Source organism: Pseudomonas sp. GNP013 (assembly GCF_054343995.1).
Genome location: NZ_JBTGUT010000001.1, coordinates 4,916,741 through 5,032,083, shown reverse-complemented (window position 1 = coordinate 5,032,083; position 115,343 = coordinate 4,916,741). Strand labels below are relative to the sequence as shown.

Sequence of the window (115,343 nt, the reverse complement as noted above, 5' to 3'; positions counted from 1 at the left end):
GTGGTACCCCTATTCAGAGGCCCAGGTGAAGTCCCTGGTGGTGTTGCTCAAGGACATCAGTAAACGCAACGGCATCGATCCCAAGAACATCATTGGTCACAGCGACATCGCGCCGCTGCGCAAACTCGACCCTGGTCCATTGTTCCCCTGGAAGCGTCTGGCCGACGAAGGCCTGGGCCAGTGGCCCGACGCCCAGGCGGTCGCCCGCTTCCGGCAGCAGTACGCAACGCAGCTGCCGAGCATCACCTGGTTCCAGGAAGAGTTGGCGAAGTTGGGCTACCCGACGCCGCAGACCGGCGAACTGGACGTGGCCACGCGGCATGTGATCGCGGCGTTTCAGATGCACTTCCGTGCGTCGCTGTTCGACGGCACGCCAGACGCCGAAAGCGCCGCGATCCTGAGTGCTCTGAACCAACGCTAAACCCCAGGCAGGCGCGTGGCGAGCGACCTTTATGGTGAGCGGCATCTGTGGCAGCGGCTCCCGACGAAGCCTGCGAACTACAGGGGCAACGCCATATAAAACTGCGTGCCCTGCCCCGGCCGCGAGTACACGCCCATGCGTCCGCCGTGCAATTGCACGATTTCCTTGCACAGTGCCAGCCCCAGGCCTGCGCCACCTTTCTTGCGCCCCACCTGCACAAAAGGTTCGAAGATGCGCCCTTGCTGGCCATAGGCAATGCCTTCGCCATTGTCTTCGACGCTGACAATCACCCGCTCGCCATGGCGTCGCGCCTGCAGGTGGATTTGCCCGCCCTCGGCGGTATGACGCAGCGCGTTGGCCAGCAGGTTGTCGAGCACCCGCTCCAGTTGCGCCTGATCGGCGTACAGCCGTGGCACGTCGGCCTGGGCTTCCACCAGCAATTCAATATGTTGCGCGTTTGCCGTCTCGGCAAAGCGGGCGCGCGCATGCTCGAGCAGGTCCGTCACGTCGCATGGCCCCAGCGTGAGTTTCTGCAGGCCATTCTGGTAGCGCGAGAAGTTGAGCAAGTCGTTGATCAACTGCATCAGGCGCTGCATCTCTTCGTTGACCGTATCCAGCAGGTCTGCCTCACGGGACTCTGCCGGAAACTTCGCGCGCTCGCGAAAAAGACCAAACGCCATGTGCATGCCGGTCACCGGCGTGCGCAACTCGTGTGAGGCGCGCAATACGAACTCGCTGCGCACCCGCTCGAAGGCACGCTGCTCGGTGACGTCATGCAGCACCATCACCGCGCCGAGGATATGCCCCTGGGTATGACTCACCGGCGTAAGACTGTAGGTCAGCAGGCGCAATTCGCCTTCGACTTCCACTTCCAGATCGTCCGGCGCCCGCTCCAGGTTGCCGCCGCGCAGCACCAACTGCAATTGTTCATCCAGTTCCGGGCGCACCAGCGCTTCGCCCAGTCCCTGCCCCAGGCGCTCCTCGTCCCAGCCCAGTTGACGCTGTGCCACAGGGTTGAGGTGCTCAAGGCGGCCTTGGCGATCGATCATCAGCAGGCCGTCGTCGATGCTGTCGAGCACCGCCTGCAGGCGCTGCTGGCCGGCCAGAAGTTCGTCGACATTGGTTGCCTGATGCTGGCGCAGCGCCTCGGCCATGATGCCGAAGCGCCGGGTCAGCTGGTTCATTTCCGCCGCTGACGAGATCGGCAGCGTCACCTCGAAATCGCCCTGCCCGATCTTGTCGGCCGCCTTGGCCAGGGCTTCGATCGGCCCACCAAAGCGTCGTGCGATGCCATGGGCGGTGATGAAGCCGATAATCAGCACGGCAAGTCCAACCACCCCCAGCGCCGCAGCGATCAATAATGCACGGTTGCGCGACTTGTGTTCGCTGGCGTTGATGTTTTCCAGGGCTTGTTTGTGTTCGGCGATCAGGCCATTGCGCAAGGCGTTGAAGCTATCGGTCAGTTTCTGATTTTTTTTGTTCGCCAGTGGCGATCGCTGGGCTTCGTCGAACGCTTTCAGAAAGTCCAGGTAGTCGATGCGCGCCTGGCTGAAACCGTTGATTCGTCCATCACGCTTTTCATGGGCGATACCTTCGTCCAGCAACGCAAAATATTGCTGCTTGGACGTCTCCAGGGCCTTGGCGTCGGGTTGCTCTTCCAGCATCAGGATCAACTGGTCCCCCAGGCTCTGACGCAGCTTGAGCCCCAGGTCCAGGGTGATGAAGTTGCTGCGGATCAGCGATTCCTGGCTCTTTGCCATTTGCATCACGCTGACCAGCCCCAGCACCAGGCCCAACAGGGCCACGGTGATCAGTGCGGAGATGCTCAGGAATAACCGAGTGCGCAGTTTCATCGCAAGCTTCATAAGGTAAAGCTCACAGGTTGTACTGTTTGCGTTTGCGGTACAGCGTCGAGGCGTCGATACCCAGTGTACGGGCCGCCTGATCCAGGGTGTCGCTGGTGGCCAGTACCGCGCCGATGTGGGCTTTTTCCAGCTCATCCAGGCTCAACGCCGCACCGATGCGCGGCGCATTGTTGGTCGGCTGTTCCGCCATCCCCAGGTGGCTGATCTCGACTTTTTCCTGGGGGCAGATAATGCTCGCGCGTTCCACGACGTTGCGCAGTTCGCGGATATTGCCCGGCCAGCGGTAGTTGAGCAGTGCTTCGCGGGCCTGGTCGCTGAAACCTCGCGCCGGTCGTGCGTAGTCCTTGACGAAGCGCGCCAGGAAACGGTCCGCCAGGGTCAGGATGTCTTCACTGCGTTCGCGCAACGGCGGCAGGTGCAAGGTGATGACGTTGAGACGGTACAGCAGGTCTTCACGGAAGCGGCCGTCACGCACCATGTCTTCCAGGTTCAGGTTGGTGGCCGCGAGGATGCGCACATCGGCGCGGCGGGTCACCGGATCGCCGACGCGTTCGTATTCCTTGTCCTGGATAAAGCGCAGCAACTTGGGCTGCAGGGTCAGCGGAAAGTCACCGATCTCATCGAGAAACAGCGTGCCGCCGTCCGCCTGGTTGACCCGACCCAGCGTGCTCTCGCTGGCCCCGGTGAAGGCGCCGCGGCTGTGGCCGAACAACTCGCTCTCCATCAGTTCCGCCGTGAGAGACGGGCAGTTGATGGTGACGCAGGATTTCTTGGTGCGCTTGCTCCAGCCATGAATGGCCCGCGCCAGCTCACCCTTACCGGTGCCGGATTCGCCCAGGATCAGGATGTTGGCGTCGGTGCCGGCCACCTGGCGTGCGGTTTCGAGTACCACCATCATCGCCGGGCTATGGGAATCGAGGCCGTCCTTGGGTTTGCGCACTTCGCCCTCCAGCGCCTCCAGGCGCGCGGAGAGCTGGCGCACTTCCAGCTGTTTGGCGGTGGCCAGACGCAATTGGTCCGGGCTGCACGGCTTGACCAGATAATCGGCCGCGCCGGCCTGGATCGCATCCACGGCGGTGTCGACGGCCGAATGCGCGGTGACGATCACCACGCGCATCCACGGCGCCTGAATGCGCATCTGCGCCAGCACGTCCAGGCCATTGTCTTCGCCCAGGCGCAGGTCGAGGAAGCACAGGTCGAACACCTGACGCTGCATCAGGGCATCGGCCTGGGCGGCGCTGTTGGCGGTAGCTACGGTGTAGCCTTCGTCTTCCAGGCAGTAACGGAAGGTGCGGAGGATCGCGGATTCGTCATCCACTAAAAGAATGCGGCCTTGAAGTTCCTTGGCTGATTCCATCTGTCCCGCGCTCCTTAACTTTAAATGATGATGGTGATTAGTCCCGGAATAATCGGGCAAGTTGCATGGTTTATTCTGATCGATAAAAGGCGACTTCGCGCAGCTATCTGCGCACCTTCTTACAGCACCCCAGGCTAGTGGCGTTTTTAGCCCTTCGTGCCACTTCGGCAACCGCTGCGGCGGGTTCTATCCCTTGACCCGACCACTGGCCATCGTGCATTTCGCACGGCCTGCAAGGGGGCATCGTGCAGGATGCTGGGGCGTTTGTATTGGGTTCAATCTTAAATCATTGATTTTATTAATATTTATTTTGAAAAAAAGCTGGCATGCGCTCTGCAATACATCTCCCAAGAGTGTCATGAACCAATAACCAGAATGCGGGAGAAATGCAGCATGACTCGCCAAAGCCTCAGCCAATTGCGTGTATCGCCACTGCGCCTGCAACAGGGTCTGTTTGCCAGCCTGGCACTGATGATCACGTTGATTGGCGGCCAGCAGTTGCAGCACTGGCAACAGAGTCAGCAGCAAGTCCCGCAATTCGACCGTCCGGCCATGACGCAAAACCATTTTCGTTCCATCGCCAGCGCGACTGTCGATGTGACTGCCCCGCAATTGCGTGTGGTCGACCAGGATTCCACCCTGGACGCGCTGCCTACGCAAGAGCGCTGGGTGTTCTAGGCAATAAATCGGGCGCCGTACTGAGCGACCGCACTGCACTACAGCTGTTACCCCCTATGAAAGCGTAAGGAGAATCACCATGTTGAGTTGGGCAATCACGTTTCTGATCATCGCCATTGTGGCTGCAGTCCTCGGCTTCGGTGGCATCGCCGGCACCGCCACAGGTATCGCCAAGATCCTGTTCGTTGTCTTCCTGGTGATGTTCATCGCTTCGTTCTTCTTTGGTCGTAAAGGCCGAGGCTGAAGATGACCACTCTTTCTTTTAAAGCCATTACTGTCGCCCTGTTGTTGGGCGGCAGCGGTTTGGCGATGGCCGCCAATGACGGTCAGACCCGAGCCAACGAATTGCTCAGTGCGGACCCGCAGTACCGTGAAACCTGGCGAGACGTGGTGAAGAAAGAAGAGCGCCTGCCGGAATGGGTGATGAACCTGTCCGGCTCGGCCGAACAACAGATGACCGCAGTTGAAGAAGATGGCGACAAGTACCTGGTCGGGCCGCTTTGCGAGACTGCAGACACCTGCCTGAACAAGCGTCTGATCGTAGCCGTCAGCTTTGACAAGGAAGATGCCTACGCCCTGTTGGTGGAAGTTCCGGCCGGTTTGCCGAAGGACAAATCGCCGACGCGGCACGCCGATTACCGGTTTATCGGTAAGCCGGACGAAGGCATGCAAAAGCTGTTGATGGAACAGCTCAAGAAAGATCCGAATTGGTACTAGGTTCCGTTTGACGCACTCAGCGTCTGCGGGGCCGGCGTCCATAGAAAGAAGCCCGTCGCTTTTTTCTGTCTGCATCGCTCGCCAAGGGCGATGCATGACCAGGGGGCCGGGTTGCTCTGATCAATCGAGATCGGCGTGACCTACGGGTACAGGGAGTGCCTGCGCAAGGGCCGGGTCAGGTGAAAAGCTGCGACGCAAGTTCACAAGTCCTCAAGCTTGCTGAACTTGCGGCGGGCTCGTTGCTCTGATGGGCTGCTTCCCATACCGGCCTTAGCCGAATATTTCGTTTTCGCTCTTTACCAACCATTACTGGTTGTGTCGTCGCGACCACCTATCGAGAAAGTTTTGCCCCCTCCATAGGGTATTTCTGACGCGTACTCCGTTAATTTACGGGTGTTTGTGCCAGCCCTTCAGCGCGCGTCTGTCTCTCTGAGCAAGCCTGTATTGGCAGGTTCACGGCATGTTTGCCCGTCAGATTGGCGTAATCGAACTGACCGTTCGGACAGTTATTTCCCAAAAAAGCCATGCCGATTCGGCATAGGGTAGGCGTTTACGGCATTAGACGTTGCGCCCTTGCATGGGAATAGTTGCGCCTTTTTTCGCCTGCCAGTAAGCCATTTCGGCCATGCGGCGGTGACCTTCCATGGAGGCTTGTGCACACACTTTTTCGCTCTCGAGCGTTGCGGCTGGCGCATTCGCCTTAAGTTCACGTGAAGTAAGGGTAATGACATGAAGAAGGCAAAACTAAGCCTCGCCTGGCAGATCCTCATCGGTCTGGTCCTGGGGATTGCAATCGGTGCGGTGCTCAACCATTTCAGTGCTGAAAAGGCCTGGTGGATCAGCAACGTCTTGCAGCCGGCAGGCGATATCTTTATCCGCCTGATCAAGATGATCGTGATCCCAATTGTGATTTCTTCGCTGATCGTCGGCATTGCCGGGGTCGGTGACGCGAAAAAGCTGGGTCGGATCGGTGTCAAAACCATTCTTTACTTCGAAATCGTCACCACCATTGCCATTGTTGTCGGCCTGTTGCTGGCCAACCTGTTCCATCCGGGCGCAGGCATCGACATGAGTACCCTGGGCACTGTCGATATCTCCAAGTACCAGGCGACTGCCGCCGAGGTGCAGCATGAACATGCGTTCATCGAGACCATCCTCAACCTGATCCCCTCGAATATCTTCGCCGCCGTCGCCCGTGGCGAGATGCTGCCGATCATTTTCTTCTCGGTGCTGTTCGGCCTCGGCTTGTCGAGCCTCAAGCCCGAGCTGCGCGAGCCGCTGGTGACCATGTTCCAGGGCGTGTCCGAGAGCATGTTCAAAGTCACCCATATGATCATGAAGTACGCCCCCATCGGTGTCTTCGCGCTGATCGCGGTGACCGTCGCCAACTTCGGCTTCGCTTCCCTGCTGCCGCTGGCCAAGCTGGTGATCCTGGTTTACGTCGCCATCCTGTTCTTCGCCTTTGTGGTGCTGGGCCTGATCGCTCGCCTGTTCGGCTTCTCGGTGATCAAGCTGATGCGCATCTTCAAGGATGAACTGGTGCTGGCCTACTCCACCGCCAGTTCCGAGACCGTGCTGCCGCGCGTGATCGAGAAGATGGAAGCCTACGGCGCGCCGAAGGCGATCTGCAGCTTTGTGGTGCCAACCGGTTACTCATTCAACCTCGACGGCTCGACCCTGTACCAGAGCATCGCCGCCATCTTTATCGCCCAGTTGTATGGCATCGACCTGTCGATCGGCCAGCAACTGATGCTGGTGCTGACCCTGATGGTCACCTCCAAAGGGATTGCCGGCGTGCCGGGCGTGTCCTTCGTGGTGCTGCTGGCCACCCTGGGCAGCGTGGGTATTCCGCTGGAGGGCCTGGCCTTCATCGCCGGTGTCGACCGCATCATGGACATGGCGCGTACCGCGCTCAACGTGATCGGCAATGCCCTCGCCGTGCTGGTGATTTCTCGTTGGGAAGGCATGTACGACGATGCCAAAGGCGAGCGCTACTGGAACTCGCTGCCGCACTGGCGCACCCGCACAGCAGTGCCGACCGCCCAGGCCACTCGCGGCTGATCGCCCTCAGGCGCTGAAACAAACCCCGGAAAATTCCGGGGTTTGTCGTTTCTGTCAGCCCCGTTATCATTCGCCCCATCTTTCGGGGGATTTAACTGATGCTCAATGGCCTGTGGCTTGGCTTCTTTGTCGTGGCAATGGTGTCAGCACTGGCGCAATGGCTGGTGGGCGGTAACGCCGGAATTTTCGCGGCGATGGTCGAAAGCATTTTCGCCATGGCCAAATTGTCGGTGGAAGTCATGGTGCTGCTGTTCGGCACCCTGACCTTATGGCTGGGCTTTTTGCGCATCGCCGAAAAAGCCGGGATCGTCGACTGGCTGGCCAAGGCCCTCGGGCCGCTGTTTCGCCGGCTGATGCCCGAAGTGCCCGCCGGCCACCCGGCCATCGGCCTGATCACCCTCAATTTCGCCGCCAATGGCCTGGGCCTGGACAACGCCGCGACGCCCATCGGCCTGAAGGCCATGAAGGCGCTGCAGGAACTCAACCCCATCCCCAACACCGCCAGTAACGCGCAGATCCTGTTTCTGGTGCTCAACGCCTCGTCGCTGACGCTGTTGCCGGTGACCATCTTCATGTACCGCGCCCAGCAAGGCGCCGCCGACCCGACGCTGGTCTTCCTGCCGATCCTGCTGGCCACCAGCGCCTCGACCCTGGTGGGCCTGCTGTCGGTAGCGGTGATGCAGCGCCTGCGGTTGTGGGACCCGGTGGTGCTGGCCTACCTGATTCCCGGTGCGCTGGTGCTGGGTGGTTTCATGGCGTTGCTGGCCACCCTGTCTGCCACGGCGCTGGCCGCGCTGTCGTCGATCCTCGGCAACCTGACGCTGTTTGGGTTGATCATGCTGTTTCTGCTGATCGGTGCGCTGCGCAAGGTCAAGGTATACGAGGCGTTTGTCGAAGGGGCCAAGGAAGGCTTCGATGTGGCGAAAAACCTGCTGCCCTATCTGGTGGCGATGCTCTGCGCAGTCGGTGTGCTGCGTGCTTCCGGGGCGCTGGACTTCGGCCTGGAAGGCATCCGTCACCTGGTGGCGTGGACCGGCATGGACACGCGGTTTGTCGATGCCTTGCCGACCGCGATGGTCAAGCCGTTCTCAGGCAGCGCGGCGCGGGCGATGCTGATCGAGACCATGCAGACCCAGGGCGTGGACAGCTTCCCCGCGTTGGTGGCGGCGACGATTCAGGGCAGCACCGAGACCACGTTTTATGTGTTGGCGGTGTACTTTGGGTCGGTGGGGATTCAGCGGGCAAGGCATGCCGTGGGGTGTGCGTTGCTGGCGGAGTTTGCCGGTGTGGTTGCGGCGATTGCGGTGTGTTACTGGTTCTTTGGCTGAGGCTGAAGTCGCTATCGGGAGCAAGCCCCCCTCCCACATTTTGAAAGCGTCCACAGGTCAAAATGTGGGAGGGGGCTTGCTCCCGATGAGGCCCTCAGCGATTCGTTGCTCTACTGCCCTGCTCAACCACCCAATCCACCACCTGCCTGTTCAACTGATCACCCGCCAATCCAAACCCGGCGACTACCGCCGGCACCTTGGTATCGGCCACCGGCTGCCTTACCTCAAACCGCCGGCTGGCAATAATCCGCTGATCACTGCCCCGCACCACCCGCGCATCCAACCGAATCACCACCTGCAGCGCACTGCCCTGGTATTCGCTCTGAAACGCCTGCAGCTGTCCGCCCAGCTCATAGTCGGCTTGCAGGTTGGTCTCGTCGGTGCTCAGCAGCGTCACCCGCCCATCGCGCTGGAAGCCGTCGAGCAGGCGATTGCGCAGCAGCACCGGCGACGGGTCGCTCCAGCGCGCGTGGGCATAGCTGCTGATCAGGTTGCCATTGGGCACCACGGCAATGCGCGGGCTGTCGAGGAACTCGCTGGTCTGGGGTTTGGTCACGCGCAGCGACCAGCTCAGCGGGGTGCCTTGTGTGGCGGCGGGCGTTGCCGTCAGGCGATACACGTCCGAAGGGTCCGCTTTGGGCAGGATCGAGCACGCGCTCAGCAGTGCCAGGGCCAGTGGACCGATCAGTTGGCAAGCACGCTTCATGGCGTGAACTCCTTGTTTTTGTCGCTGCCCAGCAGGTAGCCGCTGGGGTTGGCTTCCAGGCGCCGGGAAATGGCGCGCAGCGACGCGAGGGTTTCGCGCAGCTCGCGCACGGCCGGCGCCAGTTCGTTGAGGCCCTGCATGCCGCTGTTCACCGAATCCTTATTTGTGGTGAGCAAGGTGTTGATGGTGGCGGTGCTTTGCTGCAGGGATTTCATTGCCTGCTCGGCGCTGCCGAACGCCTGTCTGCCCTGATCGTTGAGCAAGCCATTGGCGTTGCGCATCAGCACGGTGGTCTGTTCGAGCGCAGCGGTGGCCTGCTTGCTTACCTGCATCAGTTGTTGCATCACCACCTTGATATCGCCGCGCTGATCGGCAATGGCGCCAGTGGTTTGCTGCAGGTTGTCGAGGGTCTTGCTCAGGCGGTCGACGTTCTGCGAAGAAAACATATTGTTGGCGTTGTGCAGCAGCAGGTTGATGCCGGTCATCAGGTCATTGCTGTTATTGAGCAGCCGCGCGATGGGCGACGGTGAGGCGATGATCAGCGGCAGCTCGCCATCCTTGCCCTTGAGTTCGGGGCTTTGCGGCGTGCCGCCGCTGAGCTGGATGATCGAGGTGCCGGTGATGCCGGTCAGCGCGAGCTTGGCCTGGGTGTCTTCCTTGATCGGTGTCTGCCCGGCCAGGCGGATGCGCGCCAGCACGCGGCGCGGGTCTTTCGGGTCCAGGCGCAGGCTGGTGACGTCGCCCACCTTGATCCCGCTGTACTGCACCGAGCTGCCCTGAGACAGGCCGCTGACCGCCTCGTTGAAGATCACTTCGTAATCCTGGAAGGCGCTGTCGACGCTGGATTTGGCCAGCCACAGGCCAAACAGCATCGCGCCGACCACCACGATCACGCTGAACAGACCGATCATCACATGATGGGCGCGGGTTTCCATGTCATACCTCGTTGAGCGGTTGAGCGGCATCCAATGCCGCGCGGCCCCGTGGGCCGTGGAAATAGTCGTGAATCCAGGGGTCGTCGGTTTCCGAGACGACATCGATGGCGTCGGCCACCAGCACTTTCTTCTGCGCCAGCACCGCCACGCGGTCGGTGATGGTGTACAGCGTGTCCAGGTCGTGTGTGACCAGAAACACGCTCAGGCCCAGCGCGTCGCGCAGGGTCAGGATCAGTTGGTCGAATTGCGCCGCACCAATCGGGTCGAGGCCGGCAGTGGGTTCGTCGAGAAACAGGATATCCGGGTCCAGTGCCAGGGCACGGGCCAGGGCCGCGCGCTTGATCATGCCGCCGGACAGCGATGCCGGGTATTTGTCGGCGGCCGACAGCGGCAAGCCGGCCAGGGCCAGCTTGACCGCCGCCAGGTGCTCGGCGTCGGCGCGGCTGAGGCCGGCGTGTTCGATCAGCGGCAGGGCGACGTTCTCGGTGACGGTGAGTGACGAAAACAGCGCGCCCTTCTGGAACAGCACGCCAAAGCGGCGTTCCACCAGGGAGCGTTCGTGCTCGGGCAGGTTCGGCAGGTTCTGGCCGAACACACGCACCTCGCCGGCGCTGGGCCGGCGCAGGCCGACGATACTGCGCAACAGCACCGACTTGCCGCTGCCGGAGCCGCCGACCACGGCGAGGATCTCGCCTTTGTACACATCCAGGTCGAGGTGTTCGTGCACGCTCTGGCTGCCAAAGCGATTGCACAAACCACGCACTTCAATCACCGCATCGGCGGGTGCACGCAGTGGACGGCTCACCAGCCCATCTCCATAAAGAACAGTGCGGCGACCGCATCCAGCACGATCACCACGAAAATCGACTGCACCACGCTGGAGGTGGTGTGGGCACCCACCGACTCGGCACTGCCGCTGACCTTGAAACCTTCCAGGCAGCCAATGGCCGCGATCAGAAACGCGAACACCGGCGCCTTCACCAGGCCCACCAGAAAATGCTGCACGCCGATGTCCGATTGCAGCAGCGACAGAAACATTGCCGGCGAGATATCCAGGGCAACGGCACACACCACGCCACCGCCGACAATGCCCGAGAGCATCGCCAGAAACGTCAGCATCGGCAGCGCCACCAGCAGCGCCATGACGCGCGGCAACACCAGCAGCTCCATCGGGTCCAGGCCCAGGGTGCGGATGGCGTCGATTTCTTCATTGGCCTTCATCGAGCCGATCTGCGCGGTAAAGGCGCTGGCCGTGCGGCCGGCGATCAGGATGGCGGTGAGCAATACGCCGAATTCACGCAGAAAAGAGAACGCCACCAGGTCCACGGTAAAAATCGTCGCGCCGAAGCTCTTGAGCACCGTGGCGCCCAGAAACGCCACCACTGCGCCCACCAGGAAGGTCAGCAGGGCGACAATGGGCGCCGCGTCGAGGCCGACCTGCTCCAGGTGCGCGACCATCGGCGTGAGGCGCCAGCGTTTGGGGCGCAGCATGCCGCGGGCGAAGGTTTCAAGGATCAGGCCGATAAAGCCCAGCAGCTGTTTGCTGTCCTGCCACACGGTGTCCACCGCCCGGCCGATACGCGCCAGCAACTGGACGCTGGTGGCCTCTTCCGGGCCTTTATCGGGCACGCAGAAATCGTTGAGGGAGCGGTAGACGGTCTTGAGCAACGCGCGGTCGGCGGCGGACAAACTGCAATCGGTCTGTTCGGCCGATTGCTCGATGCGGGTGGGGCCGAGCAATTCCACAAGCAGCGACGCGCCGGCAGTGTCCAGCGCGCCAAGGCCGTTGAGGTCGATGCGTGCGGCGGCGTCGTACTGTCCGTCGAGCCTGGCTGACAGTGTGCGCAGGCTTGCGTAGTGGGCCAGTGTCCAGTCCCCCGTAATCCGCAACTGTGGCGGCGAGATGGACGTATCGAGGTGGGCTGCGCCGGGCGTGGGACTGCTGGTCATAAGCTCCGAGCTTGTCTGCTATTTCGCAATGGCTACGTAATAGCACACTACCGTCTACGTTGGGTTGTCCGTTTGTGCGGTGTCCGTCACTTTGAAGCGCAGCACGCCGATCACCTGCCCGTCTTCGGTGAGCACCTGCACCTGCCAGCGCCCTACGGCGTCGCCGGGGAAGTTCTGTTTGTGGGTCCAGGCGCGGTAGCCTTCCTTGCGTCCGCCATGGATATCGAGGGCGATGCGGTCGACTTCTTTCCCGTTGAATTTCCACACATGGTAGATCCGCTCATCGAGCCCGCGCGGCGCGTTGATGGCGGTGTAGGCGTAAAGCCCGCCGCTGCGCAACTGGGCAGCGTTGACTTCCTTGAGGTCGTCACCGGGCGTGCGATCCTGCATTTGCGTGCTGATGGCCACTTCGGTCATCCACAGCGTGGCGGGCGGCACCCAGCTGCGCAGGAACCAGCCAGCGCAGCCGATGGCGGCCGTGACCCCCAGCAGCATCGCCCAGCCCCTGAGGCTACGCAGCGGCAGGCTCAACGCCAGGCTGGGAATTGACAGCGCCATGGCCACGCCGAGCGCCAGCTTGTAACTCTCGGCGGTGGTCAGGTGCAGGATGATCGGCAGCGCGGTGAGCAGCGCGGCAAACAGTGTCAGGGTGTGCAGGGCCAGGAACAGCGAGCGCTTGGGCGCCAGCCATTTGTAGTACAGCGGGTCGATGATCGACACCAGCGCCGCCGCGCCCAGCAGGCCGGTAAACACCGATTGGCCGCTGTTCCAGGCGGTGGTGACGAAGAAAAACGGCAGCACGAAAAACAAGCTTTCCTGGTGAATCATCTGGGTGGCATAGCGCAACAGCGGTTCGGGGATTTCCCGCTTGAACAGCTTGGCGAACAGTTGGGTGAAACTGTTTTCCAGCATCAGCCACAACCAGCTCACCAGCATGATCACCGCGATCCAGCTGGCCATGCCCTGCTGGCGGTCCACCAGAATGAAGCTGCCCACACCCGAGATGAAGCCGCCGAGTGCGATCACCCCTGGGTAGCGCTTCATCAGTTCGAGGATGCGCTGGATTACGTGACTCAGGTTTGGCATTCGGCGATTCGCAGTAGGTGTAGGAAAAGATCCCGGACAGAATAGCGTCTCGGTACGCGTGTGCGGTGACTCACTGCGCGATCCGTTTGCGATAACCGCGCACGCCGATCAACACAATCGCGATCAGCCCGAGCACGCCGGCGCCGATCCAGTTCAGAGCGTCGTAGCTGAGCAGCGGTTTTTCGATGCGCCAGTAGCCCGGTTGCTTGAACACCTGGCGCATGGCCTGGTTGGTCTGTTCCAGGCTGACCGCTTTGATGCGCTTGACCGGGTCGCTGAAGCGCCCGTTGGCGTACTCGCCGGACGCGCTCCAATAATAGTCGGCCAAGGCGCTGTTGCCCTGCACGGCCCAGGCCTGGCGGGCGACGGCGGCCTGTTGCAGGCGGGCGAAGGCGGCCGGATCGAGGCCGTCCTTGAGCAGCCTGGCTGTGAGGTCTTGCAGCACCTGTTGGGCCTCGGGGAGGTCTTCGCGTTCAAGATCGGCATTCAGGCTGAGGAAGCCGACACCGCCGAGTACTTCGCGCTCACTCCAGGGGCCGTAGGATAAACCGTGCCTGAGGCGCAGTTCGCGATACAACGCCCAGTCGAGGTAATCCTTGAGCAGGTCGTAGGTTTCGTCGTGCTGATCGTCCAGCATCGGCTCGGGAAACAGCCAGTGCAGCTTGGCGCCGTCGCCGACCCAGCCGCGCATCAGGTCGCGACGATGAGCGGCGGCGTGCTGGATTTCGGGCAGGGCCAGGTGGTCGGTCGGCTCGACCGGGTCGAGTTCGCCGTAGGTGCGCTCAAGGTAGGCCGGCAGCAGTTTGTCGAGGTCGCCGACGATAATCAGGGTCATGTTGTTGGGGGCGTACCAGTTTTTGCGCAGTGCCTCCAATTGATCGCGCGTAAGTTGACCGACCTCGGCCCGTTCGGCGCACTTGAGGCCCAGCTCGACCGCCAGTTGATTGCTGGCGGTGTGGCCCAGGTCCTGGCGGTCGAGCAGGCGCTGCAGGTGCGAGTAATGCCCGCCGTCCTCGCGCTCGACGACGCGCTTGGCGGCATTGATATTGGCGTCGGTCAGTTCGGTGCGGGTGAGGATGGCCAGCAGCAGGTCGAGCACCTTGCGCTGGTTGTGTGCCGGTGCCTCGATCACAAAGGTGGTGTCGGCATTGCTGGTGTAGGCGTTCCACTCGCCGCCCAGGGCTTGCATGCGGTCTTCGAGATCACCTTCGCCGCCACCGTCAATGCCGCTGAACAACAGGTGTTCGAGCAGGTGCGGCAGCTCTTTTTGCTCACAACTGAAGTCATCCAGGCCCACGCCAACCACCAGGCGAATCGCCACATGCCCGCGTTCGGTGCCTGGCTTGAGCAGCACTTGCAGGCCGTTGGGCAAGGTGTAGCCCTCGACTTGCAAACGGTCAAAAGCAAAGGCATGGGCAGAGCCCATGAGCAGGCAGGCGAACAACAGGCGACGCATAACAAGCTTCCTGGCGAGTGAGGTCAGCTTTAACTGACTTCACGGGCCACCATCCGTTCAGGGTGAATGCGTGATGTCGGCAATATCGTCGGAGGAGAGTGCGCCGGTGTCGGACGTTTCCAGCACGACATAGGCGCTGCTGCAAAACAGCGAGTTGAGGCGCTTCATGTCGGCAATCAGCTCCAGGTGCAGGGAGCTGGTCTCCAGGCTCTGTACGATCTTGTGTTGCAGCCGGCTGACATGGGCGTGAGCCAGGCGACGCTCCTGGGCGCGGAAGCGGCGTTTCTCGCGCAGTAACTGGCGGGCGCTTTCCGGGTCGGCACTCAGGAACACCGACAGCCCCAGGCGCAGGTTGGCGATCAACTGGCTGTGCAGGCCCGAAAGCTCCTCCAGGCCGACCTCGGAAAACTGGCGGCGCTGCGAGGTCTTCTGCTGCTGCACCTTGCGCAGCATGCGCTCGATCAGGTCGCCGGCCAGCTTCAGGTTGATCGACAGCTCGATGATCTCGGCCCAGCGCCGGCTGTCGTGTTCGCCCAGGTCTTCGCGCGGCATCTGCGCCAGGTAAAGCTTGATCGCGCTGTACAGCGCCTCGACGTCGTCGCTGAGACTGCGCATTTCCTGGGTGATGGCGGTTTGTTTGCCGCGCAGCACTTCCTGCATGGCCATCAGCATGTTGTCGATCAGGTCACCCAGGCGCAGGGTTTCCCGCGCAGCGTTGGCCAGGGCGAGGCTCGGTGTGGCGAGGGCGGCTGGGTCCAGGTGGCGCGGCTTGGCCTTGCCGTTGACCTCTTCGCGCTCCGGCAGCAACCACTCGCACAGCCGCGCCATCGGGCCGATGGTGGGCAGCAGGATCAGGCAGCGGCTGACGTTGTAGAGCAGGTGGAAGCTGATGACCATGCCTTGGGCGCTGTAGTCCAGGCTGTCCATCCACAGCACCAGCGGGTCGAGCACCGGGATGATCAGCAGCAGGCCGATCAGTTTGTAGAGCAGGCTGCCCAGCGCCACCTGGCGCCCGGCGGCGTTCTGCATGCTGGTGCTGAGGAAGGCCAGTATGCCGCTGCCGATATTGGCGCCGATCACCAGGCCGATGGCCACATGCAGGCCGATCACGCCGGCACCGGCCAGGGTGGCGGTAAGCAGCACGGCGGCCAGGCTGGAGTAGGAAATCATGGCGAACAGCGCGCCGATCAGGGCGTCGAGCAGGATGTCGCCGGTCAGCGAGGCGAAGATCACTTTGACGCCCTGAGCATGGGTGATCGGTCCGGCGGCTTCGACGATCAATTGCAGGGCGAGGATGATCAGGCCGAGGCCGATGCCCACGCGGCCCAGTTGGCCGGCGCGCGTCTGTTTGCGCGACAGGAAAAAAATAACACCGAGGAAAATCAGCAGCGGTGACAACCAGGACAGGTCGAAGGTCAGCACCCGCGCCATCAGCGCCGTACCGACGTCGGCACCGAGCATGGTCGCCAGTGCGGGCACCAGCCCCATGAGGCCTTGGCCGACAAAGGACGTCACCAGCATCGCGGTGGCGTTGCTGCTTTGCACCATGGCCGTCACCAGAATACCGGCGACGAAGGCCAGCCAGCGTTTGGACATGTTCTGCCCGATGACTTGGCGCAAGTTGGAACCGTAGACCCGCAGAATGCCGGTACGGACGATGTGCGTGCCCCAGATAAGCAGGGTCACGGCGGAAAGCAGATTGAGCAAGGTCAGCATGCTCGGCCCCCCGTGTGGGTGTGCTCCATGAAGAGCGAAGGAAAGGTGCCGCGTGCCGTTCTACGTCTTGTACTTAAGCTGTAGTTGGCGAATAGGCTCCGCGCCAGCATCGCATAGCTACATCAGGGATTGAAACAAAACTGTCATGAGGAGCGCTCCCACGCGGAGTGTGGGAGCGTTCAGCAGCGGCTCGGGGATTATTGACCCGGAACATCCTTGCGCAGTTTCACTGGGTCCTGCTGTTTCTTCTTTTTCGCGATGGCGGTACGCATCTTGATGTTGACCGCTTCCACCGCCAGTGAGAACGCCATGGCGAAGTAGACGTAGCCTTTTGGCACGTGCACGTCGAAGGATTCGGCGATCAGCACGGTACCCACCACCAGCAGGAACGACAGCGCCAGCATCTTCAGCGACGGGTGCTTGTCGATGAACGCGCTGATGGTGCCGGCCGCCAGCATCATCACCAGCACCGCGACCACAATCGCCGCGACCATCACCGGCACATGGGAGACCATGCCGACGGCGGTGATCACCGAGTCCAGGGAGAACACGATGTCGATGATCGCGATCTGGATGATGGTGTAGATGAACTTGCCACCCTTGCCACCGGGTTCGTCCTGGGATTCGTCTTCACCTTCGAGGGCGTGGTACATCTCCTGGGAGCTTTTCCACAGCAGGAACAGGCCACCGAAGAACAGGATCAGGTCGCGACCGGAAATACCCTGGCCGAACACCACGAACAGGTCGGCCGTGAGCTGCATGACCCAGGTGATCGACAGCAGCAACAGGATGCGCGTGACCATGGCCAGGGCCAGGCCGAAGATCCGGGTGCGCGCCTGCATGTGCTTGGGCATGCGACTGACCAGGATCGAAATCATGATGATGTTATCGATGCCCAGGACGATCTCGAGGGCCGTCAGGGTGAAGAAGGCAATCCAGATTTCCGGATTGGTCAGCCATTCCATGTGTATTCCTTTGAGCAAATGTTAAACCGCGCAAGCTGCAGCGCCGCGCGGTGAGTGAGTCGGTAGGATTATAGAGTGCTGAACAGCGGAAAAATCCCCATCAGCAATGCGGCGAACATTATGCACAGGCATACCAGCACTGCCCACTTCAGGGTAAAGCGCTGGTGATCGCCGAATTCGATACCGGCCAGAGCCACCAGCAGGTACGTCGAAGGCACCAGCGGGCTGAGCAAGTGCACCGGTTGGCCAACGATCGAGGCGCGGGCCATTTCCACGGCGGTGATGCCGTAGTGGCTGGCGGCTTCGGCCAGTACGGGCAGCACGCCATAGTAGAACGCGTCGTTGGACATGAAGAACGTGAACGGCATACTCACCAGCGCGGTGATCACCGCCAGGTAAGGACCCAGGGCTTCCGGGATGACCGCCAGCAGGCTCTTGGACATGGCGTCGACCATGCCGGTGCCTGACAGGATGCCGGTGAAGATACCGGCGGCGAAGATCAACCCGACCACCGCCAATACGCTGCCGGCATGGGCGGCGACGCGGTCTTTCTGTTGTTGCAGGCACGGGTAGTTGACGATCATGGCGATACTGAACGCCACCATGAACAGCACCGGCAGCGGCAACAGGCCGGCGATCAGTGTGCACATCAGGCCCAGGGTCAGCGCGCCGTTGAACCAGATCAGCTTGGGACGACGGGCGTCGGGGAATTGCGACACGCTGATGTCGCTGTGGTCGATGTCGTCGCCCTGCAGGTGCAGCTCACCCAGGCGTGCACGTTCGCGCTTGCCGTACATATAGGCGATCACCAGGATCGCCACTATGCCGGCAGCCATGGCCGGAATCATGGGTACGAAGATGTCGGACGGGTCCACATGCAGCGCGCTGGCGGCACGGGCGGTCGGGCCACCCCAGGGGGTCATGTTCATCACGCCACCGGCGAGGATGATCAGGCCGGCCATGATCCGCGGGCTCATGCCGATGCGTTTGTACAGCGGCAGCATGGCCGCCACGCAGATCATGTAGGTGGTGGCGCCGTCACCGTCGAGTGACACAACCAACGCCAGCACGGCGGTGCCCACGGACACTTTCAGCGGGTCGCCCTTGACCATCTTGAGGATCTTGCGCACGGCCGGGTCGAACAGGCCGGAATCGATCATCAGGGCAAAGTAGAGGATGGCGAACATCAGCATCACGCCGGTCGGCGCAAGCTTGGTGATGCCTTCGAGCATCATCGGGCCGATCTTCGGTGCGAAACCGCCGAACAGCGCGAACAGGATCGGCACGATGATCAAGGCGATCAGCGCGGACAGGCGCTTGGTCATGATCAGGAACATGAACGTGATGACCATGGCAAAGCCAAGGAAAGTCAGCATAGGGATACTCCAGGCGTAGCGCGGCTAGGGAATGGCGAACCGGTTGGGGTCAGCGCAGAACGAAAGGCACGAGGCGTACGGGGGGAGTGAGGGCAAGCAGGCGGTTACTAGCGGACATCAGGGATCACCATTGTTGTTGTTAACAGTCGGTCTGTTGCCGACAGTGAGGGCGATCCTAGACGCGTAAGCTTTCAGCCAGCTTTCGCCGGGGAAACGGGGGACACACGGTAAAAAATTTCACACTGCTTGAATTTATATAGCCTGGCTTTATGTGGGAGGGAGCAAGCCCGCTCCCAGATCTGGATTGTGGTGCAACACAGGGTCTACGGCAGTTCAAGGCCGCCAGCGGCTTTATGGAGGCTGCGCAGGTGCTCGCCGACTTGCTTGAGATTCGCCTCGCACGCGGCGATCTCGGCGGCGCGGGATGGCTCCAGCAGCGCCCTCACCTCTTTATCCAGCTCGCCAGTCAGCGATTGCAGTTGTTTCTGGCGTTCGGCGCTCTCCGATTCAAGACGCTTGGCTTCCGACGGCTGCGGCAGACCGTAACCGCTGCTGCCAAGCAGCTCCGCCGGGCGGCTGAGGAAGCCGCTGTTGGCGAGGATCTGTTGCAGCGTGGCGTTGGCCTTCTCCATGCCACCGTTCTTCAACTCGCGGGCACCGAGGTAGCGTTGTTTGACTTCGTCCTGCGCCAGCATCAACTGTCTGCGAAAGCTGGCCTGCTCCAGCAGCAGCAACGCGGCGCTGGTGCGCAGGTCGGCCTGGTCGAACCATTGACGGCGCTCCTGGGCACTCAGCGACAGCCAGTCTTCGACCTCGGTCTGCTTGATCGGCAGGTATTTGCGCAGCACATCGAACATCGCCTGGTAGCGCTCACGGAACGAGTCGAAGTGGTAACCCAGGCGCAATGCCTTGCGTTTGTCGTCCAGTACGCTGGTGTCCGCCAGGCCCCGGGCTTGCAGCACTTCGAGCAGGCCGTTGGGGGTGATGTTGTCCAGCCCGGTCAGTTGCGGGTTGGCGCTGCCGCTGCGCAACAGCTTGAGGCTTTCGACGGCGCAGTTGTTGGAGATGAAGAAATAGTTGCCGTCGTAGCTCCAGTGCATCTCGGCGGCGTGTTCGACGGTGTCGTTGATCTCCTGGCGCGACAGCTTCAACGGTACGGAGGCCAGGCCGCGCAGCTCGGTCTTGGTGTACTCGTCGATCACCTGGGCCAGCGGCAGCACGAACAGGCGTGACGGGTACTTGCCCACCAGGCCGTCCCAGCTCGACAGTTGTACGTCACCGACGAATGCGCGGTAGGACAACACCAGATGCTGGTCCAGGTCCAGCCGACAATCCGGGCCACGAGGGCGCCCGGGGGCGCAGATCACCAGACGCAACATGCTATGACCCCAGCGGCTGACCAAATTCTGGTTGGCTTCGGCGAGCAGGTAGTCGATTTCGTAGACGCGCTCGGGATCGACGTGGCCCAGTGGCGTTTTGGCAAAGTCATTGCCGGCGTTGAGGAAGGCGTAGGTCTTTTCGCAGGCGTCCTGCTGGGGGGGCGCCCAGCCGAAGTGTTCTTTGTAATAGCGGAACAGCGAAGGGCGACGGCAGGCGTAGCTTGGGTCGAGGAGGAAGTACTCCATGTTGACCGCCACGAACTCCAGCGGGCTGGTGGTTTCGTAGATGTCCGGGCTGCGCGCGATCTGGCGGTTGTGTTGTTCGCGTTCGCCGCGACGGCCCACATATTGCGGCCAGCCAGCGATGTCCAGCAGGCGTGGATCATCGCTGAGGGTGAAGCGGCGGTTGTTCTGACCCCGGCATTGGTCGGGCAGGCCGATCAGGCCGGTGATGCTGTTCTGGCGGCTGCAGCGGTTGATCAGCGCGCGCTCGTCTTTGGACCACAGGCGCGCACGGTCGTAGATGTGGGTCAGTTCATGCAGCACGGTGGCGAGCATTTCCCGGCGCACGGTGCCGTGGGGGCGATGGGTCTTCCGGGTGGCAGCGCTGCCGTCGGTGAGGCTGGCGAGCAGGTTGCGGTTGAGGTCGAGCTCGGACACCAGCGAGGCCTGGCCGTAAGCGTTTTCGGGCATCTGGTCGGTCCAGCCGACATCGATGCGGCGGTCCAGTTGCTCGATAAAACGGGGCGGCAAGGCGCGCATCGCTTCATCGAGCAGCGCCTGGCTGGCCTGCTGTTCGGCGGGGCTCAGGCCTTCGGTCTTGAGCCGCAGTTGCAGGCTGGCCTGGGCTGCGCCGCTACACAGCAGCACAGTCCCGGCCAGGAGCCAGGCGAGCAGGCGCCTCACAGAGCGAGAATAGCTTCGGCGAGAGTCTGGTCAGTGGCATCGCGGGCTTCGGGCACGCGGGTGCGCAGGGTGTCGAAGGCAGCTTCGAGTTGTGCGCCGCGGATCTCGCCATGGGTGGCGACGAAACTGGCAGCATCATCGTGGGCTTCACGCACGACTTTGGAGTCGCGGATGGAGGTGGTGGTGTCCGAGGTGAAGTCGATGGTGCGCGCTGAGGCACGGACGACGATGTTACTGGTGGCCTTGAGGGTTTGCGCCTGGGCGACATCCGCCAGGAACAGCAGGCCGAGGACGGCGACGATCAGCGGGCTACGCATGGAATGGCTCCAGAATATTAAGATGATGATTGGACGAGAATTGCCTGCGCCAGTTCAAGGTCGCTTGCATGAAGTTTTGGCCGGGTGCGGCGCAGGTAATCCAGCGCAGACTCCAGGCGTGCGCCCCGCCATTGGCCGTCAGTGGCAATGAAAGCGGCAGCATCATCCCGTGCGGCCAGTACTCTTTTTCTGTCGAAGGGGGCGGACGTCACCTTGCTGGTGGCGTACACGCTGACGACGGTGCTCTGCACGGTCACGTCAAAGGCCGAAGCCAACGGTGACCAGCCAGCGCACATCAACGCGGCAACAGTGAACAGTCGGTAAGAAAAAGCCATGGGACTCGACGCTTGAAAACGAGCGCCAAGGCTAGCGCAATGCCCCGGCGAGAGCCAGCGCAGCGGCGTTTGGGAGCGGCTGGCGCTCCCTTTTCCTACACCGCGGTTATCAGATGGCCAGGATCGCCTGAGCCAGTTGTGCATCGGTTGCGGTATTGAGCTGCGGCGCCTGTTGGCGGATCTGCGCCAGGGCGCTCTCCAGCTTCACGCCACGGATAGTACCTTCACTGGCGACAAAACTGGCGGCGTCGTCACGGGCGGCGCGTACGACTTTGTTGTCGCGCAGGGAGGACGTGGCGTCGGAGGTTGCATCGGATGTGGCTTTCAGCGCGCCGACGATGGAATCGGTGGTGACGATAAAGCTGCTGGCGTGAGCATTGGCGGCCACAACGAGAAGCGTGGCAGCGCTCAACAGACGAAGACGGGACATGGGGTGACTCCTGTGGATGAACAATCAAGGTGGCGCAGGACCTCTGCGCTGTGGGCGATGTTGCCATTGAGCAATCAGACGTCAGCTCTGCACGGTTCGCCACGTAGTAGCGGGATATTAGGCTGCCGCTTGAGTGTTCGGGTAATTTTATATCGCTGCTTTAATTGTACTGGTGCTTTTTTAGTTTATAAGAACTGTACTGTTTTCGAAGTAAATCGTTTTCAGATCCAAACGCCGAATACAACAAAACCCGCCTCCGGTCTCCCGGGGCGGGCTTTGTTTTGACAAATCAGATTGCTGGCGTTGGACCCGGAAGGTCAGGGCCAGCGAGCGCCAATCAGCGCCAGAACGGCTTGCTCAGCTCTTCGTAGCGTTGAGCTTCGCTGATACCGGCGTCAGCCAGCAGACGCGAATCCAGGCGAGCCAGTTGATGGCGGCTGGAGATGCGGCGCTGCCACAACATCAGGTTGGCCAGAACGCGCAAAGGCATGGAAGCCTGGTTATTTACAGCTTTTTCTTCGAAGAACAGTTCGGAACTGAGTGTACGTTCCATGATTGCATCCTTCCGCTTATGGCGGGATTAGGTAGTGGTTTAACTGATGCCAATGATCCTCCTCGGGCGCAAGACTCTCCAGATACAGTTCACCTGTATTGTGAGGGCCCAGTTAACTGTTTAAAGGTGCTGTACTGTACGGAAATGGGGCAACTGTACCTGTCCGCACTGAAACAGTGCGAAATAAGTAATTTCGAGCTGAGGCGTAGGATATTTCCGTAAGAAATGACCAGTACAGCAGTACAGTTTTTTACATAACTGCGGGCGTTGGCTGCGAGCTGAGCAAACTGTGTTTGCATCAGCTCGAATCTGTATCCATCACGCCTTGAGCATATGCCCGGTTTCTTCCAGGTTAATGTGCCAGCTCAGTGCTTCGCGCAGGATGTGCGGCGTATGCCCGCCGATAGCGCAGGCAGCTTCAAAGTAACGGTTGAGGGCATCGCGGTACGCCGGGTGCACGCAGTTGTCGATGATCACCCGCGCCCGTTCCCGTGGCGCCAGGCCGCGCAGGTCGGCCAGGCCGACTTCGGTCACGAGGATATCGACGTCATGCTCGGTGTGGTCCACATGGCTGACCATCGGCACCACACTGGAAATCGCGCCATCCTTGGCAATCGACTTGGTGACGAAGATCGCCAGATGCGCATTGCGCGCGAAGTCGCCGGAGCCGCCGATGCCGTTCATCATGCGCGTGCCGCAAACGTGGGTGGAGTTGACGTTGCCGTAGATGTCGAACTCCAGCGCCGTGTTGATACCGATAATACCCAGGCGCCGCACCACTTCAGGGTGATTGGAAATCTCCTGTGGGCGCAGTATCAGCTTGTCCTTGTAGTGTTCCAGGTTGCCGAATACGTCTGCATTGCGACGTTCCGACAAAGTGATGGAGCTGCCGGAGGCGAAGCTCAGCTTGCCGGCGTCGATCAGGTCGAATGTCGAATCCTGCAACACTTCCGAATACATGGTCAGGTCTTCGAACGGCGATTCGATCAGGCCGCACATCACCGCGTTGGCGATATTGCCGATGCCGGCCTGCAGCGGGCCGAGCCTGTTGGTCATGCGCCCGGCGGCGACTTCCTGCTTGAGGAAGTTGATCAGGTGATCGGCGATGCCCTGGGTGTCGCTGTCCGGTGGCGTCACGGTCGAAGCCGAATCCGCCTGGTTGGTGATGACGATGGCGACGATCTTTTCCGGTGGAATCGGAATCGCGGTACTGCCGATGCGATCGTCGACATTCACCAGCGGGATCGGTGTGCGGGTCGGTCGGTAAGTCGGGATATAGATGTCGTGCAACCCTTCCAGATTCGGGTTGTGCGCCAGGTTGATTTCGACGATTACCTGTTTGGCGAAAATCGCAAAGCTGGCCGAGTTGCCCACCGACGTGGTGGGCACGATATGCCCCTGCTCGGTGATGGCGATCGCTTCGATCACGGCAATGTCCGGCAATTTGAGCTGGTTGTTGCGTAATTGCTCGACGGTTTCCGACAGGTGCTGATCGATGAACATCACTTGGCCGGCGTTGATCGCCTTGCGCAGGGTGCTGTCGACCTGGAACGGCATGCGGCGGGACAGCACACCGGCTTCGGTCAATTGCTTGTCCAGGTCGTTGCCCAGGCTGGCGCCGGTCATCAGGGTGATTTTCAGCGGTGAAATTCTGGCGCGTTCGGCCAGGGCGTGGGGCACGGCCTTGGCTTCGCCGGCGCGGGTGAAGCCGCTCATGCCGACGGTCATGCCGTCCTCGATCAGTGCGGCGGCGTCGGCCGCGCTCATGACCTTGTTCATCAATGAAGGCAAGCGGATACGATCACGGTACATGGATAGTTATCTCGGGCTACGGAGGCAAGGTGCGCAGTTTAGTCATTTCAAAAAGTTTCGGCGCGCTACCATGGTCGCATGCCAACGCTTGATGTAGAGCCTTTGGTCGGTTTTACCCGCGCATTAAAAAACCCCAGCCTACGACAGGCCGGGGTTTGGTGTGTTGCGCTGGAGCAGGTTATTCGACGGCCTTCACCATATCTTCAATGACTTTTTTGGCATCACCAAAGACCATCATGGTTTTGTCGAGGTAGAACAGTTCGTTGTCCAGCCCGGCATAGCCGCTGGCCATCGAGCGCTTGTTGACGATGATGGTTTTGGCCTTGAATGCCTCGAGGATTGGCATGCCGGCAATCGGCGAGTTCGGGTCGTTCTTGGCGGCCGGGTTGACCACGTCGTTTGCGCCCAGCACCAGCACCACGTCGGCCTGGCCGAACTCGGAGTTGATGTCCTCCATCTCGAACACCTGGTCGTAAGGCACTTCCGCCTCGGCCAGCAGTACGTTCATGTGCCCTGGCATACGGCCGGCCACGGGGTGGATCGCGTACTTCACGGTGACGCCGCGGTGGGTGAGCTTCTCGGTCAGTTCCTTGAGCGCATGCTGCGCGCGTGCCACGGCCAGGCCGTAGCCTGGGACGATGATCACGGTGTCGGCATTGGTCAGCAGGAAAGTCGCGTCGTCGGCCGAGCCGGACTTCACCGGGCGCGCTTCTTTCGACCCTGCCGCCGCACCGGCATCCGGCGCATTGCCGAAACCGCCGAGCAGCACATTAAAGAAGGAACGGTTCATGGCCTTGCACATGATGTACGACAGGATCGCGCCGCTGGAGCCGACCAGCGAGCCGGCGATGATCAGCATCGAGTTGTTCAGCGAAAAGCCGATACCTGCCGCCGCCCAGCCGGAATAGCTGTTGAGCATCGACACCACCACCGGCATGTCAGCGCCGCCGATGGGGATGATGATCAGCACGCCCAGTACAAACGCCAGGGCCAGCATCAGCGCGAAAGCTGTGAGGTTGCCGGTGAGCATGAACAGCAGGCCCAGGCCCAGTGTTGTCAGACCGAGCACCAGATTCAGCTTATGCTGACCGGCGAACTGTACCGGCGCGCCCTGGAACAGGCGGAATTTGTACTTGCCCGACAGCTTGCCGAAGGCAATCACCGAACCGGAGAAGGTGATGGCGCCGATGGCTGCGCCGAGGAACAGTTCCAGGCGGTTACCGGCAGGAATCGCGTCACCCAGTTGTTTGACGATACCCAGCGATTGCGGCTCGACCACAGCGGCAATTGCAATAAATACCGCAGCCAGGCCAATCATGCTGTGCATGAACGCCACCAGCTCTGGCATCTTGGTCATTTCCACGCGCTTGGCCATGATCGAGCCGGCGGTGCCGCCGATCAGCAGGCCGACGATCACATAGCCGATGCCGGCCGTCGCGAGTTCAGCGCCGAGCTTATAGATGAGGCCCACGGTAGTGAGTACCGCCAGCGCCATGCCGAGCATGCCGAACAGGTTGCCGCGTCGTGACGTGGTGGGGTGCGACAGGCCTTTGAGGGCCTGGATGAAACAGATCGACGCGATCAGGTAGAGCGTCGTCACCAGATTCATGCTCATTATTTCTGCACCTCTTCTTTAACCTTGGGCGCTTTCTTCTTGAACATCTCAAGCATCCTACGAGTCACCAGGAAACCACCGAACACGTTCACCGCCGCCAGGGCCACGGCCAGGGTGCCCATGGTCTTGCCCAGCGGCGTCACCGTGAGGGCGGCGGCCAGCATGGCGCCGACGATCACGATTGCCGAGATCGCGTTGGTCACCGCCATCAATGGCGTGTGCAGCGCGGGTGTAACGTTCCAGACCACGTGGTAACCGACATAAATCGCCAGCACAAAGATGATCAGGTTGTAGATACCCGGGGAGATAAGCTCTTCCATTGTCTGAATCCCTGCTTAGGCGTTTTTGCGGATGACTTGGCCGTCGCGGCACATCAGGCACGCGGCGACGATGTCGTCTTCGAGGTTGATTTCAAACTGCCCTTCCTTGGTGAACACCAGCTTCAGGAAGTCCAGCAGGTTGCGCGCGTACAGGGCCGAGGCGTCGGCGGCCACGGCGCCGGCGAGGTTGGTCGGGCCGCAGATGATCACGCCGTTTTCCACGACGACCTGATCGGCGACGGTCAGTGGGCAGTTGCCACCCTGGGCGGCGGCGAGGTCGATAACCACCGAGCCAGGCTTCATCTGCGCAACGGTCTCGGCGCTGAGCAGGGTTGGCGCCTTGCGGCCGGGGATCAGGGCGGTGGTGATGACGATATCGGCCTGTTTGGCGCGTTCATGCACGGCCAGGGCCTGACGCTGCATCCAACTGGCGGGCATCGGGCGTGCGTAACCGCCGACACCGACCGCGCATTCGCGTTCTTCATCAGTTTCGTAGGGCACGTCAACGAACTTGGCACCGAGGGACTCGATTTGTTCTTTTACTGCCGGACGCACGTCGGACGCTTCGATCACCGCACCCAGGCGTTTCGCTGTCGCGATGGCCTGCAGGCCTGCGACGCCGGCGCCAAGGATCAACACGCGCGCCGCTTTCACGGTGCCTGCGGCGGTCATCAGCATCGGCATGAAGCGCGGGTAGTGGTGCGCGGCCAGCAACACGGCCTTGTAACCGGCGATGTTGGCCTGGGAGGACAGCACGTCGAGGCTTTGGGCGCGTGATGTACGCGGCGCCGCTTCGAGGGCGAAGGCAGTGATGCCGTGCCCGGCGAGCCTGGCGATGGTTTCGTTGCTGAACGGGTTGAGCATGCCCACCAGGACGGTGCCACTTTTGATCAGCGCCAGTTCGCTGTCGCTGGGTGCCACGACCTTGAGAATCAGCTCGGCGCCAAAGGCATCGTTGGCACTGCCAATGGTTGCGCCGGCCGTTTCATAGGCGCTGTCGACGATGCTGGCCTTGGCGCCTGCTCCGCTTTGCACCGTGACCTTGTGGCCCTGGCCGATCAGCTTCTTGATGGTTTCCGGGGTGGCAGCCACCCGCGTTTCACCGGTCTGGGTTTCGAGAGGAACACCAATGTGCACGTCAAATCTCCTGCATGATCTTTTTGCTTTTGATCTTTTTGTAAAAAGGCCAGTGCACCGCGAGTGGCGCAACTGGGGCGGCCGATCAGCACGACCCCGCAGAAATGACAGCGGGGCGCGGCATTTTGCAGGCGAACTTTACGGCCTTCAAGGGATTATGACGGGTGACGAATAATTAACTACAAGTCACCGTGTGACTGATTGTCGCAATATGATGGATTAACCTGTTCAACATCATATAGTTAGACGGGTAACTGTGTTTATAGCGTGTTTTGTCAGGGCTGCTATGAAACGTCGTGGATTGAACATTGAGAGTCGCTGCAACCCTTGAAAATAATGAGGTTGAAGCTTTTTTTGGATGGGGAATACAGTCGGCTTAATTGCGACATATAAATATATCTGTAGGGCTTTACAGTATTTGACTACAAGGTCAGTAAATTACTGTTTTCCTTTAAATGCTGGGGCTGTAGCGCCGTGACTGCTCAATCAGCCAGTCTCTGAAAGCATGTAATGAGGCGGATCCGACCTTTCTCTCGGGAATCATGAGGAAATAGGCTTTGGTGCTGGCCAGCGCTTCAGGGTTGGCGATCACCAATCGCTGTTCTTCAAGCTCTCGCTGGATAAGGAAGGGCGGAATCAGGGCGATGCCCATGTCATGCATGGCTGCCTGGGACAGCATCGAGAACAGCTCGTAACGGGGGCCTGTCATGTCGCGAGGTACATTCAGCTGTTGGGCGTTGAACCACTGGCGCCAGGCATAAGGGCGCGTGGTCTGTTGCAGCAGCGGCCGTTCCGCTATTTCCTGCGGGCTGAAACATTTGCGCGTGCCGAGCAGTCCTGGACTGCAGACCGGCACGGGGTTTTCGCCCATCAGCCTGTGGGATTCGGTACCGGACCAGTCGGCGTCGCCAAAGTAGATGGCCGCGTCGAATTCCGTGTCGGCAAACAGGAACGGGCGCGTGCGGTTGGTCAGGTTGACGGTGACTTCCGGGTGCTGGTGCTGAAAGTCCTTCAGGCGGGGGATCAGCCATTGCGTACCAAAAGTCGGCACCACGGCCAGCTCGATGACATTGGTGCCCTGCTGGCCCATCACCGACAAAGTGTCGCGTTCTACGGCATCCAGTTGCGTGGCAACTCTGCGGCTATAGGACAGCCCGGCTTCCGTTAACTTGACGCCGCGTCGCGAGCGACGAAACAGCTCGACACTCAAAAACTCTTCAAGGCTGGCAATCTGTCGACAAATGGCGCCCTGAGTAATGGAAAGCTCGTAGGCCGCCTTGGTAAAGCTCTCGTGACGGGCCGCGGCTTCGAAACTGACGAGGGCGGTGGTGCTGGGGATTTTTCTGCGCATGTACCGTGCTCTCACATCAAAGGCGCGTCTGCGGCGATCTTGAGTATTACGAAGTGACAAATTATCACAAGGCTATGCGGAAACCTCGTTTGCCGTCTCCTCTTGCCCGACCTACGCTGCATGCACGACTTCTGAATCTCTCACCGAGGACTTATTCATGGCTGGCAAGGCAAGCTTCAACTGGATCGATCCGCTTCTGCTGGATCAACAGCTCACCGAAGAGGAACGCATGGTGCGCGACACGGCCGAGCAATTCGCGCAGGACAAGCTGGCGCCGCGCGTTCTTGAAGCCTTCCGCCATGAAAAGACCGACCCTGCCATCTTCCGTGAAATGGGCGAGACCGGATTGCTCGGTGCAATGATTCCCGAGCAGTACGGTGGCAGCGGTTTGAATTACGTCAGCTACGGGTTGATTGCTCGCGAAGTGGAGCGTGTCGATTCGGGTTATCGCTCGATGATGAGTGTGCAATCGTCACTGGTCATGGTGCCGATCAATGAGTTCGGCACCGAGGCGCAGAAACAGAAGTACCTGCCGAGGCTGGCGTCCGGCGAGTGGATCGGCTGTTTTGGCCTGACGGAACCTGACCATGGTTCCGACCCTGGCGCGATGATTACCCGTGCACGCAAAGTGGAAGGCGGCTACAGCCTGACCGGCGCCAAGATGTGGATCACCAATAGCCCGATCGCGGATGTGTTCGTGGTGTGGGGCAAGGACGATGCCGGTGATATCCGTGGATTTGTATTGGAGAAAGGCTGGAAGGGCCTGAGTGCTCCGGCGATTCACGGCAAGGTGGGGCTTCGGGCTTCCATCACCGGTGAGATCGTGATGGAAAACGTATTTGTGCCGGAAGAGAACATTTTTCCCGACGTGCGCGGTTTGAAAGGGCCTTTTACGTGCCTCAACTCGGCGCGTTACGGCATTTCGTGGGGCGCATTGGGTGCCGCGGAATTCTGTTGGCACACCGCTCGCCAATACACCCTTGATCGCCAGCAGTTCGGGCGACCGTTGGCCGCCACCCAGTTGATTCAGAAGAAGCTGGCCGACATGCAGACCGAAATCACCCTGGCCTTGCAAGGCTGCCTGCGTCTGGGGCGGATGAAAGACGAGGGCACGGCTGCGGTCGAGATCACATCGATCATGAAGCGCAACTCGTGCGGCAAGTCCCTGGATATCGCGCGTATGGCGCGGGATATGTTGGGCGGCAACGGGATCTCCGATGAGTTCGGGGTGGCGCGTCACCTGGTCAATCTTGAGGTGGTCAACACCTATGAAGGCACCCACGATGTGCACGCTCTGATTCTTGGGCGTGCGCAAACCGGTCTCCAGGCTTTCTATTAATAGGAGCATGGGCATGGGCGCGCTTTCGCATTTACGGGTACTGGATTTATCGCGAGTGCTTGCAGGCCCTTGGGCTGGGCAGATTCTTGCGGACCTTGGGGCTGAGGTGATCAAGGTTGAGCGGCCGGGTAAGGGTGATGACACCCGCGCGTGGGGGCCTCCGTTCCTTAAGGACGCATACGGCGAGAATACGAGTGAGGCGGCGTATTACCTGTCGGCTAACCGCAATAAGGAGTCGGTGACCATCGACTTCACCCGGCCGGAGGGGCAGAAGCTGGTACGTGAGCTGGCGGCCAAGTCCGACATTCTGATCGAGAATTTCAAGGTGGGTGGTCTCGCCGCGTATGGGCTGGACTATGAGTCGCTCAAGGCGATCAACCCGGAGCTGATTTATTGCTCAATTACGGGGTTTGGTCAGACGGGGCCGTATGCGTCGCGCGCGGGCTATGACTTCATGATCCAGGGGTTGGGTGGGCTCATGAGCCTGACCGGCCGGTCGGAGGATGATGAGGGGGCGGGGCCGGTGAAGGTTGGGGTGGCGTTGACGGACATTCTGACGGGCCTTTACTCAAGCGTGGCGATCCTGGCGGCGCTGGCGCACCGCGACCACGACGGTGGGGGACAACATATCGATATGGCGTTACTGGATGTGCAGGTGGCTTGCCTGGCCAACCAGGCGATGAATTATCTGACCACAGGTGTTTCGCCCAAACGCCTGGGTAATGCTCATCCGAACATCGTGCCGTATCAGGACTTCCCCACGGCCGACGGCGATTTTATCCTGACGGTGGGTAATGACGCGCAGTTTCGCAAGTTCGCTGAAGCTGCCGGGCAGTCGCAGTGGGCGGATGATGCGCGTTTCGCCACCAACCAGATGCGGGTGGCCAACCGAGCGCAGTTGATCCCGTTGATTCGCCAGGTCACCGTTTTCAAGACGACAGCCGAGTGGGTGTCATCGCTGGAGCGTGTCGGTGTGCCGTGTGGGCCGATCAATGATCTTGCGCAGGTGTTTGCCGATCCGCAGGTCAAGTCGCGTGGTCTGGCGATGGAGCTGCCTCATGTACTGGCCGGGAGAGTGCCTCAGGTTGCCAGCCCGATGCGGCTGTCCAAGACGCCTGTTGAATATCGCAGCCCCCCTCCTCTATTAGGGGAGCATACGGCCCAGGTGCTGCAGGCTTTGTTGGGGATGAGTCCTGAGAAAGTCGCTGTTCTGAAAGAGGCTGGCGTTATCTGACCTTTCTCTTCTATATAGAGGAGTGGGTAATTGATGATTTTTTAATCAACCTCAACTAATTGATAGGGAATGCAAATTTAGGGGTTGACGGCAGATTCTGGACGTCTATAATTCGCCCCACTTCCGGCGCAGTCGAAACGGAAAACTCCTTGGTAAACAAGTAGTTATGCAAGATTCGACAGCGAGTTGCTTCAGTTCATCGAGGCCCTGAAGGAGTTGATAGTGCGGTGTTGTCTGGCGCTATTAACGTTTCGATCTTCTCGGTCTAAAGCGGAGAAAAAGAGGTGTTGACAGCAGCGTGTAACGCTGTAGAATTCGCCTCCCGCTAACGAGAGATCGGAAGCGCAAGTGGTTGAAGTTGTTGAAGAATTCTTCGAAAGCTTCTGAAAATAATCACTTGACAGCAAATGAGGCTGCTGTAGAATGCGCGCCTCGGTTGAGACGAAAGATCTTAACCAACCGCTCTTTAACAACTGAATCAAGCAATTCGTGTGGGTGCTTGTGGAGTCAGACTGATAGTCAACAAGATTATCAGCATCACAAGTTACTCCGCGAGAAATCAAAGAATAACCAACGATTGCTGAGCCAAGTTTAGGGTTTCTTAAAAACCCAAAGATGTTTGAACTGAAGAGTTTGATCATGGCTCAGATTGAACGCTGGCGGCAGGCCTAACACATGCAAGTCGAGCGGTAGAGAGAAGCTTGCTTCTCTTGAGAGCGGCGGACGGGTGAGTAATGCCTAGGAATCTGCCTGGTAGTGGGGGATAACGTTCGGAAACGGACGCTAATACCGCATACGTCCTACGGGAGAAAGCAGGGGACCTTCGGGCCTTGCGCTATCAGATGAGCCTAGGTCGGATTAGCTAGTTGGTGGGGTAATGGCTCACCAAGGCGACGATCCGTAACTGGTCTGAGAGGATGATCAGTCACACTGGAACTGAGACACGGTCCAGACTCCTACGGGAGGCAGCAGTGGGGAATATTGGACAATGGGCGAAAGCCTGATCCAGCCATGCCGCGTGTGTGAAGAAGGTCTTCGGATTGTAAAGCACTTTAAGTTGGGAGGAAGGGCAGTTACCTAATACGTGATTGTTTTGACGTTACCGACAGAATAAGCACCGGCTAACTCTGTGCCAGCAGCCGCGGTAATACAGAGGGTGCAAGCGTTAATCGGAATTACTGGGCGTAAAGCGCGCGTAGGTGGTTTGTTAAGTTGGATGTGAAATCCCCGGGCTCAACCTGGGAACTGCATTCAAAACTGACTGACTAGAGTATGGTAGAGGGTGGTGGAATTTCCTGTGTAGCGGTGAAATGCGTAGATATAGGAAGGAACACCAGTGGCGAAGGCGACCACCTGGACTAATACTGACACTGAGGTGCGAAAGCGTGGGGAGCAAACAGGATTAGATACCCTGGTAGTCCACGCCGTAAACGATGTCAACTAGCCGTTGGAAGCCTTGAGCTTTTAGTGGCGCAGCTAACGCATTAAGTTGACCGCCTGGGGAGTACGGCCGCAAGGTTAAAACTCAAATGAATTGACGGGGGCCCGCACAAGCGGTGGAGCATGTGGTTTAATTCGAAGCAACGCGAAGAACCTTACCAGGCCTTGACATCCAATGAACTTTCTAGAGATAGATTGGTGCCTTCGGGAACATTGAGACAGGTGCTGCATGGCTGTCGTCAGCTCGTGTCGTGAGATGTTGGGTTAAGTCCCGTAACGAGCGCAACCCTTGTCCTTAGTTACCAGCACGTAATGGTGGGCACTCTAAGGAGACTGCCGGTGACAAACCGGAGGAAGGTGGGGATGACGTCAAGTCATCATGGCCCTTACGGCCTGGGCTACACACGTGCTACAATGGTCGGTACAGAGGGTTGCCAAGCCGCGAGGTGGAGCTAATCCCACAAAACCGATCGTAGTCCGGATCGCAGTCTGCAACTCGACTGCGTGAAGTCGGAATCGCTAGTAATCGCGAATCAGAATGTCGCGGTGAATACGTTCCCGGGCCTTGTACACACCGCCCGTCACACCATGGGAGTGGGTTGCACCAGAAGTAGCTAGTCTAACCTTCGGGAGGACGGTTACCACGGTGTGATTCATGACTGGGGTGAAGTCGTAACAAGGTAGCCGTAGGGGAACCTGCGGCTGGATCACCTCCTTAATCGACGACATCAGCTGCTCCATAAGTTCCCACACGAATTGCTTGATTCATTGAAGAAGACGATAAGAAGCAGCCCGAAATTGGGTCTGTAGCTCAGTTGGTTAGAGCGCACCCCTGATAAGGGTGAGGTCGGCAGTTCGAATCTGCCCAGACCCACCAATTTTGTGTGGGAAACGCCTGTAGAAATACGGGGCCATAGCTCAGCTGGGAGAGCGCCTGCCTTGCACGCAGGAGGTCAACGGTTCGATCCCGTTTGGCTCCACCACTACTGCTTCTGTTGTATGAAAGCTTAGAAATGAGCATTCCATTGTGATGATGGTGAATGTTGATTTCTAGTCTTTGATTAGATCGTTCTTTAAAAATTTGGGTATGTGATAGAAAGATAGACTGAACGTTACTTTCACTGGTAACGGATCAGGCTAAGGTAAAATTTGTGAGTTCTCTTAACTGAGAAATTCGAATTTTCGGCGAATGTTGTCTTCACAGTATAACCAGATTGCTTGGGGTTATATGGTCAAGTGAAGAAGCGCATACGGTGGATGCCTTGGCAGTCAGAGGCGATGAAAGACGTGGTAGCCTGCGAAAAGCTTCGGGGAGTCGGCAAACAGACTTTGATCCGGAGATGTCTGAATGGGGGAACCCAGCCATCATAAGATGGTTATCTTACGCTGAATACATAGGCGTAAGAGGCGAACCAGGGGAACTGAAACATCTAAGTACCCTGAGGAAAAGAAATCAACCGAGATTCCCTTAGTAGTGGCGAGCGAACGGGGACTAGCCCTTAAGTGGCTTTGAGATTAGCGGAACGCTCTGGAAAGTGCGGCCATAGTGGGTGATAGCCCTGTACGCGAAAATCTCTTAGTCATGAAATCGAGTAGGACGGAGCACGAGAAACTTTGTCTGAATATGGGGGGACCATCCTCCAAGGCTAAATACTACTGACTGACCGATAGTGAACTAGTACCGTGAGGGAAAGGCGAAAAGAACCCCGGAGAGGGGAGTGAAATAGATCCTGAAACCGTATGCGTACAAGCAGTGGGAGCCCACTTTGTTGGGTGACTGCGTACCTTTTGTATAATGGGTCAGCGACTTATTTTCAGTGGCGAGCTTAACCGAATAGGGGAGGCGTAGCGAAAGCGAGTCTTAATAGGGCGTCTAGTCGCTGGGAATAGACCCGAAACCGGGCGATCTATCCATGGGCAGGTTGAAGGTTGGGTAACACTAACTGGAGGACCGAACCGACTACCGTTGAAAAGTTAGCGGATGACCTGTGGATCGGAGTGAAAGGCTAATCAAGCTCGGAGATAGCTGGTTCTCCTCGAAAGCTATTTAGGTAGCGCCTCATGTATCACTGTAGGGGGTAGAGCACTGTTTCGGCTAGGGGGTCATCCCGACTTACCAAACCGATGCAAACTCCGAATACCTACAAGTGCCGAGCATGGGAGACACACGGCGGGTGCTAACGTCCGTCGTGAAAAGGGAAACAACCCAGACCGTCAGCTAAGGTCCCAAAGTTATGGTTAAGTGGGAAACGATGTGGGAAGGCTTAGACAGCTAGGAGGTTGGCTTAGAAGCAGCCACCCTTTAAAGAAAGCGTAATAGCTCACTAGTCGAGTCGGCCTGCGCGGAAGATGTAACGGGGCTCAAACCATACACCGAAGCTACGGGTATCACGTAAGTGATGCGGTAGAGGAGCGTTCTGTAAGCCTGTGAAGGTGAGTTGAGAAGCTTGCTGGAGGTATCAGAAGTGCGAATGCTGACATGAGTAACGACAATGGGTGTGAAAAACACCCACGCCGAAAGACCAAGGTTTCCTGCGCAACGTTAATCGACGCAGGGTTAGTCGGTCCCTAAGGCGAGGCTGAAAAGCGTAGTCGATGGAAAACAGGTTAATATTCCTGTACTTCTGGTTATTGCGATGGAGGGACGGAGAAGGCTAGGCCAGCTTGGCGTTGGTTGTCCAAGTTTAAGGTGGTAGGCTGAGATCTTAGGTAAATCCGGGATCTTAAGGCCGAGAGCTGATGACGAGTGTTCTTTTAGAACACGAAGTGGTTGATGCCATGCTTCCAAGAAAAGCTTCTAAGCTTCAGGTAACCAGGAACCGTACCCCAAACCGACACAGGTGGTTGGGTAGAGAATACCAAGGCGCTTGAGAGAACTCGGGTGAAGGAACTAGGCAAAATGGCACCGTAACTTCGGGAGAAGGTGCGCCGGTGAGGGTGAAGGACTTGCTCCGTAAGCTCATGCCGGTCGAAGATACCAGGCCGCTGCGACTGTTTATTAAAAACACAGCACTCTGCAAACACGAAAGTGGACGTATAGGGTGTGACGCCTGCCCGGTGCCGGAAGGTTAATTGATGGGGTTAGCTAACGCGAAGCTCTTGATCGAAGCCCCGGTAAACGGCGGCCGTAACTATAACGGTCCTAAGGTAGCGAAATTCCTTGTCGGGTAAGTTCCGACCTGCACGAATGGCGTAACGATGGCGGCGCTGTCTCCACCCGAGACTCAGTGAAATTGAAATCGCTGTGAAGATGCAGTGTATCCGCGGCTAGACGGAAAGACCCCGTGAACCTTTACTATAGCTTTGCACTGGACTTTGAATTTGCTTGTGTAGGATAGGTGGGAGGCTTTGAAGCGTGGACGCCAGTCTGCGTGGAGCCAACCTTGAAATACCACCCTGGCAACTTTGAGGTTCTAACTCAGGTCCGTTATCCGGATCGAGGACAGTGTATGGTGGGTAGTTTGACTGGGGCGGTCTCCTCCTAAAGAGTAACGGAGGAGTACGAAGGTGCGCTCAGACCGGTCGGAAATCGGTCGTAGAGTATAAAGGCAAAAGCGCGCTTGACTGCGAGACAGACACGTCGAGCAGGTACGAAAGTAGGTCTTAGTGATCCGGTGGTTCTGTATGGAAGGGCCATCGCTCAACGGATAAAAGGTACTCCGGGGATAACAGGCTGATACCGCCCAAGAGTTCATATCGACGGCGGTGTTTGGCACCTCGATGTCGGCTCATCACATCCTGGGGCTGAAGCCGGTCCCAAGGGTATGGCTGTTCGCCATTTAAAGTGGTACGCGAGCTGGGTTTAGAACGTCGTGAGACAGTTCGGTCCCTATCTGCCGTGGACGTTTGAGATTTGAGAGGGGCTGCTCCTAGTACGAGAGGACCGGAGTGGACGAACCTCTGGTGTTCCGGTTGTCACGCCAGTGGCATTGCCGGGTAGCTATGTTCGGAATAGATAACCGCTGAAAGCATCTAAGCGGGAAACTAGCCTCAAGATGAGATCTCACTGGAACCTTGAGTTCCCTGAAGGGCCGTCGAAGACTACGACGTTGATAGGTTGGGTGTGTAAGCGCTGTGAGGCGTTGAGCTAACCAATACTAATTGCCCGTGAGGCTTGACCATATAACACCCAAGCAATTTGAGTACTCGAAAGAGCATCAGATTGCGGTGTGTGAAGACGAGATGAACCGAAAGTTCGACGCTCACAAAACACCGACAGCTGTCACATACCCAATTTGCTGAAGCGAGGCCATCTGGTCACGACTCAGTACCCGAATTTCTTGACGACCATAGAGCATTGGAACCACCTGATCCCATCCCGAACTCAGTAGTGAAACGATGCATCGCCGATGGTAGTGTGGGGTTTCCCCATGTGAGAGTAGGTCATCGTCAAGATTAAATTCCGAAACCCCATTTGCGAAAGCAGATGGGGTTTTGTTTTTGTAGAAGTCCATGAATTTTCACCGGCGTGTTGTTTGAACAACGCTCTGGTATACAGAATTTCTTGACGACCATAGAGCATTGGAACCACCTGATCCCATCCCGAACTCAGCAGTGAAACGATGCATCGCCGATGGTAGTGTGGGGTTTCCCCATGTGAGAGTAGGTCATCGTCAAGATTGAATTCCAGAACCCCTGTCTGCTAGCGCAGACAGGGGTTTTGTCGTTTAGGGACTTGGACAGGGTGCTCGCCTTACCTGGTCCCATATCACGCTTACATGCTTGCACTTGTACGATAACCATTGGTCGGCTGCCCTGTAGGGGATGAGAATACATCTCAAGATTTCCGCACTCCCTGCCGAAAGCCTGACGAGCCACGCGTGCCCCGAGATAGAGCGGCCGAAGAGCCTGCTTATAGCGCTACATGGAATGTTCCACGCGGCACGCTCATCCCCTTTGGCAAAAGAAGTCGACGAAATGAATCTGAAGTTCAGTCATAAAATCCTGCTGGCCGCGTCAGGCGTCGTTGTCCTGGCCTTCGCGTTATTCACGCTCTACAACGACTACCTGCAGCGCAGCACGATCAAGCAAAATCTGGAGTCGTCCATCCAGCAGTCAGGTGAACTCACCGCCAGCAGTGTGCAGAACTGGCTAAGTGGCCGCGTACTGGTCCTCGAGAACCTGGCACAGAACATCGCACACCAAGGGGCAACTGCCGACCTTCCGGGTCTGGTTGATCAGCCTGCGCTCACTTCAAATTTTCAATTCACCTACGTTGGCCAAACCAACGGCGTGTTCACGCAGCGCCCCGACGCCAAGATGCCCGATGGCTACGACCCGCGTCAGCGTCCCTGGTACAAACAAGCCGTCGCTGCCGATAAGCCCATGCTTACACCGCCCTACATGGCCGCAGTAGGTGGGCAGATCGTTACCATCGCCATGCCGGTCAAGAAGAACGGTGAGCTGCTGGGTGTCGTCGGTGGAGACCTGAGCCTGCAAACCCTGGTGAAGATCATCAATGCCGTGGACTTCGGCGGCATTGGTCACGGGTTTCTGGTCAGCGGCGATGGCCAGGTCATCGTTAGTCCGGACGAGGACCAGGTGATGAAGAACCTCAAGGATATCTATCCAGGCATCAGCCTGCGTATCGACAAGGTCAACCAGGATGTCGTCCTCAACGGTCAGGAGCGCATCCTGTCGTTCACGCCTATCAGCGGCTTGCCAGGCGCGGATTGGTATATCGGTCTGTCGATCGACAAAGACAAAGCCTACGCACCACTGGGTAAATTCCGCACTTCAGCGCTGATTGCCATGCTGATCGCTGTGGTAGCGATTGCCGTGCTCTTGAGCCTGCTGATTCAAGTATTGCTGCGGCCCTTGACCACCATGGGTGCGGCGATGAAGGACATTGCCCAAGGTGAAGGCGACCTTACTCGTCGCCTCAATGTGACCAGCAAGGACGAATTTGGCGAAGTGGGCAGTGCTTTCAACCAATTCGTCGAGCGAATCCACGCGTCCATTTCCGAAGTGTCCTCGGCGACGCGCCAGGTACACGATCTGTCCCAGCGAGTGATGGCCTCGTCCAATGCCTCCATCGTTGGCTCCGACGAGCAGAGCGCGCGCACCAACAGCGTAGCCGCCGCTATCAACGAGCTGGGCGCCGCCACCCAGGAAATTGCACGTAACGCAGCCGACGCCTCGCAGCATGCCAGCGGTGCCAGCGAGCAAGCGGATGGCGGACGCAAAGTGGTTGAGCAAACCATCCTGGCAATGTCGGAGCTGTCGCAAAAAATCAGCCTGTCCTGCACCCAGATCGAAACGCTGAATGCCAGTACCGACAACATCGGCCACATTCTCGATGTGATCAAAGGTATCTCTCAGCAAACCAACCTGCTCGCGCTCAATGCCGCGATCGAAGCGGCACGGGCCGGCGAGGCAGGTCGTGGCTTTGCAGTGGTCGCTGACGAAGTGCGCAACCTCGCTCACCGCACCCAGGAGTCGGCTGAAGAGATCCATAAAATGATCACCTCGCTGCAAGTGGGCTCGCGTGAAGCGGTAACTACCATGAACGCCAGCCAGGCCTCCAGCGAAGAGAGCGTTGAAGTGGCCAACCAGGCCGGCGAGCGCCTGATCAGCGTGACGCAGCGGATTGTCGAGATCGACGGCATGAACCAATCGGTGGCTGCCGCTACCGAGGAGCAGACTGCCGTGGTTGAGAGCCTCAACGTGGATATCAACCAGATCAACCTGCTGAACCAGCAAGGCGTGGTCAACCTCAATGAAACGCTGAGAGACTGCGATGCGCTCTCCCAGCAGGCCAGTCGATTGAAGCAGCTGGTTGACAGCTTCAAGCTCTGACTTTTGAGTGCAAAGCAGGAGCGAGCACGCTCGCTCCTGCGTTCAGCCAAGCATCCGGCGCACATTCTCCAGCGCACTGTCGGCAAACGCTTGTGCAAACGCATCAAATTCCACCTGGGTGTCTCCGACAGGTTCGCCGATGATCGTCCAGGTCGCCCTGGCACGGCCGGCGTCAACCGCCTCAACACTCATCGCCGCCCACAGGCGCGCCACGCCCAAGGTGTTGTAGACCGTAGTCCAGGTCATGCACATGGCGTCTTCATCCCGGCTGTTGAGTTGTTCCACCACGCAGTGACCATCGTGGAAGAACTTGGTACGCAAGGCTCCAACACCCGTGCCGGTCATTTCGATATGTGACAGGGCCGGAATGAACGCATCAAAGCCTGCAAAGTGACCGACTACGGCCCACAAGCGAGCCGCTTCGCACTCGACAACGACACAGGCCTGCACCGGTGCGGTACAGGGATTGCGAATCAGCGTATCGGGTTGCAGTGGTTTCATGAGAAAGGTCCTTAAAAGCAGTTCAAAGAAAGCCCACAGCCTTCAGGTAGTCGCAGCCCTGACGCAACAAGGCGGGACTTTTCTCGGGGTAGTGCGTGCCCATTTGTTCCACGCCATGACGTGCGTTGTCGAAACGGATCATTGAGGTGTCGCCGATGTCTTCGCCCGGCCCATCCATGTAAAACCCGAGTACCCCGAACAACGCGTTGTCGCGATCAACTGTGCGCAAGGCCTGTTGCCACTGCACAACAGTGACGCGGTCGAAGGCATGCCCCGCCTGGCTGAACGCATTAAGGTAGTCGTCCCAACTCAGCGGCTGCGGGTTGTGCAGGTTGAAAACGCTGCGCTCGCTGTCGAACTGGCCACAGTGAAAAGCGAGAAAGCGTGCAAAAAAGTCCACCGGCATCAGGTCGAAGTTCACCTCCTGACGGGGCATCAGACCCAATTGCAGCGATCCCTTGAGCATCAGCATCAGGCGATTTTTCCGGGGTTGGCAAACACCGTTGCGGCTGTTGAAACTGATGTTGCCCGGACGCAGGATATTGACCCACGCGCCTTGCGCCACCGCACGTCCCAACAGCCGCTCGGCCACCCACTTGGAGAGGTTGTAGCCATTCTTGATGTAGATCGGCAGTGTCGCCGCGGCCGGTAACTCCAGAACGTAGCCTTCGGCATCAATGCTGCTGCAGGCGGACAGCGTCGAGATGAAGTTCAGAACCTTTTTGCAGTGGGTCTCGCACAGGCGCAAACATTCCCGCACGGGGTCGACGTTGTCCGGCACCAGCGACCCATAGTCCATCACATGATTGACCTGTGCAGCGTTGTGCACCAGCACGCCAAAGTCCCTCGCGAGCGCGTCATACACCTCGCACGCCAGCCCCAGGCGTGGCTGGCTGACATCGGCCGGATACACCCGCACCCGGCTCGTGTCCAGATGTTCCAGGCGGTACTCCTTCAGTGCCTCGCTGAACCTGCTGGCTGCCGGCTGACCCGGCAACTCACGCACCAGACACGCTACCGCTGTTGCACCGCCTGCCAGTAATGCCTCGACGGCATGTACGCCGATAAAACTGTTGGCCCCCGTCACAATCACCTTGCGTCGATCACCAGCTCGAGTCTCGGGCAGCACCCTCAGTGCCTGTTCACGCTGAGCATCGCGCACGGCCTGGCCGTACGCTGCGTCTGGCAGCGCACTGTCCTGCATCAGCAAGGCGAGCGTACTGATCGTCGGCCTCTCGAAGAAGTGGTTCAGCGGTACACTGCGGCCGAACTGTTCACGAATGCTCAGCAACAAAGTCGACAGCAAAATGGAGTGCCCACCGAGGTTGAAGAAGCTGTCGTCCAGCCTCAAATCATCCACAGGCACGCGCAACAATTCACTCCATAGCCGCGCCAGTTGCCGTTGAAGGGGCGTATGCGCAGTGCGGCCATTGCCAGCCAGTGAGGCTTGAATCGGCAATGCCAGCAAGGCCTGACGGTCAATCTTCCCGCTGCCGGAGCAGGGCAGGGCAGACAGTTCGGCCCACACCTGTGGTTGCAGGTAATCAGGCAACCACTGCCGCGCGTGTTGCTTGAGATCGACCAGCGTAGCACCGGCCTCCGGATAGGCGACCACCCCCCGAATCTTGCCGTCACGCTCGATCACCACCGCAACCTGACGAAACAGCCGACTGTCGCGCAGGCACTGCTCGATCTCCTGCGGCTCGATCCGCACCCCGCGGATCTTTACCTGGTCATCACGGCGCCCACCGAGTTCTATACCGTCGTCCGTCCATTTCGCGAGGTCGCCACTGCGGTAGGCCCTGACAACCTGACCGTCTGGCAGTGTCAGCTCGACAAAGGGACTGTCGAGTACCGGCGCGGTGCTCAAGTATCCCAGACTCACCCCAGGCCCGACGATATACAACTCCCCCATCACCTGCTCATCCACCGGCTGCATGTCCTCGTCGAGGATCAGCACCTGACTGTTGGCGATTGGCCGGCCCACCCGGGTGTTGCCATCTTTGCGCTGCAGCAGGCGATGCGTCACCAGTACCGTGGCTTCGGTGGGGCCGTAGAGGTTGTGCAGGTGGCATTGGCCGGCCAGACGTTCGATGACATGGGGTTCGCACGCTTCGCCACCGGTTAGCAGGTGAGTCAGGCCCAGCGGCTCATCCAGCGGCAGGATACCGAGCAGCGCCGGTGGCAGGAACGCGTGGGTGATGTGCTGTTGGCGAATCAACTCCACCAATTGCTGCGGGTCACGTCGCTGCGCCTCGCCGGGAATGATCAACTGCGCGCCGGCAATCAGACTCGGGAAAATATCCATCAGCGAAGCATCAAAGTTCAATGCGGCGAACTGCAGCACGCGGCTCTGTTCACTCAATTCCATGCAGCCACCGAACCAGGCAGTAAAGTGCGCCAGGTTGCCCTGGCTGAGCCGCACGCCTTTTGGTCTGCCACTGGTGCCGGACGTGAAGAGCACGACGCACGGTGCGCTCGGGTCTGGCCGAGGGTGCGGCAGCGGTTGCGAGACGTCTTGCCGATCGGCACCACGCACATCCAGCGCCATGAAGCGTTCACGCAGCGGGTGGCTGCCCTCATCCAGTAAAACACGGGCGCCTGCGCTTTCCAGCATGACCTGCTGGCGCCGAAGAGGAAGCTGCGCAGCCAGTGGCAGGTAGACTGCGCCGCAGCCGAGAATCGCCAGGATGCTCGCGTACAGCGCGGCAGACTTTTCCAGGCAGACCCCGACGATCGCTGAACCTTCAACACCCTCCAGCACTGCCGCCAGTCGTTGCTGGATCGCCCAGGCGTGCGTCTGCAGTTGCCGGTAAGTGACAACCTCGCCCGCTACATTCAGCGCCGGTCGCTCAGCGAAGGTGATGAGGCTGGTCTGCAGTCGCTCGATAATCGGCACTTGCGCCGCCCGCAGCAGTTCCGGATCTGCCGTGCAATTGAACCGATGCAGGTAGGCCAGCGCATCCAGGCTTTGCAAGTCCAGGTCAGGCCAGTCGTTGGCAAAGGTAGGCGATACACATAACTGCGGGTCGCGTGCAAAGCGACTCACCTGCAGAGCCACCCACTCCACCAGCGCGCGTGTCGCCCGGCGGCACAAGTGTTGGCCGTTCCCGCTGGGTTCTTCAGCCACGTCCAGCACGTCCACCAGGCGATGGTCATGGTTATAGCTGCGCAATTGCAGCACAGGCAATCCGGACTCGGTCGCTGAGCCGATCCCCAGTCGCAGGCTCAGGCGCGGCGTGCAGGCCCAACGCATCGGCAGTGGCTGGCTGCCGTCGTCGATCACCAGATCAGCGCCCTCGTCTGCGCACCGATGACCATATGCTTCGAGCTCCGTCCGCACTTCGGTCAGCGCCTTGCTCGTGCCGACCCATCCCACTGTCAGGCACCTCATGCCGCTCTCCCCGCCGGCGACAGATAGTCATTCATGGCCGCTGCCACGCTTGGCGTCTGGAGCAAACCGCTGTGCTGCAAAAACTTCATGATGTTGCCAATCAGTGGGTGCTGGCGGGTGATGGGAAACGCCAGTGCCTCCACCTCGTCTCTCAAGGCCTCACGGATGCGCGCGCTTACGCCCAGGTGTTCGATCAATTGCAGGTCGAAGGTTTTTTGCAGATCGTTGGTCAGGTAGTGCATCAGAAACGTCGGCAGCACCTGAGCGATGCTGTCGCGATCTGCCGGGCTGGCCGCCTGCCAATACAGATGCACCAGACTTGTCCAGAAACGGGCATGGCGGCCTTCGTCAAACAGGTGATCGGCCATCATGCCGCGAATGGACGACTTGACACTGTCGTCCCTGGAAAACGCCGCCACCTCATGGGTCACGGTGTTTTCGGCAATCGCCACGCCAATCAGCTCCACGGCATCGCGCAGATGAGTGGGCGCCTGTGCCTGCGCTGCCGGCAGCGCGCGGCTGAGTTCGATCTGCCTGGGCAGGTCGAGGGGCTGGATGCCGGTCATGCTCACCGTCTGATGCAGGAAGTCCAACGCCACCATTGCGTGGTAATCCTCGTCCACCACGACGGACATTGCGTCGTAGCGACAGGCAAGGGGGAAGGGCAGTGTGAAGCGGTTCTTGGCAATGCTGCGGGCGGTCCTGTCGACAATTTCGGTCTCGAAAATCACCACGTCATTAATGTATTTGTAAAAGCTTTGTACCAGCACAAAGTCTCGCCATTGCGCACAGTGTTCGACAAACGTCGCACTCAATACCAGCGGCTGGCGGCACAGCGGGAAGATCAATTTGTCATCGTCTTCCAGCAGACGGCGCGGGCGCGTGCGGATGGTTGCGCGGCGCTCCCAGTCGTCGGCGATGGAGCAGTAATCCGTGATGCTCATGGGTGCACCTCCTGCAGCGAGGCTCGCAGGTCGTCCCAGAAATGGATGCGCTGTTCAACCGCGCTCAAGGCGAACGCGTTAGCCTGTTGCCGGCGATGCACGTCCCCATCGATCAGGCGCTCGAGCATCGCCCGCGCGCCGGGTTCATGGTCCTCGGCGTCCAATTGAATGTGTCGGTTGAAGTAATGGCGCAGCATCGGCGCCTGGCCGATCCACGCTGCGCTGCCTTGCAACAGGCGTTCAAACATGGTCGGTATGACGCTCTCACGGCCGTGCAGGAAGGCCGCCGCAACACAGTGGGTAGGTGCGTCGAGTACGGTGTGCAGCGTGCTGCCGACAAACCGTGCCGTGCCGGGCAGACTCTCTAACGTTTGCAACGCTACCTGAGCGTCTACCCCCTGGCGTTGCAGCATGACGAACCGATCGATGGCGACAGTACTGGCACCTGTTTCAAGCATGCCCCCACGGTACAGCTCGAAATGGCTGCAATGACCACCCCCTGGACGTTCATCCGACTCCTCACACAGCACGATCTCATTGATCAACCGAGCGGCCTGAGGATCGGTTGGGGGGAGCCAGGGCACCTGTGTGCCGGCCAGGTCCCGTTGCAGGCGTTTGGTGAGACTCATGAAGTCCCACACAGCAAATACATGGCTCTGCATAAAAAGTTGTAACTTGCTGAGTGAAGTTATTTCATTAAATAAAGGATGACTGCACAGTTGCAGTTTTTTCTGCTCTAGTAAAGTTTGATGCATGGTTGATGCCTATAAGTTTGTTGCGACTGCGCTGAAGACAGAAGGACTGTTATTAAGCTTGAAATGGACAGTCAGGATTTTTGCCGGGCCGAGCGTGTAGCCGCACTTGGGCAAGGGATTGCGCGGCCGGTTTGAGTGTCTGGTTTAGTGGCGCAGGATAATAAGCGGATTAAACGTTTGGATGAGCTTGCAAATGTATTAAAAGTTTTTCGAGAAAATACATGTTGTGAGTAAGTTAATTGCTTAAGTGTGGGAAGTTTCTTTAACCTGCGCAGGCTCAATCAAGTTGTATCGGCGCGGGGGCTTCCCCCTGATAAAAAGGAGGCCCCGAACGGCATGAGGTTTACTTGCCGGCCGCTTCAAGGCCGTTGAGATAGGCAGATATCACTTCCATCCCGCGCGTGAGGTGATTGCGCAGGGTGAGAATGCTCTCATCGGTCTTCTTCTGCGCCACCAGGCTCAGCAGTGTGCGGTGATCTTCCTGGGACGTCTCGCCGAGCCCCATCGCCTCCAGGTTGAAGCGCAGGAAGCGCTCTTCTTCATTCAGGCCATGTTCGACCAGCTTGAGCAGCCTTTGATTGGGCGCCTTGTCATACAGCGCCATGTGGAACAGGCGGTTCAGGCGTCCGATCTCGGTATAGTCTTTTTCCCGCTCCAGGGCATTGATCAATGTCTCGGCCTCGGCGATGTCGGCCTCGGTGAGCAAGGGGATCGACAGGCGCAGGGCTTCGGACTCCAGCAGTATGCGCAAGGCGTAGGTTTCAGCCGAGTTGTCCTCGATCAGGGGCGCCACCACGGCGCCCTTGTGCGTCACCACATGCAGCAATGACTGCGCTTCCAACTGGCGCAAGGCCTCACGCACCGGCATGCGGCTGACGCCGAACAGGCTGGCCAGTTCCTGCTGGCGCATGGCGGTGCCGCAGGGCAACCGGCCATCGAGAATGGCGTTGCGCAAGGTTTCTTCAATTACGGAACGAGCAAGATGAGCGGGGATAGGTCCGCTGACCTTAATGCTGTTCAACAGGTTCGGCTTCTGCGTCACGGCTACGCTCTCCTCCCTTTTTAAAATAAGTATGGCTAATTGGATCCAAAGCACACTAGAGACAGCTCAAAAGCTTGTCAAACGAACAAGGTTTTCGGCTTGTAAGTGCTTAAACACGGGGTTCTCCAGGCCCACACCGTGGTTTTGCGACGTCTTACACGCCAGCAACAACTGAATGATTCGCCACCTTTCCTTACTCGCTCAGCGTAGCCGGTCCAGCCTCTTGATGAACACATTAACGTCTATAGATATTCACTAATGGTATTTAAACTGACCTTCTTATGTCTATAAAGTTACTCTCCTGTCCGACCGGGAGTCACTTCATGTCCGCCGCCTCTACTGTTCCAACAGCGACCGCTACCCCACAAGCATTCGAGATTCGCCCATTATCCGGCAGCGTCGGTGCCGAGGTTATTGGCCTGGACCTGTCCCGCCCGGTCAGCGACGAAGAGTTTGCGCGCATTCACCGCGCGCACCTGGACTATCACGTCGTGGTGTTCCGCGACCAGCGCATCACCCCTGCACAGCAGATCGCCTTCAGCCGCCGTTTCGGCGTGTTGCAGATTCACGTGCTCAAACAGTTTCTGCTGACCAATCACCCGGAAATCCTGATCGTCTCCAACATCCTGGAAAACGGTCAATCCATCGGCCTCGGAGATGCGGGTAAATTCTGGCATTCGGACCTCTCCTACAAGGAACTGCCGAGCCTGGGTTCGATGCTGCATGCCCAGGAGCTGCCCTCCGAGGGCGGCGACACCCTGTTCGCTGACATGCATAAAGCCTGGGACCAGTTGCCCGAGCACCTGCGCAAAGCCGTGCAAGGCCGCAGCGCCGCGCACTCCTACACGGCGCGCTACAGCGAAACCAAATTCGAAGGTAACTGGCGCCCGACGCTCACCCCGGAGCAGCTGGCCCAGGTAGCCGAAGTGGTTCATCCCATCGTGCGCACCCACCCGGAAAACGGCCGCAAGGCGCTGTTCGTCAGTGAAGGTTTCACCACCCGCATCGTCGGCCTGCCCGAAGACGAAAGCCGCGACCTGCTGGCCCAGCTCTATGCCCACAGCGTGCTGCCGGAAAACATCTACCGCCACCAATGGCAACCCCACGACATGGTGTTCTGGGACAACCGCTCGCTGATTCATCTCGCCGCCGGTTGCCCCAGCCATCTGCGGCGCAAATTGTTCCGCACCACCATCCAGGGCGATGCGCCTTTCTGAACCCTATCGCAAGAGAGTTGAAATGAACGCGCCTTTGCCAGGCCACGCGGCCAGCAACCTGAGCACCGCCCAACCGTTGCTGGCGGTGGACAACGTCAGCCTTGAGTACCGCACCCCCGAACGAGTAGTACGCGCCACCCACCAGGTCAGCTTCGAGATCGACCCGGCCGACCGCTACGTGTTGCTCGGCCCGTCGGGCTGCGGCAAATCCACGTTGCTCAAGTCCATCGCCGGGTTTATCAAGCCCAGTGAAGGGGAGATTCGCCTGCTGGGGCAAAAGGTCGAACAACCTGGCCCGGATCGCATCGTGGTGTTCCAGGAGTTCGACCAGTTGCCGCCCTGGAAAACCGTCAAGCAGAACGTCATGTTCCCCCTGCTGGCGTCCAAAACCCTCAAGCGCCGCGAAGCCGAAGAACGCGCGCTGCACTACCTCGACAAAGTCGGCCTCAGTGCCTTCGCCGATGCCTACCCGCACACCTTGTCCGGCGGCATGAAAGCTCGCGTGGCCATCGCCCGCGCCCTGGCCATGCAGCCCAAAATTCTGCTGATGGACGAACCCTTCGCCGCCCTGGACGCCCTCACCCGACGCAAGATGCAGGAAGAGCTGCTGCTGCTCTGGGAAGAAGTGCGCTTCACCCTGCTGTTCGTCACCCATTCCATCGAAGAGGCGCTGGTGGTCGGCAACCGCATCCTCCTGCTGTCGCCCCACCCGGGGCGCGTGCGCGCAGAAATCCACAGCCATCAATACGACCTGCACAGCCTCGGCGGTGTGGACTTCCAGGCCTCGGCGCGGCGCATCCATCGCCTGCTGTTCGATGAAGCCCCCGAGGCCGAACGTGAGTTGGGTTTCGCCGACATTCGCATCGCTTACTAAAGGGTCGCCCCATGCGCCAGGAATACGAAATAACCCTCGAACCGCTGCTCAGCGTGCCGGTGGAACGCGAACTGCCGCTGCGTCAGCGCCTGTGGCAACAAGGCTGGCTGCGCAAAGGCCTGATCCTGATCGTGCTGGGAGTCATTTGGGAGTCGGTGGCGCGCTATCAGAACAACGACCTGCTGCTGCCGAGCTTTTTGCAGACCTTCCACGCGCTCTACGACGGCCTGCTCAGCGGCGAACTGCTGAGCAAGGTCAGCATCTCCCTGGCCGTGCTGATCAAGGGCTACCTGATCGGCATCGTGCTGGCCTTTGCCCTGACCACGCTTGCCGTCTCGACCCAACTGGGCCGCGACTTGTTGAGCACGCTGACCTCGATGTTCAACCCGCTGCCGGCGATTGCGTTGCTGCCGCTGGCGCTGCTGTGGTTCGGCCTGGGCCAGAACAGCCTGATCTTTGTGCTGGTGCATTCGGTGCTGTGGGCGCTGGCGCTCAATACCTATTCGGGGTTCCTTGGCGTGTCCGAAACCCTGCGCATGGCCGGTCGCAACTATGGCCTCAAGGGCATGCGCTTCGTGCTGTTCATTCTGATCCCGGCTGCGCTGCCGTCGATTCTCGCCGGCCTTAAAATCGGCTGGGCTTTTGCCTGGCGTACCTTGATCGCCGCCGAGCTGGTCTTTGGCGCCACCAGCGGCAAGGGCGGGCTGGGCTGGTACATCTTCCAGAACCGCAACGAGCTGTACACCGACAAGGTATTCGCCGGCCTGGCCGTGGTGATTCTGATCGGCCTGCTGGTGGAGAACCTGGTGTTCGACACCTTCGAGCGGCTCACGGTGAAACGCTGGGGCATGCAGCGCTAGGCCGGCCATCCCTGTTAGGATTGCGGCCAATTCACGCTTTTACGACCGCGAGTGCCTGGCATGCAATTACCGGACATGAACCTGCTGGTCGCCCTCGACGCTTTGCTCGATGAAGGCAGCGTGGTCGGCGCCGCACGGCGGATGAACCTCAGCCCGGCGGCCATGAGCCGCACCCTCACGCGTATCCGCGAGGCGGTGGGCGACCCGATTCTGGTGCGCGCCGGACGCGGCCTGGTGCCCACGCCCAAGGCGATGCAACTGCAAGGCCAAGTGCGTAATGTCGTGGAGCAGGCCGCGCTGCTGTTTCGCTCGGCCGACCAGGTGGACTTGAGCACCTTGCGGCGTCGCTTCAGCGTGCGCGCCAACGACTTCTTCATCGGCGTGTATGGCGGCCGGCTGTTCGACACCATGGAGCGCATGGCGCCACTGTGCGAGCTGTACTTCGTGCCCGAAGGCGACACCGACGACGAAGCCCTGCGCGAAGGGCGCCTGGATCTGCGGGTGAGCAACACGCTGCCCGTCACCCCTGAGGTAAAGGTGCAGAACCTGTTCTCCACCACCTTCGTCGGGCTGGCGCGCGAAGGCCACCCGTTGTTCGACGGGGAAATCACCGCCGCACGGTTTGCCGGTTATTCCCATATCAGCATCTCGCGCCGTGGCATCGCGCGCGGGCCCATCGACACTGCTTTGAACGCCCAGGGCCTGGAGCGCCGCGTCGCGATGATCGCCCCTGGGTTTCACGGCGCAATGTTCATGCTGCCCGACTCCGACCTGCTGTTGCCGGTGCCCAAGGAAGCCCTCCTGAGTGTCAAGCGTCTGAAACTGCCGCTGCGCGCCTTCGCCCTACCGATCTCGTTGCCGACCCTGATGCTGACCCAATCCTGGCACCCGCGTTTCGACAAGGACCCGGCGCACAAATGGCTGCGCGAAACCTTTCGCGAAAGCTGCCAGGCCACCTGGCTCGAAGCCCAGCCCACCTGAGCATTTCACAATCAACTGTGGGAGGGGGCTTGCTGCCACATAGATTGCGTTGCGTGCACTTATACCCTGCCAATAAGTAACTTTTTGTCATGTGTGTAGCTGCTTAAACTGCTCGGGTATCTATCATTCCGAGTTACCCGTACATGACCTCCCTCGCTGCCCCCGCCCTGCAGGCCGCAGCCAAACCTGTCGCGCTCAATCCGCCGGTGTTCGGCCTGCGCATCATCATCGGCCTGGTCGGTGTGCTGCTGGCGGTGCTGGTGTCCGGCCTTAACGACATGGTCACCAAAATCGCCCTCGCCGATATCCGCGGCGCGCTGTTCATCGGCTATGACGAAGGCACCTGGCTGGTCGCGGCCTACACCGCCACCTCCGTGGCGGCCATGGCCTTCGCGCCCTGGTGTGCGGTGACTTTCTCCCTGCGCCGTTTCACCCTGTGCGCCATCGGCCTGTTCACCCTGCTGGGCATCCTCTGCCCGTTTGCGCCCAATTACCAAAGCCTGCTGCTGCTGCGCACCGCGCAAGGCCTGGCTGGCGGCGCATTGCCGCCGATGCTGATGTCGGTGGCGCTGCGCTTTCTGCCGGCCAACATCAAGCTGTATGGCCTGGCCGGCTACGCGCTCACCGCCACCTTTGGCCCGAGCCTCGGTACGCCGCTGGCGGCGCTGTGGACCGAGTACGTGGGCTGGCAGTGGGCGTTCTGGCAGATCGTCGCGCCGTGCCTGCTGGCCATGGCGGCGGTGGCCTACGGTTTGCCGCAGGACCCGCTGCGCCTGGAGCGCTTCAGGCAGTTCAACTGGCGCGGCCTGCTGCTGGGCTTTCCGGCGATCTGCATGTTGGTGATCGGCCTGCTGCAAGGCAACCGCCTGGACTGGTTCGAGTCCGGCCTGATCACTTTCCTGCTCAGCGGCGGCACCCTGTTGCTGGTGCTGTTCCTGCTCAATGAGTGGTCACAGCCGCTGCCGTTTTTCAACGTGCAGATGCTCGGTCTGCGCAACCTGGCGTTTGCCCTGATCGTACTGGCCGGCGTGCTGATGGTGCTGACCTCGGTGATCATCATCCCGTCGAGCTTCCTCGCCCAGGTGCAGGGCTACAGGCCGCTGCAGACCGCGCCGGTGATGTTGCTGATGGCCCTGCCGCAATTGATCGCGCTGCCGCTGGTGGCGGCGCTGTGCAACCTGCGCCGGGTCGATTGCCGTTGGGTGCTGGGGCTCGGCTTGAGTTTGCTGGTGCTCAGTTGCCTGGGCAGTTCGCAGCTGACCTCGGCGTGGATTCGCGACGATTTCTATGGCTGGTACCTGCTGCAAATCATCGGGCAACCGATGGCGGTTCTGCCGTTGCTGATGCTGTCCACCGGCAGCATCCAGCCCGTTGACGGGCCGTTCGCTTCGGCCTGGTTCAACACCATCAAAGGCCTGTCTGCGGTGATCGCCGCCGCAGTGCTCGAAACCCTGACCACCCGCCGTGAACACTTCCACTCCACCATGCTGGTGGATCGCCTGGGCAACTCACCCCTGGCCGACGGCGATGCGCCGGGCCTGGCCCACCGCCTGCACGAACAGGCCGTGGTGCTCACCTCGTCGGATCTGTATGTCGTCATGGCCGGTGTCGCGGTGGCGTTGATCCTGCTGATTTTCTGGATGCCCACGCGGATTTATCCGCCTCGCGCACCGACATAGCCTCAAGGACTCCCCATGAAACGCAAAGACAAAATTGCCGTCTCCGTTATCGCTGTATTTGCCGTTGGCGTGCTGGTGTATCTGGTCACGCCGGGCCTGTTGGGCAACGCGCGTCAGACCACCAACGATGCCTTCGTCGCCGCCGACTTCACCCTGATCGCCCCGCGTGTGGCCGGCTTTATCAAAGAGGTGCTGGTGGAAGACAACCAGCAGGTCAAGGCCGGCCAACTGCTGGCGCTGATCGACGACCGCGATTTTCGCGCCGCCGCCCAGGCCGCCGATGCCGATGCGTTGGTCGCCCAAGCCCAGCTTAAAAACGCCGGCGCCACCCTGGAGCGCCAAAGCTCGGTGATCGCCCAGGCCCAGGCCACCGTGGCGGCAGACCGCGCCGAAGTGGCGTTCGCCGAGCACGAGCTGAACCGCTACAACCACCTCGCCGGCGTGGGCGCGGGCACCGTGCAGAACGCCCAGCAAGCCAAAACCCGCATCGACCAGGCCACCGCGCGCCTGGCCAAATCCACCGCGGTGCTGGCGGCCGAACGCAAGCAGGTAGAAATCCTCAGTGCCCAGCGCGATGCGGCCGAAGGCGGGCTCAAGCGCGCGCAGGCGGCGTTGGAAATGGCCAGCTATCAACTGTCCTATACGCGCATCGTCGCGCCGGTGGACGGCATGGTCGGTGAGCGCGCGGTGCGGGTCGGCGCCTACGTGACGCCGGGCAGCAAGCTGCTCGCTGTGGTGCCGCTGAGCGAGGCCTATGTGGTGGCCAATTTCCAGGAAACCCAGCTGTCGCACATGCATGCCGGCCAACCCGTGCAGGTGCGCGTCGACAGCCTCGACGGCGAGTTGCTCAACGGTCATCTGGAGAGCCTGGCGCCGGCCACCGGTGTGACGTTCGCCTCGATCAAGCCGGACAACGCCACCGGCAACTTCACCAAGGTGGTGCAGCGCATCCCGGTGAAGATCATCCTCGAACCCGGCCAGCCCCTCACCGAACGTCTGCGGGTGGGCATGTCGGTGGAGGCCAGCGTCGACACCCAGCCCGTCGCGCAGCCGCGTGAGGTGGCCCAGCAATGATACGTTTTGCCTGGCTCGCCTTGAGCGTCATCAGCCTGAGTGCCTGCACCGTCGGCCCGGACTTTCACACGCCCCAGGGGCCGCACGTCGAGCGTTGGCGCGAACCTCAGGGCCGTCAGGCCGACAGCCGCGCCGTGGCCGATCCGCTGCAGGAGCGCTGGTGGGACGTGTTCCATGACGCGCAACTGTCAGCCCTCACACGCCGCGCCCTCACCGACAACCTCGACCTGAAACTGGCCGGCAGCCGCCTGCAACAAAGCCGAGCCGTGCGCCAGGTGACCACGGCGGGGCGTTACCCCAACCTCGCGGCAGGCGGTGGCTACCAGCGCAAGCGCAACAGTGGCGAAGGCCTGAACGACCCCTCCGGAGAAAACGGCCGCTCGGCCTTCAACCAATGGGACACGGACTTCTCCGCCGCCTGGGAGCTGGACTTCTGGGGCCGCGTCAAGCGCGAGACCGAGGCCGCCGACGCCACCCTGCAAGTCGCCGAAGACGACCGCCGCGCCGTGCTGCTGTCGGTACTGGCCGAGACCGCCCAGGACTACATCCAACTGCGCGGCGTGCAGAACACCCGCAACGTCACCGAGCAGAACCTCGACGTCGCCCGGCACAGCCTGAAGCTCTCGCAACTGCGCCTCGCCGATGGCGTTGCCACCGACCTGGACGTGGCCGAAGCCGCCGCCCAGGTCGCCACCATCGAAGCACGCCTGCCGGAGCTGCAACAACGTCAGGATCAGTTGATCAACGCCCTCAGCCTGCTCATGGGCGAGCCGCCCCAGGCCCTGCACGCCCAACTGTGCAAAGACGCCGCCGTACCGCAAACCCCGCGCCAGGTCGCCATTGGCCTGCCGTCACAGTTGGCCGAACGCCGCCCGGATATCCGCCAGGCCGAGGCGCGCCTGCATGCCGCTACCGCCAACATCGGCGTGGCCAAGGGCGATTTCTACCCGCGTATCACCCTGTCCGGCAGCCTCGGCTCCCAGGCACTGCAACTGGCGGATTTCGGCTCCTGGGGCTCGCGCGCGTTTGCCTTCGGCCCGCAGTTCAGCCTGCCGCTGTTCAACGGCGGACGCCTGCAAGGCATGTTGACGCTGCGCGAAGCCCAGCAGCAGGAGGCAGCGCTGGCCTATCAGCACACCGTGCTGCGTGCCTGGCACGAGATCGACGATCAGTTGACCCGCTACAACGCCAGCCAGCTGCGCCGCGACAGCCTCGCCGAAGCCGTGCGCCAGAACCAGATCGCCCTGACCACCGCGCAACACCAGTACGTCGAAGGCGTGGCGGATTTCGTCAACGTCCTCACCGTGCAGAGCGCGTTGCTGGCGACCCAGGAGCAATGGGTGCAAAGCTCCACCGACGTGTCGCTGGCCATGGTCGGTTTGTACAAGGCGCTGGGTGGCGGGTGGGCGTCGGTGTATCCGGTGCAAACAGCCGAGCGCTGAGCCTTGGCGCGCCTTGTGACTATTGCGGTGCGCAGGCTTTTTTGTGGTGTGCAGGTTTTTTTGTGGTGACCAGGCTTGTCGTGGCGAGCGGGCTTGCCCCGCGTGGGGGTGCGAAGCGCCCCCAATCGAGCAAAACGCGGTGAACCTGATACGGCTCAGCGCCTGGTTTTGGGGCTGCTGCGCAGCCCAACGCAGGACAAGCCTGCTCGCCACAGGGAATCTGCGCTTAACTGAACGGCATTAGGGCTCGCCACAATACACTCGCTTGCCACAGGAATGAGGGTGTCTGAAATACCCCATTTGCGGCGCTAAGGATTGCGCAAAAACACCACATACCCGCCAAACCACTCGTTCTCGCGCAAGTACGCCGGCGCCTGCCACTCGCCACCCTGAATCAAGCCTACCTTGAACGGCACCCCCATCCGACTCACCCTCGGCAGATACGCCGCGTAATCCGGGATGCTGTGCCGTCCCTGGTACGTCTGCACCACCACTTCATCCACCACGCCTTTGAGTTGGGCGATGGCAGCGGGATCGGCGTTGCTGCCCCAGTCCAGCAGGCCGGTGATGCTCAGACGCAGGTCGGCCGGCAGGCGCTGGCGCAGGTCGCGCAGAAACTCCGCGTATTCGTGCAGGTATTGGGTGCGGGCGTCGAAGTCGATCTGTATGCCGACCACCGGATTGCCCGCGTCGCGCCAGCGTTGCACCTGGCCGAGCAATTGGGCGTAGACCCGCTCCGGCCAGTGCAGGGTGTGGGCGCGGTAGACGATCCAGACCTCGCCCTGGGTGATACGCGGCACGCTCATGCCCTGGGCGATCAAACGCACGGTGGGCGTGCGGCGGGTGGAGTTGATCTGGCCCTGAAGGATGTACAGCGTCTTCGCCTGTTTGAGTACCGGCTGCGGCGTGACGCCGCTCCACAGCCAGAAGGCGTCATAGTCGCGGGCGTCGACGGCGCCGAAGGCCGGGCTTGCCAGCAACAGCAGGCCCAGCCACAGGTGTTTCACCAGTAGTACTGCAAGGCGTTGCCCCACTGGGTGTCACCAAAGCCTGTCTTCAGCTGGCGGAACCAGGCTTTGCGCACGGCCGGCGCGACGTCTTCGCCGCCGCAGCTGTTGTAGCCGGCGGGCGCGTAGCAGTTGATGGCGCGAAACAGCGCGTAGGCCTTGTCGGTTTTCGGCGCCTTGGGGTTGGCGATCACCTGTTTGTAGCCGTCCAGACGCGAGAAGGTTTCACCGCTGAAGTTCGACGCGCTGCTGCCCAGGCTGCCGGCGGCGCGGGCTTGCTCGAGTGGCATGCCGTCCAGGCTGTTGCGCAGGATGAACTCACCGAAGCAATTGAGCGCCTGCGGGTTTTTCGCGTCGTTCTGCAGGGTCGCGGCGGTTTGCGCGATGCTCGGGCAGGTGTAGCCGGACGCGGCTTTGTCGCCGTTCCACTGGAACAGTTTCAAGGTTTGCCCGCCGCCATAGGTGTAGCCAAGGCTGGTGTCGAGTTTGTCTTCAGGCGGCGTGGCCGGCAGTTGCTTGAGGTCGTCGGCGAAGGTGGCGAACTGGCTGCGCAGCAGGTCCTTGTAGAGCAGCACGAATTGCGCGGTGTGGCGCTCCACCGGGTCGCTGGCCTTGGCGATCTGCTGGCGCAGCAGGTCGGGGCCGGCGACGCTGCGCAGCAGCAGGTAGCGCACGTTGTTGGCGCTGATCGGCGAGTCCGCCGCGAACACCTTGGCCAACTCGCCGCTGCGTTCGTAGTTCATCGCCAGGGCCAGCTCCAGCTGGTCGCGTTGCAGAGGCTGTTTGGCCAGCGGCAATAGTTGCAGCCACAGGGCTTGCGCCGCTTTCCAATTCTGCCCGGCTTCCAGGGCCAGGCCGCGCAGGGTCTGCTGACTGAAGGCGAAGTAATCCAGGCCCGACGGCACATCCTTGGGCAGCAGTTTCAGGGCGGCCTCGGGCTGATGCTCGACGTACAACGCAAACGCCGCTTGCAGGTAGGCGTACAGCGCCGGCTCGTCGGCAAACGTGGCCTTCTGTTTGTCGAGGTCGGCGCGGGTCAGTTTGGGCGGCGTCTCGGCGCGCATCAGCATCAGGTCGTTGACCGCCTGCAGCATCGGGTTCTCAAGGCTGCCGTTGCTGTCGATCAACAGCTTGAGATCAGCCTCTTGCACCAGGTCATCGAGGGACACATTGCGCTGCTCGGCGGTGGCTTCGGTCATTTGCCAGGCGAAGTCCTCGGCGAGCTTGCCATCGTCATTGGCCAGCCAATGCACGCGGCGCAACAGGCCCCGAGCGGAAGTCGCGTACTGGCCCTGTGGATAAGTGTTCAGATAGCCGAGCAAGCCCTTTTCGGCATTGCCCAGCGCGGACTTATCCACATGCTCGCGCTGCGGCATGCCGTATTCGTCGAACGCTTCGGCCTGGGCCTGATTCAGCGCGGTGCGCGCGGTCATGTACAGCGCGGTTTCCTGCAGCCACGGCAGGGTTGAGCCGCTGGCGGCGGCAAAACCGCGTTCGGCCTCACTGAAGCGCCCGCTGTAGAAGTCGGCGGCGGCTTGCAGGTAGGTGCGCAGCAGGCGGCCGTTCGAGGACTCGATTTCGCCGGTGACCACCGCGCCCTCCCAACTGCAGGCGGTGAGCAATTGCAGGCGCGCCCTGGCCAGCAGCACGCGTTCGGTATCCGGCATATCGGCCTTGATCACCTGGCTGACAAACGCCGTGGCGCTGTCATCGTCGTTGCTGCGGCAGCGGCTGCCTTCGCCGCTCAAAAACGCTTCGCCGGCGGTTTTGTAGTTCTCGCGCTTGATGCCCAGGGTCTTGAGCAGCGTGTCCAGTTCAGCGGTGCGCGAGTCGTCGGGCTTGTCGTCGGGTTCGTCGTCACTGGCAGGCGCAGGGCTCAGGCGATACACCGCAAACGGCACCTGGCCGAATCCCTCGGCCCGGTCGGTGTCGTCCAGGGCATTGGGGGCCAGCGGTGCGACCTTTTTGTCGGACAGCAGCAGGCGCAGGTTGACCCGGCTGTCGTTGCCCGGGCTCAGAAAGGGCAGGTTGTTGCACGGGTCCAGGCTGTCACGCGACACCCGCCAGTCCGGGTAGCACGAGTCGTCCGAGCTGGCCAACGCCTGCTGGGAAATACCGGCGAGCAGTGCCAGTGCCAGGGGTGACAGAAAACCGATGCGCATGAGGTGTCCTTGAGCCTGAGTCCTTGGAGGAGGGCAATCATAGCGTGATCCGACCAGCGCTTCGGTGAAGTCCTGCGCAATTGGCCGATTTGTCCGATTGCACAAGCGAATCAGGGGCATTTGTCCTAAAGTGGCGTTGGTTTGCGTGTCGGCAATCAGAGCAGTGGCAGGGGAATCAAGGTGCGTCGGTCTGTGGTAGAGCAAAACGAAAAAGTCGCGGCATTGCCCGCGCTCAACCGACTGGGCTGGGAACGTGCCGGCTGGATCAGCCAGCTTTGGTGGGTACCGCTCCTGGCGCTGGCGATGGCCCTGCGGTTCTACAACCTGACGGCGTCGGCCATCTGGGGCGATGAGGGCTCAAGCCTGTTGCTCAGCGAATACGCCGTGGACGACCTGTGGTTTCACGCGGCCCATGACGTACACCCGCCGCTGTACTTCTTCCTGCTGCGCGGCTGGATCGAACTGTTCGGCGACAGCATCGGCTCGATCAGGGCCATGAGCGCCATCCCGGGCGCGCTCGCCGTGGGCCTGGGCATCTGGCTCACGCGGCAGTTGTCCACCCGGCGCGCGGCGGTACTGGCCGGCGTACTGCTGGCGCTGCTGCCGACCGCGGTGCGGTACAGTCAGGAAGTGCGCATGTATTCGCTGTTGGGCGTCTGGCTGCTGGGCGCCACGCTGGCGCTGGTGTACTGGGTGCGCCAACCCGAACGCACGCGCTATCTGGTGGCCTATGGGCTGCTGATGACCGCAGGTTTCTACACCCATTACTTCACCGCACTCTGCGTGCTGGTGCATTGGGCGTATCTGGGGGTGCTGGGCACCTGCGGTCAGCGGCTGATCACGCGTCGGGCATGGTGGGCGACCAACGTCGCGATTGTGCTGGCGTACCTGCCCTGGTTGCCAGGCCTGCTGGACCTGGTGCAGCACGTCGACCAGCTCAAGGTGGGCGGTGACATTGGCTGGGAAGATCCGGTCAATGCGCTGTCTGTGCCATCGATGGTCTGGCAATTCATGTTGCAGGATGAAGGCCTGGCGCTATGGCGACCGCTGTTCTGGGGGTTCCCCCTGCTATTGATTGCGCTGGTTGGCATCAGCGTCTGGCGTGATCGCCAACCCTATCGACCTGCCAGCCTGCTGGCGCTGTTTTTCCTGCTGCCGCTGCTGCTGGTCTACGCCGTGTCGTTTATCTCGCCGGTGTTCATTGAGCGCTATCTCACAGTGTATGCCCTGGGCTTGCCGATCCTGCTGGCGCTGCTCATCGACCGCGGCTCGTGGTGCGGCGCGGCGTTGTTCGTGTTGCTGGTGGGGGTGGAACTGGTTGGGCTGAAAAACAACTTCACGGTAGACGAGCAGGACCAATTCAACGTGCCGGTGGAGTTCGTCAATCGCAACTACCAGGAAGACGATCGCATCGTGCTCAGCGACATGCTGTGGTACCTCAGCTATGTCTATTACGACCAGACCGACGCCCAACTGCAGCTCTATACCCCGCCCAGGCCCGACGGTACGTCAACGCGCCCGAACGCCTACGGCTTCGGCACCCTGGTGGATCAAGACGGCGGGCGCATCTACCTCGACCACCTCTCGTCACTGCCCGCCGGCACCCGGCGCGTATGGCTGATCAGCAGCAACGAAGCGCCGGACGAATTCGCGCCACTGCCCCAGGGCTGGCACGAACTCAGTCGCCAGGACGGCGGGGGTGCCAGGGCACGCTTGTTTGTGTTGTGCAATGTGCCGTCGATGTTGCCCGAGGGCTGTCCCTAGACTGGGCTTGGGCTTCGACGCGCCAGCCCCGGAGCCAAGACTGATCCAAATGTGGGAGGGGGCTTGCTCACGATGGCAGTGTGTCAGTCAGCTCATCCGACACTGACCCAGCGCCATCGGGAGCAAGCCCCTCCCACATTTTTGCCACCACCCATCCGCCAAATTGTTTCAAAACTTGACGCTCAAGCCAGCTTCCACCATATTGATAGTTAGCAAACTAACTGTATGCGATCAATCCTGTGTCCCAATCCCTTGAACACCTTCAGATGAACCTCAGCAGCAGCATGGTGGTGGGCGCCCGCAACTGGCGCAAAATCTGCCAGGCCACGCTGGTGAGTTATGGCATCTCCGAAGCCTGCGCCGTGCCGCTGTTGATGATCGGCCGCCTGGGCGACGGCGTGCATCAGGTCAAGGTGGCCCAGGCCTCCGGCATGGAAAGCCCGTCGCTGGTGCGCCTGCTCGACCAGCTGTGCAGCGGCGGCTATGTGTGCCGTACCGAAGACGTCCACGACCGCCGTGCCAAGGCCTTGAGCCTCACCGAGCGCGGCCGTAAGCTGGTGCAGGCGGTGGAAGCGCAACTGGTGCGCCTGCGCCGCGAAGTGCTGGCCGACATTCCGCGCAACGACCTCGAAGCCGCGTTGCGCGTGCTGCGCGCCTTCGAAGCGGCGGGGGCGGTGGCGCCTTGAACGGATTTTTTACCGGCATGCCGCCGGCCCGCGACTGGTTTTACGGCGTGCGCACCTTCGCGGCGTCGATGATCGCGCTGTACATCGCCATGCTCATGCAAATGCCGCGTCCGTATTGGGCGATGGCCACCGTGTACATCGTCTCCAGCCCGTTTGTCGGCCCTACCAGTTCCAAGGCGCTGTACCGCGCCATCGGCACCCTGATGGGCGCGGCGGCGGCGGTGTTGTTCGTGCCGATGTTCGTGCAGTCGCCCTACATCCTGGTGGTGGTGATTGCACTGTGGACCGGCACCTTGCTGTTCCTCTCCATGCACCTGCGCACCGCCAACAACTATGCCCTGATGCTCGCCGGCTACACGCTGCCGCTGATCGCGCTGCCCGTGGTGGATAACCCCCTGGCAGTGTGGGACGTGGCCGAAGCGCGCACCGAAGAAATCTTCCTCGGCATCGTCGTGGCCGCCGTGGTCGGCGCGATGTTCTGGCCGCGTCGCCTGATGCCGGTGTTCGACGGTTCGGTGGCCAAGTGGTTTGCCGACGCGCAGGTCTACAGCCAGCGCTTTCTCACGCGCAACGTCGACACCGAGGAAGTCAGCAACCTGCGTGGCGGCATGGTCGCCACCTTCAACACCCTCGAACTGATGATCGGCCAGTTGCCCCATGAAGGCGCGCGGCCACAGACGGTGCGCAACACCAAGGAACTGCGCGGGCGCATGATTCACCTGCTGCCGGTGATCGACGCGCTGGACGACGCGGTGTTCGCCATCGAACATCGCGCCCCCGAGTTTCTCGAGCGCCTCATGCCCTTGCTGCAAGCGGCCGACGCCTGGCTGCAAGGCACCACCGACACCGCGCCCCTCGAACGCTGGCGCTTGTTGCGCGACCAGATCGACGCCGCGCAACCCCAGGGCGACGCGCTCAACGACCGCCACACGTTGCTGTTCTCCAACGCGCTCTATCGCCTGGCCGAGTGGGTCGACCTGTGGCAGGACTGCCGCAGCCTGCAAGCCGCCATCCAGTGCGAAAGCCAGGACACCTGGCGCGCCGTGTACCGTCACTGGCGCCTGGGCCGACTCACGCCGTTCCTCGACCGGGGCCTGATGTTCTACTCGGCGTTTTCCACCGTCAGCGCGATCATCGTCGCCTCGGTGCTGTGGATTCTGCTGGGCTGGACCGACGGCGGCAGCGCGGTGATCCTCGCCGCCGTTGCATGCAGCTTCTTCGCCACGATGGACGACCCGGCGCCGCAGATTTACCGGTTCTTTTTCTGGACCGCCATGTCGGTGCTGTTCGCCAGCCTGTACCTGTTTCTGGTGCTGCCCAACCTGCATGACTTCCCGATGCTGGTGCTGGCCTTCGCCGTGCCGTTCATCTGCATCGGCACCCTCACGGTCCAGCCGCGTTTCTACCTGGGCATGCTGCTGACGCTGGTCAACACCTCGTCATTCATCAGCATCCAGGGCGCCTACGACGCCGATTTTCTCAACTTCGCCAACGTCAATCTGGCCGGGCCCGTGGGCCTGCTGTTTGCCTTTGTGTGGACGCTGATCGCGCGGCCCTTCGGCGCCGAGCTGGCGGCCAAGCGCCTGACCCGGTTCAGCTGGCGCGACATCGTCAGCCTCACCGAACCCGCCACCCTCGCCGAGCACCGGCACATGGCCGCGCAGATGCTCGACCGCCTGATGCAACACCTGCCGCGCCTGGCCCTCACCGGGCAGGACACCGGCATCGCCCTGCGCGACTTGCGCGTGGCGCTGAACCTGCTCGACCTGCTGGCCTACTCGCCGCGCATCCTCGGCGTGCCGCGGGTGCTGCTCAACCAGGTGGTGGAAGGCGTGGGCGGCTACTTCAAGGCCTGCCTCAAGGCGGGTGAACGCTTGCCCGCGCCTGGCGGTCTGCTGATGACACTCGACCGCACCCGTCGCGCCCTCAACGGGCAGGGCCTGCAGGACACCGACGACACCCGCCTGCATCTACTGCACGCCCTGGCCGGCCTGCGGCTGGCGCTGCTGCCGGGGGTTGAATTCATTGGTGGCACGGAGCTGGAAGCGCCGCTGCCGGATGGAGCACCTTTATGATCGGTGATCTGGATATCAGCGGGGTGTTCCTGCCCACGCTGCTGGTGCTGATGGGCATTACGTACCTGTTGTTTCTGGTGGTGCACGGGCTGTTGACGCGCATGCACTTCTATCGCCTGGTCTGGCACCGGGCATTGTTCAATGTGGGGCTCTACGCGCTGATGCTGGGCGCGGTGGACTCACTCAGTCGATACCTGATGACATGAAAAAACCTTTTTTGACCATCGGCCGTGTGGTCCTCACGCTGTTGATCGTGACGTTTGCGGTCGTCGTCGTGTGGCGCATGGTCATGTACTACATGTTTGCCCCCTGGACCCGCGACGGGCACATCCGTGCCGACATCGTGCAGATTGCGCCGGACGTGTCCGGGCTGATCCAGCGCGTGGACGTTCACGACAATCAGCCAGTGACCAAGGGCCAGGTGCTGTTCGCCGTCGACCAGGACCGTTTCAAACTCGCCCTGCGCCAGGCCCGTGCCGCCGTGGCCGACCGCCAGGAAACCCTGGCCCAGGCCCAGCGCGAGTACAAGCGTAACCGTGGCCTGGGCAACCTCGTGCCCAGCGAGCAACTCGAAGAAAGCCAGTCCCGTGTGGCCCGCGCCCAGTCGGCCCTGGCCGAAGCGCAAGTAACGGTGGACGCGGCTCAGTTGAACCTGGATCGCTCGGTGATCCGCAGCCCGGTGGATGGCTACGTCAACGACCGCGCGCCGCGCAGCCAGGAATTCGTCACCGCCGGGCGCCCGGTGCTGTCGGTGGTGGACAGCAACTCCTTTCACATCGACGGTTATTTCGAAGAGACCAAGCTCGACGGCATCCACGTCGGCATGGCCGTGGACATCCGTGTGATCGGCGATAACGCCCGCCTGCGCGGCCATGTGCAGAGCATCGTCGCCGGCATCGAAGACCGCGACCGCAGCAGCGGCTCCAACCTGCTGCCCAACGTCAACCCGGCGTTCAGCTGGGTGCGCCTGGCCCAGCGGATTCCGGTACGCATCGCCTTCGACGACGTGCCGGCCGACTTTCGCATGATCGCCGGGCGCACGGCCACGGTGTCGATCATCGGCGACAAGGTTAACGACGGGGAGCAACCATGAAACGGCTTCTGGCCACGTCCGCGCTGGGGTTGCTGCTGTCGGCCTGCCAGGTGGTGGGCCCGGATTACTCGCTGCCGGACACGTCCGCCGTCAACCGCAAAGACCTGCAAGGGCCGATAGCGGGCGAGGGCGACAACATGGTGTCGGCGCCGGTGCCGGCCGACTGGTGGAAGCTGTATAAGGACCCGCGCCTGAATGAACTGGTGCGCCAGGCCATGGCCTCCAACACCGACCTGCGCGTGGCCGCCGCCAACCTGCAGCGCGCGCGTTTCCAGAGCCAGCAGGCCGAGTCCGCCGGCGGCTGGAGTGCCGGCGCCAAGGCCGAAGCCCAGCGCCTGCAGGAGTCTGGCGAGGCGTTCCTGCAGCCCGAGAAGGTCCCGGTGGACAACATCGGCAGCGTGGGCATTACCACCTCCTACCAATTCGACCTGTTCGGCACCTTGCAACGTGGCATCGAAAGCGCTCAGGCCAATGCCGACGCAGCCCAGGCCGCGGCCGATATCGCCCGCATCACCCTGGTGGCCGATGTGGTGCGCTCGTACACGCGGGTCTGCGCAGCCAACGAGGAACTGGCGATTGCCCACGAGTCCCTTGACCTGCAAGGCCAGAGCACCCGGCTCACTCAGCGCCTGCGCGATGCCGGTCGCGGTGATGAAACCCAGGTGACCCGCTCGCAGACCCAATACAAATCCTTGCGCGCCGACATGCCGCGCTATGAAGCCGCACGCCAGGCCGGGTTGTTCCGCCTGTCGATGCTGCTGGCCAGGCCGCTGGATCAATTACCGGCCGGCACCGCCAGTTGCGCCGAGCTGCCACACATTGCCCAGTTGCTGCCGGTGGGCGACGGCGCCGCCCTGCTCAAACGCCGCCCCGACGTACGCCAGGCCGAACGCCAGCTGGCCGCCGCCACCGCGCGCATTGGCGTGGCCACCGGCGCGTTGTACCCGGACATCGCCATCGGCGCCTCTGTCGGCACCGTGGGCCTGCTCGACGACCTCGGCACGCCGGCGACCAACCGCTGGGGCTTCGGCCCGATGATCAGCTGGACCGTCCCCACCAACGGCGCCCGCGCCCGTATCCATGAAGCCGAGGCGGCCACTCAGGGCGCCCTGGCGCATTTCGACGGGGTGGTGCTCAATGCCATCCGCGAAACCCAGACCGGCCTTGCGCAATACACCGCCATGTTGCAGCGCCGCGACGCGCTGGCCGAAGCCGGCGAGTCCGCCAGGGAAGCGGCGGGGCAGACCCATCGTTTCTTCCAGGCCGGTCGCGCGTCGTTCCTGGCCGACCTGCAAGCCACGCGCACCTACACCGATGTACGCGCGCAACTGGCGGCCGCCAACACCCAGGTTGCCATGAGCCAGATCGACCTGTTCCTGGCGCTGGGTGGCGGCTGGGAAAACGCACGAACGCAAGCATCCCAGGCCCCGGCAACGCCTTGACACACCTTGAGTTCGGGGCGCTGGCGTGCAGCGGGACGGCCCGTCTGTCGTCCACCGTATGAGATTGATAGGGCGTCCGCGTGAACTCCCGCTGGCCAAGCCCCTCTGAAAGGCTGGGCCGTTCGTGGCCGCCAGTGCTAATCTTCCCCCGTTTTCGGCGGGCTTGAGCCAACCCCTACAGGGTTCAAGGAAGACAGCCCACTTCTCACAGGATTTGATCAGGTCACTTCATGAATAAGCCAGCAGTTGTTCTTTTGGGTTTTGTGGTCGCCGTTGGCGTCGTCAGTGCAGGCGGCGCCTGGTACACCGGTAAGCAACTGGAGCCGGTGCTGCAAACCGCAATCCAGAACGCCAACAAGGAACTGCAGACCTCCATGGCCGGCGTCGATGGCAAGGTCTCCCTGGAGCTGGTCTCGCTCGACCGTGGCGTGTTCAGCAGCACCGCCCACTACCGCCTCAAGGCACAGGGCGCGGTCTTCGGTGAAGACAACCCCAACCCCGAGTTGCTGTTCGTCGACCATATCGAACACGGCCCGCTGCCGTTCTCGCGCCTGGTCACGCTGAAATGGCTGCCGGTGATGGCCACCAGTCACTTTGAGCTGGAAAAGAACCCCACCAGCGAAAAATGGTTCGCCGCCGCCAAAGATGTGTCGCCGCTCAAAGGCGTGACCAATATCGGCTACACCCGCTCGGTCAACGGCAACGTCGAACTGCTGCCCCTGGAGTTCAAGGACGACAAGTCGTCGGCGAGCTTCTCCGGCCTCAACCTCAACTTCGACAGCACCGCCGAAGGCAAGAAGGTCAAGCTCGACGGTTACATGAACAGCCTCAAGGTGGCGGCAGTGGACGCCAACGGCACGCCGCTCGCAGCGGATCTGGCCGGCCTGACCGTGGCCAGCAACCTGGAGAAGTCCACCTTTGACTTCTACACCGGGCAAAACACCGTGGAGCTGACCGACGCCAAGTTCACCTTTGGCCCGCAGCAAAGCGTGCTCACCCTCAAGGGTTTCGAGCAGAAAGATTCGAGCAACATCAAGGACAACAACCTGGCCGGCCGCGTCGATTACAAGATCGACGAGATCGGTTACCAGGGCAAACCCGTGGGTTCGGCCGCCATGGCCGTGAGCATGAAGGATGTCGACATCCCGTCGATGGTGGTGCTCACCAAGCTCTATCAGGAAAAAATGCAACCCGTGCAAGCGGCCGCCGCTGCGGGCGAGCCGGCGCCGGAGCTGCAGCTGACTGAAGCCGAACAGACCCTGGCCGAGGCCAACGTCAACCAACTGTTGGCCGCCAAGCCGCAAGTGGCGGTAGAGAACCTGTCGCTGAAAACCACCCATGGCGAAAGCAAGTTCAACCTCGTGCTGGACCTGGCCAAACCCGCCAGCATGGAACTGCCGCCGGTTGAACTGGGCAAGCAGATGGTGTCGCTGCTGGACGCCAACCTCACGCTGTCCAAGCCAATGATCGCCGACGTCGCCGCTCTGCAGGCGCAGCTCGGCGGCGTGACCGACCCTAAAGCCATCGAGCAGCAAGCGCAGATGGCGTCGCAGATGATCAGCGGCATGGCGGTCGGCACGCAGCTGGCCACAGTGGTCGGGACTGACGTGGTGTCCAAGCTGCATTACGCCAACAACGAAGTGACCTTCAACGGCCAGAAGATGACCGTCGAGCAATTCATCGGCTTCGTGATGGGCAAAGTCGGCGCAGTCAGCCGCGCTCAGTAAGGATCAACGCAGCCAAGACGTTTCAGGCAATCACATTCCTCTGGCGAGCCCGCTTGTTGTGGCGAGCGGGCTTGCCCTAATGCCGTTCAGTTAAGCGCAGATTCCCTGTGGCGAGCAGGCTTGTCCTGCGTTGGGCTGCGCAGCAGCCCCAAAGCCAGGCGCTGAGCCGTATCAGGTACACCGCGTTTTGCTCAATGGGGGGCGCTTCGCACCCCAACGCGGGGCAAGCCCGCTCGCCACGACAAGCCCGCTCGCCACAGAGGCTCCAGTTTGCTGCCCGACGGAGCCCAATTCTGAACAATTGTTCCGATTTGGCCATCACCCCGTTTTCCTGAGCGATAGTTCGCCCAGGAAAGCTAGGCCGCGTCAGTGGACGCCGCACCCTGAAGCGCTTTGCTCAGGACACCTATCGTTACGCTTTCCGTGTGTAAGGAAGCTCACGATATGTTGCGAAACCTACCACTCAGTGCCTCAGGCCGGTTGCGTCTGCTGATCGGGGTCGCCTTGTGCAGCCAATTACTGATGCCCGCCTTTGCCTCGGCCGACCCGGCCTATGACGCGCTGATCATTCAGGCACGCAATGGCAACTTCACCCCCGCCCTGACCCAGCTGCGCCAGTTGTCCGCCGAACGCCAGACGCCCGGCCAGGTCAGCGATCACCTGATCATCGCCGGGTGGGCCGGCCAGGATGCCGAAGTGCTCAAGGTGTACGAAGCCCAGGGCAAAAATCGCAACCTCAGTACCCAGGCACTTGCCACGGTGGCGCGTACCTACCGCAACCAGAAGCAATGGGCCCAGGCCGAGGCGGTGTATCGCCAGGCGTTGCTGCGCGAGCCGAACAACATCGACCTGCAACTGGGCCTGGCCCTCACCCAGGCCGACGGCGGCAAAGCCACCGAAGCCGTGCAGCGCACCCGCGCGCTGGTGGCGGCCAAGCCCGAAGACCCGAACCGGCGCATGGCCCTGGGCTACGCGCTGGCCCGCGCCGGTTTGAACTACGACGCCCTGTTCGAATTCGACCAGGCCTTCACCCGCGCCGGCGACAAACCTGAAGTCGCCCGCGAATACCTCATCGCCCTGCAACAGGCGCGCCTGCCAGAGGCTGCGTTGCGCCTGTCGGCCCAGCGTCCCGGCCTGGTGGACGCGGTCACCCAGCGCCGCCTCGAAGGCGACCTCGCCGCCGAGCGCGTGCGCCTGGCCGAGTACGCCACGCGCTCTGAGAAAGAGCGCTACGTGGTGGCCGACCGCGCGCTGCAGGACTACGACCGACTGATCACCCGCTGGGCCCCGGACGCCAGCGCCCGCGAAGACGTGGTGCGCTGGCGCATCGACCGCCTGGGCGCGCTCAAGGCCCGCGCGCGCACCGCCGACGTGGTGCGCGAGTACGAAACCCTCACCGCTGAAGGCGTGCAATTGCCCACCTATGCCCTGCGCTGGGTAGCCGGTGCCTACCTCGAACAGCGCCAGCCCGAACGCGCCCAGACCCTGTATCGCCAGGTACTGACCGCGCCGGATGCCGACGCCAGTTACCGCGTCGACGACAGCACCGCATTGTTCTATGCCTTGCTGGAAAGTGACCAGGTGCAGCAGGCGCGCGACGTCGCCGCGCAATTGGCCAACGAACAGCAACCACGGGTTGAACTCAAGGGCCTGCCCATCGGCAACCCCAACGACAACTGGATGGACGCGCAGCAACTCTCCGCCCAGGCCGGCACGTATGGCGGCGACCTGCCGGGCAGCGAAAGCGGTCTGGAGACCCTGGTGGCCAAGGCCCCCGGCAACGTCGGCCTGCGCCTGGCCCAGGCCGACATGTACCGCGCCCGTGATTTGCCTCGGCGCGCCGAAAGCGTCCTCAAGGAAACCGAGGCCCAGGCCCCGCGCGATATCGGCCTGGAAGTGTCCCAGGCCTACACCGCGATGGATCTGCAGGAGTGGCGCCAGCTCGATGTGCTCACCGACGATGTGCTCGCGCGCAACCCGGACAACCGTCAGGTGCAGCGCCTCAGCCGCCTGCGGGACGTGCACGACATGGCCGAACTGCGCGTGGAGGCCTACACCGGCAAAAGCTTCGGCGGTGGTCCCAATGAAGACGCCGGCGCCGCCACCGGCAGCCGCGACTGGGGCATCGAAAGCGTGATCTACACGCCGCCCATCGACGAAGACTGGCGCCTGTTCGCCGGCGCCGGTTATGCCACCGCAGACTTCACCGAAGGCACCGGCCAGCATCGCTGGCAGCGCGTGGGCGTGGAGCGGCGTACCCGCGACATGACCATCGAGGCCGAGGTGTCCAACCATTCCTATGGCGATGGTGCCAAGCAAGGCGCCGCCGTGTCGATTGCGCGCGACATCAACGACAACTGGCAATACGGCGGCAGCCTCGGCTACCTGCTCAGCACCACGCCGCTGCGCGCACTCAACGACGGGGTCACGGCCAACGGCGGCAGTGGTTTTATCCGCTGGCGCGCCAATGAAAGCCGCGAGTGGAAACTGACCCTCAGCCCGTCCCATTTCAGCGATGGCAACGACCGTTTCGAAGCCTTGCTCAGCGGCCGTCAGGGCCTCTACAGCGCGCCGCACGTGCAAGTGGACCTGGGCCTGGAAGTGGGCGCCAGCCGCAACAGCAAGCAGGACGTGGTGTATTTCAACCCCCGGTCCGACCTCACGGTGCTGCCCGTGCTCAACATCAACCATGTGCTCTATCACCGCTACGAGACGCAGTGGAGCCAGCAGTTCCAGATCGGCGCAGGCACCTACAGCCAGCGCGATTACTCCACCGGCGGGGTGGGGCTGGTCGGCTACGGCCAACGCTTTCGCTGGAACGACGTGCTGGACGTCGGCGCCAACCTGAGCCTGATCAGCCGCCCCTACGACGGTGATCGCGAACGCGATCTGCGCCTGCTCGTCGACCTTACCTACCGTTTCTAAAAGAGCCCGACCATGACCGTCCTCAGCCGTTGCTTGTTGGTCCTGGGTGTAGTGCTGGCCAGTGCCTGCGCCCAGCAACCCGCGCCATTCACTCCACCCGCCGAGCGGCCGACACCGGCCAACGAAGCGCCGTGGCCGAAAAACCATTTCCTGGGCATCGCCTACCACGACGTCAGTGACCGCGATCCCGACCAGACCGTGGTGGCGGTGCGCACCGAGCGCCTGATCGAGCAACTGGCCTGGCTGCGCGAGAACGGCTACCAGGCGGTCAGCGTCGATCAGATTCTGGCCGCGCGCCGTGGCGGGCCGGCCTTGCCGCCCAAAGCCATCATGCTCAGCTTCGATGATGGTTACGCCAGCTTCTACACCCGGGTGATGCCGATTCTGCGCGCTTACCATTGGCCGGCGTTGCTGGCGCCGGTGGGCTATTGGATCGATACGCCGCTCGACAAGCCGGTGGACTTTGCCGGCGCGCCACGACCGCGGGGTGAATTCCTCACCTGGCAGCAGATCCGCGAAGTGTCCCAGTCGGGCCTGGTGGAAATCGCCGCGCACACCGACAACAATCACAAAGGCATCCTGGCCAACCCCCAGGGCAACCTGGAACCGGCGGCGACGTCGATGCGCTACGACCCGGCGACCGGCCGCTACGAAACCGATGCCCAGTTTCAGACACGGATGCGCGCTGACGTCGCGGCCATCAGCCAGAAAATCCGCAGCGTGACCGGCAAGGCGCCACGGGTGTGGGTATGGCCTTATGGCGCGGCCAAGGGCACGTCCCTGGCGGTGGTCGGCGAACAGGGCTACCAGATGGCCCTGACCCTGGAAGACGGCCTCGACAGCCTGGGCAACCTGATGGACAGCCCGCGCTTTCTGGTGGCCTCCGACCCGGACGGCGAGCACTTCGCCAACAGCATTGTCGCCGTGCAGGCCAAGGCGCCGATGCGCGTGCTGCATGTGGACCTGGACAACGTCTACGACCCGGACCCGGCCCAGCAGGCGCGCAATCTCGACCAGTTGGTGCAGCGCGTGGTGGACATGGGCGCAGGCACCGTGTTCCTGCAAGCCTTCGCCGACCCCAAGGGCGATGGCCTGGTGCATTCGCTGTACTTCCCCAACCGCCACCTGCCGGTGCGCGCCGACCTGTTCAACCGCGTCGCCTGGCAACTGCGCACCCGCGCCCATGCCAGCGTGTATGCGTGGATGCCGGTGCTGAGTTTCGCCCTCGACCCCAAGCTGCCGCGTGTTACGCGGTGGGATCCGCACACCGGCCAGGTGGCCACGGACGCCGATCAATACAAACGCCTGTCGCCGTTCGACCCGCAGGTACGCAGGCTCATCGGTGAAATCTACGAGGACCTGGCGCGCAACAGTGCCATCGACGGCGTGCTCTACCACGACGACGCGGTGCTGACGGATTTCGAAGACGCCAGCCCCGCCGCGCTCAAGGTCTACGCCGCCAACGGCTTGCCCGGCAACATCGCCGCGTTGCGTGCCGACCCGGCCGTGATGCAACGCTGGACCCGCTTCAAGAGCCGCTACCTGATCGACTTCACCCAGGAGTTGACCGCCAGGGTGCGCGCCATCGGCGGCCCGCAGGTGCAGACCGCGCGCAATATCTTCGCTGAGCCGATGCTCAACCCCGACAGCGAAGCGTGGTTCGCGCAGAACCTCGACGATTTCCTCCAGGCCTACGACTGGACCGCACCCATGGCCATGCCGTTGATGGAAGGCCAGACGCTGAAGCAATCCAATGCCTGGCTGGAGAAATTGGTGGCCACCGTCAAGGCCCGTCCGGGTGCGCTTGAACGCACCGTGTTCGAGCTGCAGGCCAAAGACTGGCGGACCCAGGCCGCGCCGGATATCGACGGCGCACAGATGGCGCAATGGATGGGCGTGCTCAAGCGCCAGGGCGTCACCAGCTTCGGCTACTACCCGGACAACTTTCTGGAAAATTCCCCGGACTTGAACACGGTACGTCCGGCCCTTTCCAACCAATGGAACCCTTGACCATGTTCGACAGAATCCTGGCTTTATTCGTGCTGGCGCTGGTGCTGGGCGTGCCCCTGGGCCTGATCTTCCTGGTCACCGGGCAGTTCCTGATGGACTTCGTGTTTTTCTACCCGCTGTTCATGTCGGCGCTGTGGATCGCCGGCGGTCTGTACTTCTGGCTGCACTGGGAGCGCCACTGGCCATGGGAAGAAGACACCCCCGCGCCGACGCTGGCCGGCAACCCGCTGATCTCGATCATCATCCCTTGCTACAACGAGGGCGATAACGTTGGCGAGACCATCCACGCCGCGCTGGACCAGCTGTACCCGAACATCGAAGTGATCGCGGTCAACGACGGCTCCAAGGACAACACCGCTGCGCTGCTCGACGCGCTGGCCCTGCAACACCCGCGTTTGCGCGTGCTGCACCTGGCGCAGAACCAGGGCAAGGCCGTGGCCCTGCGCATGGGCGCAGTGGCTGCGCGCAGCGAATACCTGGTGTGCATCGACGGCGATGCGCTGCTCGACAAAAACGCGGCGGCTTACCTGGTCGCGCCGATGCTCGACAACCCGCGCCTGGGCGCCGTCACCGGCAACCCGCGCATTCGCACCCGCTCGACCCTGATCGGCCGCGTGCAGGTGGGCGAGTTCTCGTCGATCATCGGCTTGATCAAGCGCACCCAGCGGGTGTTCGGCCGGATCTTCACGGTATCGGGAGTGGTAGTGGCGTTTCGCAAGAAGGCGCTGGACCGCATCGATTACTGGAGCACCGACATGATCACCGAGGACATCGACGTCAGCTGGAAGCTGCAACTCGATCACTGGGCGATCTTCTACGAGCCGCGTGCACTGTGCTGGATTCTGATGCCCGAGACCGTCGGCGGCCTGTGGAAGCAGCGCCTGCGCTGGGCCCAGGGCGGCGCCGAAGTGCTGTTCAAGAACATTCGTGGCATCTGGCAATGGCGCCATCGCTACCTGTGGCCGCTGCTGTTCGAATACTGCCTGTCCACCGGGTGGGCCTTCACCTTCATGCTCTCAGTGATCTTCTGGGGTGTGGGCAAATTCATCCCGCTGCCCCAGGCCATCGCGGTCGACTCCCTGATGCCGCCGGCGTTTACCGGGCTGGTGCTGGCGATGGTATGCCTGCTGCAGTTCGCCGTGAGCATCCTGATCGACCGGCGTTACGAAAAGGACCTGTGGAAAACCCTGTTCTGGACCGTGTGGTACCCGATGGTGTTCTGGCTGGTCAGCCTGTTTACCACGCTGGTCAGCTTTCCCAAGGTGCTGTTCAACCAGCACCAGAAACGCGCGCGCTGGGTGAGCCCGGACCGTGGCATCAAACCAATTGAATAAGGAGGCGTGACATGAAACTTGTCAGAACTCGCCAGCATGCCGTGATGTGGCTCATCGATGTGGCGCTGACCCTGCTTGCGTGGGGCGGCCTGGTCTGGCTGCTGGCGCGCGGCATCGACGCCATGCTGGAAACCCATGGCGGACCGCGCATCGAAGCGCCGATCTTCGCCGCGCTCAATACCCTGCAGATCTACCTGTGGATCGCCGTGTTCAACGCGTTGATCCTGGTCAGTTGGGCGCGTTACCAGCAACGCAAGGGCCGCAAGTTCGCCCAACGCCGCGCCCAGGCCAATGCGCTGAGCGACCAGCACCTGAGTGAAAGCTTCAACCTGGCCGAGGGCGACCTCGAGCAACTGCGCAGGCCGGGCGTGCTGGTGATTCACAACGACGAAGAGGGCGGTGTGGGCGAAGTGAAATCCCACGTCTCCCGTGACGTGGAGCGCGCGCCGCCGACGCTGGTGCCGGGGCAGGTATCGACCAAGCGCAGCTCACTGTAGGCGCCAGCTTGCTCGCGACTGTTGTGCCCCGGTATTGCGGGTTTTGCGTGGTCCGGTCCGCGACCATCAGGACTTCGTGTCCTTGGTCCCCAGCACATCACGAATACCGTCAATGACGTTGCCGTCCTTGATCACGTCGCTCAACCATCCCTCAAGCGGCATGTTGCCCCACTTGATGGCGCGTTCGATCAGGTAGGGTACGGGGCTGTGAGGTTCTGTAGTTTTGAAGAACTGCGCCACGCTTGCCAGCAGGGTGAACGCTTCGTCCCGTGTGGTGGGGGTGGTACGCAGCGGGGTGGACGATGGGGTCTGCTGTGGTGAGGGCATTGCAGCACCTGCCTGCGGGGTGGCCAGTTCGGGAATGCCGGGGGCGGTCGGTTCGACGGGCACCGGGTTAAGTTCGATGCCGCGGTCCTTCAACAACTTTTCGACCAGTTGCGCGGCGCGTGACAGGATGTCGTCCAGTGCGGCAAAGCTCGGCGCGTCGCGTCCGAACAAGTTGTCGCAGGTTGCCTGGAGTTGGCGGCAGGCATTAAGGCTGGCAGCAATTTCCGTGGCTTTGAGGCGAAGGTGATCGGTGTCGGTGAGCACCACCGAGCGCTGGAAGATTTCCGCGTTGATCTTGCCTTCATCCACAGCGTCCCGCATGGCCTGGGGGTTTTGCAAGGCGAGGTTTTCGATATGTCGGGATTCGTCATACCGCAGCAGGCCGAAGTTATCACCCTGAGTGATCGGCAACCCGCCCACCACGTCCACCAGCGAGGCTTTGAGCCAGCTCAGCCGGGCATTGCGCTCTTCCATGCCGTCTTCAAGGGTCGGGTATAGATCGTCCCAGAACGTCTGCAAAATACGTTCGGCCAGCGTCAGGCCGAAGTCGATGCCAATAAATTGGTACTGATACGCGAGGCCTTCTGCAAGCCAGGCAACCAGCATCAGGTCCTTGCTCTGTTGAGCCAGGCCTTGTGCGGCAAGGGTGACGGTCAACTCCCAATCCGAGGATTTGAGTTCGGTTTGCCAGTCACCCTGGGTCAGGTAGTCGGGATCTGCTCGGCGCGCTTCTTTGATTTGATCGAACAGGGTGGAAAAACTCAGGTCTGCGCCACTTCCCCCATCGATGGGGGCGGTCAGCTCGGCCATAGAAAGGCCGTTGAGAAATTCAGGCATAGGAAACTCTGCTCAGAAAAAAACGCCGTGCCTGCAAGCAGGCACGGTGTGAAGTACGGGATGCAGGCGCATCCCGAAATCGCCGGTACTTAAGCGAAAACTTTGTTCGCGGTACGGTCCCAGCCACCGGTGACGTTACCGCCGCCCTGGCCGTCGGAACGGCTCTGTTGGGTGTAGGTGGTCTTGATGCGTGCGAAGTTGAAGCTCACTTCTTCAATCGGCAGGTCGCTGACTGCCTTGTCTTCGCCGTCCTGGTTGCCGCCGGCAATGGCCTTGACGGAGGACACGACAACTTCTTCCAGGTTGATGGTCAGGTAGGTCAGCTTGTCGCCGCCCGCACGGTTGACGTTCAACTGGATCTTGGCAATGTGAGTGCCCTTGCAGCAGGCTTCAAACAGTTTGGCCGAGGCCTTGTCCACGGATTTTCGGATGCTGAAGTCGCTCAGCGCCACGCGCTCGGACGAGGCGCCGCCCGAGGAACTGGCAGTGGCAGAAGTAGCTTGAGTAGCACCGTACTCGTAACCCAGCACTTCGATCCAGTCCTTGTGCTTCTCGTCCTTCACTTCGCCTGGGATGCCATCGATTTGGATATATGCGTCAAATGCCATTTCTAATATCTCCTTTCACTGTTTAAGAGCTGAATGAACCCGCCGTGGGGTCTCAACTCTTGTTTGAACCGTCCTGAAAAATCAGGACAGGCTTCTCGTTGCGCCGCCCCGGCATCAGCCCGGACAGCGCTACTCGGTCAGCGCACGCGGCTCAGTTGAGCGCGCGCACTTCGATTTCTACCCGCCGGTTGGGCTCAAGGCACTGAATCAGCGCAGCGCGGGGCAGTTGCATGTCACATTTGACCAACGGTTTCTCGCTGCCTTCGCCCACTACATCTACCAGCTCGGCCGGTACGCCTTTGCCCACCAGATAGGTCTTGATAGTTTGCGCGCGCTGTTTTGAGACTGCCAGATTGCCCTGGCGATCCCCCAACTGGTCGGCATGCCCGGCGATGATGATCTTGCCGATGTTGGGCGTGCTCAACAGCTTGCCGGCGATGGCGCTTAACTGTGCCTGGCCTTCGTTTTTGAGGCTCTGGAAATCGGCACGGCCAAAGGCGAACAAGGTGTCGGACTCCAGCGTGATCGTCTCGATCGAGCGCAGCGACTGGGTCAGCAGGCTGTTGATGTAGTTGCGCGAGCTGGAGGTGAGGAACGCGTTGTCGAGGATGCGGGGTACGTCCGGCTCATGAATCTGATCGCTGTAGAAATTGATCTGGCGGCTGGCGTATTCGTAATCCTGCGCGGCACCTGAGCCATCCTTCTGGCCGATGGTCACGCCGGTCTGGCGGGCAATGGCCGGGTACCAGTAGTCCGGCATCTTCGCCTTGAGGAAGGCCGGGTCAGCCTTGTCCCGCTGGGCTCGCGACAACATGATGTAGGTGTCGAGCGTCGCGGTGCCGAAGTTGGCGATCGATTGGGCGCGGTTGTCCACCGGCAGCGCCTTGGGCTCAACACTGTCGATACCGGTTACCGGCAGCAGGTCCTTGGCATTGCGCTGGTATACCTTGATGGTGGTCAGCAGGTACAGGGAGCGGGTGAGATTGTCGGCCGTTGGCTTGAGCATCACTGTCTCCAGCCTTGCGAAATAGCGGCTACGCAGCAACGGTTCGATTTTATAACCCTGGTAAAGGCCCATGCGCATGCGCAGTGGTACGCCGTCCTCGTGGTGCTGGCTGTAATAGTGCGCAGTCCACGAACGCATGCTGTCCAGCGTACGCCATGCAGTGTATTGGCCGGTGGCGGTGCGGTCGCCATCAGAGGCCTGGGCCAGCTCGGCAGACAAGTTCTGGATGGCGTTTTTGTTGTTCCAGTAAGACCAGCCCCACACACCGCACAGCAGCAGGGCGAGGGCGCCGAAACCACCGATCCAGGCCGCCTTGCGCCTGCGTTCGCGGTGGTTGGTGGTGTACAGGGCCACCAGGTGCTGGTCGGGAATGATCACCTTGCGAAACAGGCTATTGATGAACAGCGCACTCGGTTGCGCCTGGCCGCTGGTCGCTTCCTGAGCGCTTTCCAGTGAGAAACGCTCAGTGACCTGGCGGGCGTGGCCACCTAACTCAGGCTGGTCGGCATCCAGCGCACTGGTGAAGTAGAAACCGCGTAGCAGTTCTGCGTTTTGATACGGGTTGGCCCGCAGCAAGGCATCCACGAACAGTTGCAGGCGTGGCTTGAGCGCCTCCAGTTCCAGCGGGAAACGGTAGACCGCCGAGTTCTGGCGGGTCACCTGAATGTCCTGCAGCACCAGTTGCCGGCTGGCCACGTCCTGCCAATAGGTGATCAGCTCATCCATGGCCACGCCGAAGCGCCTGCCCCAGTCAGCCTGCTCAAACCCCTTGTGGGAGAAGGTCTTGCCCATCACTTCGCCGCGTGCCACGTCATCGAGCTGGCTGTAGAAGGGGGCAAACCCCGGCACCAGGTCGCACTTGGTGAACACCAGATACACCGGCAACCGCACCTCCAGCAGTGCGTGAGTTTCCTGGATGCGTTCGCGCAAGCGTTTGGCGATGCGTTCCTGGTCTTCGAGCGAGGCTTGCAGAATGTCGTGGATGCTCACCGCAACGATTAACCCATTGAGCGGGCGACGTTGGCGATGCTGGCGCAGCAGCTGCAAAAAAGCGCGCCATTTGCCGGCCTCTTCCGGGTTGTCCATGTAACGGCCGGCGGTGTCCAGCAGCACCGCTTCCGAGCTGAAGAACCAGTCGCAATTGCGTGTACCACCGAGGCCCGCGACCCTTGCGCCTTCACGTTCGGCATAGGGAAAATTCAGTCCGGACTGATACAGCATGGTGCTCTTGCCGGCGGCCGGCTGGCCGATCACCAGATACCAGGGCAGGGCATATAGCGCATCCTTGGCCTGGGTGCCACGGGGTTTGTTACTGCTCAGACGCTCGATGCTTTGTAACAGGCGCTCGCGCAACAGGCTGACTTCTTCACGGTCCGCGGGACTTGCATTCAATACGGCCTGATCGGCGTCTTCGCGCAGCAGGCCTTCGAGGTTGTGATGCCGGGAGACACCGCGATACAGCAACAGCACATAGCCGGACGACAGCAGCAGGAACACGCCGATTCCGGTCAGCAGGCTATTGAGCGAGGTGAAGTTGAGCGCACGACCGATGCCCCACACGATAAAGATCGTCAGGAAGAACAGCACACCAAGAAGGTAGGGTTGGTAGCGCAAAAAGTAGTATTTGATCTTGTTCATACGGACTTCAAATCCAGAGCATCGACAAAACGGTCGATAACGTCATAAAGAGGGCAGTCGATTGCAGGAAAGGCGTGTACACGATGGTGCTCGTCGAAGGCATCAAACGGCGCCAGAACATCATAATTGTCCAGGCGTTCGCTGGTGCCGGTGAGCACCCGGTACAGGGCATTGCTGTTGCGCGAAGCAAAGCACAGCAGCTTGGGCCGCATGAAGTCGTCCATCAGCATGCTGATCTGCGGTACGGTGTCGGCGCTCTTCATGCGTGTGAGCCAGTCGATCCACAGATCGGCAGTTGGGTTCTTTAAACCGCGCTCCGCCGGCAGCGGCAGGGAAATCGCCATGCTGTTTTTATGCAGCATCGGTTGTTGCAGGGCCAGCAGTCGGGTGAGCACGGCATTGCTGACGAACTCAGGGTACGAGTCTTCCAGTGAGCGCGTGATGTCGCGCAGATTGAAATTCATCAGAAACTTGTGGTGCACGCGGCGGAACAGTTCAAAGTCCTGGGCCTGCAACGGGCGCAGGGCCTTGATGCGTTCAAACAGCACGGCGCTGCTTTCGCCCTGTGCCGCCATGTGCAGCAACGGCTTGATCTGCGCACAGAACAATTCGCTCAGGGTGAACGGGTTCACCAGCGGCTGCACATCGCTTGCCTTGAGCGTCTGGAAGATGAAGAACGGGTAGCGCCGTGCACTGGAGTCCCTTGAGCTGATCATGCCACCCAACAGGCAGTTGCCGTTGCGCGCACGATAACTGAACAGGCACACCGGCAAACGATCGAACAGCTCGCGCCAGTCTTCGCGGTGTTGCATGGCCGAGAGGGCTCCCTGCAACCACGTGTCGAACTCGCAGACTTCCTCCGCCGCACCGTGCAGGCTGACGAAATCTGCGCTGGCAGGCACTTTGCCAAAACACCCGATCACCGGCGGTCCTCCTGATGCATGCGTTGAATCCTCACTTGGCGCGTCCGTCGCCGCCGTTCAATGCGCTCAGCGCTTTGACATTGGCCAGGTCGGTGAGCTTGACGCCGCCATAGTTGCGCACGGTCAGACTGACCGGCCCGCTGGCGGTGTTCCAGCTGAAACGCTGCTGAATGCCGTCGAGGTCGTTGACCCGTGCACTGTCGTTCATGCGCAGCAGGCCCCAGCGTCCCGGATAGTCGAACACCGTAACGCGCTCGCCGCTCAGCGTCACGACATCAAGACGTGCGCCCGGGGCAGTGGTGGTGCCCGGCCACGAGAACCGACTCCAACTGGTCTTGCCGTTACGGTAGTGCTGCACCTGGCCGTCCAGGGTGAAGACGATGTCGGTGAAGTAGGCCGACGGTTCCAGCATGATCTCGAAGCCGTTGTCGCGGTCGGACAGGCTGGCAATCACTTCACCCAACGAACTGGCCTTGTCGATGCTGTTGACCATGCCCGGATTGACCAGGGGGGTGCTTTTTGCGCCGCTGCTCATGCCCAGGCCTTCGCCTCCGGCGAGGTTGCCGATTTCGTTACGTTTGAAGTTCGGCAACAAGCCCGATTGAGGGTCGACAAAGCGTTGCAGATCCTTGACCGACGCCTCGTTGCGGCTGCCGGCGGCAATCGGGTAGCGATGGGCCATGACCTGCTCCCACGGTTTGGCAATCTGCTGTGCCCAGGCCTTGGCAATTTGTTCGCCGGCTGGATCACGCAGGGTTTCCCAGGTGTACTGAATCGGCAGGCTGAACAGGCTTTGCAGCGAATTCGACAGGCCGCCCTGGCTGGTGTCGATCGTGGTCTCCACATAGTTGCGCACATTGGTGACCTCGCTCGGCTGGCCTTCCAGCGTCTCGCTGATCAGTTGTTTGCTGCTTTTGCCGACGTCCTGCGAGCGCTGGATGTTGTTGACCCGCACTTTGAGTTTACGCAGCGCGGCCAGGTAGCGGTCCATGATCGTACTGTCAGCCCCTTCGGCGTTCTGTGCGGCAAACACCCGTGATACAGGCTCGAACCGGGCGGCCAGGCTGCCGTCATTTACCGCAGGCAGTGGCGACACCAGCGTGCCCGGCGAGACGGTGGGGGAGTCGAAGATGCCGCTGACCTTGCTCCAGAAACTGTCTTCATGCTTGGTGCCCGGTTGCTGCGCCTCGTGCGACTCGGGCAGGTCCCAGCGGGTGTTGTCATTGACCGCCGACAGCAAGCGTTTGACGGGGGAGTTCTGTACGTCACTGAGCAGCGAGAGCTGTTGGGTGGCGTTGGCCATATCGGTGAAGTGACGCACGCCGACGCTGCCGACCAGGGTGTACCAGGCCTGGGTGTAATCACGTTTGTAGCGCGCCATGAACTCACGGATGAAGTTGGCCTTTTGCACCACGCTGTCACCGCCTTCGCCATCCAGCACCCAGTCGGTTTCGTTGTGCAGGTTACTCGACACCAGCTTGATCAGCTCCGGTTTGACGAATTCGTCCCAGCCCTGGCGGGTGAAAATTGCCGGCACCACTTCGCTGCCGTACAGCAGTTGGCGGCCTGGCAGCGGCACCAGGTCGCTCAAACCAATCGCCGGGAACTGGCGGCTGGATTCGAGTTGCAGGCGCAGGTATTCACGGTCGACCAGAGAGCTGGAGATCATGAACGACTTCAGGCTTTTTTGCGTTTCGCTGATCAGTTGCTCGTTACGTGCCAGCGTCGGAGCCTGGCCGTTCTTTAGCATCTGTATATAGACCGGCACGTTGTCCTCAATCACCTGGTCGCTGACCGGGTTGTCCTGGCCCAGCGTGTTTGCCCAGGCGACCGGCAACGCGGCGCCGACAAACTCGGCCTCCGGGTGCCCCGCAGGTTGCGTGAGGATCAGGTACAGCTTCAGCGTGTTGTACGACTCGATGATTGACGCTACCTGACGCTCATCCAGACGTCCCAGCATCTCTTCCGACAGTGACAGCCCGCCAGTGGTCGCCGACAGGTCCGCCGCATCACTGGCGGTGGCCGGGTTGCGCAGGGCGGCGAGGGCATTGTCACGCGCCTGCCGGGCCGAACCCTTGGCTGCGCCGGTCAGCCGTTGGCTGACATCGCTGGCACTTCGTGGAATGCTGGCAAGGGTAGGCTTCGCCCCGGCACGTGCGGCCAACTGTCGTGCGTTGCTGGCGGCAGCGCCCTTGCGTGCGCCCTTGGCAGGCTGCACCGCTGTGACACTCTGCGGGTCCATGGTTTTTGCGAAGTCATTGAACTCACGCAGATGCCGTTGCAGATTGAGCGTAATCGGCTCCAGTGCCTGGGTACGCAGTTGCTGCAAATACGCGCTCTGGGTGGCCAGATAAATATCATCGCCCCGGTACAGGCCGCCACTCAGGCGCAGCGGTACGCCGTGGTCGCGATAGCGCTCGATGGTCGTCATCTGGTTACGCAACAACTCCAGGCCCTGACCTGAGGCAAGCAACTGCTCGCGGTCCGGGGATTGCTCCAGCTCGCTCAGTTGCTGACGCATGGAGGCCAGCCACTCTCGGTTGTTCTTGAACGACAGGCCTTGCCAACCGATGAACACCACCCCGGCGAAAAGCGCCAGGCCGATCACCAGCGGGTTCAGCGCTGACTTGCGTCCCGATCGCGACTGATACAGCGACAGGTCGCGGTCAGCGAAAATCACGCGGCGGAAGGTATCGGTAATGAAGTAGCTGCGATCCCCGATTTTCCGGTTGCCGGCGTCAGCCGCCAGTGCCGGGTCGTCTTGTGGACGCAAGGCGAACGACTCGGCCAGGTCGTCTTCGAACACCGGGCTCAACTGCCGGTCGGTCTGCAGCGCACTGGTGAAATAGAGGCCGCGCAGCAGTAGCGGGTTGGCCTGATGCGCGTGCGGGGCGAAGTGCTGGAGGAACTGCTCGAGTACGCCCGTCAGTTCAGCGAAGTAGTTCGGGAAATTCAGCAGCGCGCTGCTGGCATCGGCGCCGAGGGCGATCATCTGCGCATCGACGTGACGGCGAATATGCCCCTGCAGGTTGGCCAGTTTGGTGTCGAGCACGCTGCGCAAACCCTGGTTGCGAATCTCCGACAAACCAAAAGTCATGCCCAGCGGTTGCTGACGCTCGTTGAGGTCCAGGCCTTCGAAGGCCTGGCTGAAGCCGGGCAGTTGGTCGGTCTTGCTGAGCATCAAGTAGATCGGCGGGTTCACGCCCAGGCAGTCAACGTACTCTTCAATCCGCGTCACCAGTTGCGCCGCAAGCGCATCGCGCTCATCGGTGGTGGCGGCCAGCAGTTCCGGCAGGCTCACCACCAGCACCAACCCATTGACCGCCGCCTTGTTGCGCTGCTTTTTGAGCATGCGCAGGAAGTCGGCAAATTCGCTGGCCGATTGATCGTCGCGCAGATAACGCCCGGCGGTGTCGATCATTACGGCGTCGGGGCTGAAGTACCAGTCGCAGTGCTGGGTGCCGCTTTCGCTGTCATTGGCGCTGGTGGCAATGCGGGCAGACAGGCCCGAGCGACTGAGCAGCGAGGTCTTGCCCGCCGCCGACATGCCTATCACCAGGTACCACGGCAAGTCGTACAACGCCGAAGAACCACCGCCACCGGCCGCACGGTCGGTACGCAGCATGGCGATGGCGTGCTTCAGGCGTTCGCGCAGTACTTGCTGGTCGCGGAACTCGCCGGCGGAGTCGAGCGAGCGATCAACTTCGCGCTGTACCAGGTTCTCAAGGTTGTGCTCGGTGCGAATACGCCTGTATTGGCGCAACACAATAATGAGCACATAAAAAGCGCTGATCAGAATCAGTGCTTCCGGTAAATGGCTCTGCAACCGCGGTACACGCGGTGCGGCAATCCAGCATGCCAGCAGGCTCGCAACCCACAGTACGGGGATGAGGAACCAGAAACTTTTCAACAAGCGCAGTAATGTCTTCATGTCTTCCTGACCCGGTTACCTGATCTGTGCTCAGGCACTGAACAGTTGGCTGATTTGTTCTGCCAACGCAGCGACGTCCTTACCCAACAGCCAGTCCAGCGTCAGGTAAACCGCAACGCAGAGCAGGGCAATGAGCACCAGATACAGCCACACGGGAACTTCGTGACGAAGCATTTGCGAGACCTGATCGGGCAGCGCCCAGTCCGGCGATAGCGCTTTTGGTGTCTTGCGGTAACGTGCGATGTCCTGCCCGAGGGTGTTGGCCAGGTAACGCAACTGGTCTTTCTGGCCGAGACTGAATTTGCCCTCGAAACCCAGCGCCAGGCACAGGTGGTACACCTCCAGCACATCCAGGTTGGCTTTCACGTCGCTGCGCAACGACTCGATCTTTTCAAAGAACCCTTCACCGGCCAGGTGTACGCCGAAGTAGCGGAACTGCAACGGCTGTAACTCGAAATGATTGCGCAGGGCGTTTTCGCCCGAGCGCAGCACGCTTTCGTCGAGGAATGCGCACAGGGCGTACTGGGTGTCCTTGACTTCGTCGACGCTGTAATCGGCGCTGCGTGCATCGTGCTCCAGCGTTTTGAAGAAGCTGTCGACACTGGCTTCAAAGGCATCCACCGATGTGACCTGCCGGCCACGGCGCACGATCAGCGCCATGCTGATGAAGTCCTGAACCAGGTCTTTGAGGGTAGGCTTTTCATGCGCCGCGGCTACGGCGCCTTGCATCACGGCTTCAGTCATTTGAGTACCGCCATCAGTTCAAGCTTGAGATTGGTAAAAGCGCTGGGCGCATAGAAGGAGATGGCTTGGGCGCTCATCATTCGCTCGTACACCCGGCCATGCGGCTCGATGGAGAAATAGTGGTTGTCCAGACGCACCGGAATGGCGTTGGGCAAACGAGTCGAATGGTTCAACGTGACGCCGGGCATGGCGCTGTTGACCACCACTTCGATGTCTTCCGGCGAGCCCACCTTGATGGCGCGCGGCACCAGTTCCAGCAGGCTGGAACCTGGCATGTCGGCATGCACCGAAAGATAGAAGTCGGCCTCGGTCAAGCGAGCGTCGAGCAACTGGCCCTGCCAATAAGACGGCTTGGTCTGTGTCAGGTTGATGACAATGCACTGGTTGGGGATCACGTTGTCGAGCAGCACCCGGATCATCTCGTCGAGTTTGACCAGCGAGGCCGCCGGGTCATGGTGGTCGTACTCGGGAATGTCGTTGAGCTGGGTGTCGAGGGAAAACGTCAGCAAGCCGCCGGCAAGCTCCGCGAGGAACAGATACAGGCGCTCCGGATGCAGGCGCGGATGGGCCAGCAAGTGCGCGAGGTTGGGGTAGGCACGGTTGACGGTGTTCAGCAGCCAGAACAGTGTTACGTCGCTGGAACCGAACTCGGCAATCTGGTCGGCGCGTTCACGACGACGACCGGAAAGCGCCTTGCTCTTGGAATGCAACGCACCGAGCAGGCGCTTGCCCAGGCCCACCAGGGTTTCATGGGTGCCGACGTGCAGCGTCGGGTGCACAAAGTGCGCATCCAGGTTGAACCCGCCGATGTTATTACGCGACAGCCGCGCAATCGGGCAATAGCTGTAGCCGTCGAGGTTGTCGCCGTCGATCAGCATCACCACGTTCAGGCGCAGACTGGTGATTTCGTTTTCCAGGTCGCCTTCGTTAAGGTCGGGCAAGGTATCGAACTGCTTGCGAAAGCGTCGCGCGCTTTTTTGTTCCTGGCCGTCTTCCACGTAATTGAGGCCAAACGGCTCCGGCAACTTGAGCGCCGCGTACACCTTGAGGTCATTGCCCTTGAGCAAGTCCTTCAAGTCGCGGGCGGCCGGCAGCGGGTCGTGCTGGGGCGCGTCATACAGGCTACCGTCGGGAAACACCAGCTTGAGCCGAATCAGACGCAGAGTGCCGGTGGCCAGGGCCTCCTCGTCAATCTTCAAGGTTTGCACGCCCCAGTGGAAGGGTGTGCTGCGCAGGGTCGACTCGTTCAACTGATGTTGATGAAACTCATCCTGATACTGGAAATGCTGCGGCAAAAGGAACATGCCTTCTGACCACATCACACGGCTTTGCTTACTCATTTAGCGCCTTCCAATAAAGAATTCGTTTGCGCATCGGCGGCCTTTTTCACGGCACCGTTGGCCATGTCCATTGATTGCTTCTGCGCCATGTCGCTGATCGGCTGGGGGATTGCCGGGGCCTTGGCGGTGTCCGTCGACGGTGCGGCGGTTTTCGCTGTGTTCAGCACATCAACGCCACCCACCGCCTGCACTGTGTAGAAGTCGGCCAGCACGCGCACGCCGTCGGAGGAGAACCAGATGCCATCCTTGCGCAGCGAGTTGGCATCAAAGGCGATCTTCCATTGGCTGTCTTCATCGCTGCGGAAGAACCCGGCAACGCCCACGTAGCGAGTGGCCTTGTTCAGCGGCCACGTGTCGGTCTGGCCCATGCCGGGGAGCAGGACAATCTCGCGCTCATCGATCAGCGTGTTGCCCAGCGCCTGCTTGGGCGTGGCGGACAAATCGTCGGCGGACACCGCCGCAAAGCGCTCCAGCGCGCTCAACTGATACACATGCAGCACCAACGACAACGGCTTGCCGTCGGCGTCCAGATTGAGCTGGTTACCGGCGTAGGTATTGAGAATCACCTTTTCGTTGTCGCCGTAAAACATGTCGCCCATCCAGGTATCGTCGGCGCGCTTGCCGATGCGCTCGGTGACGCCGCATCCGCTGAGCATCGCGGTCATTACCAGGGCTGCCACGCAGGTCGCATAAGCCGATATTCGTGTCTTGTCCATAACTGCTATCCGTAGTGGTCGATCAGGCCAGGCTGTAGGTGAAATCACCGTCGCTGCCCAGGCCGATGGTCAGGCTTTCAATCGGTTTGTCCTGCGCCATCCGCTCCAGAACGCGCTGCGCCAATTCGGGCATCAGCGTTTTGGAGAGGATGTTGTCGATGTTGCGAGCACCGCTGTCCACCTCGGTGCAGCGCGCGGCAATGGCCTTGACCAGCGCTTCGTCGTAACTGAGCAGCGCGTGGTGATTGCGCTCGAAACGCTTGCGGATATGCGCCAGTTTCAGTGCGACGATGCGCTCCAGAATCGCGTCCTTGACCGGGTAGTACGGCACCACGGTCAGGCGGCCGAGGAAGGCCGGCTTGAATACCTGGTTCAGCTCGTCACGCAGGCCTTCGACCAGTTGTTCCGGGGTCGGCTGCTCGTCTGTGTTCAGGCACCACTGCATGATGCGGTCGGTGCCGGTGTTGGAGGTGAGCAGGATCACCGTGTTGCGAAAGTTGATCTCGCGGCCTTCGCCGTCATCCAGCACGCCCTTGTCGAAGACCTGGAAGAACAGCTCCAGCACGTCCGGGTGCGCTTTTTCCACTTCGTCCAGCAGTACGACGCTGTAAGGCTTGCGCCGCACCGCTTCGGTCAGCACGCCGCCTTCGCCATAACCGACATAACCCGGCGGCGAGCCTTTGAGGCTGGAAACCGTGTGGGCTTCCTGGTACTCGGACATGTTGATGGTGATCACGTTGCGCTCGCCGCCGTACAAGGTGTCGGCCAATGCCAGGGCAGTTTCGGTCTTGCCGACGCCGCTCGGGCCGAGTAGCAGGAACACGCCGATGGGCTTGTTCGGGTCTTCCATGCGCGCACGGGAGATCTTGATGCGTTTGCCGATCTCGATCAGTGCGTGATCCTGGCCCAGCACCCGCTCGCCCAGCAGTGCCGGCAGGCGTTGCACGGTGTCGATCTCGTCGCGCAGCATCTTGCCCAGCGGGATGCCGGTCCAGCCGGAAATCACTTCGCCAATGGTGCCGCCGTCGACCAGCGCGTGTACCAGCGGCTGCTCGCCCTGCACGCTGGCAAGTTCGGCGCGCACCGTCGCGATCTCGGCGGCATCCGGTGTGCCGCTTTTGGGGGCGCTCAATGCGCCGAGTTTTTCCACCAGTTCCAGCTCGCGCTTCCACTGCAGCTCCAACGCTTCACGCGTGGTCTGCTCGGCCTGCAGTTGCTCGGTCAGGGCGCTCAAGCGGCGCGCATGGTCGCTGCCTTTGGCGGCTTCCTGCTCCAGCACGGTTATTTCGGCCTGGAGGTTGTCGATCTGGCGTTTGCAGTCTTCCAGCGGCCCGGGTTGCGACGACTGGCCCAGAGCGACACGGGCGCAGGCGGTGTCGAGCACGCTGACGGCCTTGTCCGGCAATTGGCGACCGGTGATGTAGCGGTTGGACAGACGCACAGCTTGCACCAGCGCCTCGTCCATCACGGTGACTTTATGGTGCTCCTGCATTTTGGCGAGCAGGCCACGCAGCATGTGGATGGCCTTGTCCTCGTCGGGCTCTTCCACTTTGACCACCTGGAAGCGGCGGGCAAGGGCGGCGTCTTTTTCGAAGTATTTTTTGTATTCGGCCCAGGTGGTGGCGGCAATGGTGCGCAACTCGCCACGCGCCAGTGCCGGCTTGAGCAGGTTGGCGGCATCGTTCTGCCCGGCCTGGCCACCGGAGCCGATCAGCGTATGGGCTTCATCGATAAACAGGATGATCGGGTGCAGGCTGCGCTTGGTTTCTTCGATGACTGACTTGAGGCGGTTTTCGAACTCGCCTTTCACGCCCGCACCGGCTTGCAGCAAGCCCAGGTCGAGGGTGTGCAGGGCCACGTCCTTGAGGACGTTCGGCACATCGCCCTGCACGATACGCAAGGCCAGGCCTTCGACCACGGCGGTTTTCCCCACGCCGGCCTCGCCTGTCAGGATCGGGTTGTTCTGGCGTCGACGGGTCAGGATGTCGACCATCTGGCGCACTTCGAACTCGCGACCGAGCACCGGGTCAATGCGGCCGTCGCGCGCACTTTGGGTGAGGTTGATGGTGTATTGGTCCAGCGCCGGGGTCTTGCCGTTGCCCTTCACCGGGCTGCCATCGCCGTTGCTTGCGCCGGCCAGGGGTTTGGCGAGCCTGGACTCGACACTGCTTTCGACCAGCGCATTGAAATGCAGGCGCAGGTCATCGGCGTTGATTTTTTCCAGCTCGGGCGCAGAACCGATGACCACCCGGCGCAGCTCGGCATCATCGAGCAGTGCCTGCAACAGGTAGCCGGTGCGAATCTGCGCCTGGCCGAATTCGATGGATGCCAGCACCCAGGCCTGTTCGATCATCCGCGTGATATGCGGCGACAGCGCAGGGGTGCGGGTGTTGCCTTTTTTGAACGTGCCCAGGGCCGTCATCAACTGCGCTTGCAGGCGATCCGGCACCACATCGTAGTGGCGCAGGATGGCCGGCAGGTCGTTGTCGCTGGTATCGAGCAATTGCAGCAGCAAGTGCTCGACTTCGACGTCGTAATGGTTTTCCGAGAGACACAGGGCGGCGGCGCCTTCGGTGGCGGCGCGGCTGTTGTCGTTCAACTTGGCAAACAGGGACTTCAGGTTCACAGGCAGACCCCATCAAAAGGAATGTGAAAGAGGGCGCAACGGGAGGGTTCCACGTCGACGCCGGGGCGTTTGAGCCAGCCAAGCCGGCCCAGGGAAACGTTGCCTTTACGGCCAAGACTGGCAACCGGTACCGCTTCGCGCTTGAGCGTGGGGGCCAGTTGAAAGTCCAGCTCGGCGCCGACGTAAAAGCGCACCAGCTCGACCAGCTTCTGGTAATCCACCTTGCCTGGCTGGAAGCGCTGGTAGTCGGTCAGCTCCAAAGGGCCGAGTTCGATGCGTACGCACGACTGGTAGTCCCAGACCCGGTTGCCGGCCACGGCGCTTTGCCCGAGCATGGCGTTCTTGCGGCCCAGTTGCGTGCACTGGCTGGCGTCCAGGCGCAGCCAGCGGCCGGCAAAGGACTTGACCTTGAACGGCAGCGAAAAGTAGAAGCTCAACATCACTTGCAGGTTCAGCGCGTTGCGCGGCTTTTGCGCGAACATGCCCGAGAAGTAGCTGAACAGTTCGCGGCGCAGCGGCGACTCACCCTTGTCGAACTTCTGCTTCTGCGCCTGCGGCCCGAAGCCCACCAGGTTGAGCAGGTAGCGATCAAACCCGGACGTGCCGTTGCGCTCGTATTCGATATAAAACTTGTACTTCTGCCAGGCTTCGTAAAACAGCGTGGTCATGCGGTGCGAGAAAATATCCAGGAACGCATGCGCCGCGTCGTCGCGGTACTGGATGTGGCGTTCCATCAACAGTTCGGTGTATGGACGCGGCAGCACCCCGGACGGCCCCACCAGACCCATGAACGTCACCTGCACTTCGGTCAGCGGCAGGCCTGCCGCCGACACATTGCGCGCGTGCTCAAAGCGCAGGTCGCTGACTTCACTGGCGGGGAAGTTGAGCGACAGCTGCGAGCGAAAGCGCAACGGGTCTTCGTGCGGCCGCGTTTGCAGGTCCATACGCCCGGTTTTGCTGTAATGCAGGCGCAGCAGACGCACCAATTGAAAGAACTCGAATCGGTGCGGCTCGGCCCTGGCCTGGTCGATCAGACCAGGGGTTGATCGCCGGTTCGCGGGGGCCATTGGACCACTCTCTTTTCGCGCTGCAGGGTGCGAAGGGTTAGTTGGGTAAAGCTGTTCATCGTGCAGTACTGACCGAAGAAATGGTCGAGCACCATGCCGAACAAAAACACACCACTGCCGGTGTATTGGCTTTCGTCGAATTTAAGAGTGATGCCAACGCCGCGTACGAAGTTGGGGCGCGGGTGACCGATACGCGCCACCACCGGCTCGCTGGTGATCGAGACGATGCCGTTGATCTGTTTGCGGATTGCCGACAGGTTGCGGTAGTTATAGAGCGAGAGCAGCTCCAGCAGCACTTCGCGGCCGTTGGAAACCAGCGACATGTGGTTGAGCGAGAGGTGCGAGATCAAGCGCCAGATCACCCCGTTGCCCAAGGGCACACGCACGGTGGCGGTGGGCTTGCGCAGGCAGCGGATGTCTTTGATCACCGAGTTGGCCGGGATATTGAAATCCCCGCGCTCACCACCAAACGGCAGCATCAACGGCAGGTCGCGGTTGCTGCAGGTGAGGCGGATGCTCAGGGTGTCGTTGTTTGAATCAATCATCTCCAGGTTGCGGTCCACCACCCGGATAAACATGTTCGAGCCGTCGCGTTGCTGGGTTTGCACAGCACGACGGCGCGCAATCCAGAAGCTGCTGCCGGGGCCTTGATCGCCACGCGGTTCGAAGAACGGGTGGCAGGTGCCGACCTGATCGGTGCCGCCGACTTTTTTCACGCGGCGCACGCGGTCAATCGACACCACTTCCGACGCGCTTTGCAGGCGCACATCCGGCGTCACGGCGTACTCATGCTGGGCATGGGTCAACTTGATCGGCTCGGCCTGCTGGCGGAACAGGTTGATGATCGGCGTGCAGTTGAGCTTGAAGTTGTTGCGGCCGATATTTTGCGTCAGACGGACCAGACGGTCAGTGAGGTCGTAATCGGAAAAGTAGAAATTGATCTCGACGTTCTCGACTTCCTTGCCCGCCAGAATGCGCGCAAAACCCGAGAGGTCGAAGAACATGAATTTGTCGGGGAAGGTGAAGTATTCGTGGAGCAAGCGGTAGCCCAGGAACGAGCGCTCGGAGTAGTCCACCAGGCCTTCATCCAACTGATAGCCGACTGCTTTCAGTGCGCCGGGGGGCAGGGCCACTTCGCGGGTGCGCTCTTCGTCCTTGAACGACAGCGTGGCCTTGGCCAGGTTGTTGAACAGCAACTCGTACAGCTGCAGCATCAGCGTGCTTTCACCGTCGAGGAAGAACCGCAGGCTGTCCAGTTCCATCTTGCCGAACGGCACGTCCGAGGTGGCCACCAGGCCAATGCGCAGGCGCGCGACCAGGTCGGCGCTGTGGCCGTTGAACGCCGAGCGTTCCATCTCGATGAACGAGGCTTCCTGCACCGCCACGGGCCACAGTTCGACCGGGTAGCAGGTGCGGAACTTGCACACCACGCCGTCGATGGGGTTGGCATGCAGCTCGGTGTGGCGGGCCACACGGTAGGACTCTGTGACCTTCTCCTGCTTGCCGAGGTTGAACTCCACAATCGACATCGACGGCGTGGGTCGCAGGTAGTGGGGGTACAGCACTTCCAGAAAGGCTTCGACGATTTCGGGAAACTCGTCGTCGAGTTTTTTGTGCACGCGCGCCGACAGGAACGAGAACGCCTCGATCAACCGTTCGGTATGCGGGTCTTCGCAGTTATCGCCCTCGATGAGCAACCGCGAAGCGATCTTCGGATACTGGCTCGCGAACTCCTGGCCCAAAAAGCGCAGGTGCGAGAGTTCCTTTTCGTAATAGGGCAGCAGATCGTCGAGCATCAGTTGAGATTCTGCACTTTGTATTCCTGGGTGTTGACTTGCAGCACCGCATCGAAGGAGACCTGGCGCGAAATGTCCTGCAGACGCAAAACTGCATCCACACGAAACGTCAGCATGCGTTGGCCGGTTTGTTGTGCGAGCAGTTGTACTTTCACGCTGCGAAAGCGTCGGTCACCGACCGTGATGGCTTTTTCCAACTGACGTTGAATCAGCAACCGATCCTGTGGATCGAGCACGCTTCTGCTGGTGAAATCGGGCATGCCGTAGTCGAGGATGGTGCCGCTCAGATTGGCGAAACCGTCCAGGTCGCCTGCGACCAGGGACTGGCGAGTGTTCACCAGCACCTCCAGGTCGCGCACGATGCTGGCCTTGTAATCGGCCAGCGAACACAGGCGTTGCGAGGCTGCTTCAACGGATTGATGCGGACGATCGTCCAGCAATCGATCCAGCAACGAAGGCAACAACCTGTGCTGACTACTCATGACGGCCTCCCTGGCTGAGTGTGATTAACCGCGCGTCGAAGCTGGCAGTTCTGCGACCAGGCGCAGCGATGCAGTCAGTTCGTCCAATTGGTAGTGCGGACGCAGGTACGTCACGGCCTTGTAGACCCCCGGCTTGCCCGGTACTTCAAACACTTCGGCACGGGCTTCGCGCAGCGGGAACTTGGCCTTGGCTTCCTGGCCTGCGGTGTCATCGAGCAGCACATAGCTGGACAGCCATTTGTTGAGGAACAGCTCGACGTCTTTGCGCGAGGCGAAGCTACCGATCTTGTCGCGCATGATCGCCTTCATGTAGTGAGCGATACGCGAGGTGGCGAAGATGTACTGCAACTGCGCCGACAGACGTGCGTTGGCGTTGGCAATGTCGGTGTTGTAATGCTTCTGCTTCTGCGCCGACTGGGTGCCGAAGAACGCGGCGTAGTCGGTGCCTTTGCAGTGCACCAGGGGGATGAAACCCAGGTCCGACAGCTCTTTTTCACGGCGGTCGGTGATTGCGATTTCAGTCGGGCATTTGAGCGCGATTTCGCCATCGTCGGTGCTGAAGGTGTGGGTGGGCAGACCTTCAACCAGGCCACCGCCTTCCACGCCGCGAATCGCCACGCACCAGCCGTAGCGCGAGAACGCGTCGGTGACACGAGTGCCCAGCGCGTAGGCCGCGTTCATCCACAGGTATTTGTTGTGGTCGCGACCATCGACGCTTTCGACGAAGTTGAATTCTTCCACCGGCGTGGTATCCGGGCCGTACGGCAGGCGACCGAGCACGTGAGGCAGGGTCAGGCCAACGTAGCGCGAATCTTCGGAGGCGCGGAACGACTTCCACTTGGCGTATTCGACGGTGTCGAAGATCTTCGCCAGGTCACGCGGGCCGGACATGTCGGTGAAGGAGTCCCAACCGAACAGCTCAGGCGACGCCGCCGAGATGAACGGGGCGTGTGCGGCGGCGGCAACGTGGGAGATCTCTTCGAGCAGGTACATGTCTTCCGGGCTGCGGTTGAACTCGTAGTCGCCCAGCAGCATGCCGAATGGCGCGCCGCCGAAGGTGCCGTATTCTTCTTCGTAGATCTTCTTGAACAGCGCGCTCTGGTCGAATTCGGACGAGGCCTTGAGGTCGCGCACCAAGTCTTTTTTCGAGGCGTTGAGCAGCTGGATTTTCAGCGTGGTGCTGGTCTCGGTCTGGTCAACCTGGTATTTCAGGCCGCGCCACGAAGCTTCCAGAGCCTGGAATTCACGGGCGTGCATGATTTCATTCATTTGCTCGGAGAGCATCGCGTCGATTTCCGCAATGCGCGCGTCGAGCACGGCGATCAGGTCCTTGCTCGGCGTCATTTCGCCTTCCAGGACCTGCCCGACCAGTTCACCGATCAGGTCACGGGTGCGGGTGCGCTCGGTTTCGGAGCGTGCCACGCGGCTTTCGGAAATGATGCTGTCCAGAAGAGACGACTGCGGAGCGAAGTTTTCCACTTCCACCAGTTCGTTGTCCTGCTGAGTCACGGGTTGCTTGTCGGTCATCATCAGGCTCCTGCTTACGCTTTAGGGTCGGTGGAGGGAACGGCGCCTTCGCGGCCAAATTCCTTGCCCAGGGTTTTCAGCTTCTCGGTGTTCTGCAGCACGTCCATCAGCAGTTCTTCGAGTTTGTCGTTGCCGCCCATTTTGTTGCGCAGGTCAGCCAGCTTGTTACGCACTTCCAGCAGTTTGCGCAGCGGCTCCACCTGGCGAACCACGTTCTGTGGCTCGAAATCTTCCAGGGTGTTGAAGTTCAGCTCCACGCCCAATTGGGTGCCGTTTTTGACCAGCGTGTTGTCGACGCGATAGGTCAGGCGCGGCTTGATGCCTTTGAGCACACCGTTGAAGTTGTCGCGGTCGATGAAGATGAACTTGCGATCCTTGAGCTTGGGCAAAGGCTCAAGCGGATTGCCGGAGAAATCGCCCAGCACGCCGACGACAAAGGGCAGCTCTTTCTTTTCCTGCGCGTCGCCAATGTCCACGTCGTAGGTGATGTGGACTCGGGGCGCACGAACGCGGTCGAGTTTATGCTGGGTACTTTCCTTCTTCGCCATCGTGATCTCCTGTGCGAGCAACTCGCTGAAAGTTATTTTCGCCTCGGCGATTATTGGCCGAGAGCGTTACAGTCCATCGACCGTCAGCAGCAGGCGCTGACGGATCTCATCATCCATTTCCAAAATATTTTCGCGTCCCACCAGCTCTTCGAAGGTGGTGTTGCCGGCAATCTGTGTGCTGTTGCGGATAACGGTGTCGTCCGGCAGCGCAGAACGCACCGGCGAACTGATGATGCAGAACGGCAGCTCGCCAAAATCCTTCAAGCGCTCGAAGCTCAGCGGAAAACGCAAACCGCCCATCAAGCGGCTCAAGCCGGGCGATTTGCTCAGGCAATAGAACAACACCAGGTAATGCACCACATAGCGGTACAGCTCGGCGTTACTGCGATTGGGGTCTTTGATGATCTGGCGAAAGTGCGCAAGGTCGAACGAACTGAAACCCACCACCCAGCGCACGGGGCTGGTGATGCGGATGGTCTGCCCGCTGTCCGACAGGACCTTGTCGTACTCCAGCGCAAACAATTGAGGTGTGGTGCTGATGAGATTGAGCGGGACTTCCAGCTCATTGACCAGTTGAAAGGGCGCCGCCGAACCAATGCGGTCGTACAGCGCCTTGAGCTCTTTGAAGTGATGCTGCGTTTCGCGCCCGCTGCTGCGCTGGGCGCCTTGCAGGTATTCGCCGAAAAAGGTTTGCGGGCGAATCAATAAAGCCAGCGTCGACAGATAGTCGGACGCCTGGGATTTGAGCACGTCAGAAATCGCCCGGGTCTGGCTGCGCAGCTTTATCAGTGCTTCAACATCAAAGGTCTGAGTCATCAGTACATCGTCCTTGAACTCATCTCTGCATCCCGTCGTGATCGTCGGGGAGGACATGAGTTACGAAATTCTCGACTGCAAGCCGGTTCACGTCGTGCCGTTGGCGAACCGCGGCGCCATTCTAGGCGCGCCTGACAGTCTACGATAACGAAGATGCTGGCGCGTTGATATTCATAAGCCATCATTTGTGCGTTATGGCAACCGCTCACCCGGTTTAGTTCCATGAGCAGGTATATTTTCTTGTTTCTGCTATAAGTAGCAATAATGGCTTTGAGCCACTTTTTTCGGAGTGTAGGTCTTAAGAAACTGTAAAACCCCGGAAATCAAGGGGAGGATTCCGATTTCTGTAGGGTTATTCTTTTCAAATGAAGTAGAAAAATGCGAAGACAGTCGTGTTTTTCTGATTTCGAATGACAGCCGGATGGGTGAGGAGCTGTGAGCATTAGCAGTGGATGATGGCACCCCCGCCATGCGGACGGGGGGGGCTAAGGCTTTATCGCTGCTTAGAAGCGCATACCCTTGAACGGATTCCAGCCCTGTTCGCCCTTCACCTCTTTGAGGTAGTACGCGTAGTTAGTGAGGATCGCGTACAGGAACGAAAATCCGAAGCCGATGCCGTTGTCGAGCGCACGTGGGAACTCCATGCCCAGTATGGCCAGGACGATCGATATCACCGCATAGACGGCAAACATGATGCCGATCAACGCCAGGTTTTTCTTCCACAGGCCCAGCACGAACAGATAGATAGGGCCAAAGAAGAAGGCAATGACATTTGCGTTGATCAGAACCTTTTTGCCGAAGGTCGGCAACGCCTTGAGGGCAGGCTTATAGCGCGGGTCGTTCGGTGCGCCATAGGTGTCAAAAAAATCGAAGCGCTCTTGCCATTTAGGTTTGTGTGTACTCGGTACTTGCAGCTGTTCCGTAGTGCTCATCATTGCGTCCTTGTGGTTGTCGACGGGTGGGTGCTCCACCCCCTGTGCATTCATATGAATGCAGCGGGCCTGCGTCTTTGCGGGTTTTCGATTGTGGTGTGAAAACGGGCAGCGTGCTGGGTGTGACGCTTATAAACGATTCGTTTAATGGTGTCGATAAATCATGGATTTTTTGCCGAGCTGTTCACGGTTTACTGATTCAGTCCCTCTATATAGAGCTTCTAGTAAGCCGTTGCGGCGCTCAGTCGCTCGCTCAGGAAGTTATTTACATGCCCGAGTGAATTCGGAATCCCGGCCGATTCAACAAGGTAAGACGCTCGTTTGGTCTTGGTAGATAACTCCTTCAGTAAAACGTTCGCCTTTGTTAATTCCCATTGGTTCTCTTGCTCAGCGTGTTGAAAATCGGAGTCAACCAGTCGCACTGGTGTAGCTTGGTAGCTTCACTTGCAATAACCAGGTGCCAGTGTGATTTCAGCGATAGGCGCGGACGCCTCGCTCACGTACTGATAGGTAATCTTGTTGCCAAGCGCCAACATCAGCAGATAAGCCGTCTGGGCGCATAATGATTTTTCGATCTGTTGAGTCAAAAAGCTTTGGTAGTAGGCCTGCTCGCCAGGCTGGCCCTTATAGCCACTTAGTGTAATGGTGTAGCGCACGTTGTGATCAGTGTAGGCAATAGCGTCCACTCGCGTGGCGGGGTCCAACATGATGGGCAGTTGCTGCTGCTGTTGGGCAATCACAGCGTTGAGGACTTGTTCGCTGTCTTGAGCGTGCAGGGCGCCCGAGCAGAAAGCCGCCGCACAGCAGATAGCACCCAGAAAGACTCTATTCAAAATCAACGCTCCGTGTTTTTTATCGAGGGTCCGCGAAGCTGTCAGGTCGTCAGCTTCAATCCGGAAGTTTTATTTTCAGCCCGCGCGCGGATTGTACGGCTACATAGTAGGCATCGGCCAAAGCGCTTGCCAACTCGGGATCGTTCTCTTCAAATTCTTTCGACGCAATCGCGCCGATGCTCAGCTGATGCAGCCTGGATTTGTCGGTTTGCGAACCCTCAAACACAGCCTTCACGTAGTGCAACTGATCTAGCAGCAGGTCGTAAACCGGAAACTGTGGGCAATCGTCACGGCGGCTGATCGTTAGCTCAATGGCTTTTTGAACATAGGCGAGTGGAGTGGCTGGTTTCATGGGGTACACCAGGGTCAGTAATTTAAAGAATTTTTGCGATGTTAATGTCTATGAGACTCATAAAAAAAGGTTAATACACTCGTGGTTTTATGTTTGTTGAATTTTGCTTTGAGTATCTTGTGTTGATGTTCATCATTTCCCAAGTTTGTTGGCGGGTGCAACGGTCGCGAAAAAAAGCTCAGTATCTGCATATTGGAAAGTCCCTATTTTTAAAAAGTTGCATCCTTTTTGAGCGTTGGCTCGTATGATATTTTGGCGCGCGGGCCGAAATGTCGTGATCAAGGATGAAGAGGTCAGCAGGTACATTTGGATATGTCGACCCGATTTGGGAGGCTCGCAGCCGTTGACTGACGAGCAGGTAGTTGAACTGGCTGATTTAGCGGTGGTATCAAGATGACACAGAGAGCATCCAGGAAAATACGGCGGACGAATCCATCACCTGGTGATGTAGCCCATAAAAGACTAAAAGAGATGGATTTCTGGGTAGGGTTTGTCTATTTGGTAACGCCATTGTTATTGGGTTTTCTAGGTGGGCTGGAAATGATGCAGTTAGTAATATTTTTCTATCCGCTCATAAGTATTGTCTTTTTCATTGTGCGTCATCGCTATTTGAAAACTTTGAACGCTGAACAGCAAAGGCAGGTTGTTCCATACAGCTATATTTATACCGGGTACGCTATATCAATGGTTATTTTGGTTTTGGCTATTGTTTCATGTGTTGTGGCGTTTTTTAATTATTGAACATCAGTAGATTTTATTCGGTCGGCTAGATTTTTCAGCTATGACCATTCTCGGTTAGCGAGCAGTTTGTAAGGTTGAAATCCAGGAGTTTTACTATTGCTCAATTTATAATGATCGTTTCGTTCAAGGTGTCAAAGGTATTTTAGTCATTGGCCTTAGCTTGGTTGCAGACCATTCACTATGGTTGGGAGTCAGATACTTGAGCGCTCCACCTCGCTCGCCCAATGCTACCGCCAAAGTCAGCGGCCGGTGCAACTTTGCTCACGGAGACTTCGGTCGTGTTCAGGGGAGTCATCTCGAATATCGAGTACTTTGGAGCGTCACTGGTCAATAGCAGGCCCAAGACATCTCCGAGTTCGATAACCCGATGGTTTTTAGAGCGGTTGCGCCATCCTAATAGGTAAGGGTGTAACAGATTTCAATGTCGGCTTTCGCACCCCTTAAAGTCAGAAAAGTTGGGCAGCATACACTAGGTATAAGTTTATCTAACTTTACTTTTTGTAGATTTAACTATGCCTGCCTCTTTTTCATCCTATATAGCCTATCAAGAAAAAAACCATAGCTGAGCTATTGGAATTATCAAATTGCCGTCCCTCTATTCGACCCGGGTTTTACAATCAAAAATTTGTCAAATCTTCGTTGGCGGCATTTTGTCGCAAAGGCTTGGGCCAGTTCAGGGGTTTTAAGAAAGGCTTCGAAGCGAGAAGGACTGATTTCATAGTATTCCTCATAGTCCACAAGACCATTACTTACTGGGATGGATAAGTAATTACGCCCTGTAGCTTCCTCGATTCCGAGGGAGAACATATGTTCTCGACTAACAAAAATGTCTTTAAACTTCATAACGGCCTCTAAAATAATGGGGTTGTGTGGAATATACCTGTCGCCGTCGCTCCAGCATCAATTACTGCTTCGCTATTGCCGTTAGGTAGCTTTCCTCTAGGAAGCCAAAACTCGTTAGCGCCTGCTTCGTTACCGGATGTAATTCGTAGGTTCAAGTCTTTAGGCGCAGGAATGTCTACGCGTACCAGGGTTTTACTTTCTAGAAAGCTTTCAGGCAGGCCAAACGCTTTTTCCAATGCTCGTTTGTCAGCGCCAGCCCTACTCAGTAGTTCGCTTGCCTCGTGGCTTGGCATTATGAACGAAGTGCCATCCCTCTGAGCGACTCCATACTTATCGAGGTTGGATTGTGTCATGAGGCGTGAGGCACCTTTTTCAAACTGTGCCAAATGGTCGGACACGTAGGCTGGATCTAGATAGGTCGCTGCATCTGGTCTTGTGCCTTTCGGTATCGCGAGAATATCCGCGTCGGTGAAGCCGGGTTTAAACTTGGGTGTTCCCCCTCCCTCGCCGGACTTGGTAGCGGGCTGTTTCACAGGCTGCTCATGCAACGGCTCTGGCTCTGCCCGTTGCAGCGGCGCAGGATCTTTCACCTGCAACTCCGGCTGCGCCAGCATCTTCTGCTCATTCCTCGCCAGCCACGCCGCAAACTGCTTGTTCGAAATATCCGCCTGCAACTTGGCACTTCGCGCCGCGATGCTGTCCATGCTGGTCATGACCCCGGACTTGATCTGCCCACGGGTCAGGTAGGTCACAATAGCCGTCAGCAACAGCAATACCAGCTGCTCCTGACCACGTGCGAGTTGCCGGGCCGCACGTTCGGTGCGTTCCTGAACTTGCGCCGCAGAGCCGCCAGTAGGATCAAGCCCCTCCGGCTTGACGCCGTCTGCCGCGAACCATGCGGTGGCGAGCCCTTCCTGCAAGGTTGAAAGGCAAGCGGGTAAACCTTGATAGAAATACTCAGCGATGGCCGACAGGCCCAGGGCCATCAGGATGAGATTGCCGACCTGCAAACCGATACCCGCTCCGGCAATGGCTGCTGACGCGGCGCCGACACCGAATGCAAATGCTCCGGCCGCACCGCCGACAATGGTACCCACCGCCACGCTGGCGCCGAGGATCATCGATACTTCCTTGACCAGTTGCAGCAGCACGGGAAGGATTTGTTCGATTTCGATCGAAGCCCATTTGTGCTTCAGGTTCGATTGGATGATCCGGTAGGACAGCGCTAAGGCCAGGCGAACGTTGTCGATGCGGTTTCCGCCCATGTAGCCATAGGCTTGGCGGGCACCATTGCTGACGCGCCGAGTAAAGCCATTCCAGCTGTCATGAGTGCTCTGCAAGCCCTCGTTGACACTCTGGTTCAACTCACCGAATTTCTGATCGAGGTTTCGCTCGATATCGTCCCAGCTGGGGATATTGGCTAAAAGACCCATTTACACGTCACTGTCCTTGGTGGAATGCGGGTGCCGAGAGTGTCCTTCGAAAATGCATTGGGCCTTAAATGCGTCCAAACAATGGCTGTTCATTAGCTCAATTTTCAGGCCGTAGGATGTTAGTTGGGTGTAAGGTGTAGAGTGTTTTAGTTGAGCATCTAATGTAATATCCAAACTCATACTCAGGACTGATTTGCTCACCGGAACCTCTATTGTGGTCCCGTGTAACTATCAAATCTGGATGCCAACTGTTGTGTATGAAAAATATTGCGTCACATTTTTATCGACCGGTTTAGTCAGTCTGACTTGGGTTCTTTTTTTGAAATTTCTCCCATCTTTTCCTTCAGCTTGCGCAGTGTTGGAGACTCACCACCAATCAACTCAATTCGAAACTCAGCAAAGGCATGTTCCAGTTTTGAATATTGCTGCAGTCCCTCTTCGGTAAAGAGGTAACGGCCAGGAATATCACGCCATTCCATCGGCGTGTGGATCAGCCCACGCTCAGCTCTGGTCATCAGCGGTTCAAGCTCAATGCCTAACTTCTCCACAGCAGGATCCTTAGCCTTTAGTGCGTCGATGGCGGCACGTAGCTTCAGTGTTTTTTCTTTCAAATTTTCAATATTCATGGGTCACCTAATTCGAAATGGTACCGGTCAGCTTGGGTACTTCCCATTCGCTTCTAGTGTGGCATACATGTCCGCCACCCGTCTGCTGGGTGAGGTGAGTTTTGTGTCTGTGCTTCTAGGGTTGTCCCCTGTCATTACAGTTTCGGTGATATTTTTGTTTATTTTTTTTAGTAAGTCTAATTTTTTTCCTTTTCTATGCTCGGGTAATAGAGTTGTTCCGCGGTCTAAAGGAGGTACTACTAAGACTTACAGCCTTGGATTGATTTCAGGAGTGTCTACGCTTGCGGCAGGAATATTTCTGAAATCTGCCGGTATCTTAACGAGTAGCGTGGTAGGTGCTTTAGTATGTACGGGGTGTTCAATTGTCGTGCTGATCCTTCTACGCCACACTATCCGGGGCCTGCGCACTCTTCTTACTCAGGAGCGTAGCATGTCCATTCCTTACACCTTCATGCAAATTGAAGAAATACGTGATGCTCGTAGCCGCTGGTGGCTAGGTAGACTTTTTAGGTGGCTTGCTTCCATTTGCAAGTCCGAGAGTGTCTAACGTTTGCCGTTAGTGGAATGATCAACTTGCTAGATAGATGAATACTGATTCCCGGAGTTATTACTGACCATGGACCTTTCATCTCTGTTTACAGCGCAAAACCAGCGGTAAAGGGCACAAGGGGACAGATTTATGTGCGCCAGGCAAAGCTTGGTCGCCTGGAATTGACGGCGCAAGCCGTCATGAAATGGCGTAAGAAACCCAGCGGGTACTAACCCCGTCCGGCAAGGACCAGCCATCCACCGGTAGCGAGTCTTGCGTGGTGCTCGGGTAACCGGTATTGCGAAGCGTAGACAGCGAGTGTATAGGCCGTGTGATAGAGCCCCGAAATGTCCGCAGCGTGGAAGCCGACGCCTTATAAATAGCGGAAGGCAATATTGAAATACCGAAATGGCTTGGTATTGAAATTCCACCGGGGTCAGAGAACAGGGCATGTACGCATGAGGGTTTCCCAGGAACCTAGCTATCCATCGCATCAATATAGAGTTTTTGATAGCTAATCATTGCCACTCCAAGCCGCTCCTTCAGGTAGCCATTCACGTGTCCGAGCGCGCTCAGAATCTGCGCAGATTCTACGAGGTAAGACGCTCTTTTCGCTTTTGTCCAAATAGGCGGCGCTGACTGAAGATTGGTAATTCGGTCGCAAAGCTTCACGGCCGCAGCTTCCCGTGAGTGGCTGGCTATGCCTTGGAGATAAAGAGCTTCTGAGAAAGGCGCAATCATATTCTTGCTCAAGCTCCCGACGGTTGATGCCACTTGAACACCAAATACTGCGGCCAGTTCATCTTGTGTCACGTCGGTATCTTCAAGCACGTCATGCAGCAGCGCGGCGGGTAGCGCGACGTCGAATGCCCCTACAGACTCTTCGCGATCCGCAAAAATCAGTTCGTTTGCAACCATCGCCACGTGGGTGGAGTAGGGGAGGTCTGATCCCTTCATTTTCTGCCCAGCATGAGCTTGGCAGGCGAACAACCAAGCTTTGTTGTAGAGATGTTGCGGGTCTGCGGTGCTCATTGGTCGTGTCCAGGGCAGCTGCTCTAAGTGGCATAATAGCTTTAAGTGTCCGCCCAGCATTGGCATTTCAGTGTTTGTGATGCCTGATACTGATAGGCTTAGCTGAAGTTGGGGAATGTTAAGGCGCAATGCATCTTGAATGAAATTCGATGTTCTAACCAGATTGTGAGCTTTTAGAAGTTCTTGACCTGTAGCAATACATCAGACGCGATGGCGGCCCCGGAAATATTCTTCTCGGGTTATTTCATCGCCAAAGCGCAGGGCCTCGTTGAATAAGTGGTTGTCGTGCGGAACAGGATTTTGACTTTCTTCATTTCCGTAAAAACGTACAAAAATTTGCTTTGACAAATGGTCCCAACGATACGTGACCTCTTCGTAGGGATAGTCAATAAAGATATCCCCTTCAGCGAAACGCTCGCCTTTATTAATTCCCATTGGCGCTCCTAACGGCGTTGTAGTAAGCCTTGCTCTTTTCTGCTATTGATTTAGCACTGGATGTAGTTGGATCCATCATACGCCAATCTTCGTAGAAGCTATGTCCCAACCCGCCCGGGACGCCGGCTTTTGCTGAGACGGCGTCGTAAGTTTCACTTCCCAGAAGATTCCTGGCCAACGCTTCAGGCTCCTTCGCAAAAATCATTTGAGGGGAGTTGACCTGAATCTCTCCGGGTATGCCTGCTTTTGTCATGAGTGACGAGTTCACTCCGCTATAACCCATCGGGTCAAGGCTGCCATCAATGATTTTCACCGATGCGCCTCGCTTCGCCAGCTCTGACGCTACAGCATTTACTTTATCTGCATCTACGATGATGGTGTTACGCGCTAGATCCTTGATTCGACTGGCATCACCGCCATAGTCATTCATCACTTTTTGCAGTGCGCGCTCACGAGACTTTATAGGTGCCTTAGCCACATTTCCGCCGTACTGGGCGGCGATGTCATCCGCCAAGGCATCAATTTCCACCTTCGCGGCTTTAGCTTTTGCATAGACCTCTTCAAAAGTATTTATTTTTTTACCGGGGGGCTCAGGGTTCTTTTCTTGTGCTGTCGGCTCTGCCCGTTTCAACGGTGCAGGATCCTTCACCTGCAACTCCGGCTGCGCCAGCATCTTCTGCTCATTCCTCGCCAGCCACGCCGCAAACTGCTTGTTCGAAATTTCCGCCTGCAACTTGGCACTGCGCGCCGCGATGCTGTCCATGCTGGTCATGACCCCGGACTTGATCTGTCCACGGGTCAGGTAGGTCACAATAGCCGTCAGCAACAGCAATACCAGCTGCTCCTGACCACGTGCGAGTTGCCGGGCCGCACGTTCGGTGCGTTCCTGAACTTGCGCCCAGAGCCGCCAGTAGGATCAAGCCCCTCCGGCTTGACGCCGTCTGCCGCGAACCATGCGGTGGCGAGCCCTTCCTGCAAGGTTGAAAGGCAAGCGGGTAAACCTTGATAGAAATACTCAGCGATGGCCGACAGGCCCAGGGCCATCAGGATGAGATTGCCGACCTGCAAACCGATACCCGCTCCGGCAATGGCTGCTGACGCGGCGCCGACACCGAATGCAAATGCTCCGGCCGCACCGCCGACAATGGTACCCACCGCCACGCTGGCGCCGAGGATCATCGATACTTCCTTGACCAGTTGCAGCAGCACGGGAAGGATTTGTTCGATTTCGATCGAAGCCCATTTGTGCTTCAGGTTCGATTGGATGATCGGGTAGGACAGCGCCAAGGCCAGGCGAACGTTGTCGATGCGGTTTCCGCCCATGTAGCCATAGGCTTGGCGGGCACCATTGCTGACGCGCCGAGTAAAGCCATTCCAGCTGTCGTGAGTGCTCTGCAAGCCCTCGTTGACACTCTGGTTCAACTCACCGAATTTCTGATCGAGGTTTCGCTCGATATCGTCCCAGCTGGGATGTTAGCTAAAAAATCTATTTACACGCCACTGTCCTTGGAGGCAGTCCGAGGCTTTCTGACGGGAGGTTGATGGCTTCATTGTTTATTCATTTTGGCCTCAAGCATTTTATAAGCATCGGACTGACGCGCGTCAGTTAGCTCTATGTAAAAACTTGTATAGGCGGCCTCAAGATCTTTATATGACTGCAAGTTTGTTTCGGTAAAAAGACGGTATCCCGGAATGTCCCTAGCCTCTACTGGAGTATGAATATGGCCTAGTTCCGCGCTCAGAAGCAGCCCTTGAAGATCGGTTAGTAGTAACAATGCCGTAGGATCTTTGAGTTTGTAATATTCCAGCTTTTCCCGTAGGTGTTGAGCTGCAGCCTGCAAGGCATCCATATCCATAATTTTTCCTAATTGTCTATTGTGCCGATTAGCTTGGTTGCAGACCATTCATTGCGGTTGGGAGTCAGATATTGGAGCGCTCCACCTCCTCCCCCAATACTACCGCCAAATTCAGAGGTCGGTGCAACTTTACTCACGAAGACCTCGGTCGTATTCAGAGGGGTCATCTCGAATATCGAGTACTTTGGAGCCTCACTGGTCAATGGCAGGCCGAAGCTGTCCGCGAGTGTGCGACTACTTTGGGTGGCATTATGCAACTCGTCAGCCGTGGTGAAGAAGGGTGAATATTTACTGGTTTCTTGTCCTAATGGAACGATCTTCACTAAAGGCGAATTTATAATTTTCACTTCTGGAATTGTACTTCCCGATGCGAGCTGACCCATTCCTCGTTTGATGATCTCATCACCAGATACGTTGGGAGCCGCAGCGCGCAATTGTCAAGGTACAACTGCCCATCCTTGGTCGCGAGATAGTTCATTATTTGCGTGTTGGAAAGACCTTGTGCTTCAAATGTTGCAGCCTGCTTAAGCTGGTCCTCGTATGGCACAAAGTCCGAATCCTGCTTAGCATAGTACTCCCGCATCGTCTCTGATTCCCTGTAAAGGGGACAGATTTATTTGATTTTCCTTTATTGCGAGATTTCAATAAATCTGCTGCTTTGTATTTTTTATTTCCTCCTTTTGTAGTTTTTAGCCCGGTTGTTCAAGAGTTTTTCATTTTAGCTGCGAGCAGCCTGTAAGCCTCAGACTGTCGAGCGTCAATTAACTCGACGTAAAAATTCGAGTAAGCTACGCTAAGATCTCTGTATGACTGTAAGTCGGTTTCGGCGAATAGCCGGTAGCCAGGAATGTCTCTCGGCTCTACTGGAGCGTGAATAAGTCCGCGCTCTGCGTCCTGGAGTAGCCCTTCAAGGTCAGTCAGCAGTAACAATGCAGCTGGCTCTTTTAGTTTGTAATGCTCAAGCTTTGTTCGAAGGTCTTGAGCAGTCGCTTTCAAGGCGTCGATATCCATAGTTTCTCCTAATTGCTAATTTCACCGATTAGCTTGGTTGCAGAAAACTCACTACGATTTGGCGTTAGAAATTGGATCGCTTCTCCCGATCGTCCAATACTACCGGCAAACTCAGTGGTCGGCGCAACTTTACTTACGAAAACTTCGGTTGGTTTTAAAGGGACCATCTCGAATATTGAATATTTTGGTGCCTCACTGACCAATGGCAGACCAAAGACATCTGCGAGTGTACGGTTACTCTTGGCCGCATTCTGCAGCTCTTCCATTGTCGTGAAAAAAGGTGAGTATTTGCTAGCTTCTTGACCTATTGGGACGATTTTGATCAAAGGCGAATTTATAACCCTTACCTCCGGAATTGTACTCCCGGATGCGATCTGACCTACTGCTCGAGTAACGATTTCGTTAAGAGAGGCACCAGGGTCTGCCGCTTGCAATTTACTAAGGTATAACTGCCCTTCCTTGGTTCCCAAGTAATCCATAACTTTTGCTCGCGAGAGGCCAAGTGTTTCAAAGGTTTTTGCCTTATTGAGCTGTTCCTCATATGGTACAAAGCTTTGATCTTGCTTGGCGTAGTACTCCCGCATTGTCTCTGGCTCGACCTTCTTCAGCGGCGCAGGATCCTTCACCTGCAACTCCGGCTGCGCCAGCATCTTCTGCTCATTCCTCGCCAGCCACGCCGCAAACTGCTTGTTCGAAATCTCCGCCTGCAACTTGGCACTTCGCGCCGCGATGCCGTCCATGCTGGCCATGACGCCCGATTTGATCTGGCCACGGGTCAGGTAGGTCACGATGGCGGTGAGCAACAGCAATACCAGCTGTTCTTGACCGCGTGCCAATTGCCGGGCCGCACGTTCGGTGCGTTCCTGAACTTGCGCCGCAGAGCCGCCAGTAGGATCAAGCCCCTCCGGCTTGACGCCGTCTGCCGCGAACCATGCGGTGGCGAGCCCTTCCTGCAAGGTTGAAAGGCAAGCGGGTAAACCTTGATAGAAATACTCAGCGATGGCCGACAGGCCCAGGGCCATTAGGATGAGATTACCCACCTGCAAGCCGATACCCGCTCCGGCAATGGCTGCTGGTGCGGCGCCGACACCGAATGCAAATGCTCCTGCCGCACCGCCGACAATGGTACCCACCGCCACGCTGGCGCCAAGGATCATCGAGACCTCCTTGACCAGTTGCAGCAGCACAGGAAGGATCTGCTCGATTTCGATCGAGGCCCACTTGCGTTTCAGGTCTGACTGGATAATCGGGTAGGACAACGTCATGGCGTGGCGGACGTTATCAATCCGGTTGCCGCCCATGTAGCCATAGGCGTGGCTGGCTCCATCACCGACGCGCCGCGTGAAGCCATTCCAGCTGTCGTTGGCGCTCTGCAAGCCCTCATTGACACCCTGGTTCAGCTCACCGAATTTCTGATCGAGGTTTCGCTCGATGTCGTCCCAACTGGGGATATTGGCTAAAAGGTCCATTTACACGTCACTGTCCTTGTATGGGATGCGAATGCGAAAAAGTCTCTTTCGAAGCAGAGGCGCCGAGTTAGCTCATCCGGATAATGGGTGGCCATTGGCCGCAATCTCTAATCTCAGTATGCCAGCGAAATTTCACCACGCGGGCATTCTTCTTATAGGAGTACGTTTCTGCAATGATGGCATAAGGGCTCTATCTGCTATTTATTTGCGGCTGAGACAGCTCTGTACTGGGTGTTGCGCGGGTTTGCGTGTTATCCCCTCATCAAAAACAAGCTCTTAATAATTTTGTAAGCGATGAGCCGCTTCACGTTACGCCCTTCTCAAAAAAAATACCTCGGGTTGACACGACGATACCCTTCGGTGTCTCCTTTCCCACGCTCATAAAATCGGCACTTTTACCTGGCGCTGTGGTCCGACCGTCCAGAGTGATAGCGCGTTGGTTATCCATCCAGTGATGGCCGTTTGGCCATCTTTGTAGCCTGGGTGGAGCTGCGCTTGGGCATAACCCAGTTGTCTGTTCGTAACCAGCAGTTGCCGAGTACCGGCAGTCGCTTACTATCATGCTTCCAGGGAGATACACATGTTGACGGACCTTGCCGGGTTGCTTTCGACCCAGAACCGGCGCCTTTTCAAGTTCAAGAACCTTGCCAATCCTGAGCAAGAGTTACTGCTTGAGTCTTTCAAGGGCGTGGAAGGTCTGTCGCGTGCCTATAACTTCGAACTGCTACTGGTGTGCCAGGACTCCGGTGTTGAACTGAAGTCCATGATGGGCCAACACGTGGTCATCGAGATCGAGCTGGCCGAGGGTGCGCCGCGCTATATCGCAGGCTACCTCACACGTTTTGCCAGCATTGGCAGTGACGGCGGAATGGCGCGTTATACCGCAACGATGAACCCGTGGTTCTCGATGCTCAAGAATCGCTTTGATACGCGGGTCTTTCAGGGCAATACCGTCGAAGAAGTCGTCACTCAGGTGTTTGCGCTGTGCACGGCGTTTTCTCGCCACGAGTTCCGTCTGACCCGCCCGCAGAAGCGCTACACCTACATCACCCAGTACCGTGAAAGCGACTTCAACTTCGTCCAGCGCCTGTTGGAAGAGGAGGGGATGTTCTACTACTTCGAGCACACCGCCGAAACCCACACCATGATCATCTGCGACGACTCCACCACCCTGGTGCCGTTGTCGGAACAACCTCAAATTCGTTTCCACACCGCCTCTGTTACCGAGACGGCCGACTCCATCACCCAGTGGAGCGGAAACCGCCAGTTGCAGTCCGGCAAGATCGCCGTTCAGACCTTCGACTATCGCCAACCCGGCAACCGCCTGCCAGTGGCGATGAAGAGCCTGAACAAGCAAGGCGATGTGGATGATTTCGAGATCTATGACTTCCCTGGTCAATACACCCACGGCACTTACGACGAAGGCGAAGCGCTGGTGCGCTTGCGTGTCGAAGCATTGGAACTCAAAGGCAAAAGCTTCCAGGGCGCGAGCAACTGCCGGGCGATGAAACCGGGCTACACGTTCGAACTTTTGCAGCATTACGACCACGATCAGGGCTCACCCGACGACCGCCAGTTCCTGCTGATGAGCGTCGAAAGCGAAGGCCACAACAATTACCTCAATGGGCACCAGGCGAGCTACTTCAACACCTTCGCCTGCGTGCGCAAAAAGATAGTCTTCCGCCCGCAACTCACCACGCCACGCCCAACCATTTCCGGCCCACAGACGGCGATCATCGTGGGGCCTGTGGGTGAGGAAATCTTTACCGATGAACTGGGTCGAGTGAAAGTGCAGTTTCACTGGGACCGTAAGGGCGAACACAACGACAAAAGCTCTTGCTGGGTCCGCGTCGCCCAAACCGGCGCGAGCGGTGGCTTCGGCAGCATCCAGATCCCGCGAGTCGGCGACGAAGTGGTGGTGGTGTTCCTCGACGGCAATCCCGACCGACCTTTGGTCATGGGCAGCCTGTACAACAGCCAGAACACCCCGCCCTGGTCGTTGCCGGCGAACAAGACGCAGAGTGGTTTTTTAACGCGGTCGATGAAAGGCAAGGGCGCCAATGCCAACTTCTTTCGCTTTGAAGACAAGGCCGGTGCCGAGCAAGTCAGCCTTCATGCCGAGCGTAATCTGGACACCGAGATTGAAGCTGACGAAAGCCACACCGTTGGCGGTAACCGTGAGTTGAAAGTCGACGGCAAGCATACAGAAACGATCAAACTGGAAACGAGCATCGCGGTGACGGAAGGGTCTTACTACGTCACGGTAGATAGCGGCGAGGTGAAGATCACCTCAGCGACCTCAATCACACTCGAAGTCGGTGCCAGCAAACTGGTTATGAAGTCTGACGGCACTATTACGCTGAGCGGCGTGACCATTGATGCGCTTGGCAGCACCAAAATCAACCTTAACTAGCTCGACGGACAAGGAACAGCCGTATGCGACGTAATATCTATGACCGTCTCTCTGAACGCCGTCTCCGTGAGCAGGAGGCGGCTCGTGTGGAACAGGCTATTGCTGATGCTGTACCGCCGCCTCCCGAGCGCTTCCATACCAATGAACTGAGCTTTGTACGGTCGCCTGGCTTCAAGGACAAAACTTTTCACGTATTCACCCTCACCGATATCGGCCCTAGCCCTTTCTCTCTCGTGGTGGGCCGCTCCCAGGTTGAGCGCAACGCTGATCTTGAAACCGTTGCGCAGCAACTTCTCGGAGAACTTAAAAAGTCACTGACGCATCTTGAGTGGATCGAGCCTGTAACCCCTACCGAGGTCGCGGGAGTTGACGCGCGTCGGGTGGAGTTTCGCTGGCGACAGCAGGGGCAACCGGTTCATCAACTGCAATTAATTTTTCTGCATCACGATGAACACCTGCAGCCGTTGCTCATGCAGATCACCGGCACCAGCAACAATCCCAAAGGCATGACGTTTGAGGAGCGTGCTCAGTTTGACGCCCTGGTGCAAACGCTGGAGCTGCGTCACCCACCCGCGACAGACGAGGAGGAGAGCGGCGACCAGGACCTGCTCTCATGAGCGAAGCAGCGGCTCGCGTTGACGACCCGATTGAACACTCCAGTGCGCTGGGAGGCCTGCTGGCTGGTCTTGCGATTGGCGCAGGTGCGGTGTTGGTCGGAATCGCCATCGTTGGCACCGGCGGGCTCGGCGCGGTGGCCTTGTGTGCGATGGTCGGCGCGGGCGCTGCCACTGGCGCGGGGATAGGGCAATTGCTGGGGAGCCTTTCATTTGCCTGCCACGATACCGGGCACATCAAGACCGGCTCCGAGAATGTCTTTACCAATGGCAAGCGCGCGGCCAGAGCGCATGTGGATACCGCCGTATGTGATAACCACGCTTCCACACCGCAGACTCTGGCTGAGGGCAGTAATTCGGTTTATATCAACGGCCTGCCCGCGGCTCGCGTGGGCGACAGAACGGTGTGTGATGCCAAGATCAGCGCTGGGTCCGGCAACGTGTTTATCGGGGGCGGCACCGAAACAACAGACATCATTAGCCCAGAGGTGCCGGGTTGGTTGGAGCGGGCAGTGTTGGTGGTGGGTTTGGGCAGCGCCTTTGTGCTGGCCAGCCCGGTCGTTGTGATTGCCGGGCTGGTGGGCGGTATTGCAGGTGGCCTTGGAGGGAACTGGGCAGGCGGCAAGCTGTTTGGTGAAGGCTCTGATGGTCAGAAGTTGATGGCTTTTGGCGGTGCGCTGCTGGGGGGCGGGTTGGGTAGTAAGGGCGGGAAGTGGTTTGATGCACGATATGAGGTTAAGGTTCAGGGGCTTGGGTCGAATTTAGGAAATGTTAAAATTCAGCGCCGAGCTGTACCCACAGACGAAACGGTAAAGGTTCCCACTCACAAAGTTCCGTATTCTCCAGTGACCAAGACACAAAGGGCTGCTCTAAAGACGAAGCTGGAAAACCGAACGCTATCAAAGGATGAGTATAAGCGTCTTGATTGGGATAGAAGATTTGCTAATAAACGAGCAAAAGGCGTTTCGAGGTTTTGGTCTGATGAACGTACCAAGCTCAAGCTGGGAGAATCTGGAACTCGGAAATGGTCCCCGGAACAAAAAGCAGATATTTTATCTGGTAAAACACCAAAATATAATGGTGAATCTATTCAAGGTCATCATAAATACAATGCGTTGGATCATCCGCAACTTGCTAGCGATCCGAAAAATATTTATCCTGCTACTCGAACGGAGCACTTTGAGAGATGGCATGGGGGCAGTTGGAGAAATGATTCGTTTGGAGAGCCTGTTAACTTTAAATATCCGGAGGAATTCTAATGTCTGTTATAGCAATAATTTTAGATTTTAACTCTGTGAGCACTCAAGCGGTTGTGAAGCTGCACCGCGCGCTCGGGATCTCTATACAGTCTATAAAGGATACTTGGGCTGCGGGACTACCTATATTGGAAGTGGAAATATTTGAGGGGGATTATCAAGCTAATGCTCAGGCGATACGTTCTGTTCTGAAGGTAATAAAAGAGAATAGCCTGGTGGCGAAGTTTTATGAGCTTCCTTATGGAGAGCAATATGAGGGTAGTTCAAGTGTTGGCACTTGGGAAATTAGCGCTGAGGTTGTAGCCAACATATTGAATACCGCAGACGAAGAAGTTGAACGTCAGCTTGATAGCTAATGCTGTCATAAATATTGGCGGCAGATACTGGCCTGTTCTTTAGTAACTCATATTTGAGTGTGATTGTGAGATAGCTGCAGCCACCTGTTTCCAGTACGTGAAAGCCACGTCTGAAGACTATAAAACTACTTTTTTAAAGCGAATCTACCGGGCACATCAAGACTGGGTCCGAGAATGTCTTTACCAATGGCAAGCGCGCGGCCAGAGCGCATGTGGATACCTCCGTATGTGATAACCATGCTTCCACACCGCAGACTCTGGCTCAGGGCAGTAATTCGGTTTACATCAACGGCCTGCCCGCGGCTCGCGTGGGTGACAGAACGGTGTGTGATGCCAAGATCAGCGCTGGATCCGGCAACGTGTTTATCGGGGGCGGCACCGAAACAACAGACATCATTAGCCCAGAGGTGCCGGGTTGGCTGGAGCGGGCAGTGTTGGTGGTGGGTTTGGGCAGCGCCTTTGTGCTGGCCAGCCCGGTCGTTGTGATTGCCGGGCTGGTGGGCGGTATTGCAGGTGGCCTTGGAGGGAACTGGGCAGGCGGCAAGCTGTTTGGTGAAGGCTCTGATGGTCAGAAGTTGATGGCCTTTGGCGGTGCGCTGCTGGGGGGCGGGTTGGGTGGTAAGGGCGGGAAGTGGTTTGATGCGCGGTATGAGGTTAAGGTCCAGGGGTTGGGGTCGAATTTTGGGAATTTGAAGATTGTTCCGAAAGGTGCAACTAGGGTTTCTAACATTGCTGAGTCAGACGCCGCATTAGGTCGTGCGTCTCAAGCAAAAGCAGAACTACCACAGGGTAAAGAATATAAGGTAAAAACCGTTTCCTCCAATGATAAAAAAACCTTAAGTGGATGGGGGGATAAAAAGCCACAAGGATATGAAAGGGTTTCTGCAGAACAAGTGAAAGCTAAGTCTCTAGAAATTGGTCACGAGGTAAAGCCTCATCCATATGATAGAGATTATGAAGGTCAGCATTTTTCGTCTCACGCAGAAAAGCAAATGTCTTTAGCTAGCCCAGATCATCCAATAGGCGTATCCAAGCATATGTGTAATGATTGTCAAGGTTGTTTTTCAAAGCTCGCGCAATTTAAAAATGCAGAACAGACGGTTGCCGATCCCAAAGCCATTCGAATTTTTAAACCTGATGGTACCGTTGAAACAATATTGAGGTCAGAATGAACGAGAAGTCTTTAGCACTGATTAAAGCTTTGTTGAGTGAGGTAACGGCGGCTGCATCCGGGGAGTTACTGTTACCATTAAGAAAGCTTCTTTGGGAGACGATCACCGAGGATCAATCTGAAGAAGAGCGGCGCCTCACTCTTACAAAGCTCGATGTTATTTGCGTAGAATATGGTTCATCTTTTTGGGTTAAAAAATTTGGGGATGTTGAAGAGCTGTCCAGTATATTGTCGATGGCTCTCGCTCTGGCAAATGGAGTAATTCCCGAAGAAAAAGCTATGAGTGTGCGGGATGAATTTTATGTGGCGGTAGTTGAGGATCAAAGTTATTCATTTAATGAATATCCTGCGATGTTTGTTGGGCATGCAGCTGCGAATACTGTGATCACAGCAGCAAGCGAATATGATTTTGACCCAGCAGATCGACGAAGTGATCGGGATCTAGATCCCGCAGCGTTTGAGCCTAGTTATCTGGTGGCATCAGCGTTCGCCGGAGGTCTGGCAGAAAACGGTGACCCTGAGTCACGCCGAAAATTTTGGCAATGGTATCTGACTGATGCAGTTCGGCAAGTGCTTTAGTTCGGTACAACTGATATAGGCAGTGCGTGATTCTTATGAGTTTGTTGAGCTGCCAGCTTCCAAAATCTTATGTGCGACCTATACACGACATCGGTCTCAGCCCTCTCGCTCGTGGTGGGCCGCTCTCAGGTTGAGCGCAACGCTGATCTTGAAACCGTTGCGCAGCAACTTCTCGGAGAACTTAAAAAGTCACTGACGCATCTTGAGTGGATCGAGCCTGTAACCCCTACCGAGGTCGCGGGAGTTGACGCGCGTCGGGTGGAGTTTCGCTGGCGACAGCAGGGGCAACCGGTTCATCAACTGCAATTAATTTTTCTGCATCACGATGAACACCTGCAGCCGTTGCTCATGCAGATCACCTGCATCAGTAACTTGATCGGTGGCATGGTGGTAACTGGCTTTCATAGAAGAGTTTGGGGGATGCATTTGACGATCTTTTTTCAGAGCAGCAGATAAACGCGCTCGATAGCAGCAGAGCGTCCGTAAGCTTCACTTGATCACACAGCGATTAATATCTATTAAGAGTTATAGTTGATTTTATTGAAAGCTCCTGCCGCCCCTTGGTCATGGGTATCTTGTATAAAAAATAAAGGAAAATATGTCGGGAAAATGTTAACGGTACATGAAGATAAAGGCTTTGCGCCGCTAATAGTTCTGATGGCGCGAAGGTGATGCATGATGGTATAAGATATAGGTAAGTACTGTTTGAGTTGTGACTCATGGAGGTTTTATGAATATCGAAAACTTGCTTAAGGATGAGTATGGCGAAGTAGTAAAGAAAGAGTCTGACATGTTCTTTTTTCAGGACGAAACCAAAACCTATGTTATTAATTATTGGCTAAAGTCACGAGCAGAAGGCGTCAAGTTACTTGTCATCTCTCAGGACTTTGTCGACGACGCTTTGGCTAGGATTGTTTTTGACTCGGTTCCTGTTTTTTCTTCAACAGGTAAGCCAATCGTTTTTTCGATTTCCGCTGGTAAGCGCTCTTCAAGTTTATTTACTCATGTAATACTCTTTCCGCAAAACTATCATGGGCATATGAAAGATACAGGTATAGATCGAAATGATCTGTATTTGTGTGTTCCTATTTTTCGCTGTGAATTTTCTGGCGAGGAGAGTGCCGAAGAATTTATGGATATGCGCGTACACTTTGTACCCGTTCTCGATTGGAAGCGTACCGTTTGTCCTAAAGTTAAAGTTTATTTTGATAATCCCAAAACTGGCGCAGGCACCAACGAAGCGCGAGTTTTGGTCAACTATTCGGCTCTGCTTCTAGAGGTTGACAATTTGGAAGGCGTTTCTAATGGCTTTATCGAGTTGGAAAACTATAAGGGCGATATAGTAGAGATTTTATCTCCTGAGAAGAAGGAGTTTATTCTTACCCTAAATAGGGAGGATGAAACTGTTATGTCTAAAGATATATTAAGAGCCTATTTGGATGATTTTGTAATGGGTTGAGTAAATTTTTACATTGAGGACTAATAACGCCGGTTCCGTTAACCGTGCGGCAAATACTCTTCCATATAGCATGGGGCACAGAGCCGGCCGACACTTTAAGCCAATATTTACCAGCGACGCTCGATCGTTTCCATGCCAATGAACTGGGCTTTGTACGGTCGCCTGGCTTCAAGGACAAAACTTTTGTAAGCGCTCCATGAGCCCCACATTCAAAGCACTCAATTGATACCGGAAGATGTGTTCCCGATTTTCCAAGAGCCCATCCGCCATGACGCGAACCGACTCCAACATCGAAAAGTCCACTTCCACCCAAGCCGGTCTACTTCCGAAAGTCCATCGACGGCCTACACGTACTCACGAGGATGACGAATTCTCGCCGCCGTGGACTGCGAATCTCTCACCACTTAACGCGCTGTTCGCCGTTGGCTGGGTGTGTTTATCGAGCGGTTACTAATGTCTTCGCCTTCATTGCCGACACACTGGCGATGACTAAACGCATCACCCCGCCACGCCGGTAATCGCTGGCGCTCCCAATTCCGTTTTACCGCTGCACACAAGGAAGAAGTACATGATCAAGCTGTTCGGCAAAGCTGCTGTTGTGTTGTCTCTGGTCACGCTGTTTGGCTGTTCCTCGACGCCTTCCGTCGAGAAAATGCAGGCTGATGTGGCGAACTATTCGTTGCCCAAGGCTGCCGTCGCCGACAAAGGCCTGGTGTATGTGGTGCGTCCAAGCAACGTTGGGATGTTGGTACGGTTCAATGTATTCCTGGATGACAAGGAAGCTGCTTCGGAGATGGGTTACAACCGGGGTAATCAATACATTTATTTCTTCGTGACGCCGGGCAAGCATGTGATCAGTTCCAAAGCCGAGAACTGGGCTGACTTGCAGATCAGCGTGAAGGCGGGTGAGGTTGTTTACCTTAAGCAGGAAGTCGAAATGGGCTTCGCCGTGGCGCGCAACGGCCTCAAGTCGCTGAGCGATCTGGAAGGTCGTTATCTGGTCAAGGATGCATCCCTGGGTACCGTCATAAAAGAAAGCAAGTGATCTGAGCGCGCTTGAAGCAGCCGGGACCTGAGCCCGGCCGCTTTTCATCTTCTTATCCCAAAACACCAAGGGACTGCCGTGAAAAACCTTCTCCTCATTCTCCTCACCACCCTCATCCTCGGCGGCTGCGTCAGCCATCCGCTCACACCGGAAAATCGCGCGCAGGTCAAAACGGTGAAAGTGCTGCCCGTGAAGTGGGGCAAGAACATGGTGTATTTCGGTCGTGAACAGGCCTGGGGCGCGGCGCTGGGAGCCGGGCTGGGTGCCGGCGTGGGCATGGCGAGCGGGGCGTCGAAGGTGGGGACCGCGGCGTTGAGCGGTGCCGGGTTTGCCGCCGGCATGAAGCTTGGGCAGTTGG

Annotated in this window: 90 protein-coding genes, 2 tRNA genes, 4 rRNA genes and 3 pseudogenes (2 of these 99 running past the window's edge); 44 read left to right on the top strand and 55 right to left on the bottom strand. The window is 59.1% G+C overall.

Annotated elements, in window-relative coordinates; translation table 11 throughout:
- A protein-coding gene (locus ACXX81_RS22120) for an N-acetylmuramoyl-L-alanine amidase (RefSeq protein WP_209986884.1) crosses the window boundary here: on the top strand, nucleotides 1–421 show its 3' portion. 356 nt of this gene lie to the left of the window's left edge; 421 of the gene's 777 nt are visible here — the last part of the coding sequence; its start codon lies off the left edge, out of view; it ends in the stop codon at nucleotides 419–421.
- Nucleotides 422–498: 77 nt separating this feature from the next.
- On the opposite strand, the gene ACXX81_RS22115 is transcribed toward ACXX81_RS22120, so the two are convergent.
- Both ACXX81_RS22115 and algB read right to left on the bottom strand, forming a co-directional pair.
- The gene (locus tag ACXX81_RS22115) at nucleotides 499–2,286 is read right to left on the bottom strand and encodes an ATP-binding protein (RefSeq protein WP_209986889.1); all 1,788 of its coding nucleotides are present in this window, start codon (nucleotides 2,284–2,286) and stop codon (nucleotides 499–501) included.
- 10 nt (nucleotides 2,287–2,296) lie between these two features.
- The gene (algB, locus tag ACXX81_RS22110) at nucleotides 2,297–3,643 is read right to left on the bottom strand and encodes a sigma-54-dependent response regulator transcription factor AlgB (RefSeq protein ID WP_003233753.1); all 1,347 of its coding nucleotides are present in this window, start codon (nucleotides 3,641–3,643) and stop codon (nucleotides 2,297–2,299) included.
- Between the two features lie 393 nt (nucleotides 3,644–4,036).
- Here algB and ACXX81_RS22105 point away from each other — a divergent pair, with 393 nt between their 5' ends.
- The 5 genes from ACXX81_RS22105 (at nucleotide 4,037) to ACXX81_RS22085 (ending at nucleotide 8,427) form a co-directional block, all read left to right on the top strand.
- On the top strand, nucleotides 4,037–4,321 hold the full coding sequence (locus tag ACXX81_RS22105) for a hypothetical protein (protein WP_458572403.1): 285 nt from the start codon (nucleotides 4,037–4,039) through the stop codon (nucleotides 4,319–4,321).
- Between the two features lie 79 nt (nucleotides 4,322–4,400).
- Nucleotides 4,401–4,565 carry a DUF1328 domain-containing protein gene (locus ACXX81_RS22100; protein ID WP_003187386.1) on the top strand — a complete coding sequence of 55 codons (165 nt, stop codon included), beginning with the start codon at nucleotides 4,401–4,403 and terminating at the stop codon, nucleotides 4,563–4,565.
- A gap of 2 nt (nucleotides 4,566–4,567) precedes the next feature.
- Nucleotides 4,568–5,038, top strand: a complete 471-nt coding sequence (locus tag ACXX81_RS22095) for an inhibitor of vertebrate lysozyme family protein (RefSeq protein WP_057006174.1) — start codon at nucleotides 4,568–4,570, stop codon at nucleotides 5,036–5,038.
- Nucleotides 5,039–5,767: 729 nt separating this feature from the next.
- The gene (gltP, locus tag ACXX81_RS22090) at nucleotides 5,768–7,099 is read left to right on the top strand and encodes a glutamate/aspartate:proton symporter GltP (protein WP_209986893.1); all 1,332 of its coding nucleotides are present in this window, start codon (nucleotides 5,768–5,770) and stop codon (nucleotides 7,097–7,099) included.
- 98 nt (nucleotides 7,100–7,197) lie between these two features.
- A complete protein-coding gene (locus ACXX81_RS22085) occupies nucleotides 7,198–8,427 on the top strand; it encodes a spore maturation protein (RefSeq protein WP_209986898.1) in 1,230 nt (409 codons plus the stop codon).
- A 94-nt stretch (nucleotides 8,428–8,521) separates the two neighbouring features.
- Here the strand turns inward: ACXX81_RS22085 and ACXX81_RS22080 are convergent, their stop codons facing one another.
- The 19 genes from ACXX81_RS22080 to ACXX81_RS21990 form a co-directional block, all read right to left on the bottom strand.
- Nucleotides 8,522–9,133 carry an ABC-type transport auxiliary lipoprotein family protein gene (locus ACXX81_RS22080; protein WP_458572402.1) on the bottom strand — a complete coding sequence of 204 codons (612 nt, stop codon included), beginning with the start codon at nucleotides 9,131–9,133 and terminating at the stop codon, nucleotides 8,522–8,524.
- A complete protein-coding gene (locus ACXX81_RS22075) occupies nucleotides 9,130–10,068 on the bottom strand; it encodes an MlaD family protein (protein ID WP_209986904.1) in 939 nt (312 codons plus the stop codon). The genes ACXX81_RS22080 and ACXX81_RS22075 overlap by 4 nt, the downstream gene beginning before the upstream one ends.
- 1 nt (nucleotide 10,069) lies before the next feature.
- Nucleotides 10,070–10,873, bottom strand: a complete 804-nt coding sequence (locus ACXX81_RS22070; protein WP_458572401.1) for an ABC transporter ATP-binding protein — start codon at nucleotides 10,871–10,873, stop codon at nucleotides 10,070–10,072.
- On the bottom strand, nucleotides 10,870–12,018 hold the full coding sequence (locus ACXX81_RS22065) for an ABC transporter permease (protein WP_231422158.1): 1,149 nt from the start codon (nucleotides 12,016–12,018) through the stop codon (nucleotides 10,870–10,872). Before ACXX81_RS22065 ends, ACXX81_RS22070 begins: the two co-directional genes overlap by 4 nt.
- A 54-nt stretch (nucleotides 12,019–12,072) precedes the next feature.
- Nucleotides 12,073–13,104: a DUF5924 family protein gene (locus ACXX81_RS22060; protein ID WP_209986913.1), complete on the bottom strand. Its 1,032-nt coding sequence runs from the start codon at nucleotides 13,102–13,104 to the stop codon at nucleotides 12,073–12,075.
- A gap of 70 nt (nucleotides 13,105–13,174) precedes the next feature.
- Complete coding sequence (locus ACXX81_RS22055; protein ID WP_209986916.1) at nucleotides 13,175–14,560, bottom strand: M16 family metallopeptidase; 1,386 nt, start codon at nucleotides 14,558–14,560, stop codon at nucleotides 13,175–13,177.
- Nucleotides 14,561–14,617: 57 nt separating this feature from the next.
- Nucleotides 14,618–16,276, bottom strand: a complete 1,659-nt coding sequence (locus ACXX81_RS22050; RefSeq protein WP_209986919.1) for a Na/Pi cotransporter family protein — start codon at nucleotides 16,274–16,276, stop codon at nucleotides 14,618–14,620.
- Nucleotides 16,277–16,473: 197 nt separating this feature from the next.
- Nucleotides 16,474–17,241, bottom strand: coding sequence for a TerC family protein (locus ACXX81_RS22045; RefSeq protein ID WP_057006164.1), 768 nt, complete (start codon nucleotides 17,239–17,241; stop codon nucleotides 16,474–16,476).
- Nucleotides 17,242–17,309: 68 nt separating this feature from the next.
- A complete protein-coding gene (locus ACXX81_RS22040; protein ID WP_209986922.1) occupies nucleotides 17,310–18,617 on the bottom strand; it encodes a CitMHS family transporter in 1,308 nt (435 codons plus the stop codon).
- Between the two features lie 323 nt (nucleotides 18,618–18,940).
- Entirely contained in the window at nucleotides 18,941–20,902 is a 1,962-nt protein-coding gene (locus tag ACXX81_RS22035) for a DUF7844 domain-containing protein (RefSeq protein ID WP_458572400.1), read from the bottom strand.
- A complete protein-coding gene (locus ACXX81_RS22030; protein ID WP_209986930.1) occupies nucleotides 20,899–21,219 on the bottom strand; it encodes a DUF2388 domain-containing protein in 321 nt (106 codons plus the stop codon). Before ACXX81_RS22030 ends, ACXX81_RS22035 begins: the two co-directional genes overlap by 4 nt.
- Before the next feature lie 17 nt (nucleotides 21,220–21,236).
- Nucleotides 21,237–21,554: a DUF2388 domain-containing protein gene (locus ACXX81_RS22025; RefSeq protein ID WP_231422154.1), complete on the bottom strand. Its 318-nt coding sequence runs from the start codon at nucleotides 21,552–21,554 to the stop codon at nucleotides 21,237–21,239.
- A gap of 109 nt (nucleotides 21,555–21,663) precedes the next feature.
- Entirely contained in the window at nucleotides 21,664–21,984 is a 321-nt protein-coding gene (locus ACXX81_RS22020; protein ID WP_458572399.1) for a DUF2388 domain-containing protein, read from the bottom strand.
- A gap of 337 nt (nucleotides 21,985–22,321) precedes the next feature.
- The gene (locus ACXX81_RS22015) at nucleotides 22,322–22,537 is read right to left on the bottom strand and encodes a DUF1127 domain-containing protein (RefSeq protein ID WP_003233780.1); all 216 of its coding nucleotides are present in this window, start codon (nucleotides 22,535–22,537) and stop codon (nucleotides 22,322–22,324) included.
- 318 nt (nucleotides 22,538–22,855) lie between these two features.
- Nucleotides 22,856–24,349 carry a succinyl-CoA:acetate CoA-transferase ScpC gene (gene scpC / locus ACXX81_RS22010; RefSeq protein ID WP_458572398.1) on the bottom strand — a complete coding sequence of 498 codons (1,494 nt, stop codon included), beginning with the start codon at nucleotides 24,347–24,349 and terminating at the stop codon, nucleotides 22,856–22,858.
- A 178-nt stretch (nucleotides 24,350–24,527) separates the two neighbouring features.
- Nucleotides 24,528–25,964, bottom strand: a complete 1,437-nt coding sequence (locus ACXX81_RS22005; RefSeq protein WP_231422153.1) for an NAD(P)(+) transhydrogenase (Re/Si-specific) subunit beta — start codon at nucleotides 25,962–25,964, stop codon at nucleotides 24,528–24,530.
- A complete protein-coding gene (locus ACXX81_RS22000; protein WP_025854291.1) occupies nucleotides 25,964–26,284 on the bottom strand; it encodes an NAD(P) transhydrogenase subunit alpha part 2 in 321 nt (106 codons plus the stop codon). Before ACXX81_RS22000 ends, ACXX81_RS22005 begins: the two co-directional genes overlap by 1 nt.
- Nucleotides 26,285–26,299: 15 nt before the next feature.
- On the bottom strand, nucleotides 26,300–27,421 hold the full coding sequence (locus ACXX81_RS21995; RefSeq protein ID WP_209986943.1) for a Re/Si-specific NAD(P)(+) transhydrogenase subunit alpha: 1,122 nt from the start codon (nucleotides 27,419–27,421) through the stop codon (nucleotides 26,300–26,302).
- Between the two features lie 451 nt (nucleotides 27,422–27,872).
- On the bottom strand, nucleotides 27,873–28,772 hold the full coding sequence (locus tag ACXX81_RS21990) for a LysR family transcriptional regulator (protein ID WP_209986947.1): 900 nt from the start codon (nucleotides 28,770–28,772) through the stop codon (nucleotides 27,873–27,875).
- A gap of 157 nt (nucleotides 28,773–28,929) precedes the next feature.
- On the opposite strand from ACXX81_RS21990, the gene ACXX81_RS21985 reads away from it, so the two are divergent.
- From ACXX81_RS21985 to ACXX81_RS21945, 9 genes are all read left to right on the top strand, one after another.
- Nucleotides 28,930–30,111: an acyl-CoA dehydrogenase gene (locus ACXX81_RS21985; protein ID WP_458572397.1), complete on the top strand. Its 1,182-nt coding sequence runs from the start codon at nucleotides 28,930–28,932 to the stop codon at nucleotides 30,109–30,111.
- Between the two features lie 13 nt (nucleotides 30,112–30,124).
- Nucleotides 30,125–31,345: a CaiB/BaiF CoA transferase family protein gene (locus ACXX81_RS21980; protein WP_458572396.1), complete on the top strand. Its 1,221-nt coding sequence runs from the start codon at nucleotides 30,125–30,127 to the stop codon at nucleotides 31,343–31,345.
- Nucleotides 31,346–31,966: 621 nt separating this feature from the next.
- Nucleotides 31,967–33,503: ribosomal RNA gene (locus ACXX81_RS21975) — 16S ribosomal RNA — on the top strand.
- A gap of 82 nt (nucleotides 33,504–33,585) precedes the next feature.
- A tRNA-Ile gene (locus ACXX81_RS21970) sits at nucleotides 33,586–33,662 on the top strand.
- A gap of 30 nt (nucleotides 33,663–33,692) precedes the next feature.
- Nucleotides 33,693–33,768 (top strand) — tRNA-Ala (locus tag ACXX81_RS21965).
- 247 nt (nucleotides 33,769–34,015) lie between these two features.
- Nucleotides 34,016–36,907 (top strand): 23S ribosomal RNA (locus ACXX81_RS21960).
- Between the two features lie 157 nt (nucleotides 36,908–37,064).
- Nucleotides 37,065–37,180, top strand: a 5S ribosomal RNA gene (gene rrf, locus ACXX81_RS21955).
- Between the two features lie 108 nt (nucleotides 37,181–37,288).
- Nucleotides 37,289–37,404 (top strand): 5S ribosomal RNA (rrf, locus tag ACXX81_RS21950).
- The 16S, 23S and 5S rRNA genes sit together here with 2 tRNA genes alongside, the layout of an rRNA operon.
- A 298-nt stretch (nucleotides 37,405–37,702) precedes the next feature.
- Nucleotides 37,703–39,583: a methyl-accepting chemotaxis protein gene (locus ACXX81_RS21945; protein WP_458572395.1), complete on the top strand. Its 1,881-nt coding sequence runs from the start codon at nucleotides 37,703–37,705 to the stop codon at nucleotides 39,581–39,583.
- A 42-nt stretch (nucleotides 39,584–39,625) separates the two neighbouring features.
- Here ACXX81_RS21945 and ACXX81_RS21940 read toward each other — a convergent pair whose 3' ends face one another.
- The 5 genes from ACXX81_RS21940 to ACXX81_RS21920 all read right to left on the bottom strand — a co-directional run bounded on the left by ACXX81_RS21940 (nucleotide 39,626) and on the right by ACXX81_RS21920 (nucleotide 46,219).
- Nucleotides 39,626–40,084, bottom strand: a complete 459-nt coding sequence (locus ACXX81_RS21940) for an SRPBCC family protein (RefSeq protein WP_209986959.1) — start codon at nucleotides 40,082–40,084, stop codon at nucleotides 39,626–39,628.
- Between the two features lie 22 nt (nucleotides 40,085–40,106).
- Nucleotides 40,107–43,478 carry an amino acid adenylation domain-containing protein gene (locus tag ACXX81_RS21935; RefSeq protein ID WP_458572394.1) on the bottom strand — a complete coding sequence of 1,124 codons (3,372 nt, stop codon included), beginning with the start codon at nucleotides 43,476–43,478 and terminating at the stop codon, nucleotides 40,107–40,109.
- Entirely contained in the window at nucleotides 43,475–44,422 is a 948-nt protein-coding gene (locus ACXX81_RS21930) for a diiron oxygenase (protein WP_209986965.1), read from the bottom strand. Before ACXX81_RS21930 ends, ACXX81_RS21935 begins: the two co-directional genes overlap by 4 nt.
- Nucleotides 44,419–45,177, bottom strand: coding sequence for a DUF3050 domain-containing protein (locus tag ACXX81_RS21925; protein ID WP_458572393.1), 759 nt, complete (start codon nucleotides 45,175–45,177; stop codon nucleotides 44,419–44,421). Before ACXX81_RS21925 ends, ACXX81_RS21930 begins: the two co-directional genes overlap by 4 nt.
- A 343-nt stretch (nucleotides 45,178–45,520) precedes the next feature.
- The gene (locus ACXX81_RS21920; protein WP_209986971.1) at nucleotides 45,521–46,219 is read right to left on the bottom strand and encodes a GntR family transcriptional regulator; all 699 of its coding nucleotides are present in this window, start codon (nucleotides 46,217–46,219) and stop codon (nucleotides 45,521–45,523) included.
- 323 nt (nucleotides 46,220–46,542) lie between these two features.
- Between ACXX81_RS21920 and ACXX81_RS21915 the strand changes: the two genes are divergently transcribed.
- The 7 genes from ACXX81_RS21915 (at nucleotide 46,543) to ACXX81_RS21885 (ending at nucleotide 54,346) form a co-directional block, all read left to right on the top strand.
- Nucleotides 46,543–47,436 (top strand): TauD/TfdA dioxygenase family protein, encoded by an 894-nt coding sequence (locus ACXX81_RS21915; protein WP_322212255.1) that lies wholly within the window; start codon nucleotides 46,543–46,545, stop codon nucleotides 47,434–47,436.
- A gap of 22 nt (nucleotides 47,437–47,458) precedes the next feature.
- Complete coding sequence (locus tag ACXX81_RS21910; RefSeq protein ID WP_057009936.1) at nucleotides 47,459–48,310, top strand: ABC transporter ATP-binding protein; 852 nt, start codon at nucleotides 47,459–47,461, stop codon at nucleotides 48,308–48,310.
- 11 nt (nucleotides 48,311–48,321) lie between these two features.
- Nucleotides 48,322–49,170, top strand: coding sequence for an ABC transporter permease (locus tag ACXX81_RS21905; RefSeq protein WP_458572392.1), 849 nt, complete (start codon nucleotides 48,322–48,324; stop codon nucleotides 49,168–49,170).
- Between the two features lie 60 nt (nucleotides 49,171–49,230).
- Complete coding sequence (locus ACXX81_RS21900) at nucleotides 49,231–50,151, top strand: LysR family transcriptional regulator (protein ID WP_231423641.1); 921 nt, start codon at nucleotides 49,231–49,233, stop codon at nucleotides 50,149–50,151.
- A 143-nt stretch (nucleotides 50,152–50,294) separates the two neighbouring features.
- Nucleotides 50,295–51,830 (top strand): MFS transporter, encoded by a 1,536-nt coding sequence (locus ACXX81_RS21895; RefSeq protein ID WP_322212256.1) that lies wholly within the window; start codon nucleotides 50,295–50,297, stop codon nucleotides 51,828–51,830.
- A 15-nt stretch (nucleotides 51,831–51,845) separates the two neighbouring features.
- Nucleotides 51,846–52,904: an HlyD family secretion protein gene (locus ACXX81_RS21890; RefSeq protein ID WP_458572391.1), complete on the top strand. Its 1,059-nt coding sequence runs from the start codon at nucleotides 51,846–51,848 to the stop codon at nucleotides 52,902–52,904.
- Nucleotides 52,901–54,346: an efflux transporter outer membrane subunit gene (locus ACXX81_RS21885; RefSeq protein WP_458572390.1), complete on the top strand. Its 1,446-nt coding sequence runs from the start codon at nucleotides 52,901–52,903 to the stop codon at nucleotides 54,344–54,346. The genes ACXX81_RS21890 and ACXX81_RS21885 overlap by 4 nt, the downstream gene beginning before the upstream one ends.
- Nucleotides 54,347–54,654: 308 nt before the next feature.
- On the opposite strand, the gene ACXX81_RS21880 is transcribed toward ACXX81_RS21885, so the two are convergent.
- Together ACXX81_RS21880 and ACXX81_RS21875 are read right to left on the bottom strand one after the other, a co-directional pair.
- Nucleotides 54,655–55,353, bottom strand: a complete 699-nt coding sequence (locus tag ACXX81_RS21880; protein WP_322212259.1) for a DUF3142 domain-containing protein — start codon at nucleotides 55,351–55,353, stop codon at nucleotides 54,655–54,657.
- Nucleotides 55,350–57,515: a PA5441 family protein gene (locus ACXX81_RS21875; protein ID WP_458572389.1), complete on the bottom strand. Its 2,166-nt coding sequence runs from the start codon at nucleotides 57,513–57,515 to the stop codon at nucleotides 55,350–55,352. Before ACXX81_RS21875 ends, ACXX81_RS21880 begins: the two co-directional genes overlap by 4 nt.
- A gap of 180 nt (nucleotides 57,516–57,695) precedes the next feature.
- On the opposite strand from ACXX81_RS21875, the gene ACXX81_RS21870 reads away from it, so the two are divergent.
- The 11 genes from ACXX81_RS21870 to pgaD all read left to right on the top strand — a co-directional run bounded on the left by ACXX81_RS21870 (nucleotide 57,696) and on the right by pgaD (nucleotide 73,068).
- Nucleotides 57,696–59,279 carry a glycosyltransferase family 39 protein gene (locus ACXX81_RS21870; protein WP_231423636.1) on the top strand — a complete coding sequence of 528 codons (1,584 nt, stop codon included), beginning with the start codon at nucleotides 57,696–57,698 and terminating at the stop codon, nucleotides 59,277–59,279.
- Between the two features lie 266 nt (nucleotides 59,280–59,545).
- The gene (locus ACXX81_RS21865) at nucleotides 59,546–59,965 is read left to right on the top strand and encodes a MarR family winged helix-turn-helix transcriptional regulator (protein ID WP_458572388.1); all 420 of its coding nucleotides are present in this window, start codon (nucleotides 59,546–59,548) and stop codon (nucleotides 59,963–59,965) included.
- On the top strand, nucleotides 59,962–62,040 hold the full coding sequence (locus ACXX81_RS21860) for an FUSC family protein (protein ID WP_458572387.1): 2,079 nt from the start codon (nucleotides 59,962–59,964) through the stop codon (nucleotides 62,038–62,040). Before ACXX81_RS21865 ends, ACXX81_RS21860 begins: the two co-directional genes overlap by 4 nt.
- Nucleotides 62,037–62,246: a DUF1656 domain-containing protein gene (locus ACXX81_RS21855; RefSeq protein ID WP_003231009.1), complete on the top strand. Its 210-nt coding sequence runs from the start codon at nucleotides 62,037–62,039 to the stop codon at nucleotides 62,244–62,246. Before ACXX81_RS21860 ends, ACXX81_RS21855 begins: the two co-directional genes overlap by 4 nt.
- Nucleotides 62,243–63,133 (top strand): efflux RND transporter periplasmic adaptor subunit, encoded by an 891-nt coding sequence (locus ACXX81_RS21850; protein WP_458572386.1) that lies wholly within the window; start codon nucleotides 62,243–62,245, stop codon nucleotides 63,131–63,133. Before ACXX81_RS21855 ends, ACXX81_RS21850 begins: the two co-directional genes overlap by 4 nt.
- Nucleotides 63,130–64,575, top strand: coding sequence for an efflux transporter outer membrane subunit (locus ACXX81_RS21845; RefSeq protein WP_458572385.1), 1,446 nt, complete (start codon nucleotides 63,130–63,132; stop codon nucleotides 64,573–64,575). Before ACXX81_RS21850 ends, ACXX81_RS21845 begins: the two co-directional genes overlap by 4 nt.
- Before the next feature lie 230 nt (nucleotides 64,576–64,805).
- Nucleotides 64,806–66,302: a YdgA family protein gene (locus ACXX81_RS21840; protein WP_209987020.1), complete on the top strand. Its 1,497-nt coding sequence runs from the start codon at nucleotides 64,806–64,808 to the stop codon at nucleotides 66,300–66,302.
- A 444-nt stretch (nucleotides 66,303–66,746) separates the two neighbouring features.
- Nucleotides 66,747–69,227, top strand: a complete 2,481-nt coding sequence (gene pgaA / locus ACXX81_RS21835; RefSeq protein WP_458572384.1) for a poly-beta-1,6 N-acetyl-D-glucosamine export porin PgaA — start codon at nucleotides 66,747–66,749, stop codon at nucleotides 69,225–69,227.
- 12 nt (nucleotides 69,228–69,239) lie between these two features.
- Nucleotides 69,240–71,237 (top strand): poly-beta-1,6-N-acetyl-D-glucosamine N-deacetylase PgaB, encoded by a 1,998-nt coding sequence (pgaB, locus tag ACXX81_RS21830; protein ID WP_209987026.1) that lies wholly within the window; start codon nucleotides 69,240–69,242, stop codon nucleotides 71,235–71,237.
- A gap of 2 nt (nucleotides 71,238–71,239) precedes the next feature.
- The gene (pgaC, locus tag ACXX81_RS21825; RefSeq protein WP_209987029.1) at nucleotides 71,240–72,571 is read left to right on the top strand and encodes a poly-beta-1,6-N-acetyl-D-glucosamine synthase; all 1,332 of its coding nucleotides are present in this window, start codon (nucleotides 71,240–71,242) and stop codon (nucleotides 72,569–72,571) included.
- 11 nt (nucleotides 72,572–72,582) lie between these two features.
- Nucleotides 72,583–73,068: a poly-beta-1,6-N-acetyl-D-glucosamine biosynthesis protein PgaD gene (pgaD, locus tag ACXX81_RS21820; protein ID WP_458572383.1), complete on the top strand. Its 486-nt coding sequence runs from the start codon at nucleotides 72,583–72,585 to the stop codon at nucleotides 73,066–73,068.
- Between the two features lie 66 nt (nucleotides 73,069–73,134).
- Here pgaD and tssA read toward each other — a convergent pair whose 3' ends face one another.
- From tssA to ACXX81_RS21730, 18 genes are all read right to left on the bottom strand, one after another.
- Nucleotides 73,135–74,232, bottom strand: a complete 1,098-nt coding sequence (tssA, locus tag ACXX81_RS21815) for a type VI secretion system protein TssA (protein WP_458572382.1) — start codon at nucleotides 74,230–74,232, stop codon at nucleotides 73,135–73,137.
- An 89-nt stretch (nucleotides 74,233–74,321) separates the two neighbouring features.
- A complete protein-coding gene (locus tag ACXX81_RS21810) occupies nucleotides 74,322–74,840 on the bottom strand; it encodes an Hcp family type VI secretion system effector (RefSeq protein ID WP_209987039.1) in 519 nt (172 codons plus the stop codon).
- A 151-nt stretch (nucleotides 74,841–74,991) separates the two neighbouring features.
- Nucleotides 74,992–77,484 carry a type VI secretion system membrane subunit TssM gene (gene tssM / locus ACXX81_RS21805; protein ID WP_458572381.1) on the bottom strand — a complete coding sequence of 831 codons (2,493 nt, stop codon included), beginning with the start codon at nucleotides 77,482–77,484 and terminating at the stop codon, nucleotides 74,992–74,994.
- Nucleotides 77,481–78,407, bottom strand: coding sequence for a type VI secretion system-associated protein TagF (gene tagF / locus ACXX81_RS21800; protein ID WP_458572380.1), 927 nt, complete (start codon nucleotides 78,405–78,407; stop codon nucleotides 77,481–77,483). The genes tssM and tagF overlap by 4 nt, the downstream gene beginning before the upstream one ends.
- Nucleotides 78,408–78,438: 31 nt before the next feature.
- A complete protein-coding gene (locus ACXX81_RS21795) occupies nucleotides 78,439–82,338 on the bottom strand; it encodes a type VI secretion protein IcmF/TssM N-terminal domain-containing protein (protein WP_209987048.1) in 3,900 nt (1,299 codons plus the stop codon).
- A 30-nt stretch (nucleotides 82,339–82,368) separates the two neighbouring features.
- Nucleotides 82,369–83,082, bottom strand: coding sequence for a type IVB secretion system protein IcmH/DotU (gene icmH / locus ACXX81_RS21790; RefSeq protein ID WP_209987051.1), 714 nt, complete (start codon nucleotides 83,080–83,082; stop codon nucleotides 82,369–82,371).
- Nucleotides 83,079–84,422, bottom strand: coding sequence for a type VI secretion system baseplate subunit TssK (tssK, locus tag ACXX81_RS21785; RefSeq protein ID WP_458572379.1), 1,344 nt, complete (start codon nucleotides 84,420–84,422; stop codon nucleotides 83,079–83,081). The genes icmH and tssK overlap by 4 nt, the downstream gene beginning before the upstream one ends.
- Nucleotides 84,419–85,138 carry a type VI secretion system lipoprotein TssJ gene (gene tssJ / locus ACXX81_RS21780; protein WP_458572378.1) on the bottom strand — a complete coding sequence of 240 codons (720 nt, stop codon included), beginning with the start codon at nucleotides 85,136–85,138 and terminating at the stop codon, nucleotides 84,419–84,421. Before tssJ ends, tssK begins: the two co-directional genes overlap by 4 nt.
- A gap of 22 nt (nucleotides 85,139–85,160) precedes the next feature.
- Entirely contained in the window at nucleotides 85,161–87,764 is a 2,604-nt protein-coding gene (gene tssH, locus ACXX81_RS21775; protein ID WP_458572377.1) for a type VI secretion system ATPase TssH, read from the bottom strand.
- The gene (tssG, locus tag ACXX81_RS21770; protein ID WP_458572376.1) at nucleotides 87,761–88,831 is read right to left on the bottom strand and encodes a type VI secretion system baseplate subunit TssG; all 1,071 of its coding nucleotides are present in this window, start codon (nucleotides 88,829–88,831) and stop codon (nucleotides 87,761–87,763) included. The genes tssH and tssG overlap by 4 nt, the downstream gene beginning before the upstream one ends.
- The gene (gene tssF / locus ACXX81_RS21765; RefSeq protein ID WP_209987066.1) at nucleotides 88,795–90,627 is read right to left on the bottom strand and encodes a type VI secretion system baseplate subunit TssF; all 1,833 of its coding nucleotides are present in this window, start codon (nucleotides 90,625–90,627) and stop codon (nucleotides 88,795–88,797) included. Before tssF ends, tssG begins: the two co-directional genes overlap by 37 nt.
- Nucleotides 90,627–91,109: a type VI secretion system baseplate subunit TssE gene (gene tssE, locus ACXX81_RS21760; protein WP_209987069.1), complete on the bottom strand. Its 483-nt coding sequence runs from the start codon at nucleotides 91,107–91,109 to the stop codon at nucleotides 90,627–90,629. Before tssE ends, tssF begins: the two co-directional genes overlap by 1 nt.
- Nucleotides 91,110–91,133: 24 nt before the next feature.
- On the bottom strand, nucleotides 91,134–92,636 hold the full coding sequence (tssC, locus tag ACXX81_RS21755; protein ID WP_209987073.1) for a type VI secretion system contractile sheath large subunit: 1,503 nt from the start codon (nucleotides 92,634–92,636) through the stop codon (nucleotides 91,134–91,136).
- A gap of 14 nt (nucleotides 92,637–92,650) precedes the next feature.
- Nucleotides 92,651–93,184 carry a type VI secretion system contractile sheath small subunit gene (gene tssB / locus ACXX81_RS21750; RefSeq protein ID WP_209987076.1) on the bottom strand — a complete coding sequence of 178 codons (534 nt, stop codon included), beginning with the start codon at nucleotides 93,182–93,184 and terminating at the stop codon, nucleotides 92,651–92,653.
- A gap of 66 nt (nucleotides 93,185–93,250) precedes the next feature.
- Nucleotides 93,251–94,000: a hypothetical protein gene (locus tag ACXX81_RS21745; RefSeq protein WP_209987079.1), complete on the bottom strand. Its 750-nt coding sequence runs from the start codon at nucleotides 93,998–94,000 to the stop codon at nucleotides 93,251–93,253.
- Nucleotides 94,001–94,503: 503 nt separating this feature from the next.
- Nucleotides 94,504–94,932 (bottom strand): DUF2628 domain-containing protein, encoded by a 429-nt coding sequence (locus ACXX81_RS21740; protein WP_458572375.1) that lies wholly within the window; start codon nucleotides 94,930–94,932, stop codon nucleotides 94,504–94,506.
- 440 nt (nucleotides 94,933–95,372) lie between these two features.
- Nucleotides 95,373–95,765 carry a hypothetical protein gene (locus ACXX81_RS21735; RefSeq protein ID WP_458572374.1) on the bottom strand — a complete coding sequence of 131 codons (393 nt, stop codon included), beginning with the start codon at nucleotides 95,763–95,765 and terminating at the stop codon, nucleotides 95,373–95,375.
- Between the two features lie 55 nt (nucleotides 95,766–95,820).
- Nucleotides 95,821–96,117, bottom strand: coding sequence for an immunity protein Tsi6 family protein (locus ACXX81_RS21730; protein WP_458572373.1), 297 nt, complete (start codon nucleotides 96,115–96,117; stop codon nucleotides 95,821–95,823).
- Between the two features lie 471 nt (nucleotides 96,118–96,588).
- On the opposite strand from ACXX81_RS21730, the gene ACXX81_RS21725 reads away from it, so the two are divergent.
- Nucleotides 96,589–96,858 carry a hypothetical protein gene (locus ACXX81_RS21725; protein WP_458572372.1) on the top strand — a complete coding sequence of 90 codons (270 nt, stop codon included), beginning with the start codon at nucleotides 96,589–96,591 and terminating at the stop codon, nucleotides 96,856–96,858.
- Nucleotides 96,859–97,437: 579 nt separating this feature from the next.
- On the opposite strand, the gene ACXX81_RS21720 is transcribed toward ACXX81_RS21725, so the two are convergent.
- From ACXX81_RS21720 to ACXX81_RS21680, 9 genes and pseudogenes are all read right to left on the bottom strand, one after another.
- Complete coding sequence (locus ACXX81_RS21720; RefSeq protein WP_458572371.1) at nucleotides 97,438–97,701, bottom strand: hypothetical protein; 264 nt, start codon at nucleotides 97,699–97,701, stop codon at nucleotides 97,438–97,440.
- Between the two features lie 8 nt (nucleotides 97,702–97,709).
- Nucleotides 97,710–99,134 carry a DUF6861 domain-containing protein gene (locus ACXX81_RS21715; protein WP_458572370.1) on the bottom strand — a complete coding sequence of 475 codons (1,425 nt, stop codon included), beginning with the start codon at nucleotides 99,132–99,134 and terminating at the stop codon, nucleotides 97,710–97,712.
- Nucleotides 99,135–99,430: 296 nt separating this feature from the next.
- Entirely contained in the window at nucleotides 99,431–99,760 is a 330-nt protein-coding gene (locus tag ACXX81_RS21710; protein WP_458572369.1) for a hypothetical protein, read from the bottom strand.
- Between the two features lie 1,006 nt (nucleotides 99,761–100,766).
- Nucleotides 100,767–101,321, bottom strand: a complete 555-nt coding sequence (locus tag ACXX81_RS21705; RefSeq protein ID WP_458572368.1) for an HD domain-containing protein — start codon at nucleotides 101,319–101,321, stop codon at nucleotides 100,767–100,769.
- 201 nt (nucleotides 101,322–101,522) lie between these two features.
- Nucleotides 101,523–101,756, bottom strand: coding sequence for a hypothetical protein (locus ACXX81_RS21700; RefSeq protein WP_458572367.1), 234 nt, complete (start codon nucleotides 101,754–101,756; stop codon nucleotides 101,523–101,525).
- Nucleotides 101,746–103,246, bottom strand: a pseudogene (locus ACXX81_RS21695) (DUF6861 domain-containing protein). Before ACXX81_RS21695 ends, ACXX81_RS21700 begins: the two are co-directional and overlap by 11 nt.
- A gap of 57 nt (nucleotides 103,247–103,303) precedes the next feature.
- On the bottom strand, nucleotides 103,304–103,612 hold the full coding sequence (locus tag ACXX81_RS21690) for a hypothetical protein (RefSeq protein ID WP_458572366.1): 309 nt from the start codon (nucleotides 103,610–103,612) through the stop codon (nucleotides 103,304–103,306).
- 702 nt (nucleotides 103,613–104,314) lie between these two features.
- The gene (locus ACXX81_RS21685; protein WP_458572365.1) at nucleotides 104,315–104,623 is read right to left on the bottom strand and encodes a hypothetical protein; all 309 of its coding nucleotides are present in this window, start codon (nucleotides 104,621–104,623) and stop codon (nucleotides 104,315–104,317) included.
- Nucleotides 104,624–104,631: 8 nt separating this feature from the next.
- Nucleotides 104,632–106,092 (bottom strand): DUF6861 domain-containing protein, encoded by a 1,461-nt coding sequence (locus ACXX81_RS21680; RefSeq protein ID WP_458572364.1) that lies wholly within the window; start codon nucleotides 106,090–106,092, stop codon nucleotides 104,632–104,634.
- Between the two features lie 580 nt (nucleotides 106,093–106,672).
- Between ACXX81_RS21680 and ACXX81_RS21675 the strand changes: the two genes are divergently transcribed.
- The 10 genes and pseudogenes from ACXX81_RS21675 to ACXX81_RS21630 form a co-directional block, all read left to right on the top strand.
- The gene (locus ACXX81_RS21675) at nucleotides 106,673–108,505 is read left to right on the top strand and encodes a type VI secretion system Vgr family protein (protein WP_458572363.1); all 1,833 of its coding nucleotides are present in this window, start codon (nucleotides 106,673–106,675) and stop codon (nucleotides 108,503–108,505) included.
- Between the two features lie 23 nt (nucleotides 108,506–108,528).
- Entirely contained in the window at nucleotides 108,529–109,122 is a 594-nt protein-coding gene (locus ACXX81_RS21670) for a DcrB-related protein (RefSeq protein WP_458572362.1), read from the top strand.
- On the top strand, nucleotides 109,119–110,378 hold the full coding sequence (locus ACXX81_RS21665) for a PAAR domain-containing protein (protein ID WP_458572361.1): 1,260 nt from the start codon (nucleotides 109,119–109,121) through the stop codon (nucleotides 110,376–110,378). The genes ACXX81_RS21670 and ACXX81_RS21665 overlap by 4 nt, the downstream gene beginning before the upstream one ends.
- Nucleotides 110,378–110,731 carry a hypothetical protein gene (locus ACXX81_RS21660; protein ID WP_458572360.1) on the top strand — a complete coding sequence of 118 codons (354 nt, stop codon included), beginning with the start codon at nucleotides 110,378–110,380 and terminating at the stop codon, nucleotides 110,729–110,731. The genes ACXX81_RS21665 and ACXX81_RS21660 overlap by 1 nt, the downstream gene beginning before the upstream one ends.
- A 137-nt stretch (nucleotides 110,732–110,868) precedes the next feature.
- Nucleotides 110,869–111,903: pseudogene (locus tag ACXX81_RS21655) on the top strand (PAAR domain-containing protein); the annotation flags it as partial.
- Complete coding sequence (locus ACXX81_RS21650) at nucleotides 111,900–112,481, top strand: Imm5 family immunity protein (RefSeq protein ID WP_458572359.1); 582 nt, start codon at nucleotides 111,900–111,902, stop codon at nucleotides 112,479–112,481. The pseudogene ACXX81_RS21655 and the gene ACXX81_RS21650, both read left to right, overlap by 4 nt.
- A gap of 96 nt (nucleotides 112,482–112,577) precedes the next feature.
- A pseudogene (locus ACXX81_RS21645) lies at nucleotides 112,578–112,868 on the top strand (DcrB-related protein); the annotation flags it as partial.
- A 343-nt stretch (nucleotides 112,869–113,211) separates the two neighbouring features.
- Nucleotides 113,212–113,940, top strand: a complete 729-nt coding sequence (locus ACXX81_RS21640; RefSeq protein WP_458572358.1) for a hypothetical protein — start codon at nucleotides 113,212–113,214, stop codon at nucleotides 113,938–113,940.
- 652 nt (nucleotides 113,941–114,592) lie between these two features.
- On the top strand, nucleotides 114,593–114,985 hold the full coding sequence (locus ACXX81_RS21635) for a DUF2846 domain-containing protein (protein WP_209990605.1): 393 nt from the start codon (nucleotides 114,593–114,595) through the stop codon (nucleotides 114,983–114,985).
- A gap of 78 nt (nucleotides 114,986–115,063) precedes the next feature.
- Nucleotides 115,064–115,343, top strand: partial view of a hypothetical protein gene (locus tag ACXX81_RS21630; protein WP_231423626.1) — the beginning only. Its footprint extends 413 nt past the window's final position; only the first 280 of its 693 coding nucleotides appear in the window; the start codon lies at nucleotides 115,064–115,066; its stop codon lies off the right edge, out of view.

Bases quoted from the DNA above. Each gene is read 5' to 3' on its own strand.
- ACXX81_RS22015 (WP_003233780.1), bottom strand. From the start codon at position 22,537: ATGGAACGTACACTCAGTTCCGAACTGTTCTTCGAAGAAAAAGCTGTA.
- ACXX81_RS21675 (WP_458572363.1), top strand. From the start codon at position 106,673: ATGTTGACGGACCTTGCCGGGTTGCTTTCGACCCAGAACCGGCGCCTT.
- ACXX81_RS22060 (WP_209986913.1), bottom strand. From the start codon at position 13,104: ATGCCAAACCTGAGTCACGTAATCCAGCGCATCCTCGAACTGATGAAG.
- tssK (WP_458572379.1), bottom strand. From the start codon at position 84,422: ATGAGTAAGCAAAGCCGTGTGATGTGGTCAGAAGGCATGTTCCTTTTG.
- ACXX81_RS22005 (WP_231422153.1), bottom strand. From the start codon at position 25,964: ATGAGCATGAATCTGGTGACGACGCTCTACCTGATCGCGTCGATCTGT.
- tssF (WP_209987066.1), bottom strand. From the start codon at position 90,627: ATGCTCGACGATCTGCTGCCCTATTACGAAAAGGAACTCTCGCACCTG.
- ACXX81_RS21705 (WP_458572368.1), bottom strand. From the start codon at position 101,321: ATGAGCACCGCAGACCCGCAACATCTCTACAACAAAGCTTGGTTGTTC.
- ACXX81_RS21665 (WP_458572361.1), top strand. From the start codon at position 109,119: ATGAGCGAAGCAGCGGCTCGCGTTGACGACCCGATTGAACACTCCAGT.
- pgaA (WP_458572384.1), top strand. From the start codon at position 66,747: ATGTTGCGAAACCTACCACTCAGTGCCTCAGGCCGGTTGCGTCTGCTG.
- ACXX81_RS21885 (WP_458572390.1), top strand. From the start codon at position 52,901: ATGATACGTTTTGCCTGGCTCGCCTTGAGCGTCATCAGCCTGAGTGCC.
- scpC (WP_458572398.1), bottom strand. From the start codon at position 24,349: ATGTACCGTGATCGTATCCGCTTGCCTTCATTGATGAACAAGGTCATG.
- ACXX81_RS21690 (WP_458572366.1), bottom strand. From the start codon at position 103,612: ATGGATATGGATGCCTTGCAGGCTGCAGCTCAACACCTACGGGAAAAG.
- pgaB (WP_209987026.1), top strand. From the start codon at position 69,240: ATGACCGTCCTCAGCCGTTGCTTGTTGGTCCTGGGTGTAGTGCTGGCC.
- ACXX81_RS21740 (WP_458572375.1), bottom strand. From the start codon at position 94,932: ATGAGCACTACGGAACAGCTGCAAGTACCGAGTACACACAAACCTAAA.
- tssC (WP_209987073.1), bottom strand. From the start codon at position 92,636: ATGACCGACAAGCAACCCGTGACTCAGCAGGACAACGAACTGGTGGAA.
- ACXX81_RS21985 (WP_458572397.1), top strand. From the start codon at position 28,930: ATGGCTGGCAAGGCAAGCTTCAACTGGATCGATCCGCTTCTGCTGGAT.
- ACXX81_RS22000 (WP_025854291.1), bottom strand. From the start codon at position 26,284: ATGGAAGAGCTTATCTCCCCGGGTATCTACAACCTGATCATCTTTGTG.
- ACXX81_RS21905 (WP_458572392.1), top strand. From the start codon at position 48,322: ATGCGCCAGGAATACGAAATAACCCTCGAACCGCTGCTCAGCGTGCCG.
- ACXX81_RS22105 (WP_458572403.1), top strand. From the start codon at position 4,037: ATGACTCGCCAAAGCCTCAGCCAATTGCGTGTATCGCCACTGCGCCTG.
- ACXX81_RS21840 (WP_209987020.1), top strand. From the start codon at position 64,806: ATGAATAAGCCAGCAGTTGTTCTTTTGGGTTTTGTGGTCGCCGTTGGC.
- ACXX81_RS22025 (WP_231422154.1), bottom strand. From the start codon at position 21,554: ATGGCTTTTTCTTACCGACTGTTCACTGTTGCCGCGTTGATGTGCGCT.
- ACXX81_RS21930 (WP_209986965.1), bottom strand. From the start codon at position 44,422: ATGAGCATCACGGATTACTGCTCCATCGCCGACGACTGGGAGCGCCGC.
- ACXX81_RS22075 (WP_209986904.1), bottom strand. From the start codon at position 10,068: ATGGAAACCCGCGCCCATCATGTGATGATCGGTCTGTTCAGCGTGATC.
- ACXX81_RS21925 (WP_458572393.1), bottom strand. From the start codon at position 45,177: ATGCATCAAACTTTACTAGAGCAGAAAAAACTGCAACTGTGCAGTCAT.
- ACXX81_RS21795 (WP_209987048.1), bottom strand. From the start codon at position 82,338: ATGAAGACATTACTGCGCTTGTTGAAAAGTTTCTGGTTCCTCATCCCC.
- tssB (WP_209987076.1), bottom strand. From the start codon at position 93,184: ATGGCGAAGAAGGAAAGTACCCAGCATAAACTCGACCGCGTTCGTGCG.
- ACXX81_RS21855 (WP_003231009.1), top strand. From the start codon at position 62,037: ATGATCGGTGATCTGGATATCAGCGGGGTGTTCCTGCCCACGCTGCTG.
- ACXX81_RS21890 (WP_458572391.1), top strand. From the start codon at position 51,846: ATGAAACGCAAAGACAAAATTGCCGTCTCCGTTATCGCTGTATTTGCC.
- ACXX81_RS22085 (WP_209986898.1), top strand. From the start codon at position 7,198: ATGCTCAATGGCCTGTGGCTTGGCTTCTTTGTCGTGGCAATGGTGTCA.
- ACXX81_RS21660 (WP_458572360.1), top strand. From the start codon at position 110,378: ATGTCTGTTATAGCAATAATTTTAGATTTTAACTCTGTGAGCACTCAA.
- ACXX81_RS21935 (WP_458572394.1), bottom strand. From the start codon at position 43,478: ATGAGGTGCCTGACAGTGGGATGGGTCGGCACGAGCAAGGCGCTGACC.
- ACXX81_RS22095 (WP_057006174.1), top strand. From the start codon at position 4,568: ATGACCACTCTTTCTTTTAAAGCCATTACTGTCGCCCTGTTGTTGGGC.
- ACXX81_RS21715 (WP_458572370.1), bottom strand. From the start codon at position 99,134: ATGGGTCTTTTAGCCAATATCCCCAGCTGGGACGATATCGAGCGAAAC.
- ACXX81_RS22050 (WP_209986919.1), bottom strand. From the start codon at position 16,276: ATGCTGACCTTGCTCAATCTGCTTTCCGCCGTGACCCTGCTTATCTGG.
- ACXX81_RS21700 (WP_458572367.1), bottom strand. From the start codon at position 101,756: ATGGGAATTAATAAAGGCGAGCGTTTCGCTGAAGGGGATATCTTTATT.
- ACXX81_RS21680 (WP_458572364.1), bottom strand. From the start codon at position 106,092: ATGGACCTTTTAGCCAATATCCCCAGTTGGGACGACATCGAGCGAAAC.
- ACXX81_RS21910 (WP_057009936.1), top strand. From the start codon at position 47,459: ATGAACGCGCCTTTGCCAGGCCACGCGGCCAGCAACCTGAGCACCGCC.
- ACXX81_RS21635 (WP_209990605.1), top strand. From the start codon at position 114,593: ATGCAGGCTGATGTGGCGAACTATTCGTTGCCCAAGGCTGCCGTCGCC.
- ACXX81_RS22020 (WP_458572399.1), bottom strand. From the start codon at position 21,984: ATGTCCCGTCTTCGTCTGTTGAGCGCTGCCACGCTTCTCGTTGTGGCC.
- pgaD (WP_458572383.1), top strand. From the start codon at position 72,583: ATGAAACTTGTCAGAACTCGCCAGCATGCCGTGATGTGGCTCATCGAT.
- ACXX81_RS21940 (WP_209986959.1), bottom strand. From the start codon at position 40,084: ATGAAACCACTGCAACCCGATACGCTGATTCGCAATCCCTGTACCGCA.
- ACXX81_RS21845 (WP_458572385.1), top strand. From the start codon at position 63,130: ATGAAACGGCTTCTGGCCACGTCCGCGCTGGGGTTGCTGCTGTCGGCC.
- ACXX81_RS21725 (WP_458572372.1), top strand. From the start codon at position 96,589: ATGGATTTCTGGGTAGGGTTTGTCTATTTGGTAACGCCATTGTTATTG.
- ACXX81_RS21895 (WP_322212256.1), top strand. From the start codon at position 50,295: ATGACCTCCCTCGCTGCCCCCGCCCTGCAGGCCGCAGCCAAACCTGTC.
- ACXX81_RS21685 (WP_458572365.1), bottom strand. From the start codon at position 104,623: ATGGATATCGACGCCTTGAAAGCGACTGCTCAAGACCTTCGAACAAAG.
- tssE (WP_209987069.1), bottom strand. From the start codon at position 91,109: ATGAGTAGTCAGCACAGGTTGTTGCCTTCGTTGCTGGATCGATTGCTG.
- ACXX81_RS22100 (WP_003187386.1), top strand. From the start codon at position 4,401: ATGTTGAGTTGGGCAATCACGTTTCTGATCATCGCCATTGTGGCTGCA.
- algB (WP_003233753.1), bottom strand. From the start codon at position 3,643: ATGGAATCAGCCAAGGAACTTCAAGGCCGCATTCTTTTAGTGGATGAC.
- ACXX81_RS21650 (WP_458572359.1), top strand. From the start codon at position 111,900: ATGAACGAGAAGTCTTTAGCACTGATTAAAGCTTTGTTGAGTGAGGTA.
- ACXX81_RS21720 (WP_458572371.1), bottom strand. From the start codon at position 97,701: ATGAAGTTTAAAGACATTTTTGTTAGTCGAGAACATATGTTCTCCCTC.
- ACXX81_RS22045 (WP_057006164.1), bottom strand. From the start codon at position 17,241: ATGGAATGGCTGACCAATCCGGAAATCTGGATTGCCTTCTTCACCCTG.
- ACXX81_RS22055 (WP_209986916.1), bottom strand. From the start codon at position 14,560: ATGCGTCGCCTGTTGTTCGCCTGCCTGCTCATGGGCTCTGCCCATGCC.
- icmH (WP_209987051.1), bottom strand. From the start codon at position 83,082: ATGACTGAAGCCGTGATGCAAGGCGCCGTAGCCGCGGCGCATGAAAAG.
- ACXX81_RS21875 (WP_458572389.1), bottom strand. From the start codon at position 57,515: ATGCGCATCGGTTTTCTGTCACCCCTGGCACTGGCACTGCTCGCCGGT.
- ACXX81_RS21710 (WP_458572369.1), bottom strand. From the start codon at position 99,760: ATGAATATTGAAAATTTGAAAGAAAAAACACTGAAGCTACGTGCCGCC.
- ACXX81_RS21850 (WP_458572386.1), top strand. From the start codon at position 62,243: ATGAAAAAACCTTTTTTGACCATCGGCCGTGTGGTCCTCACGCTGTTG.
- ACXX81_RS22040 (WP_209986922.1), bottom strand. From the start codon at position 18,617: ATGCTGACTTTCCTTGGCTTTGCCATGGTCATCACGTTCATGTTCCTG.
- ACXX81_RS21980 (WP_458572396.1), top strand. From the start codon at position 30,125: ATGGGCGCGCTTTCGCATTTACGGGTACTGGATTTATCGCGAGTGCTT.
- ACXX81_RS22080 (WP_458572402.1), bottom strand. From the start codon at position 9,133: ATGAAGCGTGCTTGCCAACTGATCGGTCCACTGGCCCTGGCACTGCTG.
- ACXX81_RS21640 (WP_458572358.1), top strand. From the start codon at position 113,212: ATGAATATCGAAAACTTGCTTAAGGATGAGTATGGCGAAGTAGTAAAG.
- ACXX81_RS21670 (WP_458572362.1), top strand. From the start codon at position 108,529: ATGCGACGTAATATCTATGACCGTCTCTCTGAACGCCGTCTCCGTGAG.
- tssG (WP_458572376.1), bottom strand. From the start codon at position 88,831: ATGGCCCCCGCGAACCGGCGATCAACCCCTGGTCTGATCGACCAGGCC.
- ACXX81_RS21900 (WP_231423641.1), top strand. From the start codon at position 49,231: ATGCAATTACCGGACATGAACCTGCTGGTCGCCCTCGACGCTTTGCTC.
- ACXX81_RS21945 (WP_458572395.1), top strand. From the start codon at position 37,703: ATGAATCTGAAGTTCAGTCATAAAATCCTGCTGGCCGCGTCAGGCGTC.
- pgaC (WP_209987029.1), top strand. From the start codon at position 71,240: ATGTTCGACAGAATCCTGGCTTTATTCGTGCTGGCGCTGGTGCTGGGC.
- tssM (WP_458572381.1), bottom strand. From the start codon at position 77,484: ATGAACAAGATCAAATACTACTTTTTGCGCTACCAACCCTACCTTCTT.
- ACXX81_RS21745 (WP_209987079.1), bottom strand. From the start codon at position 94,000: ATGACTCAGACCTTTGATGTTGAAGCACTGATAAAGCTGCGCAGCCAG.
- ACXX81_RS22065 (WP_231422158.1), bottom strand. From the start codon at position 12,018: ATGACCAGCAGTCCCACGCCCGGCGCAGCCCACCTCGATACGTCCATC.
- ACXX81_RS21810 (WP_209987039.1), bottom strand. From the start codon at position 74,840: ATGGCATTTGACGCATATATCCAAATCGATGGCATCCCAGGCGAAGTG.
- ACXX81_RS21730 (WP_458572373.1), bottom strand. From the start codon at position 96,117: ATGAAACCAGCCACTCCACTCGCCTATGTTCAAAAAGCCATTGAGCTA.
- ACXX81_RS21865 (WP_458572388.1), top strand. From the start codon at position 59,546: ATGAACCTCAGCAGCAGCATGGTGGTGGGCGCCCGCAACTGGCGCAAA.
- ACXX81_RS22030 (WP_209986930.1), bottom strand. From the start codon at position 21,219: ATGCGTAGCCCGCTGATCGTCGCCGTCCTCGGCCTGCTGTTCCTGGCG.
- tssA (WP_458572382.1), bottom strand. From the start codon at position 74,232: ATGCCTGAATTTCTCAACGGCCTTTCTATGGCCGAGCTGACCGCCCCC.
- ACXX81_RS21915 (WP_322212255.1), top strand. From the start codon at position 46,543: ATGTCCGCCGCCTCTACTGTTCCAACAGCGACCGCTACCCCACAAGCA.
- ACXX81_RS21990 (WP_209986947.1), bottom strand. From the start codon at position 28,772: ATGCGCAGAAAAATCCCCAGCACCACCGCCCTCGTCAGTTTCGAAGCC.
- gltP (WP_209986893.1), top strand. From the start codon at position 5,768: ATGAAGAAGGCAAAACTAAGCCTCGCCTGGCAGATCCTCATCGGTCTG.
- tssJ (WP_458572378.1), bottom strand. From the start codon at position 85,138: ATGGACAAGACACGAATATCGGCTTATGCGACCTGCGTGGCAGCCCTG.
- ACXX81_RS22115 (WP_209986889.1), bottom strand. From the start codon at position 2,286: ATGAAGCTTGCGATGAAACTGCGCACTCGGTTATTCCTGAGCATCTCC.